Here is a 114,415-nt window from a genome sequence, read left to right on the forward strand (position 1 = left end):
AAGCGGGACAGCCGCTGGCTGGTCGCCCAGGTCACGCCGGTCTGAGCCCGGGTTTCGCGGCAGTGCGACGACGAAGACCGTGCCCTTACCCAATTCGCTGTACGCGGTGACGCTGCCGCCGTGCGCGTTCACCAACGCCTGCACGATCGAAAGGCCGAGTCCCGTACCGCCGCTCGCGCGGGTGCGGGAGGTGTCGGTGCGATAGAACCGTTCGAAGACGCGCTCGGCCTCGTCGGCGGGCAGGCCGGGCCCGGTGTCGGCGACCTCGAGCAGCACCTGCTCGGCGTGCGGGGTGAGGCGGACGGTGACCGACGCGTCCGGCGGGGTGTGCGTGAGGGCGTTGGTGAGTAGGTTCACCAACACCTGACGCAGCCGGGCCTCGTCGCCGAGCACCTCCAAAGTGCCTTCGCCGGAACTTATTTCGAGTTCGATCCGGCGCTTGGGCGAGCCGTTGGCCGAGGCCGCGGCGACGGCGCGGGCATTGTGCACCTCGTCGCTGGCCAGCGAGAGCAGATCCACCGGGCCCAATTCCAGCGGGCGCTGCGCATCCATCCGGGCCAGCATTAGTAGATCCTCCACGAGCAGGCCCATCCTGCGTGCCTCGCGCTCGATGCGGTCCATGAACGTCGCCGGATCCTTCGCCGCCCCTTGCCGATACAGCTCGGCGAAGCCGCGGATCGTGGTCAGCGGGGTGCGCAGCTCATGGCTGGCGTCGGCGACGAAGCGGCGCATCTTCGCCTCGGATCGGCGGGCCGCCGTCTCCGACGCCTCGGTGGCGGCGAACGCCTGCTGAATCTGGGCGAGCATGCTGTTGAGCGATTGGGACAGCAGATCGACCTCGGTATTGTTGCCGCGCACCGGAACTCGGCGATGCAGATCGCCCGCGGCGATCGCGGCCGCGGTCTGCTCCACCTGACGCAGCGGACGCAGACTGCGGCGGATCACGAAGTAGGCGATCACCGCGAGCAGCAGCAGCACCAGCGCGCCGACCATCAGCTCGAGCTGGATCAGGTTGGCGACCGTCTCCTTGTTCTTGGTGAGCGGCAGCGCGACGGTCACCGTGCCGTCCGGCGTCGTGGCATCCATCGCCCGCCATTTGATCGACGATCCGTCGACCGAGCCGACCGTTATCGGATGTCCGACCGGATGATCCGGAAGATTGGGCCGCGCAGGGACACTGAACGCTTCCACATTGCCGATTCGACCGTCGGCCGAGACATAACGGACGTAGAACTGGCTCGACGAGCGGTGCTGCTGCTCGCCGGGGGGCGGGGGCGTCAGCAACATCCGGTGCCGGGCACCCCACTCCCGCAGTCCCTCCCGCAGATCCTGATCGGTGCGATATTGCAGTGAGCGGTACAGCTCCGAGGTGACCACCCCGCCCGAGATCAACAGTCCGAGCCCCGCGGTGAACACCAGGGCGATCACCAGGGTGATGCGCAGCGGAATCGCGGACAGCGCCTCGGATATCGACCGCCGGGCCGCCGCGACCCGCACCGCGATCATTTCCCGGCCGACCGGCGATTCGGCGCCCGCATCACGTAACCGACGCCGCGCAGCGTGTGAATCAGCCGCTCCTCGCCGGTATCGACCTTTTTGCGCAGATAGGAGACGTAGGTTTCGACAACACCGACCTCGCCGCCGAAGTCGTAGCGCCACACGTGATCCAGGATGCGCGGTTTGCTCAGCACCGTGCCCGCGTTCACCATGAAGTACCGCAGCAGGGTGAATTCGGTGGGCGACAACGGAACCGGCTCGCCCGCCTTCCACACCTCGTGGGTGTCGTCGTCCAGTTCGATGTCCTCGAACCGGATCCGTGAGGTCTCCTTGGCCGGCGCGGTATGTCCCGCGCGCCTTAGGACCACGCGTAACCGCGCGACCACCTCCTCGAGGCTGAACGGCTTGGTGATGTAGTCGTCCGCGCCGAGGGTCAGGCCCGCGACCTTGTCCTGCACCTCGTCCCGTGCGGTCAGGAAGAGTACGGGCGCCTCGATGCCGTCCGCGCGCAGCCTGCGCAGCAGTCCGAAACCGTCCATACCGGGCATCATCACGTCGACGATCAGTGCCTGCGGGCGGAAGCTGCGCGCCTTGTCCAGCGCCTGCGCGCCGTCGGCCGCCGTTTCCACCTCGAAGCCCTGATAGCGCAGGCTCACCGCGAGGAGTTCGACGATCATCGGTTCATCGTCGACGACCAGTACCCGAGCCTCGGGGCCCTGATCCGATGGCGCACCATTCATGCGTTCAATCGTGCGCTATGGGACTGGGAGCCCGCTGGACCTTCCCTGGGTGATTCCTGTGAAGGACCTTTACGCGGGGTAGACGTCGTCGTCGGTGAGCAGGGCGCTGCCCGCGACCTGGTCCTGGGCCAGGGCGTCCAGGAAGGCGCGGGCCCAGCGGTCGACATCGTGGGCGAGGACCTGGCGGCGCAGTGCCCGCATGCGGCGGCGCTTGGTGTCGCGATCGTCCTCGATGGCCGAGGAGATGGCGTCCTTGACGCTTTCCAGATCGTGCGGGTTGCACAGGTATGCCTGGCGCAATTCGGCTGCGGCACCGGTGAATTCGCTCAACACCAGGGCGCCGTTCAGGCCGCTGTGGCAGGCGACGTACTCCTTGGCCACCAGGTTCATGCCGTCGCGCAGCGGCGTCACCAGCATGACGTCGGCGGCGACGAAGAAGGCGATGAGCTCGTCGCGGGGGATGGGCCGGTGCAGATAGTGCACGACCGGATAGCCGACCCGGGAGAACTCACCGTTGATCCGGCCGACCTGCCGTTCGATATCGCCGCGCATCTGGATATAGCTCTCGACGCGTTCCCGGCTCGGTGTCGCCAGCTGCACCATCACCGTCTCCGACGGATCGACCCGCCGCTCGATCAGCAGTTCCTCCAGCGCGGCCAACCGGATATCGATGCCCTTGGTGTAGTCGAGGCGGTCGACACCGAGCAGGATGGTCTTCGGATTACCAAGCTCCGCACGGATTTTCGCGGCGCGCTCGCGCACCGAACGCCGCCGGGAATGCTCGTCCAGTTCGGCCGATGCGATCGAGATGGGGAACGCGCCCACCCGCACCGTGCGGAAACCGACCTGCACGACGCCCAGTTTGGACCGCACCCCGATGGTGCCGCGCGATGTCGGCTGCCCGGCCAGCCTGCGGGCCAGGTAGAGGAAGTTCTGTGCGCCGCCGGGCAGATGGAAGCCGATGAGATCGGCGCCGAGCAGGCCCTCGACGATCTCGGTGCGCCACGGCATCTGCATGAACAGCTCGACCGGCGGGAACGGGATGTGCAGGAAGAAGCCGATGGTCAGATCGGGCCGCAGCATCCGCAGCATCTTCGGCACCAGCTGCAGCTGATAGTCCTGCACCCAGACGGTGGCGCCCTCGGCCGCCACCTTCGCGGTGGCCTCGGCGAAGCGCCGGTTCACCGTGACGTAGGCGGTCCACCAGGAACGTTCGTAGATCGGACGGACGATCACATCGTGGTAGAGCGGCCACAGCGTGCCGTTGGAGAAACCCTCGTAGTAGTCGGCGACCTCGTCGGCGGACAGCGGGACCGGATGCAGCTCCAAGCCGTCCTCGATGATCGGATCCACATCGACGTCCGGGACGCCCGCCCAGCCGACCCAGGCGCCCTTGTTGCTGCGCAGCACCGGCTCCAGCGCGGTGACCAGGCCGCCGGGGCTGCGCTTCCAACGGGTGGTGCCGTCGGGCAGGCGCTCCAGGTCGACGGGTAGGCGATTCGCCACGACGACGAAACCCGAACCGGCGCCGCTACTTTCGACGGTTCGGGATAGTTCGCCCTGATCGGTCTGCGGTTCGGACAGGGTCTGCTCGGAATCTTTCGACGGCTGCTCGGTCATCTGGTCCACTCACGCATCCTTTGCGCGTCGGTTGGTTCCGGCTGTATTCGATTGGCGGCATTCCCGGACGCTTCGCGTGCACACCGCCCGCGGGCCCACCCCTCATGCCGCGTATTCGATTGGTGCCGACGGCGCCGTTGCCTTCGACCGGGGAGGCGGCGGGGCTATTCGACCCGCGAGTTGGGTCCGATGCCGAGCATCGACAGCAGCATCCGGCATTCGTCGGCGTCTTCGGCGTAGGCCGCGACGACGCGCTGCGCCTGGCGTGCGGTTTCGTCGGCCAGCGGTTCCAGATCGTCGTCCGCGATGTCGTTCGCGCTGCTCTTCGCGGCCATCTCGTGTCCTCCCGGTTAATACGCTCGTGCGTGCGAATAGTCAATGGTATCTGGCGTGCGACTGGGTGTGCCGCACCCACTTCCCGGTTACCCATCGGCGCAAGGGCGCGATGCGTCTCCTCGGCCGCCCCTATACCGTGGTGCCAGATTCAACTCCACGAAAGGGTCGAAAGTATGCCGCTGGCCACGGTGAACGGAATCGCACTCAACTACCAGGTCAAAGGTGACCGGGCGAAGGGCACCGATGTCAAGGGCGGCGGCCCGCTTGTGGTCATGATCATGGGGACCGGCAGCCCCGGCCGGGTCTGGGATCTGCACCAGGTGCCCGCCCTGGTCGCCGCTGGTTACCGGGTTTGCACCTTCGACAACCGCGGCATCGCACCGTCCTATGAGGCGCCCGACGGCATGACCGTCGACGATTTGGCGGCCGACACCGCGGCGCTCATCGAAATGCTCGGCGAGGGTCCGGCGCTGGTGGTCGGCCAATCGATGGGTTCGCGGGTGGCGCAGGAGCTGGCGCTGGCCCGGCCCGATCTGGTGCGCAAGGCCGTGTTCATGGCCGGGCACGGCAGGCTCGACCAGTTCCAGCAGGTGCTCTCGCTCGGCGAACACGACCTCGACGCCAGCGGCATCAAGTTGCCGCCCAAGTACGAGGCCGCCGTCACCGCGGTGATGAACCTCTCGCCCGCGACCATGGCCGATTCGAATGCCGCCCGCGACTGGCTCGACCTGTTCGAATTCACCGGCGGACCGGTCACCCCCGGCATCCGCGCCCAGCGCAGGATGGATCACGACTTCAACCGGTTGCAGGCCTACCGCGGCATCAAGGTGCCATGTCTGGCAATAGGTTTCGCCGACGACCGGATGATCCCCCCTTATCTGTCCAGGGAGGTTGCCGAGGTCATTCCCGGCGCGCGTTACCTGGAGGTTCCCGATGCTGGGCACTTCGGCTACCTGGAGCGTCCGGACGCGGTAAACAAGATCTTGCTGGACTTTTTCGCCGAATGACACCACCGCACGTCCGAGGTAACCGCCCATCGGTAACACCGGTCTTGCTAGTGTCGAAACACCGCTCGGGGGTTCAGTCGATCCGCAACAGCGCCGGTCTGAATCCAGAGCATCCCGTACACAGCGCCAGTATCCAGTGAGGTGAAATTGAGCACCAACCCGTTCGATGACGAAGACGGCCGTTTCTTTGTCCTGGTGAACGACGAGGAGCAGCATTCGCTGTGGCCGGCCTTCGCGGAGGTTCCGGCCGGATGGCGAGTCGTATTCGGTGAGGACAGCCGCGCGGCATGTGTCGAATACGTCGAGAAGAACTGGACCGATATGCGGCCGAAGAGCCTGCGTGACGCGATGGCCGCCGACGACGCGGCCCGGCAGGGCGCCCAGTCCTGACCCGCGGTAGCCGATACTGCGCAGGGACCACCGATCGCGTGACACCGAAACCCGGTGTCACGCGATCAGCATGCCCGGTTATGATGGCAACCGCTTTCCCGCCTCCTTAGCTCAGTGGTAGAGCACCGCTCTTGTAAAGCGAAGGTCGTCAGTTCAATCCTGACAGGGGGCTCAGACAGCACGAGCGCGCCGAAGTTGGCGCGCTCGTTGCGTTTTCGGGTGGTCAGTCCGGGACGTTGCGGCCGTGGCCGAGGTCGCGCAGGGCCTGCTTGATCTTGGCCTGTGCCTCGTCCAACGATTCCGGGCTCGGGCTCTGATCCGCGCCCGAGATATCGAAATCGCCCATGCTGTATGCCGGGAAGACGTGCAGGTGCAGGTGTGGCACCTCGAGTCCGGCGATCAGCAGTCCGGCCCGCGGGGCATCCCACGCCTTGCGCACCGCCTGGCCGATGGTCTGGGCGACGCCGGTCAACCGCGCGAAGGTATTGGCGTCGACGTCCTGCCACTGATCGATTTCCTTGCGCGGCACCACGAGCGTGTGCCCCTGCGTCACCGGTGCGATGGTCAGGAAGGCGACGAATTCGTCGTCCTCCCAGACGAATCGACCTGGAAGCTGACCGGCGATGATCGCGCTGAAGACAGAAGCCATGCCCGCAGGCTACCCGCCGCCCGCCGCGGTCTCAGCCCGCGACGAAGTGCGACAACAGCCCTTGCACCTCATAGATGTCCACCTGACGGTTGAACCGCTTCTGCACCGGTTCCGGCGAACCCGAAATCCAGATGGCCAGTTCCGCGTCCAGGTCGAAGGTGCCTGCGGTCTCCACCGAGAAGTGGGTGATGGCCCGGTACGGAATGCTGTGATAGCTCATGCGCCGTCCGGTCATGCCCTGTTTGTCGATGAGGATCAGCCGCCGATCGGTGAACAGGATGGCGTCGCGGACCAGCAGGTACGCGGCCCGCACCTGCTCGCCCTCGCCGAGCAGCCGGGTGTACTCCTGCTGTGCCTTGGCGGAATCGATCCGCCCGGCATTGCCCATCAGTCCGTCGATCAGACCCATCGTCCGCGCACCCTCCACCGGTCGAGCCAGCATGAAATGTGGGGGCTCGGCCCCCACATCCGTTGTCCAACAACCCATCATCCTCTTCCGGCGCGAACGACCGGCGAAACATGGCGACCGTCCCGTCATCCCCGAGGGGTACACCGCGTGTACGCCGCGCACCCAGCACCTAAGCTGTTGGCCGTGCGCGTACTCGTCATCGGTTCCGGAGCCCGTGAACATGCCCTTGTCCTGGCGCTGCGCCGGGATCCGGCGGTGGCCGCGCTCTTCGCCGCACCGGGCAACGCCGGAATCGCGCAGCACGCGCAGACCAAGCCGGTCGACCCGTGCTCGGCGGAGGCGGTGGTCGCGCTGGCCACCGAACTCGAAGCGGATCTGGTGGTGATCGGGCCCGAGGTGCCGCTGGTGCTCGGCGTCGCCGACGCGGTGCGGGCGGCCGGGATCGCATGCTTCGGCCCGTCGGCCGCGGCCGCCCGGATCGAGGGTTCGAAGGCGTTCGCCAAGGATGTGATGGCGGCGGCGGGCGTGCGCACCGCGCACAGCGAGGTCGTGGACAATCCGGCCGAACTCGATGCGGCGCTCGACCGTTTCGGACCCACCTGGGTGGTGAAGGACGACGGGCTCGCCGCCGGTAAGGGTGTCGTGGTCACCGCGGACCGGCATGCGGCCCGCGACCACGCCGCCGAACTGCTGGAGCAGGGGCATCCGGTGCTGCTGGAATCGTTCCTGGACGGGCCGGAGGTCTCGCTGTTCTGCCTCGTCGACGGGGAGACCGTGGTCGCGCTGCTGCCCGCGCAGGACCACAAGCGGGTCGGCGACGGCGATACCGGACCCAATACGGGCGGTATGGGCGCGTACACCCCACTGCCGTGGCTGCCCGCTGAAACGGTTACCGCGATCGTCGAGGATGTGGTGAAACCCGTTGCCGCCGAAATGGTTCGGCGGGGTTGTCCGTTCTCCGGACTGCTCTACGCCGGTCTCGCGATCGGCCAGGCCGGGCCCGCGGTCGTCGAATTCAATTGCCGCTTCGGCGATCCCGAGACGCAGGCGGTGCTCGCGCTGCTCGACAGCCCGCTCGGTGAACTGCTGTACGCAACGGCCACCGGAACTTTGGCCGAAGTCGCCGCACCGGAGTGGAAGGACGGATCGGCGATCACCGTTGTGCTTGCCGCGGAGAACTATCCGGGGCGGCCGCGAATCGGCGATGTGATCACCGGGGCGGGCGACGGCGCCTTCGACGGCGCGACGGCGGTACTGTACGCCGGAACCACGCTGCGCGAGGACGGTGCGCTGCTCTCCGCGGGCGGTCGGGTGCTGAACGTCGTCGGAATCGGCGGTGATCTGGCCGAGGCACGGGCCAACGCCTACGAGCGGATCGGCGCGATCAAGCTGCCCGGCAGCCACTACCGCACCGATATCGGCCTGGCCGCCGTCGAGGACCGCATCAGCGTCTGAAATCATTGCGTAACAACTGATTTCGTAATTACATGGGTAACTCATCGGGAACGGGCTAACTTACCGATATCCGTACCGCCAGCCGCCAACGTAAATCTCGCGGCACACGAGTCCGGCCTGAATATCCGGAGAGGCGGAACAGCTCAGCCGAACGACAATCCGTGCAGCGCCAGCCACTGCGCCGGGTCGACGTGCTGGCCGTTGACGATCACCTCGAAATGCAGGTGCGGGCCGGTGGAATCGCCGCGGTTACCCATGCGCGCGATCTGCATACCCGCCGGAACCCGTTCACCGACCGAGACGAAGAAGTCGTACATATGTCCGTAGACGGTGATGGTGCCGTCGTCGTGCCGGATCCGCACCCACAGCCCGAAACCCTCGGCGGGGCCCGCATCGATGACGGTGCCGTTCGCGACCGCGTAGATCGGGGTGCCGATGGCGTTGGCGATATCGATGCCGTTGTGGAAAGTGCCCCAGCGCGAACCGAATCCGGAAGTGAAGGTGCCGCGGGTGGGCAGCACGTAGCCGGTGATGCCGGGCAGTGTCGCGCCGGCGGCGGGCGCCGCGCCACCGGACATCCACGGCTGATATTCGCCCGCCGCCGCGGCCGCCGCCTCGGCCTTGGCTCGCTCGAGGGTGGCCCGCGCGGCCGCCGCGACGACCTCCTGTTCGCGCAGCCGTTCACCGTTGGCGATGGCGTTCAGATACCGGCGCACGGAGGGCTGGTCGGCCTGCACCTGTAGTGGGTAGGCGACCGGAATTCGTTGTGCCTCACCGATTTCCGCGGGCCGGTCGATGACGAATCCGGTGAAGACGGAGTCGCCCGCCGCGAAGACGGCCGCGACCACCAGGGTGGCGATCAGCACGCGGTGTTCGCGCAGCAGTGCCAGGATCCGGTCGCGGTCCGGCCGTTTCCGCACCAGTGCCCGAATCTCCTCGGGCGTGAGCCTTTTTCGCGCCGATGCGCGAATCTCCTGATAACTGGGTAGTTTGCGGGCGTGTTCGGTGAGCTGTCTTCGGAGGTAGGAGCCGATGTAGGACTCCGGACGTTGTTGTTGTCGCCAATTCGCTTGTAGGACAGTGGTTCCCACGAACCTGGCGGTACGTTCGGCGCTCGGCTCGTCGGCTGAGTCGGTGTCGTCGAGCGGGGACTTCGTGCCATTGCCGTTAGAGGCGGTGTTACCGGTGCTGTTGGCAGTCCCGTCGCTCGGGTGCGAACCGGCGTTCGATGCGCTGTCGTTCTGCTGGGTCTCAGCGGTTCCGTTTTCCATATTCCGCGACCCATGACCGTTTCCATCGGCGGAATCGGCCGATCGCGGCTCGGGTGCGGACGCGTCGACAACGTCGGCGCCGGCGGACCCGGCGCCGAGACGCTGGGCGACCGCTCGGCGAGCCTTGTCAAGCATTGTGCCGACCATAACCCCGACCGCACGGGAGCGCGTGCTCTACCGTCTGTCGGGTGTCAAGAGAATCTCGCCGGTCGACCATTCCACCTTTCTACGTGATGGATGTCTGGAAAGCCGCAGCGGAACGCGCCCGCACACACGGCGATGTGCTGGTGCTCGCGGCGGGCCAGCCGTCGACGCCGGCCCCCGCGCCGGTGCTGCGTGCGACGAAACAGGCCATCGAGTCCGAATTGCTCGGCTACACAGAGACTTTCGGCATTCTGCCGCTGCGCGAGACCATCGCCCGCCACCACACCGAGACCTACGGCTACCCCGTCGACCCCGACGATGTCGTGGTGACAACGGGATCCTCCGGCGCGTTCTCGCTGATTTTCCTGGCCGCCTTCGACCCGGGCGACACCGTGGTGGTGGCTCGACCCGGCTATCCCGCCTACCGCAACACCTTGGCGGCGCTCGGCTGCCGCGTCGTCGAATTGGATTGCGGCGCGCAGACCCGATTCCAGCCGACGGTCGCCATGCTCGAACAGCTGCCCGAGCCGCCCGCCGGACTTGTGGTGGCCAGCCCGGCGAACCCGACCGGCACCATGATCACCCCCGCCGAACTGGCCGCGCTGGCCCGCTGGTGCGACGAACACGGCACGCTGCTGATCTCGGACGAGATCTATCACGGCATCACCTACGACGGTGCCGACGCCGATAATCGGACCTCCTCGGCGTGGGAGACCTCCCGCGAATCGGTGGTCATCGGTTCGGTCTCCAAATACTTTTCGATGACGGGCTGGCGGCTCGGCTGGATGCTCGCGCCCGCCGATCTGCGTCCGGCGCTGCAACGCCTGGCCTCGAATCTGACCGTCTGCCCGCCGGCCATCTCCCAGTACGCCGCCATGCACGCCTTCACACCGGAGGCGAAGGCGGAGTTGGACGGTCATGTGCGCCGCTATGCGGTGAATCGCGGGCTACTGCTGGACGGCCTGCCGGAACTCGGCATCACCGATCTCGCCCCGGCCGATGGCGCGTTCTACGCGTACGCCGATATCGGCCATCTGACCAGTGATTCCCGCAAGTGGTGCGCCGATGTACTCGACCACACCGGTGTCGCGCTCGCGCCCGGCCTCGACTTCGACACCGTCAACGGCCATCGCACGGTGCGCTTCTCGTTTGCCGGAGCCACCGCGGACATCGAGGCGGCGCTGATTCGGCTCCGGAAGTATCTCGGCGCCTGACTCCTACTGTCCGGCAACAAGTTTCCACAGTTCGGCACCGGAAAGGCGCGGATGCGGTAAAACAACGGTGGCTGCTTTTCCTCTCTGAATTCCCCTGGATGAACTGATGACGACTGGCACGATGGCACGGTGATCACCGCGACGACCCCGAAAGGCGAACGGCGTCGCCAGGCTCTGGTAGCTGCTGCCGCCGAGTTGCTACTCGAAGGCGGATTCGAGGCGGTGCGGCACCGGTCGGTCGCCACCCGCGCCGACCTGCCGCTGGCGTCCACGACGTACTACTTCGAATCGCTCGACGATCTGATCGCGCGCGCGGTCGAGTTCAGCGGCAATGCGGAGCTGGACGCGATGCGCCGCCGGGTCGGCGAGGTGAGTCATCGCCGCCGGGGCGCCGAGGCGACCGTCGATCTGGTGTTGGACCTGCTGGTCGGCACCGACGGGCACGACGAGGCGGGTCGCGGTCAGCTGATCGCGCGCTACGAGCGCTCGGTGGCCTCGGCCCGGCACCCCGAACTGCGCGAGGTCCAGCTACGACTACGGGCCCAGCTCGAAGAACTGCTCGGCGATGTGCTGCGGCGCTCGGACCGGGCGGTGCGCTCCGAACAGCTGCGCAGGCTGGTCGCGGTGGTGGACGGCGCGGTGGTCGCCGCGCTCAGCGAGATGGATCCGGATCCGCGGCGGACGGCCCGCGGTGCGCTGCTCGAGGTGATCGATATCGTCGCACCCCCGGTGCGGACGTCGGGGCCGGAGTCGGCGGCGCGGGTGAATATGGACGGTTCGGTCGCGGCGCATCAAATACAGACGCCCCAGCAAGCGGACCGGTTCCGGGCACTAGACTGACCGGACGTGACTATCGTCCCCAACGTCCTCGCCACTCGGTACGCCTCTCCGGAGCTGGTGCATCTGTGGTCGCCGGAGCACAAGATCGTACTCGAGCGCAAGCTGTGGCTGGAGGTGTTGCGGGCCCAGTCCGAACTCGGCGTCGAGGTGCCTGCCGGGGTACTCGCCGATTACGAGCGGGTGCTCGAGCAGGTCGATCTCGCATCGATCGCCGAACGTGAGCGGGTGACCAGGCACGACGTCAAGGCGCGGATCGAGGAGTTCAACGCGCTGGCCGGGCACGAGCACGTGCACAAGGGTATGACCAGCCGCGATCTCACCGAGAACGTCGAGCAGCTGCAGATCCGGCTCTCGCTGGAACACGTGCACGCGCACGGTGTCGCGATCGCCGCACGGCTGGCTGAGCGGGCCGCCGAATATCAGGCGCTGGTGATGGCGGGGCGTTCGCACAATGTCGCGGCGCAGGCCACCACGCTCGGCAAGCGGTTCGCCTCGGCCGCCGACGAACTGCTCATCGCGCTCACCCGGCTGCGCGAGCTGATCGACCGCTACCCGCTGCGCGGCATCAAGGGCCCGATGGGCACCGCGCAGGACATGCTCGACCTGCTCGGCGGCGATCCGGCCAAACTGACGAAGCTGGAACAGCAGGTGGCCCGCCACCTCGGCTTCGCGAACGTGCTCACCAGCGTCGGGCAGGTGTATCCGCGCTCGCTGGACCACGATGTGCTCTCCGCGCTGGTGCAGGTCGGCGCCGGACCGTCCTCGTTCGCGCACACCATCCGGCTGATGGCCGGACACGAGCTGGTCACCGAGGGTTTCCAGCCCGGCCAGGTCGGCAGCTCGGCCATGCCGCACAAGATGAACACCCGCTCCTGCGAGCGCGTCAACGGGCTGCAGGTCGTGCTGCGCGGTTACGCCTCGATGGCCGCGGAACTCGCTGGGGCGCAATGGAATGAGGGTGACGTCTTCTGTTCGGTGGTGCGCCGGGTCGCGCTGCCGGACGCCTTCTTCGCCATCGACGGCATGATGGAAACCTTCCTCACCGTACTCGCCGAATTCGGCGCCTACCCGGCGGTCGTCGCCCGGGAACTCGACCGCTACCTGCCGTTCCTGGCCACCACCCGGATTCTGATGGCGGCGGTGCGGGCCGGCGTCGGCCGGGAGACCGCGCACGAGGTCATCAAGGAGCACGCGGTCGCGGTCGCATTGGCGATGCGTGAACAGGGCAGGGAGCCGGACCTTTTGGATCGTCTCGCCGCCGATTCCCGCCTGCCCCTTGACCGTTCGGCCCTGGATGCGGCGCTCGCCGACAAGTCCGCGTTCATCGGCGCCGCGCAGGCGCAGGTCTCCGATGTGATCGGCCAGGTGCAGAAGCTGGTGGACCGGTACCCGGACGCCGCCCGCTACACTCCGTCGCCAATTCTGTAGTGGCCGTACCAGTTTCGCTGCGAATTCGCTCGCGGGTGTCATAGCCGGTCGGTATTGTCCCCGCGTGGCCATTCACGCGTTCGTCGACGAGTCGGTTCGCCGGGACCGGTACATACTGTGTGCTGCGCTGATCCAGGGCGGCAGTCTTAGTCGTGCCCGTGCGGTCGCGCGAGAGCTATGTCTGCCCGGCCAGCGCCGCTGGCATTTCAAACACGAGTCAGACCAGCGGAAGCGACAAATTCTCGCTGCTCTCGTACAACTCAGCGGTATCGAGGTTATGTTCTATGAGGCGCGTGGCGTCGAGATCAGTGCTCGGCATGACTGTCTTTATGCCCTGGTGACCGACTTGGCCGAGATGCACGCAACACGGCTCGTAATCGAATCGCGTGAGAGTCAGGACTGGCGGGATCGGCAAACGATCGCGGTAGCTCTGCGGAAGATGTCGGGTGAACTGCCGTATGTGCACGCCTTGCCGCACACTGAGCCTGGGCTGTGGTGGCCGGATGCGATGGCGTGGGCGTTCGGAGTTGGTGGGCAGTGGAAATCGTTGGTTGAGGGCCTCATTGGAGGCGTTCACGATGCACAGGGCCGCAGATAACGCGAAACCCGGCTGCTGGCCGTCCGACCAGGAACCGGGTCCACTTCTCCCAGCTAGTGCCAGGAGCTATCAATGATCATAGCCGAGATCGTCTAGTCCGCACAGAATTTATTCGGTGCCGCAAACATGGGGATACAGCTGCAAGTAGCGCGAAACCCGACTGCTCACCGTCCGGAGAGGAGCCGGGTCCACTTCTCCCAGCTAGTGCCGGGAGCTAACAACGAACATAGCTGAGATCGTCTAGTCCGCACAGGACTTATTGGACGCCGCAAACATGGGGATACAGCTGCAAATAGCGCGAAACCCGGATGCTGGTCGTCCGGCCAGGACCCGGGTCCACTTCTCCCAGCTAGTGCCAGGAGCTACCCAACAAGCGTAGCCGCTGCGCTCTCGTGTCGACAGGAAATATTTGATGGCGGCGGTCTGGATAGCGCGAAACCCGACTGCTGGACGTCCATCCAGGAGCCGGGTTCACTTCTCCCGGCTAGTGCCAGGAGCGCGAGACGAGTATGCCAACCGGAAGTGGGGGAGGGACAGGGGTTTTCGGGGCGGGTTAGGGTGCCGGGATGGATCCGTACACGATTTTCGGCGAGATCATTGCTGGGCGGGCGCCCGCGAGCAAGGTTTACGAGGACGATGATGTGTTGGCGTTCATGGATATTCGGCCGTTGACGCCGGGGCATCTGCTGGTGGTGCCGAAGGTGGCGGCGCGGAGTCTGGCCGAATTGGATCCGGCGATCGGGGGGAAGCTGTTCCAGGTGGGGCAGCGGTTGGCCGCGGCTTTGCGGGCCAGCGAGGTGGGGTGTGATGGGGTGAATTTCTTCCTGGCCGACGGGGTGACGGCCGGGCAAGAGGTGTTCCATGTGCATCTGCACGTGATCCCGCGGACGGCGGGTGACGGGTTCGGGCTGCGGGCGCGGCCGACTCATCCGCGGCGCGCCGATCTGGACTATCTCGCGACTTCGATCCGGGGCGCGCTGAACCGCTGACCTTGCGGCCCCGATACGAACCATGCGGTTTGCTGTGTCGATGCTCAGATCTTGAATCTCTTCCGCGCCACCCGTGGTGTGAGTACCGTTGAATGCCATTGGCATGCGGTGATGGAGGTGGGGTCGTGCGGCATATCGGAGTTGCGATGACTGTGCTGGCCATGGCGTTCGCCGTGCTCGGCCCGGCGATCTCCGACCCGCCACCGGCCGCGGCGGCCGGGGTGCGCATCACCGAGCTCAGCCCGACCCGCTCGGCCGTCTTCGTCGACTCACCGGCCATGGGCCGGACGATTCAGGTTCAGGTGCTGCATCCGGCGGGCGGCGGGCCGCGTCCGGCGTACTACCTGCTGGACGGCCTGGATCCCGGCGCGAACCAGAGCACCTGGACCAACGCCACCGACGCCGAGCAGTTCTTCGCGGGCGATCGGGTGAATGTGGTGTTGCCGGTCGGTGGCCAGGCCAGCTATTACACCGACTGGCAGCAGGACGACCCGCGCTTCGGCCGATACAGGTGGGAAACCTTCCTCACCGAGGAGCTGCCGCCGATCATCGACGCGTACTTCGATGGCAACGGCGTCAACGCGATCGGCGGTTTGTCGATGGGCGGCAACGCGGCTTTCATTCTGGCGGTTCGCAAACCGTGGCTGTATCGCGCCGTCGCGGGCTACAGTGCTTGTCCCGACACGGGTTTGGCGACCGGCGCGGTGATGTTCTCCATCGCGAATCGCGGTGGTGACCCGAACAATATGTGGGGCCCGCCCGGCAGTCCGGCCTGGGCCGAACACGATCCGGCGCAGCTGGCGGATCGCTTGCGCGGCAAGACGATCTATCTGTCCACCGGGTCCGGCATCCCCGGCCCGCACGAGGCGGAGATCAAACCCCAACTGCCGGAGAACATCTTCTTCGGCGGGCCGATCGAATCCGGTGTCAACGCCTGCGTCGCCGCCTTCGAGCGGCGGCTGCACACCATGAATATCGCCGCGCGAATCGACTACAGCCCCACCGGAACCCACTCCTGGTCCTACTGGCAGGACACACTGCACGCGTCGTGGCCGACCATCTCCACCGCGATAGGCGCTTAAGCGAGCCCGGCGTCGCGGACGACGATCGCGATCTGGACTCGGTTCTGGGCATCGAGTTTGGTGAGCAGCCTGCTGGTGTACGACTTCACCGTCGCGACGCTGAGGTGCAACTCCCCGGCTATCTCGGCGTTGGACAGGCCGCGGCCGATGGCTCGGGCGATATCCAGTTCGCGTTCGGTCAGGGCGGCGACGGCGCGGCGGGCGATCTCGCCGTTCCGGTCGTTCGGTATGGCCTTGACCGCCGAAATCAATTGCGCCGTAACGCTCGGCGACAGCATCGGTCGCCCGGCGGCCACCTGTTTGATCGCCTCGATGATCTCGCCGGGCGGTGTGTCCTTCAAGAGGAATCCGCTCGCGCCGATACGCAGCGCGCGCAACACCAGTTCGTCGGCGTCGAAGGTGGTCAGCACGATCACCCGCGGCGGTGACGGCGACCGAAGCAGCTCCGCGGTGGCGTCCAGTCCGTCGCGCACCGGCATCCGGATATCCATCAGCACGATATCCGGTGCATGCGTATGGACCACATCCACCGCTTGGACGCCGTCGGCCGCCTCGCCGACGAGCTCGATTTCGCGGTCGCCGCCGAGAATCAGGGTGAGCGCGGAGCGGGCCAGGTGATCGTCGTCCACCACCACGACGCGGATCGGATTCGGATTCATTTGTCGCCCTTGGCAATCGGTGCCGACCATGGAAGTACGGCGCGTAGGCGGAAGCCGCCGTTGTGGTCGGGGCCGTAGTCGATGGTGCCGCCGACGAGTTCGGCGCGTTCGGCGAGGCCGAGTAGTCCGTAGCCGGAAGACGTTGTGTCCGACGGGTATTCGGGTGCCGAGTTGGCGATGTCGACGGTCAGGTCGCGGTCGGGCCCGCCCTCGATGCGCACGCGGACCGTGGCGCCGGGTGCGTGCTTGCGCGCGTTGGTCAGCCCCTCCTGAGCGATGCGATAGGCCGTGCGCCCACTGGTTTCCGGTACGCCGCCGCCGGTGTTGTCGACAACCGAGACCGTCATGCCGCCCGCCCGCGCCTCGGCGACGAGCCGGGGCAGATCGGCCAGCGTCGGCTGCGGCGGTTCCGGTGCGTCGGCGGCATCCTCCGCGCGCAGTACGCCCAGCACCTGACGCAGTTCTTCCAGCGCCAGATGAGCGTTCGTGGCAATGGTTTTCGCGGTGTCGGTGATCTGCTCCCGGCTCAGATCGGTCCGGAAACCGAGCGCACCCGCGTGCATGGCGAGTATCGAAATCCGGTGTGCCAGCACATCGTGCATTTCCCTGGCGATGCGGTGCCGTTCGAGTATGCGGGCCTCCGCGGCCCTCGCGTGCTGCTCCCGTTCGGCGGTCTCGGCCCGAATTCGCAAAGACCACACCAGATCTCGTCGCGCCCCCACCGCGAACCCGACGGCGACGACCGCGACGGTGGCGGTGACGACGACCGACGGTCCATACCATTCGGGGGTGCTGCCCGGCCGTCTCGGGTAGATCAGGTAATCGGTCAACATGCCGGTGAGCACGCCGCCGATCGCCACCGCGATCGTCTCCGGATAGCGCCGCCGGGTGGCCAGCGAGCACAGTGCCAGCATGGCCGCGCCGCCCGCGGATATGGCGGCGGTGGATAGGACCGTGACGATCGCGGCGATAGCGAAGGGATAGCGGCGCCGGTACCCGGTGAGCGCCAGACAACCGATACCGACCAGCGGATCACCCACCCGGAACCAGGCGCGCAGCGCGCCGTCGACATCCGGCGCGAGGTCGCCTTTCAGGCCCCACCACCCGATGACGCCGATCGTTGCGGCCAGAAACAGCCGCCACGCCTGCGACCACCAGCGCAGCGGCGGCGGTGTCGGCAGCAGCGACGGTGCGGTGGTCACCCGCGTGACTCTAAGCCGCCCTGCCAGGTGACCGCATCGCCCGCCGGGGCGAATCGCCATCGACCAAAGTAGGTACGACGTCTCGACCGTTGACCGCTGACCTGCGGGCATCGATCGGGCAACCATATGACGCGACCGGTATCGGACGAATTCGGGAGCGGAAATGAACAAGAATGTGTGGCTCGGTGTCCAGATCGTGAGCGCGGTCCTGATGGTGGTCTGCGCCCAAGCCGCGATCCGCCAGCTGTTCCATCACGGTTCCTCCCAGATATGGGGTCTGCTCGACTGGGTGCCCGGCGGTTGGACCGGGCAGGTCGTCGCACTGGTGCTGATCAGCGCGGTCGGTGCGGTGCTGTCGGGCTTGGCGCACAGCCGTACGAAAACCGTTGGCGAATAACGTATGTCATGCCGCCCAGCCGTCGCGGGGACCACGGCGGCCGGGGAACAGGATGAAGGCCAACGCGAACAGGCCGATGGCGGCGAGTGCGCCGTAGAGGATCACACCGCCTGGTACACCGAGGATTTCGGCGTTTTCGGTGCGCTCGACGATCTGGTGATACGGCTCGTCGGAATCCGCGGCGGCGAAGGTGAAGTCGGTGCTGATCGCCGCGGGGTTGTCGATGGTGACGCGCAGTCCGGTCAGGTAGTCGTGGCCGCCGCCGCTGAGCCGCGCCAGGTCGGCATCGGCGAAATCGGTTACCCTGTCCGCGAATTCGATGTCCGACGATTGTTTGTTCGCGTCGGGATCGGTGCGCCGCATCCGGTGCTCGCCGAGGACGTAGAGCACCACGGTCTGGCTCGACTTGGCGGCGGCGGACATGCGCATGGGATAAACGAGCCGGTCGGTGTCGAACTCGAAGCGCACCGGATCGAGTGCGCCGCTGAGCGGTTGGTCGCTGGTGAGCCGCATGGCCACGAACGACCAACCGTCCCGCAGATACGGCGCCATCGCGTCGACGACCTCCGGCTTGGTCTGATAGCCGTTGTCGGTCAGCCACTTTCGGATACCGTCGAGGTCGCCGCCGGTGAGCGTGGTCGCCTCCAGCGGCCCGAGCTGGACGCGGCCGAGTACGGTGGGCCCCGCGGTGACGGGCGCCGCGGCCGATGACGCTCCGGAGCCGATCTTGGATAGCCAGCGGTAGTGCGTCACCACCTGTGGTGCGGTGCGGGCCTCCAGCTCTTTGAAGGTCTGCGGCGCACCGGCGGTCACGGTGGCCGGCGTTGGCGTCGGCACGATCAGCGCGGCGGTGTCGATGCCGGAACGCAGGGCCAGTTGCATGACGATCGTTTCCCGGCGACCGTCCCAACCCAGGAGCGCGACTTCACGATTCACCGTCGCGGTGCTGCCGAGATCACCGGCCTTCGGGATCACTCCGCCGCACGCGCAGGCCGAAGCCGGTGCGACCGCACCGATGCCGACGCAGCCGAACAGAACCGCGGCGGCGGTGCCGAGCCGCGCGATGATGGCGAACCTCATGCGCGGCAGATTACTTGCGAACCATCGGCAATGCCTTGTCGAGGTCCGATCCGTCCGAATCTCGCTGCGGCCCAGCGCGTTACCGGACCGCAACTCGCTCCGGCTGCCACCGCGGGTAGTCGCTGTAGCCATCAGCGGTGCGTCCGTACAGCAGATCCTCGCGGATCTCCGCCAACGGCAGGTCGTTCGTGATGCGTTCCACCAGATCGGGATTGGCGATGAACGCGCGGCCGAAGGAGATCAGGTCGGCGTGGTGTTCGCGCAGCGCGCGTTCCGCGTCCGCCGCCGTGGTGGCCGAACGGTTCTCCCCGACATTCGCGATGAACGTGCCGTGCCAGCGGGGGCGCAGATCGGCCAGCGCGGGATAGTCGTCGTTATCGATGAGGTGCAGGTAGGCGAGGTCACGGCCATCCAGTTCGGTGACGAGCGCGCGATACAGCGGCCCCGGATTGTCCTCGCGCATATTGAATTGCGGGTTTCCCGGCGAGAGCCGGATCGCGGTGCGTCGCGAGCCGATCGCCGCGGCGACGGCGTCGACGACGGCCAGCGGCAGCCGCATCCGGTTCTCGATCGATCCCCCGTATTCGTCGGTGCGCAGGTTGGTGTTGTCGGCCAGGAACTGGTGCAGCAGATAGCTGTTGGCGCCGTGTATTTCCACACCGTCGAAGCCGGCGCGCATCGCATTATCCGCAGCATCGGCGAAATGCGTTGGCAACTGGGCGATTTCGGTGCGGTCGAGTTCGCGCGGGACGATCGGTTCGCCCTTGGTGCCGTCGATGAGGTGCGGGTGATCGGGATCCAGCACCGCGGAGGGGCCCGCGGGCCAGGAGCCGTCGATCCGGCCGCGCGGGTGGTTCTTCCGGCCACCGTGCATGAGCTGGGCGAAGATCCGTCCGCCCGCGGCGTGCACGGCGTCGGTCACCTGCCGCCAGGCCCGCACGTGCGCCTTGGTCTGTAGTCCGGGCACCCACGCCTCGCTCTGCCCGGTGCTGTGTGGCCAGATGCCCTCGGTGATGATCAGGCCCGCGGCCGCGCGCTGTGCGTAGTAGTCGGCGACGTCGGCCGTCGGCGATCCGTCCGGCAGCGAGCGCAGCCGGGTCATCGGCGACATGACGATCCGATTCGGTAGGGCGAGAACATGATTGCGGTACGGGGTCAAAAGCAGCATATTCGGTACGCTAGAACCTGACATCAATGTCAGGTCAAGGAGCGGTTATGCGCATCGGTGAATTGGCGCAGCGCACCGGGGTCAGCGTGCGTTCGCTGCGCTACTACGAGTCGAAGGGCATGCTCGCCGCCGAGCGCACCTCCGGCGGGCAGCGCGAATATCCGGAGTCGGCGGTGGATCGGGTGCTGCGCATCCAACAGATGTTCGCGGCGGGCATCGGCAGCGACACCATCACCGAATTGTTGCCGTGCATCCACGACAGGGACGGCACGCCCAACGCGGCGGCCACCCCGTTCCTGGTCGACAAGCTCACCGAGGAACGCAGCCGCATCGATCAGGCGCTGCGCGATATGCACCGGACGCGCGCGGTGCTCGACGGCATCATCGAGGCGGCGAGCGGCGGATCGGCGGGGCCGGGCGCGACGAGGGGTCCGCACCCGGGCGAACAGTAGTGTGGAACCCATGTCTGTCGAGAGTGTTGCGGCGCCGATCGCCAAGCGGGTGCCGACCGAGCGGGTGCATCACGGCGACGTCTTCGTCGACGAGTACGAGTGGCTGCGGGACAAGGAAGACCCGGAGGTCATCGCCTACCTCGAGGCGGAGAACGCGTACACCGAGGCGCGCACGGCCCATCTCGACGGGCTGCGGGGAAAGATCTTCGCCGAGATCAAGTCGCGGGTGCAGGAGACCGATCTCTCGGTGCCGCACCGGATGGGTGACTACTGGTATTACTCGCGCACCTTCGAGGGCAAGCAGTACGGCAGCTCGTGCCGCTGCCCCGTCGCCGCCGACGCCGAGGGCATCGACGCGTGGACACCGCCCGAGCTGAAGCCGGGTGTCGAGATTCCGGGTGAGCAGGTGCTGCTCGACCTGAACGAGCTCGCCGAGGGCCGCGACTTCATCTCGCTCGGCGCGTTCGAGGTGAGCCATGACGGCAACCTGCTCGCCTACTCGGTGGACACCGTCGGCAATGAGCGCTACGTGCTGCGTTTCAAGGATCTGCGCACCGGCGCGCCGCTGCCCGACGAGATCGCCGAGACCGCCGCGGGCGCGGCCTGGTCGCTGGACGGCGAGTTCGTCTTCTATCAGACCGTCGACGAGGCATGGCGGCCCGATACCGTGTGGCGGCACCGCCTCGGCACCCCCGCCGATCAGGATGTCAAGGTCTTCCACGAGCCCGACGACCGCTTCTGGGTCGGCATCGACGGCACCCGCTCGGAGCAGTACCTGTTCATCGTGAGCAGCTCCAAGATCACCACGGAGTACCGGGTGCTGGCCGCCGACGATCCGGAGGGTGAATTCCGGGTGGTGCTGCCGCGCCGCGAGGGCGTCGAGTACTCGGTGGAGCACGCGGTGATCGGCGGCGAGGACCGCTTCCTGATCATGCACAACGACGTGGTCGACGGGGTGAAGGCGGAGAACTTCGTGCTCGCCGAGGCCCCGGTCGCCGACCCGTCGGATATGACCATCCTGATCGGCCACGATCCGCAGGTGCGGTTGGAGAGCGTCGGCGCCTTCGCCGACTATCTGGTACTCGGTTACCGCCGGGAAGCCCTTCCGCGCCTTGCCATTTGGCCGCTGACGGCGGACGGTTACGGGGAACGCCGGGAGCTGGAATTCGACCTGGAGCTGGCCTCGGTCGGCACCGCGGGCAATCCGGAGTGGGCGCAGCCGACGCTGCGCATCGCGCTCGGCTCGTTCATCACCCCGCGCCAGATCTTCGACTACGTGCCCGCGACCGGAGAGTTGTTGCTGCGCAAGGAGGATGTGGTACTCGGCGGCTACGATCCGAACGAGTATGTGCAGCGCCGGGATTGGGCCGTCGCCGACGACGGGACCCGGATCCCGATCTCGCTGGTCTGGCGCAAGGAATTCGCACCGGATTCGCCGAAACCGTTGCTGCTCTACGGATACGGCTCATACGAAACGGCGATAGATCCGTATTTCTCCATCGCGCGGCTGTCCATGCTGGATCGCGGCATGGTGTTCGCCATCGCGCATGTGCGCGGCGGCGGCGAGATGGGCCGGTACTGGTACGAGAACGGCAAAACGCTCACCAAGAAGAACACCTTCACCGATTTCGTCTCCTGCGCAAGGCATCTCATCGACACCGGGGTGACGGCCGCGGATCGTCTGGTGGCCGAGGGTGGCAGCGCGGGCGGCATGCTGATGGGCGCCGTCGCCAATCTCGCGCCGGAACTGTTCGCCGGAATCATCACCAGCGTGCCGTTCGTCGACCCGCTCACCTCGATCCTCGATCCGGATCTTCCGCTCACCGTCATCGAATGGGACGAGTGGGGAGATCCCTTGCACGACAAGGATGTTTACCAGTACATGAAGTCCTATTCGCCCTACGAGAACGTCGAGGCGAAGGACTATCCGGCCATCCTCGCGATCACAGGGCTCAATGACACCAGGGTGCTGTACGTGGAACCGGCCAAATGGGTGGCCAAGCTGCGCGTCACCAAAACCGGTGACGCCCCGCTGCTGTTGAAGACCGAGATGAGCTCGGGTCACGGCGGCGTCAGCGGGCGCTACGAGCGGTGGAAAGAGGTCGCCTTCGAGGAGGCGTGGATCCTGGACACCGTCGGCCTGGCCGACGCCTGACCGGTCCCCGGGGCGAATGCGGAAATACCGCGGAGTTTCCGGCCGCTGAACATCGGGGGATGCCGGGAGCCGAACGCCGACAGGGTGTTCGGCTCCCGGTCATCCGGCCTGCACGCCGTGGACATCTGCGGCTGGCACCGTTATTTCATGAATGCTGAGCTGATCGTTTCCGTATCCGGAATCCGGGACGCGACCCGCGATGCCGCGATCGAATTCGCCGCGGAGATGGATCGGCGCGACGTCAGGCTCTCGCTGCTGGTCGCGCCCCGGCTCAAGGGCCGCTACCGGCTGGTGGACGATCCGGCGACGCAGGCCTGGCTGCGCGGGCGGCGGGCCCGCGGTGACGCGATCGTGCTGCACGGCTACGACCAGGCGGCCACCAAGCGGCGCAGGGCCGAATTCGCCGCGCTGCCCCGGCACGAGGCGCGGCTGCGTTTGATGGCCGCAGACGGGGTGATGGAGCAGGTCGAATTGCGCACCAGGCTGTTCGCGGCGCCGCGCTGGGACGCCTCGACCGGTGCGATCGAGGCGCTGCCCGAGGTGGGTTTCCGTTTGGCGCTCGGCCTGACGACCATTCTCGATCTGGAGCGCAATGTGGCGCAGAAGGCCAGGGTGTACGGGATCGGCGAGGGGTTCCGCGCCGAGCCGTGGTGGTGCCGGGCGTTGGTGATGGGCGCGGCCCGCACCGCACGACGCGGCGGCATGCTGCGCCTTGCGGTTTCGGCCGCCCAGCTGAGCCGCTCCGGGCCGAGGCAGGCGATGCTCGACGCGGTCGATCTGGCGCAGTATCACGGCGCGGTCAGCCAGGTGTATCGCTGGGAGCCGTTCAGCATCGCCCGTGCGGCGTGAGAGTGGGTCGCGGACAAGGAGTTTCATAGACGGCACGGCCGCAGGGCGCGGTCGGGGAGTTGCGTGATCGGTGGCCAGATCGGTGCCGGGCCGGTCGCGCCCCGGCTTCGCCGGCGGCACCGCCGGTTCGCGTCGCCGTTCGGAGGAGGGCGTAAATCCGAACGGCGGCGCGGCATTTCACGGCACCGCGGGCTTCGCATCGTGGGTGAACCCGCCCGATTCCTCCTGCGTCATGGACGAACTCGGCGGGTGCCGGTCCAATTGGCCGAGCGCCCTTCGCATATCGGCCAGAAGGAGATCCGCCATATCGTGGCTGAAGCCGTGCCGCACCAGCACCCGCATGATCGTCTGCTCCTGTCGGTCCGCGGGCAGCGGATAGGCGGCGACCAGCCAACCCCTGGTGCGCAACCGATCCGAGAGGTCGTACAGGTTGTAGGTCTGCCCGTCGGTCAAGCTCCAGGACACCGCGGCGATGCCCTCGCGCGGGTCGCCGCCGTGGATGATCTCGAACGGGCCAAGCGCCGCAATACCTTTCGCCAGATGCTGGGCGACGCCGTACAACCCGGATTGCACCTGGGTGTAACCGTCGCGGCCGAGGCGGATGAACTGGTAGTAGGAGGTCACCACCTGGCCGCCGGGCCTGGAGAAGTTCAGGTTGAAGGTGGCCATATTGCCGCCGAGATAGTCGACGTTGAAGATCAGCTCGTCGGGCAGATCGCTCGCCTCCCGCCAGATCGCCCAGCCGGAGCCGAGCGGCGCGAGCCCGGTCTTGTGCCCGGACGCGTTGATCGATTTCACCCGGGGCAACCGGAAATCCCACACCAATTCGGGCGCGGTGAACGGCGCCAGGAAGCCGCCGCTCGCCGCGTCGACGTGGATCGGAATGTCGAGTCCGGTGCGTTCCTGCAGTTCGTCGAGGGCCTTGCTGATCGCCGCGACATCCTCGAACAGTCCGGTGAAGGTCTGGCCGAAGGTCGGCACCACCATGATCGTGTTCTCGTCGCAGTGCGCGGCGATATCGTCCGGTCGCAGGGTCAGCCGGTCGCCACGCAGCGGCACCTGCCGGATTTCCACGTCGAAGTAACGCGCGAATTTCTCCCAGCAGACCTGGACCGGACCGCAGACGAAATTCGGAATTCCCTTGCCGCCCTTTGCCCGCCAACGGAATTTGGCGGCAAGCCCGCCCAGCATCGCCGCCTCGCTCGACCCGGTGGTCGAGGTGCCGAGCGTCGTCCCCGGATCCGGTGCGTGCCACAGCTCGGCCACCATCCGCACGCAGCGCTGCTCCAATTCGGCCGTCTGCGGGTACTCGTCCTTGTCGACGATGTTCTTGTCCAGCGATTCGGCCATCAACCTGCGGGCGTGATCGTCCACCCAGGTGGTGCAGAAGGTGGCCAGATTCATTCGGGAAACCCCGTCGAGTAGCAGCTCGTCGTGCACGATCTGGTAGGCGGCCGGGCCGAACATCTCGGCCTTCGGGAACGCGTTCTTCGGCGCGCCGGATTCGAGCGGATACATGGCGAAAAGGTCTTCGGATGACTCGGGCATTTCGCAAACCTCCTCGACGAACCGGATGTCGCTCAAGCCTAGGTGCCTGCCGTTTATCGAGCGGCGCGCCACACGATGATGTCCGCGCTACGCGGGGATGACGATTTCGATGATCGTTCGGTGACGGTGGGGCCGCATCGGTCGAATAGGTTGGTCCGCGGTGTCGGCGCTCGGCGGGCTCGACGTGGAATGTCCTGGGGTCCAGGGATTCTCGCGCGGTCACGACCAGCATCGGCGACCCTTCTCGAAGCTGGGAAGTGCGTATAAATCTGCGTAGAGTCGCCGCCGAGTGCGACCGGATTGCGAATGGGAAAAACGAATGAGAATGCGTAGTGTTGCCGCGGTCGCCGCACTGGTCGTCGGCGCGGTGACAATCGGCTCCGGGTTGGTGTACGCGGAACCCGCCGCGCCGTCCGATGGGATCAGGTACTCAGTCAAGGCGGTGGATAAGACGGTTGTCGCGAGCCTGCGCGGCGGCACCTTCGCCCTCACCGAACAGGATGGCGCGACGCCGGACGCACCGAAGACCCAGATCGCGAACATCAAGGACGACAAGGGTGCGACGGTGCTGTCCTTCCCGCTGGACTACCGCGTCGAGGGCACGCCGATCCCGGTGCAGGCCGTCGCGAAGCAGGACGGCACCGTGCTGGAGATCACGCCCGAACGGCCCGCGAACGCGCCGGCTGTCACCGCACCCCTGGTGGTGACGCCGATCGCCTCGCCCGCCGAGGATCAACTGGCGATGAACGAGTTCTCCTCGAAGCTCGGCGTCGCCACGCAGGTCGGCGGATTGGTCGGCAGCATAATCGGTTTCGCCATCGGCTGCGTCACGACCATACCGCTGGGCTGCATCCTCGGCGGTGTCGCCGGTGTTCCGGTCGGCGGGGCCATCGGCACCATCGTGGCGGGCGGTCCGGCGCTGGTCGCCGCGGGTATGGATCTGCTGCAGACCATGCAGGCCGCCCCCGGCGCCAGCAAGTGGGCCAACGACGGCAAGCCCGCACCGCAGAACTGATTCGCCGAGCCCCTGGATCCGACTCCAGGGGCTTTCTGCTGTCATTGTTGAAAATCTCTGACGGACAGGACGATTCGGCTCAGGCGCGGTGCAGATCGCCGGCGATCGAGAAGGCGGCCCCGCCCGGATCGGTGCCGTATACGCCGGAGATCTGGCGGTGGCCGTCGCTGACGATGGTCCAATACCGCAGCGTCACAGCGGAATCCGCAATCGTGCAGGTCTGCACCGGCGGGTCGAGTTTCGCGGTGTCGCCGCGGGTGACCATGGTCCATTCGCAACCGTCGTCGGTGCGGGCGGTGATGCGGTCGTCGTAGTTCGCGACGACCGTGATGGTCCCGGTCTGCGGTGCCGCCGCGCCGCCGCTCATCCGAATGTTGGCTCCGCTCTTCGGATCCGGTGCGCCGTAAGCCCAGGTCCCGGTGAACGCGGCGGTGGCGGCCGGATCGTCCTCGCCGGTCCGGGTGCGTGCGCCGCGGGCGAGGTCGAATTCGTAGTCGCGGTCGCCGTGATGGCTGATGGCCTTGATGGATTCGGTTTCGTGGTCGCCGTCGACGCGCACGGTCCACTCGGTCATCGTGTACGCGTAGCCGGCGAGCGGATTGTGGCAGGTCTGGTTCGCGCCGTCGAGGACGAGCGCGTCGCCCGCGCTCTTGAATCGCCAGGTGCAACCGACATCGGTGCGGCCGACGACCCGGTCCGGACCTGTTGCGGTGAATACGATGTCGCCGATCTGCGGACCCTGTATGCCATCGCCGATATTCATCACGGCGATATTCGTCATCGTGGCTTGGTCGGGCAGGTCGTAATTCCACCGGCCCTGGTATCGCTCGGCGGCGCCGGAGTCGGCGTGGGCCGAGCCGCAGATCGCGGTCGCGACCGCGCAGGTGAGCAGTAGGGGTGTCAGGTGACGCAACATGGCCATTACCTCGGTATCCTTTATGTAAGGTAACCAATATTGCTAGGTTACCTAGTTATTAGGATGGCGAGAGGTAGCTGGGATGTCAACGGAGAAGGGCAGATTGGTAGATGCCGTGCTCGCCGGGATCGGGCGAACAGTCGAACGCGGCCTGCGGATGAACCAGGCGGCCGCCACCCGGCTCGGCATAAACGCCACCGATATGCAGGTATTGCAGTTGCTGCAGGATCGCCCGCGAACCGCCGGTGAGCTCGCTCGGTCCACCCGCCTGACCACCGCGTCGATGACCGGCCTGATCGATCGGCTCGAAAGCGCCGGGTTTGTCCGGCGGGTCCGCGACACGGCGGATCGCCGCCGGGTGCTGGTGCACCTCGACAACGAGCGCGCGCTCGCCGATATCGCGCCGATCTACGGGCCGTTGCTCGGTGGGTGGCGGCGCTCGATCGCCGGGTACACCGCGGCCGAATTGCGGCTCATCGTCGATTTCCTGACCACGGTCGAGCGGGGATTCGACGCCGAACTCGATGGGCCGGGGCAGTGATCGTCTCGGCCGCGTTCGGTGCTGAGCGTTTGCTCGGCGGTTAATATTCGGGGTGGACCAGCGGCGGCGGGCGAGTGCTCGCCCCGGCGCGGGCCGCCGGACTTCCTCCGGCGGCGCCCATCAGGCGGTCCGGCGTAGGGCAGGTGCTCGAACGACGGAAGGCGAAGCCGATGGCCGAGACGGCGACCGCGGCGCGGGCGACGACGAAGTATCTGTCGTGGATCACGCTGGCGATGATGACGACGAGTTCGGTGGCCAGCCTGCGCGCCTCGCCCACCATGGCGGTATACGGACTGGCCTGCGTATTCCTGTATCTCCTTCCCGCACTGCTGTTTTTGCTGCCGACCTCGCTGGTCGCCGCCGAGCTGGCATCCGGATGGGATGGCGGGGTGTACAAGTGGGTCGGCGAAGGACTGTCGAAACCACTTGGGTTCCTTGCCGTCTGGTGTCAGTTCGCGATGACGATCTTCTACTACCCAAGTCTGCTCGCCTATGTGGCAAGCACTTTCGCGTACATCATCAATCCCGCGTTGGCCGCGAACGGGGTGTACGTGGCGATCGTGATCATCACCGTGTACTGGGCGGGGGTCTACGTTTCGGCGCAGGGGACCAAGACGGTGGCCGGGCTGTCGAGTATGGGGCTGGTGATCGGCACGCTGCTGCCCGGCACGGTGCTGGTGCTGCTCGGGCTGGTCTTCCTGGCGCAGGGCAACGTCTCGGCCGCGCCGATGGATGCGGGGCATCTGCTTCCGGCCTGGACCGGTTTGGCGAGCCTGGTGCTGATCGTCAACAACTTCCTCAGCTACGCGGGCATGGAGATGAACGCGGTGCACGTTTCCGCGCTGCGAGATCCCGGCCGGGAATATCCGAAGGCGATGTTCCTGGCGGTCGGGCTGGTGCTGGTGATCTTCATCGTGCCCGCCGTCGCGATCAGTTGGGTGGTGCCCGCGGCAAACCTGAGCCTCACCGCCGGTGTGATGCAGGCGTTCGACGGTTTCTTCAACCATTTCGGGATCGGCTTCCTCACCCCGGTGGTCGGGGTGCTGCTGGTGGCCGCGGCGCTGGGCGGCATGCTGACCTGGCTGGCGGGCCCGTCGAAGGGCCTGATCATGATCGGCCGCGCCGAGGGCTACCTGCCGCCGATCCTGACCCGGCTGAATCGGCAAGGCGTGCAACAGAACATGCTGATCGCGCAGGGCGTATTCACCACGGTGATCGCACTGCTCTACGCGTTCATCCCGGACGTGTCGAGCGCGTACTGGATCCTCTCCGTCATCACCACGCAGGTCTACTTGATCATGTATGTGCTGATGTTCGCCGCGGCGGTCCGGTTGCGCCGGGACCAGGAGGATCATCCGCGCGGTTACCGAGCGCCCGCGCTGATGGGGTTGTGCGCGTTGGGAATCGCGGCATCGATCGCCGCGTTCGGGATCGGATTCGTGCCGCCGTCGCAGTTCGGTTCCGGCAGTACCGCCCAATATGTGCTGATCGTCGGCGGCGGGATGGGTTTCGTCGGATTGCTGATTCCGTTCCTGTTCTTCAGTCTTCGCAGACCGGAGTGGAAATCCGCACTGCCGCAAGGGGAGCCGGAATGACCATGCGGGATGTTCCGTTCGGCAAGCGCAGGCTCATCTACCTTATTTCCGCCGTACTGCTCGGTCTGATGGCTATTTTCGGAGTCGTGATGTTCACCGAGACGGCCCGCGATACGGATGCGGCGGCCAAGGCGCAGCGGCTGCACGACCGCTTGGCCGACGCCGGGCTGCCCGCCCCCGAACCGCGGGTGATCGGCGACAGCCTCGGCCGGGACGGCGGCCTGGTCTGCCAGGATCCGTCCTCGCCGCTGATCAAGGCCCGCTATCAGAGCGCGATCAGCAATGGCGCCGACGGACCGGGCAGCCGCCCGGTGATCGGCGACCGCGACGTGGCCGTCGCGGTCGAATTGACCATCGCCACCTACTGTCCCGATCGTCTCGGTTCCTATCTGAACCAGGTGCGGGATATGAAGTTCGACGATACAACGAAGTGAGGTCATGACATGACGTCCGATGATGCCCGCACCGCTGAGCTGCGCAGCCGCGTCGCCGCGCTCATGGTGCAGGCGAAAACAGATCTGGCGCAATTGGTTTCGTTCAAATCGGTACACGATCCGCGACAGTTCCCGCCGGCCGAGTGCGAGCGGGCCGCGCAGTGGGTGGCCGACGCGTTCGCGGCGGCCGGGCTGACGAAGGTCGGCCTGCACGAAACCGCCGACGGCAGTAAGGCGGTGATCGCCAGCCGTCCCGCGCCGCCCGGCGCGCCGACCGTACTGCTCTACTGCCACTATGACGTTCAGCCGCCGCTCGACGAATCCGCTTGGCGCACACCGGTCTGGACGCTGACCGAACAGAACGGCCGCTGGTACGGGCGCGGTGCGGCCGACTGCAAGGGCAATATCGTCATGCACCTCACCGCGCTGCGCGCGCTCGGCCCCGACCTGCCCATCGGGGTCACCCTGGTCGCGGAGGGTTCCGAGGAGCAGGGCACCGGCGGCCTGGAGCGGTTCGTGCAGGCCGATCCGGAGCCGCTGCGCGCCGATGCGATCGTGATCGGCGACTGCGGTAACTTCGCCGCCGGACTGCCGACCCTCACACAGACTCTGCGCGGCAGTGTGAATGTCGTGGTCGGCGTGGAAACCCTTGCCGGACCGATGCATTCGGGCATGTACGGCGGTGCGGCGCCCGACGCGCTCGCCGCGCTGATCCAGCTGCTCGCCTCGCTGCGCGACGAACACGGCAACACCACCGTCACCGGACTGCCGAACGATCAGAAGTGGTCCGGCGTGCAGTACCCGGCGGACCAATTCCGTGCGGATGCGGGCATTCTCGGCGACGTCGACATCATCGGCGACGGGACGGTCTCCGACATGCTTTGGGCCCGCCCGGCTTTGACGGTGCTCGGGATCGATGCGCCGAAGGTCGTCGGCTCCACCGCGGCGGTCCAGGCCTCGGCCCGGGCCCGGCTGAACCTGCGGATCCCGCCGGGCATCGATCCGGAGCAGGCGCACAAACTGCTCGTCGCACATCTCGAGGCGCATACTCCGTGGCACGCCAAGCTCACCATCGAGACCGAGGGGCTCGGCGGGGCGTTCTCGTCCGGTAAGGGCGGCCCGGCGCGCACGGCCATGGAGGCGGCGCTGGCGGCCGCGTACGGGAAGCCGCCGACCACTCAGGGACAGGGCGGTTCGATCCCGCTCTGCAATGTCTTCGCCGAAACCTATCCGGACGCGGAGATCATGCTGATGGGCGTCGAGGAACCCAAATGCCTGATCCACGCGCCGAACGAAAGTGTCGACCCGAGCGAGATCGAACGTATGGCGTTGGCCGAGGCGCTGTTCCTGTCCAGCTACGTCAAGGCCTAGGCCCACCCGTCACCCGACCGCCGCCCCTCAACGAATCGCTCCGCGATACCGTTATGTCTCTATGTGGTCCTCCGGCTCGATCACCCTGAATTCGCTTTCGGCGGGCCCCATTTCGGCCAACCGCCCGAAGTAGATGCCCTGCGCCGACGGTTCGATGATGCCGAAGTGGATGGGCAGGGCGGTGGCCGGCCGGACCGCGCGGAAGTAGTCGACGGCCTCGCTGATCCGCATCCACGGGGCCGCGGCGGGCAGCGCGAGCACCCCGACCGGCACGGGTGGCACCCACAGCGAGTCGCCGGGGTGCACGAATTCCGCCGGGCTGTCCGCGGTGCCCAGTTGGAAGACCGTGTTATCGATCACCGGGAGGTCGGGGTGGATCACCGCGTGCCTGCCGCCGCCACCGGTGATCTGGAGTTCGCCGAGCCGGATCACGTTGCCGGCGTGCACCGCCCGCCACGGCTCGCCGCGCAGCTGCGCGGTCTGTGGGTCGCTGAACAGTTGCGCGTCCGGGTTGGCGGCGATGAGCGCCTCGATCCGGTTCGGGTCGATGTGGTCCGGATGCTGGTGGGTGACGGCGATGGCATCGAGTCCGGTGATGCCCTCGAAGCCGTGCGAGAAGGTGCCCGGATCGAAGAGCACCTTCTTACCTTGCAGCTCGACGAGGACGCAGGAGTGACCGAAATGGGCTATGCGCATGCGGACATGGTATGCAGCCCACCCCGGCAGCGGCCCGGACAACCAGGACAACTAGGCTGCTGCGGTAATCCCCACCAGCTAAGGAGCAACGCGTGGCACGAGTCGTGGTCGAGGTGATGCCGAAGGCCGAAATCCTGGATCCGCAGGGACAGGCCATTGTCGGTGCGCTCCCGCGCATGGGATTCGCCGGGGTCGCGGATGTGCGGCAGGGCAAGCGTTTCGAGCTCGAGGTGGACGACAGCGTCGGGGACCAGGAGCTCGAGCAGATCGCCGAGGCGCTGCTGTGCAACACCGTGATCGAGGACTGGAAGGTGGTGCGCCTGCCGTGACAGCCCGCATCGGTGTCATCACTTTTCCCGGCACGCTCGACGATGTCGACGCGGCGCGGGCGGTGCGGCTCGCGGGCGCCGAAGCGGTGAGCCTGTGGCACGCCGACGCCGACCTGAAGCAGGTCGATGCGGTGATCGTGCCCGGCGGATTCTCCTACGGCGACTATCTGCGGGCCGGCGCCATCGCCCGGTTCGCCCCGGTGATGGGTGAGGTGGTCCGCGCCGCGGGGCAGGGCATGCCGATCCTGGGTATCTGCAACGGTTTTCAGGTGCTGTGCGAGGCCGGACTGCTGCCCGGCGCGCTGACCCGCAACGAGGGCCTGCATTTCATCTGCCGCGACGAGTGGCTGCGGGTCGAGTCCACCGCGACCGCGTGGACCTCGCGCTACGAATCCGGCGCGCAGATCCTGATCCCGATCAAGAACGCCGAGGGCCGCTACCAGGCCTCGCCGCAGGTGCTCGACGAGCTGGAGGGTGAGGGCCGCGTGGTGTTCCGCTACGCGGGCGAGAACCCGAACGGCTCGCAGCGCGATATCGCGGGCATCGCCTCGGCCGACGGGCGCATCGTCGGCCTGATGCCGCATCCGGAGCACGCCACCGAGCCGCTCACCGGCCCGAGCGACGACGGCCTCGGCATGTTCTTCTCGGTGGTCGACACCCTCATCTCGGCCTGAAAACCCCTGGGGCGCCCCGGATTTCGCCGGGGCGTCAGGTGATCTGCGCGATGATGTCGAATTCGAATCCGTTGGCCAGCGCGATATATCCCGGCTGCACCGCCTGATTCCCCAGGAAACTCCTACTGCCGCTGGGTGTTTCGAGTCGCACACCCCTGTCGAGCGCCCGGTGCATCTCGGGCACCTCCAGCGATCCGACGGTTTCCGCGATCGCCTTCAGCGTGTGCACCGCCTCGTAGCTCATATTGCTGAAGCTGGTCAGCGCGGGCGCGAACGATCCGTGCAGTCTGCGGTAGCGATCCAATCGGTCCCGCCCGTCGGCGGTCTTCTCGTCGATGAAGAAGCTGGATGCCACGTAGAAGTTGTGGTTGGCCGCGACACCGCCTGCCAGCAGCACATTCTCATCCGCCGCCGGACTGATCCTGATCTGTTTATCGGCCCGGCCGGTGGCCGCGAACTGCCGGTTGAACCGCGCGACATCCGCACCGACCATGAGGATCACCACCCCGTCGGCCAGATCCAGCGCCGGATGCCCGAGGAAGTCGCCGAAGTCCGGCGCGCCGAGCGGGACGAACCGTTCCAGCACGATTGCCGACCGGTCGCCGAGGCTGCGGCGGATGGCTCGGGCGGAGACATGCGGCCAGATGTAGTCGTTGCCGATGATCGCCCAGCTCCGGATGCCGAGTTCGCGTTCCAACCAGTGGATCGCGGGCAACGTCTGCACCTCGGGATGTTCGCCGAGCATCAGGACACCGGGCAGTTCGTCGGTGAGTCCCTCGTGGCCGGTGGCGTACAGGTATGGCACGCGGCTCGCATTGGCCTGGGATACCGCGAGCCGCACCGCGGAGGTGTGCCAGCCGGTGATCGCGTGCACCATTCCGGTGGCCAGTAGCGCCGCCACCTCGTCGGCCACTTCCTGGGGTCTGCGGCCGCCATCGATATTGGTGGTACGAATTTCCCGGCCCAGAATTCCGTCGCCGCGGTTGATTTCGTCGACCGCCAGTGAAATCGCCGCGTCACACGATGCCGCCACGATTCCCCCCGGTCCTTGTAACGGAACTATGTTGAGGATCTCGATCGTGCCGTCGGGGCTCTCGCCGAACGCGGACATTCGGTACTCTTCTCTACGTTCGAGCGAATTTCAGGGTAGGCGGGAAATAATGACGACCATTGTAAGCGGATATTCGACGCTGCATGGTGCGCTGCGAGCCGCCGAACGCGGTTGGCTGCGTCACTTGGATGCGGCGCTGTGCGCTAGGCAACTCACGGCGGATCAGTGGTCGATGCTATCCAATTTGTCCGCCGAGTCCGGTATCACCATGAGCGAGCTGGCCGCTCGGTCGCAGCTGGCGCCGTCCTCGGCCACCCGCCACGCCGATTTCCTGGCCGAACGCGGGCTCATCTTCCGTATCGCCGCAGAGGACGACCGCCGCCGGATCCTGATCGGGCTGAGCAAACTCGGCGTCGATCTGGTCGCCGCGGTGCGCGCCGAGGAGGCGCGGGCCGAGCACGAGCTGCGTTCGCGAATCGGTGCGCGCCGCTACACCGAGCTGATGCGTTTGCTCGATCTGGTTTCCGCCGTCGATTGACGGGTCATCGGACGAATTCCCTTTGGTCCGTTTTTCTCCGGCGACGGCCGAGTGGAAAGTGACTGCGTCGGTTACCTTTCCGATTGAAATAGATCGGCGCTATCGCCGCGATCGAAAAGTCACAAAACGGTTGCGTTGTGCCCGGAGATAGCGATTGTCGATCATGCGGGTCATCGCCCGGATCGGACAAATGTCGCACGGGGTGAAACGCTGCCCTCGGGTGCGGAACTCGTTGTGTCGCCCGAATATTCGGCAATAGCCATGATCTATTGCGAGGCGGGAGGGGTGTGCTCGCCGTCGGGGTCGTGATCGGCGGTCGAAGGCGGCTCGAGCAAGCGACCGGCCAAAACAAACTGTTCGGTCCTGTCCGGTTTTGACCGGGTTTGGTGCCTAGGATTCGGATATGCCCGTATCCACCACCGCAGCCACCGCAGTCGGACTGTGCGACTTCGTCGATTCCGCGCCGTCCCCGTTCCACGTCTGCCGCACGGTGGCGCGGGAGTTGGAGGGCCACGGATTCACCCGGCTGCCGGAGTCGTCGCCGTGGCCGCTGGCCGATGTGGCGCGACAGTACCCGTGGGGTGCGGCCAATCGGCAGCATCAGTCGGACGGCGCGGGACGGCATTACGTCATCCGCGGCGGCTCGCTGATCGCCTGGGCCGCTCCGGATTCGCTGGGCGCCGCCCCGTTCCGGATCGTCGGCGCGCACAGCGACAGCCCGAACCTGCGCGTCAAACAGCATCCGGATCTGTCCACCGCGGGCTGGCAGCTGGTCGGGTTGGAGCCGTACGGCGGCGCATGGCTCAACTCCTGGCTCGACCGCGATCTCGGCCTGTCCGGCCGGCTCAGCGTGCGCGACGGAAATGCGGTGAGCGAGCGGCTGGTTCGCATCGATGAGCCGATCCTGCGGGTGCCGCAGCTGGCCATCCACCTGTCCGACGACCGGCGTGGGGTCGCGCTCGATCCGCAGCGGCATCTGAACGCCGTCTGGGGCATCGGCGCCGAACCGCGCTCATTCCTCGACTTCGTCGCCGAACACGCCAATGTCGATCCGGAGTCGGTGCTCGGCTGGGAGCTGATGGCACACGACCTTTCGCCGAGCCGCCTCGTCGGGCGCGACCGCGATCTGGTCAGCGCACCCCGGCTGGACAACCAGGCCACCTGTTACGCGGGTATGCGCGCCTTCCTCGCCGCGATCGCCGAACCGGGCGCGGCGATCCCGGTGCTGGCGATCTTCGATCACGAGGAGGTCGGCAGCCAGTCGGACCGGGGCGCGCAGTCCGAATTCCTGCCGTCGGTGCTGGAGCGGATCGTGCTGGCCCGCGGCGGCGGCCGCGCGGAATATCTGGCGGCGATCGCCGGATCCGTTTGCGCCTCGGGCGATATGGCGCATGCGACGCACCCCAACTACCCGGACCGGCACGAGCCGGCGCACCGCATCGAGGTGAACGGCGGCCCGGTGCTGAAGGTCAACCAGAACCTGCGCTACGCGACGGACGCCGCGGGTGCGGGCGCCTTCGCGCTGGCCTGTGCGCAGGCCGATGTGCCGTTGCAGCGTTACGTGCACCGCGCGGATCTGCCATGCGGCTCGACCATCGGACCGATGACCGCCGCCCGCACCGGCATGACCACCGTGGATGTCGGCGCCGCCCAGCTGGCCATGCATTCGGCCAGGGAGCTGATGGGCGCCGCCGACATCACCTCCTACGCCGCGGCGCTGGCCGCCTTCCTGACGCCCGCGGTGACCGGGCGGTACGTGGTGGCCGCGAATACGAACACCGCCAGGGTCGCGATCACGTAGCTGCTGCCGATCACCTGCTGCCACCAGGCCCAACCCAATTCGCGGTCGTTGCTGTGCGGCAGCAGCCACTGCGGGCCGATCAGGAACAGCAGGCCGAATCCGGCGACGGCAGCGACGAATCCGCGAGTGCGCCTGCCCTTCGCGATGGCATCTGCGGCGACGACCAGCGCGGGCGCCACCCACACCCAGTGATGCGACCAGGACACCGGCGAAACCAGCAGCACCGCAGCGGCATTCACCAGCAGCGCGGCCACCGTGGCACCGGCCTCGATGAGCCGGTGCATCCACACCGCGGCCAGCGCGACGGCCACCGCCGAAACCGCGATCCAGATCACCGTGGCCAGTGAGTTGGAAATCCCGAGCCGGAAGACCAACCCCTTGATCGACTGGTTGCCCGCGAAGAACGGCGGGCCGATGCGCCCGGTATCGGCGAGCGTGTGGAACCAGTACTCCACCGAATCGCTCGGGAACAGCGCGAATCCGACGCCGACCGCGACGGCGGCCGAGATCACGAGCGTGACGGCCGCCTTCCAATCCCGGCGCAGTAGGAAGTACAGCAGGTATCCGGCCGGGATCAGCTTGACCGAAACGGCGATGCCGATCAGCATGCCGCGCGGCCAAAATGGTTTGCGGACAAGGCAATCCAGCGTGATCGCGGCCATCAGCACCAGGTTGATCTGGCCGAAGCCGAAGGTCTGGCGCAGCGGTTCGAACACCTGGGTCACCGCGATGATCGCGATGACCAGGGTCAGCATCGTCATCCGGGACAGGCCGGGACGGATGCGGGCGAGCACCAGCCAGAGCGTGATGCCGAGGCTGAACAGCGAGGTGGCCAGCACCAGCACCTCGGCGAGCGCGAGCGGCATCAGCGAAAGCGGTGCGAAGAACAGCGCGGCCAGCGGCGGATAGGTGAACGGCAACCCGATTCCGGCGACCGGGGGCATCGGACCGTATAGCTCGCCGTCGTTCAACCAGACGCGGGCACCGTTGCGATAGACCTGCAGGTCGATATAGCCGGACCACCAGTGCACGAGCAGTGAGACCGCCGCTGACACCGCGAACAGGGCGATGGCGGCGATCAGCCAGCGCGCGGAAGAGGGTGGCCCGGAGGCGGATTCGGCCTCGTCCACCGGTTCGGAATTCGCGATATCCGGCCGCGACTCGTCCATAGCGACAGACTGCTCGCCCGGATGCGCGACCCCCGATCCATCGTTCACCGCCACAGGGTATCGGGTGCGCGCGAACCGGTGGTTCCGCATACCCGCGTGCCCAACACGCCACTTCGTCGAGGGTGGTAGACGTCGGACCGGACGCCTGCTAAGGCCCTCACCTGCGGGGGCGGTAAACGCTGCCTCTAGACTGAGCGCCAGGCATCTCGCCGCGACTTCGTCGGCTGCCACCCAGGGGCTTGCCCCACCCTTGCCGACCCCATGCCCGGCCGAAAGGACCCTGGTACTCCGTGACTCCGCAGGTCGACACCGTCAGCGCAGCCGCAGCAACCCCCGATGTACCGCAGCCCTACAAGGAATTGGGGCTCAAGGACGACGAGTACGCCCGCATCAGGGAGATCCTCGGGCGCAGGCCTACGGACGCCGAGCTGGCCATGTACTCGGTGATGTGGAGCGAACACTGCTCCTACAAGTCCTCGAAGGTGCATCTGCGCTACTTCGGCGAAACCACCACCGATGAGATGCGCGCATCCATGCTGGCCGGCATCGGCGAGAACGCGGGCGTCGTCGATATCGGCGACGGGTGGGCGGTCACCTTCAAGGTGGAGAGCCACAATCACCCGTCCTATGTCGAGCCGTATCAGGGCGCGGCCACCGGCGTCGGCGGCATCGTGCGCGACATCATGGCGATGGGCGCCCGGCCGATCGCGGTGATGGATCAGCTGCGGTTCGGTGCGGCGGATGCGCCCGACACCCGGCGCGTCGTCGACGGCGTCGTGCGCGGTGTCGGCGGCTACGGCAATTCGCTCGGCCTGCCGAATGTCGGCGGCGAGACCGTATTCGACGCCTCGTACCAGGGCAATCCGCTGGTGAACGCGCTGTGTGCCGGTGTGATGCGGGTCGAGGATCTGCACCTGGCCTTCGCGTCCGGTAAGGGCAACAAGATCATTCTGTTCGGCGCGCGCACCGGCCTCGACGGCATCGGCGGCGTCTCGGTGCTGGCCTCGGACACCTTCTCCGGTGACGAGTCGGGCACCGGTCGCAAGAAGCTGCCGAGCGTGCAGGTCGGCGACCCGTTCGCGGAGAAGGTGCTCATCGAGTGCTGTCTCGAGCTGTACGCGGCCCGGCTGGTGGTCGGCATCCAGGACCTCGGCGGTGCCGGATTGTCTTGCGCCACTTCCGAACTCGCGGCCGCGGGCGATGGCGGCATGCATATCGACCTGACCAAGGTGCCGCTGCGGGCCAAGAATATGACCCCGGCCGAAATTCTCTCCAGCGAATCGCAGGAGCGCATGTGCGCCGTGGTCACCCCGGACAATGTCGACGCGTTCATGGCGGTGTGCCGCAAATGGGATGTGCTGGCCACGGTGATCGGCGAGGTCACTGACGGCGACCGGCTCGTCGTCACCTGGCACGGTGAGACCGTCGTCGACGTGCCGCCGCGCACCGTCGCGCACGAGGGCCCGGTCTATCAGCGCCCGGTGCGGCGCCCCGATGAGCAGGACGCGCTGATCGCCGACACACCCGACAAGCTGAGCCGTCCGAAGACCGGCGAGGAGCTGCGGGAAACGTTGCTGCGGATGGTGTCCAGCCCGCAGCTGTGCAGCCGCAGGTGGATCATCGAACAGTACGACCGCTACGTGCGCGGCAACACCGTGCTCGCCGAGCACGCCGACGCGGGTGTCGTCCGGATCGATGAGTCGTCCGGCCGCGGTATCGCGCTGGCCACCGATGCGTCCGGCCGCTACACCAAACTCGACCCCTACACCGGTGCACAGCTCGCGCTGGCCGAGGCGTTCCGCAATGTCGCGACCACCGGCGCGACGCCGAAGGCCGTCACCAACTGCCTCAACTTCGGTTCCCCCGAGGATCCCGGCGTGATGTGGCAGTTCCAGCAGGCCGTACGCGGTCTCGCGGATGGCTGTGTGGCCCTTGGTATTCCGGTTACCGGCGGCAACGTCAGCTTCTACAACCAGACCGGACAGGACGCCATCCTGCCGACACCGGTGGTCGGCGTGCTCGGCGTCATCGACGACGTGCACCGCCGCATCCCCACCGGCCTCGGCCTCGAACCGGGCGAGACGCTGATCCTGCTCGGCGAGACCCGGGACGAATTCGGCGGTTCCATCTGGTCGCAGGTGGCGCACGACCACCTCGGCGGCCTGCCGCCGAAGGTCGATTTCGCCCGTGAACAGCTGCTCGCCGAGGTGCTCACCGCCGGTTCGCGCGACGGCATGATCAGTGCGGCGCACGACCTTTCGGAGGGCGGCCTCGCGCAGGCCGTCGTCGAGGCCGCGCTGGCGGGCGAAACCGGTTGCCGCATCCTGCTTCCCGAGGGCGCCGACCCGTTCGTGACGCTGTTCTCCGAATCGGCGGGCCGGGTGCTCGTCGCGGTGCCGCGCTCGGAGGAGACCAGGTTCACCCGCATGTGCGATGCGCGCGAATTGCCTTGGGTGCGTATCGGTGTCGTCGATCAGGGCTCGGATTCCGTTGAGGTGCAAGGGCAGTTCTCGGTCACCATGGCGGAGCTGCGCGAGGCCTTCGAAGGCACATTGCCCAAGCTCTTCGGGAAGTTCGCCGGCTGAGGCGGGGCGGGGCTTCGGCCTCGCCCGCCGCGCAAGTGTGATCTCCGACCGGGCTACCGCGTGGCGGACCGGGCAACGCGCCCGATGCCGGTACCGGACAGCCATACTGTTGCGGTGTCCGAGACCGCCGCGACCCTGACGAGGCTGCGCAATCGCAGCGTCGTGGTCATCCGGCGCATCGAGCGGATCATCGACCTCAACTACGTCGGGTTGGTCGTCGCGACCGTATTCTTCGCGCTCTCGGTGACGCCGTCGCTGGTGCCGCGCGATTGGCTGTTCCAGGGGTTGATCAGCGGTATCAACGCCGCGCTCGGATACGGGCTCGGCTGCGTGCTGGAATGGTTGTTCCGGCTGTGGGTCCGGCCGCGGATCAAGTGGGCCGGGCCGTCCGTCCGGATCCGCGACGCGATCAAATCGGCGATCCTGTTCCTTTCCGCGCTCACCGCAGCCGCGATGCTGGTGCAGTCGGCGCGCTGGCAGCGGGAGATCACCGCGCTGATGGGGATGACCGGCACCACGACACCGGCGTATCTGCGCACCGGACTGCTGAGCGTGGCGGTCGGCATGGCCGTCATCGCGGTGTACCGGACGTTGCGCGAGATCATCCTTTTCCTGGCCCGCTGGCTGATGCGCTGGGTGCGCATACCGCGCGAGCTCGCGACGTTCGCCGGCTTTCTGCTGCTGGTGATCCTGATCGTCACCATCTACAACGGTGTCGCGGTGCGCGCCTTCTTCGCGGTGGCCAATTCGGCGTTCAGCGTGCGCAACGACCACACCTCACAGAACGCGGTGCAGCCGCAGCAACCGCAGCGTTCCGGCAGCCCGGAATCGCTGGCGAAATGGGAGACGCTCGGTTTCGAGGGGCGCTGGTTCGTCTCGCACGGGCCGACCGCCAGCCGGATCACCGCCATCACCGGACGCGCCGCCAAGGAGCCGATCCGCGCCTACGTCGGCCTCGAGTCGGCGAAAAACGGTGTGACGCGGGAACAACTGGCGGTCGACGAACTCGAGCGGATGCACGCGTTCGACCGGAAGGTGCTGGTGGTCATCACCACCACCGGCACCGGATGGGTGAATTCCCTTGCCGCAGGGGCGATCGAGTACATGTACGGCGGCGACACCGCCCTGGTGGCCACCCAGTACTCGTACCTGCCGAGCGTGCTCTCGTTCCTGGCGGACCGCGGAAAGGCCACCGACGCAGGGAAGAAGCTGTTCGACGCGGTGTACGAGCATTGGTCGGCGCGGCCGCCCGATGCGCGGCCGAAGCTGTTCGTATACGGCGAGAGCCTGGGTTCGCAGGGCTCCGAGGCGGCCTTCGACGGTCTGGCCGACCTGCGCGCCAAGGTGGACGGTGCGCTGTGGGTCGGGCCGCCGAATTCGAACCGGCTGTGGCGTCAGTTCGTCACGCGGCGCGACCCGGGATCGCGCGAGGTAGAGCCGGTGTACGCGGACGGGCTGGTGGTCCGATTCGCCTCGGACAGCGCCGATTTGGCTCGGCCGTCGACCGAATGGCGAGAGCCGCGCATCGCCTACCTACAGCACGCGTCCGACCCGATCGTCTGGTGGTCGACGGATTTGATTTTCTCCCAACCGGATTGGCTGTCCGAACCGCGCGGCTCCGATGTCACCTCGCAGATGCGCTGGTGGCCGTTCGTCACCTTCTGGCAGGTGGCGGCCGATCTCACCAATGCGCAGGGCGTCACAGACGGGCACGGGCACCGATACGGCAGCCTGGTCCTCGACGGCTGGGTCGCCGTCGCCGAACCGCCGGGCTGGACCGCCGACCTCGCCGACCGGGTGCGCGCCGAACTGGAGGCCGCCGAGGACAACGAGCGGAAGACCAAGTGAAAGTCGTTGCGGCCGTTGGTCTTCCGCTGATCTGGAGTAATGCGGTACTGCCCCGGCTCGGGCTCGGGATACGCGGGCGCACGGTGGCCAATGCCGGATTCGCCACCGGATATTCGCTGGTCTTCGATGGGCGACCGAACTGGTTGTCGGCCAAGGGGTTCCGATACGGATTCGGCGCTGCTTCGGCAGTTGCCGCCGGTTACGCTGTCGCGCTTGCCGTTCCGTCGATGCGGAAACGGCTGCGCGGTTTCGGTGACCGGGCGCCGGAGGTCTCGGTCGCCGAATGGGTCGGCGTGCACATTCCGGTCGGGACGGTATACAGCGAGGAGATCGTTTTCCGGGCGACGCTGGATCCATTGCTGGACAACAGCTTTGGCGAGCCAGTTGGGTCGGTCCTCGGGTCTGTGGTTTTCGGCCTCTGGCATATTCACCCGGCTCGTGCCGCCGGGGACAGCGTTCCGGTAGCGGTTGCGGTGACCACGGTCGGCGGCCTGGTGCTCGGCTGGCTGCGCCGCCGGACCGGCAGCGCGCTGGCTCCGGCGCTGCTGCATCTGGCGATCAACGTGGGCGGGGCCGTCGCGCCGCAGGTTGCCCGGGTCTGAAGATCTGGGTGCGCGCTCTTCGGTTCGCGCAACGGCAATTGGCGTCCCGCGCTGGCTATCGCCTGCGCAAAGAAGCTGAAGTACGCGGGTGGCATCCGTCATTGGGCTCTCTACCGGTCTGAAGTGCGCAAATAGCTAGGTCTACAACCAGTTGTTGCAAACAGCGTTCCCGTATGCGTACAGTGTTCGCAACACGAAAACATTGTACGCGGCAGACGTGAAGAGCTAGGAGCAAGACAATGTCGAAGCGCAGCACCGCCAGCTGGAACACCAAGGGCGAGTGGAAAGTTCAGGGCGAGTGGGGTACCGCCGACTCGGCGGGCCGCCGGTTCCGGGTCGCCGACTGGCAGCGCCGGTTGGACACCCTGCGGGACAAGTACCACGTGCCAGGCGCACAGCTGGCCGTGCTGGTCGATGGTGAGGTCTTCGAGCTCGCGAGCGGCGTGTTGCACCGCGGCACGGGTGCCGAAGTGACCACCGATTCGGTATTCCTCTGCGGCTCGGTCGCCAAGACCTACACCGCGACGATGATCATGATGCTGGTCGATCAGGGCAAGTTGGATCTGGACGCGAAGGTTGTCGACGTGCTGCCGGAGTTCGGCACGCCCGATCCGGCCGACACCGCGGTGATCACCATCCGTCAATTGCTCAGCCACACCGGCGGTCTCACGAACGACTTCAATCACGACACCGGGCGCGGTGACGACTGCATCGCGAAATACGTTGCGGCGCTGCGTGAGGTCGCGCTGGACTGCCGCCCCGGCACCGCGATCTCCTACGCCAGTACCGGATTCGTGGTGCTCGGCCGGATCATCGAGGTGCTCACCGGTCTGACCTGGGACCAGGCCGTCCACGAAATGATCGCCGTCCCTTTGGGTCTCGACCACCTGGTGACGTTGCCGGAGCAGGCGCTGAAGTTCCGGGTCGCGATGAGCCACCTCGGCGAGCCGGGGCAGTACCCGGAACCGGCGCCGGAATGGGATCTGATGCCGCGTTCGGTCGCGCCGGGTGCTCGGGTGATCAGCAGCGCGGGCGATATGGTGCGCTTCGCCCGCATGCACGTGGACGGCGGCCGGGCCGCCGATGGGACATCCGTACTGTCCGCGGAAACCGTTGCGGCAATGCAGCGCCAGGAGGTGGACGTACCGGACAAGTGGACCGTCAGCGCCGATGGCTGGGGTCTCGGCTGGACCCTCTACAACTGGGACGGCATCAAGGGCATCGGCCATGACGGCGCGGCGATCGGCCAGTACGCCTACCTACGCGTGATCCCAGCGGCCGGTGTCGCGGTCGCGCTGCTCACCAATGGCGGTGGCGCACGAGAGCTTTACGCGGACCTGTTCCGAGAGCTGTTGGCCGACTTGGCCGGTGTGCGCATGCCGGAGCCGTTCGCACCCGCGAACCCGCCGATCCGCGTCGATATCGACCGTTTCGTCGGCGTCTACCAGCGCGCGGGCGTTGTCGTCACCGTGAGCAAGCGCGAAGACGGCTCCGCGCACCTGCTTTACGAATTCGTCGACGGGATGGCCGACCTGTCACCCGCGCTGAGTATGGATCTGGAGCCGGTGAGCGAAAACGTATTCGCCGCGTCGGGCGCAGGGCCCTCGTTCAGCGAAGGGTATATGCCGGTCGTGTTCGCCACTCTCACCGATGGCACCGAATGCGTCTACATCGGCATGCGTGCGACACCGAAAAAGCAGTGACACAACATAGTTGGTCGATACGAGGGCCGGGCAATCGCCCGGCCCTCGGTCGTGCCCGTGGCTCAACGGATCTTCAGGACCGGCTCAGCGAGCCGGGCTCGAGGGCGAATGAGGCATCTCGAATCGTGCGCTCGGCCACGCTGCCTCGACCCAGCGAATCGGTCAGGCCGACAGGAGAACTCAGCGTTCCTTGCCGTCCGTGCCCGCGAATCGTTCCAGCAGCGCGGACTTGATCTCCGGCCGCGAACCGAAGACCAGTGTGAAAGTGGCTTCACGAGAGGTGCGTTCGGCCAGGCTGCCGCGAATCAGCGCGGCACTGCCGGTGGCCGTCACCAATGTGTTGGCCGCGCGGACCGCGAGCTCGGAGGCGGCGGCTCGTGCGGCGTATATATCGGCCTGGCCGGTGAGCGCGGCGTCCAAATCCTTTCGGATGGCGGCGGATTCGTCGGTGAGTGCGGCGGTGTCGACGCCGAGTGCGGGGAGTGCGGTCAGTGCCCTGCGGACCAAACCGAGCGCGAGCGAGCCGTTGCGCCAGGCGGCGACGATATACGAGGCATGGAACGACCGCAGCGAAAATCTGCTGTCCACAGCGGAATCCGGAACCGTGAGACCGTCGAAGGCGGCGGTGACGGTCCGGCTCGCGTCGACCGCGGTGAGCGGGAGCGGCTCGACGCGCAACCGCGGCCCGGCCTCGGCGGGCACGATGAGGCTGATCAACGATTCGGGATCCTCGGCATCCCGTGCGACGACGCCGATCACGTCGACCATGCCCCAGCCGGTGATGAACGGCGCCGTGCCCTCCAGCGTATAGCCGGTGCCGCGCCGCCGGGCGAGCAGTGACGGCCGCTCCGCGGCGCCCGCGTAGCTGACACCCGAGCGAACCCGCCCGGACCGGATGTCCTCGGTAAGTCGTTCGCGCAGTTCCACATTCGGTGAGTTCGCGATGCGCCGTGCGACACCGAGATGCTGGGCCCAGACGAACGAGGTGGCCAGGCAGCCCGCGATCAGCACCTCACCGACATCGGTGAACGCGTCGAGACCGACGTCCTCGCGCATGGAGATGCCGTAGAGGCCGGCCTCGGCCAGCCGATCGAAGTTTTCCCGCGGGATCTCGCCGGTGCGGTCGACCTCGGCGGCATGCGGCGCCAAAACCTCATCGGCCAGTTGTCGTGCACGCTCGGTCCAGGAAGTCATAGCTGCCATCATCGCCGGGCCTGGTAGATCGGTGCGCGCCGGGGGAGAGCCGGCGTGGCCGTTACCAAGCGGTTGCCGAAATCCGGGCTACGCGCAAGCGGAACCATACTCTCCGTTATGAACCGGTCGTCGGCTGTTCAGATCACGGCCAACCGGGCGGGTGACCATGGGGTTTGCCGGATAACCGGCAGCAGGACAGTTATCACCCATCGGGCAATTGGGGGCCCGACCATGCAAGATCAGAACGGCGCGCCGAAGTACACCATGCGCATCAGCCGGTTGACCATCGACAAACTCGGAATCCGGCTCTACGACCGGGTTTCCGCGGTACTGGCCGAACTCATCGCCAACTCCTACGACGCCGACGCCACCCGCGTCGATGTCGCGCTGCCGTGGGGCGTGACGCTCGCGGGCACCGTGCACGACGCGGACCGAGGTCCCTACGAGATCGTGGTGCAGGACAACGGGCACGGTATGACCGCCGCCGAGGTCAATGCGCACTATCTGATGGTCGGATCCGATCGCCGGGTGCGCACCGGCACCGATCTGTCCCGCAAATTGGACCGTCCGGTCATGGGCCGCAAGGGAATCGGCAAGCTGGCCGCATTCGGCATCTGCCGCACCATCGAGGTGATCACCGCGGGCGGCGTCGACGCGGAACGCACACCCGACGGTTGGCCGATCGCCAACATCATCATGAGCCTGGACGACATGCTGTCCGATACCGAGCGCGACTACCACCCGCGCCCGGGCGCCAAGGACGGGACCTTCAGCGCCGAACGCGGAACCACCGTCATACTGCGCGATTTCTTCCGCAAGCGGGTGAACACCGGACCCGAGTTGAGCAGGCAGCTGGCCGCGCGGTTCGGTTTGGAACGCACCGATTGGCAGGTGTGCGTACGCAACAGCCTCTCGGTCGGGCGGCCGCAGATGTTCCTGCTCAGCGATCTGCCCATCGACCTGATGGAGGAAACCCGGATCGATGTGTCGAAAATGCCTGTGCGCGTTGGCAATCAATACCTGCCGGTATCCGGCTGGGCGGCCTACTCCAAACATCCGTACAAGGACGAGGCGATGGCCGGGGTGCGGATATACGCCCGCGGCAAACTGGTCGCGCAGACCAGGGATTTCGGTATCGCGTCCGGTTTCACCGGTGAATTCAAGTTGCGTTCCTACCTCGTCGGCGCCATCCACGTGAACTGGCTCGACGACGAAGAGGATCTGGTCCGCTCCGATCGCCAGGACATCATGTGGAATTCCGAACGGGGCGAAGCGCTTTCGGCCTGGGGCCGGAATCTGGTCCGGGAACTCGGCAAGCGGGGCGAGAATTCGGTGAAGCGGCGGGTGTGGGAGGAATTCCTGGACAAGTCCTCGATTCAGACCCTGCTGCAGGCGTTGGCACCCAACGACCGGAACTTCCGCAAATCGGTGATGGATGCCGCCCGAATCCTGGTGAACAACAAGGACAGAGCGGCGCTGGAGGATCCCGCGCATATCGACAGCATTGTCCGCCTCGCGCTTTCGCTCGGGCCGCAGCGCAGCCTGCTGGAAACACTGAAGGAGGTGGCCGAGGACAACGACAACCAGTTGGATGTCGTTGTCGCGCTGTTCGAAACGGCCAGGGTGGCCGAGGTGTACTCGCTCGGCCAGATCGCCTCGGAGCGGGTCGCGGTGGTGAATCGCTTGCAGGACTTGATCGATGATCGCCGCTCGCTGGAAAGACCGTTCCAGGAATTGATCGAGCGGGCGCCGTGGCTGCTCGCGCCGGAGTGGACGCCGCTGGGGATGAACGAATCGCTGAAGCGGGTGCGGGCCAGCTTCGAGCGTTGGTACGCACAGAAATTCGGCACGAGGCTGGTCACCACCGCGATCGGCAGCGAGAAGCGCGAACCCGATTTCGTACTGCTGCACGATGCCGGCGAGTTGTGGATCGTGGAGATCAAGCGGATGGACTATCACCTCACCGACGAGGAGTACAACCGCGCGATCAACTATCTGTACTCGCTGGACCGCTTCCTCAACGACAATCCGCGCATCGGTGAGCAATTCCCGCGCCGCAGACTGACTTTCATCGTCGACCACATCGACAAGCTGGGCCCGGCCTCGCTGTCCTCGCTGGCCAGTGACAACCGGATCGATCGGCGCACCTGGCGGGAACTGCTCGACGCCACGCTGCGCGCGCATCGCGACTTCCTGGACCGGGTGTACGCCATGCGGTTGGGTGAACCTGATGAAGCGGGCGGCCGAGCCGTCGGCCAATAGGCCGCCCCGACCGGGCGGTGCGGTGCGAGTCGCGGCGCACCGCACCGCCCGCCAACCGCTGGCATTCGGCTGTCGGCGCCACGCAGTACCCTCGGCGGCGTGGCACGACGATCGATGGTGGATCCGGCGGAAATGCGGGCGGCGGTCGCGGTGGTGAGCGCATGGCTGTGCGACGAATCTGCCGCGCCGCCCGCGCGCACCGAACTCGCCGCCGCCGTCCGGACCACCGTCCGCGCCCTCGCCGCATCGGCCCCCGGCCACTCCGTCGAGGTGCGGGTGCCGCCGTTCGTCGCGGTGCAGTGCATCGAGGGCCCGCGCCACACCCGAGGCACGCCACCGAACGTCGTCGAGACCGACCCGCGCACCTGGCTACTGCTGGCGACCGGCCTGCTCGGCTTCGACGCGGCGGTGGAGTCGGGAGCGGTCACCGCCTCCGGCACCCGGGCGGCCGAGGTGGCGCACTGGCTGCCGGTCGCTCGCGTGTCCTAGTACGCAGCGGTGACGCGGTTGCTGCGCTCCAGGCCCTTTCGGTCGTAGTACCTGGTGACGACGAGGCCGAGGACGAGCGCGATCGCCAAGCCGATGAGCGACATCCACACCCCGCGCTGCAGGCCCGCGGAGAAATCGGCGTTGAAGTAGAGGATCGATCGCACCCCGAGGAACACCTGATGCATCGGCTCGAAGCCGGCCAGCCAGCCGAAGTACTTGGGGGTGGCCTCGATCGGAACCGTTCCGCCGGAGGAGGGCAGGCCGAGGATGATGAATACGATCAGGTTCACCAGCAGGCCCGCCGAACCGATCGCGGCCAGCGTCGACAGACAGGTGAACCCCACCGCGATCATCGCGATCGCGCTGAATAGGAATAGCGCGAGTGGGTTATCGATCGGCATGTCCAGCAGATACGCGATCAGCATGAAGATGCCGGACACCACGTTCGCGGTGAGTGCGAAGACGCCCCACTTGATCAGCAGGGTGCGCAGCCGGGAAATCGGCGTCGGCGGGTAGTGCACGTACCACGGCCCGTATTCCGTTGGCACGAAACCGAGTTGCGCATCGATCATGGTGTGGATGACCATCGCGCCGACCACCGAGGCCAGTAGCAGCAGCAGCGCGTAGAAGAAGGCGCTGAGTCCCTGACCGGTGCCGTCGGGCAGCGGATGGAATTGCTGCACAACGACTTTCACCGGATCACTGAGTGCGACCCTGGTCGCGCCGGACAACTGCGGTGCGGGCGGACCACCCGGCGGCGGGGTCAGCTGTTGGACGACCTGATCGGTGAGCTGCTTGCCGACCTGCTCGTTCACCTGGGTCAACGCCTGATTGGCGATGCGCAACATGATCTGGGTGCCGAATGCGCCGGTGCGCGGATTGGTCTGCACGGTGATGATCGGCTGTTGGATATCACCGGGCACCACGCTGCCGACGCCGAGAATGCCGAGCCGCTTGCTGAAATCGCTCGGGATGACGATCGCGCCGTACACCTTGCCGGCCTGCAGTTGTTGCGTCGCCTCGTTCGGGCCGAGCACGCGCAACTGCACCTTGTCCTTCGGCACGCCCTCCTGCAGCTTCTCGCTGATCTGGCTGCCGAAGTTCACCTCCTGCCGATGGTCGCCGGATCCGATCACATCGCCGACATCCTGATTGACCAGCGCGACCGGGAAGTCGTGCAGGTTCTTCTCGGGGTCGATGACGTAGTCCAGGTACATCACCCCGAGCAGCGAGGTCAGCACCATCAGCACCGCCAGCGGGAGCAGCACTATCTTGATCCAGCGCCTGCGATCCAACCGGACCGGCGGCGCAGCGGTGTCGGGAGTGGGCTCGGAACCGTCCGAAGTCGTCACGGTCGCACGGTAACAGCTGTTACGGGCGGAATCGCGACAGTCGGCACCGGCGATTGCTGCTCGGATGCGGTGGTGGTCGTCACGCTGGGTGGTGGCGCTGCTCTCTCCACAGCGGGCACCCGTAGAATGACTTTTGCCCCCAGCCCGCCCGAACAGGGAGCAAACGGTGACCAACGCCGAACTACCGGTCCACGCCGCATCCGCCGCATCGAACGCGGCCATCCCCGACGAGAACGAGCCGCGCGAGGAGTGCGGTGTCTTCGGCGTCTGGGCTCCTGGCGAGGACGTCGCCAAGCTCACCTATTACGGCCTCTACGCGCTGCAGCATCGCGGTCAGGAGGCGGCGGGCATCGCCGTCGCCGACGGATCGCAGGTGCTGGTGTTCAAGGATCTCGGGCTGGTCAGCCAGGTCTTCGACGAGCAGACCCTGGCCGCGATGCCCGGCCACATCGCGATCGGTCACTGCCGCTACTCCACCACCGGCGGCGTCACCTGGGAGAATGCCCAGCCGATCTTCCGCACCACCGCCGTCGGCTCGGGACTTGCACTCGGGCACAACGGCAATTTGGTGAACACCGCCGAATTGGCCACTCGGGCAAGGGAACTCGGGCTCATCGGCGGGGTTGGCAGCAGGCCGGGCACGGTCGCGGGCACCTCCGACTCCGATGTGATCACCGCGCTGCTCGCGCACGCCGCCGCCGATTCCAGCATCGAGCAGGCCGCCATGTCGCTGCTGCCGACGCTGCGCGGCGCCTTCTGTCTCACCTTCATGGACGAGCACACGCTGTACGCGGCGCGCGACCCGCACGGTGTGCGCCCGCTGTGCCTCGGCCGCCTGGACCGTGGCTGGGTTGTTGCCAGCGAGACCGCCGCGCTGGATATCGTCGGCGCCGCCTTCGTCCGGGAGATCGAGCCGGGCGAACTGCTGGCGATCGATACCGATGGCGTGCGTTCGATGCGCTTCGCCAGTCCGGAGCCGAAGGGCTGCGTCTTCGAATACGTGTACCTGGCCCGCCCCGACTCCACCATCTCCGGCCGCTCGGTGCACGCCACCCGGGTGGAGATCGGCCGCCGCCTCGCCAAGGAGCATCCGGTGGAGGCGGACCTGGTCATCCCGGTGCCGGAGTCCGGAACACCCGCCGCCGTCGGCTACGCGCAGGGCTCCGGCGTGCCCTACGGTCAGGGCCTGATGAAGAACGCCTATGTAGGGCGCACCTTCATTCAGCCGAGCCAGACCATTCGCCAGCTCGGCATCCGGCTCAAGCTCAATCCGCTGCGCGAGGTGATCCGCGGCAAACGGCTCATCGTGGTGGACGATTCCATCGTGCGCGGCAACACCCAGCGTGCGCTCATCCGGATGCTGCGCGAGGCGGGCGCGCTGGAGATCCACGTGCGGATCGCCTCGCCGCCGGTCAAGTGGCCCTGCTTCTACGGCATCGATTTCGCCTCCCGCGCCGAGCTGATCGCCAACGGTGCGGGCGCCGAGGGCAGCTTCGATGAAATGGTGGATGGTGTGCGCCGCTCGATCGGCGCCGACACCCTCGGCTATATCTCACTGGAAGGGATGATCGCCGCCACCGAACAGCCGCGCACCCGGCTGTGCTGCGCCTGCTTCGACGGCGAATACCCGATCGCGCTGCCCACCGAGGCCGCCATCGGCAAGAACGTGCTGGAAGGCATGCTCAGCGGTCAGTCCGAGGCGATGCTGCTGAGCGAGAACGCGAATGCGAGCGCGCTGAGCCGACCGTAGGCTCCGAACGTCTCGACCACGCCACCCGCGGTGGGTTGCACCGTTGCGCCACTGCGGGTTTCGTCTATAGCAGATGAATGCTCTTGTGGAGCACGCCAATTCATGGGCTGACTAGTCGGCGTGTCGCTGAGTGTTTCGTCCGAGTTGCCCGATTTTGCGTTGCCTCGCCCCGGATTTGGACGGCCGAGGCATCATCGTCGCGTCAATTTTGGCTCATCGCGTGCCATGGCCTCCTCGTGACATCACCAAACCGTAAGTGGCCCGGACCTGGACATATGCCCGATTGAGCGCCCTCGGTGATGCGCTTCCGGTAATGGCCGCTTACCGGGACGTGATTTTTTCTCTGAAAACGCAACGTCTCGGAAATGGATCGTGGGTACCGTGCCCGTCAGATCGGAAGTTCATCGCGCCCATCGCCGTGCCTGTGATCCAGGGAGCGTGCGGGGAGGCGCGCTCGAGATAGTAGGGGCCTCATGTTGGTTTCTGGGAAGCCTGGGGAGCGATACCGAACGGGTATCGCCGCCGTCGGGTTAGCGGCGTTGGTCGCATCCGCGGTCGCGGGCTGTGGGTCCGGACGGACCGGGGGCGGTGAAGGTGCCGGCCTGGTGATCGGCACGACGGACAAGATTTTCTCGCTGGATCCGGCCGCGGCCTATGACCAGGGTTCATACATTGTCGAGACCCAGGTCTATCAGTACCTGCTGAACTTCGCACCGGGCGAGACGACGCCGAAGCCGGACGCCGCGGAGAAGTGCGAATTCACCTCGCCGACGGTGTACACGTGCACCCTGAAGAAGGGGCTCAAGTTCGCCAACGGCAACCCCTTGACCGCGACCAGCGTCAAGTTCTCCTTCGACCGGATGTTGAAGATCAACGATCCGAACGGTCCTGCCTCGCTGCTCGGCAATCTGGACAAGACCGATGTCGTCAACGACACCACCGTCGCCTTCACCCTCAAGGAGGCCAACGACCAGACCTTCCCGGCGATCCTGCCGACCCAGGCCGGCGAGATCATCGACGAAAAGGTCTTCCCGCCGGACAAGTTGGCCGCCGACGAGGATGTGGCGAAGGCCAAGGGCTACTCCGGCCCGTACACCATCGCCAGCTACGACAAGAACAAGCTGGTCGAGTACAAGGCGAATCCGGATTACCAGGGCATCCTGGGTAAGCCGAAGACCGACACCGTCTCGGCCAAGTACTACGCCAGCACCGACAATCTCAAGCTCGACATCCAGAACGGCAATATCGACGTCGCCTACCGCAGCCTGACGCCGACCGATATGGAATCGCTCGCGAAGAGCGACAAAGTGACCATTCACGAAGGTCCCGGTGGCGAGCTGCGCTACATGGTGTTCAACCTGAACACCCAGCCGGGCGGTACCCCGGAACAGAAGCTGGCCATCCGCAAGGCGGTCACCTCGACGGTCGACAGGGACGCGCTGTCCACCGGCGTGTACAAGGGCAGCTACCAGCCCGCGTATTCGTCTGTGCCGCAGGGCTATACGGGTGCGACCGAGCCGTTCAAGGAGATCTACGGCGCCAAGCCGAACAAGGCGCAGGCGGCGAAGTTCCTGGCCGACGCCGGTGTCGCGACGCCGGTCGAGATCAACCTGCAGTACAACCCGGACCACTACGGCAGCACCAGCGCCGAGGAGTACGCGGCGATCAAATCGCAGCTGGAGGCGTCCGGGCTGTTCAAGATCAACCTGCAGGCCACCGAATGGGTGACCTACCAGAAGGAGCGGGCGCGCGACGGCTACCCGGTCTACCAAATGGGTTGGTTCCCGGACTTCCCGGATCCGGACGACTACCTGACCCCGTTCTTCGGCCCGAACAACTTCCTGCAGAACCACTTCGAGAACCCGGCCATCACCGCGCAGCTGAACGCGGAGAAGGCGGAGACCAACCAGGACAAGCGGATCGCCATCCTCAAGCAGGTGCAGTACGACCTGGCCAAGGACTACCTGCCGATCGTTCCGCTGCTGTCGGGTAAGCAGATCGCGGTGGCGACCAAGGCCGTGCAGGGCGTGAAGTCGACGCTGGATCCGTCCACCAAGTTCCGCTACACGGTTCTGAGCAAGTGAGCTCATCGACGACAACCGAGCAGGAGCCGGCCGCCCCGGCTCCTGCTCGGTCAAAGGTGTTGCGCGGCAGCGGTTCCCGATACGGGGCCCTGGTGCGCTATTTGGGTGTGCGGATGTTGCTGATGCCGGTCACCGCGTGGATCCTGGTGACCGTCGTCTTCTTCCTGATGCGCGTGGTCGGCGATCCGATCAGCGCCGCGATGGGCGGGCGGCTCCCACCGGATCAGATCGAGGCGCGTAAGGCGGCGGCCGGTTTCAACCGGCCGATCCTTTCGCAGTATTGGGACTACATCTCCGGACTGCTGCGCGGGGATTTCGGCCGCTCCCAAGACAATCGGGCGATCAGCGAGGTCGTCACCACCTACGGCGCGGCGACCTTGGAATTGGTGTTCTGGGCACTCGTCGTAGCATTCGCCGTCGGTGTTCCGCTCGGCAGATACGCCGCGACGCACCGAGATTCGACCACCGACGCGGGGCTGCGGCTGTTCGCGGTGCTCGCGTACGCGGCCCCGGTGTTCTTCGTCGGCCTGCTGCTGAAGCTGGTGTTCGCGGTGAAGCTGGGCTGGCTGCCGGTCGCGGGCCGGGCCAGCACCAATGTGGAGCTGGCGCTGCAGCATGTCTCGCCGAAGACCAACGTCATGGTCATCGACGCGATCCTCTACGGCGACACCGGATATCTGCTCGACGTGTTGAAACACGCCGTGCTGCCCGCGATCGCGCTCGGCCTGCTCACGGCGGGTATCTTCCTGCGGCTGGTGCGGATCAACCTGATCCAGACGCTGCGCAGCGATTATGTGGAAGCCGCACGGGCGCGCGGACTTTCGACGAGGGTGGTCACCGGACGGCATGCCGTGCGCAATGCGCTGATCCCGATCATCACCGTGATGGGCATGTACATCGCGATGATGCTCGGCGGCGCGGTGCTCACCGAGACCACCTTCGAATGGAAGGGCCTCGGCTATCAGCTCACCCAATACCTGCAGGCCCGCGATTTCGTTGCGGTGCAGGGGATTGTCGCGTTCATCGCGCTGGTGGTCGCGGTGATGAGTTTCGTGGTGGACGCCATCGTCGCCATGGTCGATCCGAGGGTGAGGTTCTGATGACCGCTCCGGAAATAGTCAGCGAGCCCGCGGTACTGCCCAGCGTCCCACCGGTGGTGCGGCGCAGGCGGATACCGGGACTGCGGCTGTTCGCGATGACCGTCGGGGTGCAGCGGGCCACGCTGGTGCTCGGCGTCGGCCTGGTCGCGCTGTTCGTGATCGTCGCGCTGCTCGCACCGTGGATCGCGCCGTACGGCCTGTCCCAAAGCTCTTCCGACGGCGTGAATTTCGTGAGTCAGCAGGCTCCGTCGGCGGCGCACTGGTTCGGCACCTCGGTGCGCAGCGAGGATGTGTTCTCCAGGGTCATCTGGGGTGCGCGCACCGCGCTGCTGGTGATCGTCATCTCGCTGATCCTTTCGCTGTTCGTCGGCGTGCCACTGGGTTTGATCTCCGGGTACGTCGGCCGCTGGGTGGACCGGATCCTGGTGACGTTCATGGACGCCATCTACGCCTTCCCGACGCTGCTGCTGGCCATCGTCGTCTCCATCGTGGTGGCCGGCGGTAATTCGAGCAGCTTCGGCGGCGTGCTCTCGGCGGCCGTCGCGATCACGGCGATCTATGTGCCGCAATACTTCCGGGTGGTGCGCAATGCGACCGTCGCGGTGAAGCAGGAACCCTTCGTCGACGCGGCCCGGGTGACCGGAGCGTCGACGATGCGAATCATGTTCCGGCACGTCCTCGCCAACGTCACCCAGTCGCTGCCGGTGATCGTCACCCTCAACGCGGGTGACGCCATCCTCACCCTGGCCGCGCTCGGCTTCCTCGGCTTCGGTATCGAGCCCACCCAGGCGGCCGAATGGGGTTACGACCTCAACAAGGCGCTTTCCGATGTGTCCAACGGGATTTGGTGGACCGGTATCTTCCCCGGTCTGGCCATCGTCCTGGTGGTGCTCGGGATGACGCTGGTCGGCGAGAGCCTCAACGAGGTACTCAACCCGCTGCTGCGCACCCGGCGGGCACTGGGCCCGGCGACCGTCGCGGACGACACCGCGGCGCTGCTGGTTCCGGTCGATGTCCCGGGATTCGATGAATCATCCATCGCGGCAACGGAATCCGCCGAGACCGATGCGGAAAACGCAAGCGCCACCGAGAAATCCGGAACAGGGGAGGGAGCGGCCCGATGACCAGTACGGACCCGCAACAGCGTCGTCCCGCGCTGTCCATCGAATCGCTTTCGGTCACCTTCGCCACCGACGCCGGTCCGGTGCACGCGGTCAGCGACGTCTCCTACGAGGTGTATCCGGGCGAGGTGCTCGCCATCGTCGGCGAATCCGGCTCGGGTAAATCGGTGAGCTCCCGCACCGCCATCGGCCTGCTGCCGGAGACGGCGCGGGTGCGTGGCCTGGTGACGCTCGGCGCCGACAAGATCACCTCGATGGGCGAGAAGCAGCTCACCGCGCTGCGCGGCGGCGAGATCTCCATGGTGTTCCAGGAGCCGGGGCGCGCGCTGGATCCGCTGTTCACCATCGGGTTCCAGCTCTGCGAGGCGCTGCGGGCGCACAGCGATATGTCCCGAAAAGCCGCCAAGGCCAGGGCCGTCGAGCTGCTGCGCATGGTCGGGCTGCCCGATCCGGAGCATCGGGTCGACTACTACCCGCATCAGCTGTCCGGCGGGCAGAAACAGCGCGTGATGATCGCCATCGCCATCTCGTGCGAGCCCAAGGTGATCATCGCCGACGAGCCGACCACCGCACTCGATGTCACCGTGCAGGCGGAGATCCTGGAGCTGCTGCGCGATCTGCGCGACCGGATCGGCAGCGCCATCGTGCTGATCACGCACAACATGGGCGTGGTCGCCGACCTGGCCGACCGGGTCGTGGTGATGCGCGACGGCAAGGTGGTCGAGCAGGCATCGGTGGACGAACTGTTCGCCAGCCCGAAGGAGGAGTACACCCGCAAGCTGCTCGCTGCCGTGCCGCATCTGGGCACCGAGCAGTTGGCGCACGGGTCCTTCGTGGCGGACACCACCGCCGAGCCGGTGCTGGAGGTCCGCGACCTGGTTGTCGAATTTCCCGGCCCGTTCGGCCGTGCCCCGTTCCGCGCGGTCGACGATGTGAACCTGATCATCCGGCCGGGCGAAACCGTCGGTCTGGTCGGCGAATCCGGTTCCGGCAAGTCGACCATCGGCCGCTGCGTCGCGGCGCTGCAGCGTCCGAGCTCCGGGGTGGTGAAGATCCGCGGCCAGGACATCGCGCAGCTGTCACAGCGGCAGCTGCGGCCGATCCGGCGGCGCTTCGGCTTCGTCTTCCAGGATCCGGCCAGCTCGCTGAACCCGCGGCTCACCGTCGGCGACTGCGTCGCCGAACCGCTGATCGTGCACAAGGCGGGCACCCCGGCGGAGATCCGCGAACGGGTCAAGCATCTGCTCGACGACGTGCAGCTGCCCGCGGGCACCGAGCGGCGCTACCCGCATGAGCTGTCCGGCGGTCAGCGTCAACGCGCCAGCCTGGCCAGGGCATTGGTGCTCGACCCGGACCTGCTGGTCGCCGACGAGCCGACCAGCGCGCTGGACGTCTCGGTGCAGGCGGCGGTGCTCGAACTGTTCGGCAAGCTGCAGCGCGAATGCGGCTGGGCCTGCCTGTTCATCAGCCACGACCTGGCGGTGGTCGATCAACTGGCCGACCGGATCGTGGTGCTGCGCAACGGCGCGGTCGTCGAACAGGGTGATCGCGATCGCATTCTGCGCAACCCGCAGGAGGAGTACACCCAGCGACTGGTCGCCGCCGTACCGGTGCCCGATCCGGTCGAGCAGCGCAGGCGGCGAGCCGCGACCACATCGCTGTTCGCCACCGTGGTCGACTGACGGGCGGTTCCCCGGCGGGACGGCGTCAAGCCGGGGAACCATGTCAGGTGCCGGGCCGTTATCCGGCTCCGGTAGCGTGATCAGGCATCTATCCGCCGATTCGGTTTGGAGCTTTCCCCGAAAATGACTGAACAGACCCCCAGTGGCGCCTCGTATGCCGCGGCCGGCGTGGACATCGAGGCGGGTGATCGCGCTGTCGAATTGTTCGCACCATTGGCGAAGAAGGCGAGCCGACCCGAGGTCCAGGGTGGACTCGGCGGTTTCGCCGGACTGTTCGCACTGAAGGGTGGCTACCGCGAACCGGTGCTGGCCGCCTCGTCCGACGGGGTGGGCACCAAGATCGCCGTCGCACAGGCCATGGACAAGCACGACACGGTCGGCCTCGACCTGGTCGCGATGGTCGTCGACGATCTGGTGGTGTGCGGCGCCGAACCGCTTTTCCTACAGGACTACATCGCCATCGGCAAAGTGGTGCCGGAGAAGGTCGCGCAGCTGGTTTCGGGTATCGCCGAGGGCTGTGTGAAGGCGGGCTGCGCGCTGCTCGGCGGCGAGACCGCCGAACATCCCGGCCTGATGGGCCCCGACGATTACGACCTGTCCGCGACGGGTGTCGGTGTGGTCGAAGCGGATTCGGTGCTCGGACCCGATCGGGTGCGCCCCGGTGACGTCGTCATCGCGATGGGTTCCTCCGGTCTGCACTCCAACGGATATAGCCTGGCCCGCAAGGTGCTGCTGGAGATCGACCGCATGTCGCTCACCGGGCATGTCGAGGAATTCGGCCGCACCCTCGGCGAGGAACTGCTCGAGCCGACCCGCATCTACGCCAAGGACTGCCTCGCGCTGATCGCCGAGACCGATGTGCGCACCTTCGCGCACGTCACCGGCGGCGGCCTGGCGGGCAACCTCGGCCGGGTGATCCCGGCTGGCCTGTTCGCCGAACTCGACCGCGGCACCTGGAATCCCGCGCCGGTGTTCAGGATGATCGCCCAGCGCGGCCGGGTGGAGCGGGTCGAAATGGAGAAGACCTTCAACATGGGCGTCGGCATGGTGGCCGTCGTCGCGCCGGAGGATGTCGACCGCGCCCTCGCGGTGCTCACCGCCCGGCATATCGAATGCTGGACGCTCGGCACCGTCAAGAAGGCGAAGGATGCCGATTCGGTGCGCGCCGTCCTGGTCGGCGATCACCCTCGGTTCTAGTCCGTGCGATGGGGTCGCGCCCGAAAGTCGCGGCCCCACGCCACATTTCGGCATGACCGAGCGCTTCGGCGCAATTCGCAAGGCCTCGAACACGACTCGGCCGAAGTATCGGATTTCCGGGTCGGATATGACCAGCTGTGCCCGTGGGCGATCGGGTCCGCCGCCGCGCCGACGAACCGTGGTCCGGGACTAGGAAGGGATCCCGGATCGCGGCGTTGTCGGCACATACCAACGTCCCGCATCGCGACGATGCGGGACGTTGCTTTTGCAAGCCACTAAGGCGAAGTCCGCAAACCTCGTTATCAAACGCGGTGAAGGGGGAGGCCGGTCGGGCCTCCCCCTTCAGCGTAGATCCGAGTCAGCGGCGCCAGTCGTCGTAGTCGTCGTCCTGGTCCCAGCGGGACAAGGACTCGTCCGCGTCGTGCTCATCGGACAGCACGCCACCGCTGTGGGTGGGGTTTCCCGAGAGCTCGCGCTGAAGGCTCGCGAAGTCGGTCGATGGCGAGCTGTACTTGAGCTCGCGTGCGACCTTGGTCTGCTTTGCCTTAGCCCGGCCACGGCCCATGGCTGACCCCCTCGCGTCACTGCGGGGCGGCCTGGGGTTTGTTGGCGGCCCCGTTCGAATTAATACTCTTCCTGACAGACACTTTAGCGTGCTTCTGACGGTAGCGCTTCCAGGAGTGGGTGAAGAACTCTCGAACTGGTGCCGTTTGCCCGGTTGTCGCCCCCGGCCGTGCGAACTAGAGCGCGCCCGGGATCGCGCGGATCACACCGACCCGCGCCCCGCCGCCGAGCACCGCCGGTGCCGCGAGTTCGGTATGCGCATCGGTCCATTCGACTCCCATGCGCTGCAAAATGGCCAGCGTCAACGGCATTCGGGCGCGGTCGTGCCCGTCCTCGATCTTGTACGCGAAGGCGGTGCCGTCGGGCAGCGCACCCGCGTGCACACCGTCGGCGCCGATCTTGCACACCAGCCCCGGTGTGGCGGTCATCGCCAAGAGGTCCGGTCCGTTCGTGCCGCAAATCACTCGCGGATTCGTGCGTATCGCATCGGCGACTCGCCGCTCGGGCGAGCCGGGTTCGGCGGTGGCCATCGTCGCGAAGACCCGGGCCAGGTTGATCAGCGAAACCGGGATGATCGGCAGCCCGCAGCCGTCGATGCCGAGATCGGTTTCCGGCTCGCCGGTGAGGTCGGTGACGGTGGCGATCACGGCCTGCTGCAACGGATGTGCCTCGCTCAGATAGCCCTCGGTGGGCCAGCCGTTGATCGCACAGGTGGCCAGCATCGCGGCATGCTTACCGGAGCAGTTCATATAGATCCGGCGCTGCTCGCCCGCGGTCACCGCATTCGCCCTGGCGCGCTCCTCCGACGGCCAGTCCGGCGGGCACGCCAGCGCCTTCTCGTCGAAGCCGAACCGGTCGAGCAGGCGGCGCACCAACTCGACGTGATCCGGCTCCCCGTAATGCGATGCGGCCGCGATGGCCAACTCCGCGTCGTCGAGCGGCTCGAAACCGTGCCGCAGCAGGGTGATTGCCTGCATCGGTTTATTCGTTGAGCGCGGGAAGATCGGCGAATGCACCTCGCCGAGTTCCAGCCGGGGCTCGCCGTCGGCGCCGAGGATCACGACCGACCCACGGTGCACACACTCACGGAATCCGGAGCGAACGACCTCGACCAGTTCCACACTCACTTAGCTGACTCCCGTCTTATCTGTATCGGATTCGCGGTGCTCCCGGTGCCCTTCGCGGCCGCGCACCGCGGCTCGTCGGGAATTGGCGTGGCGGCGGGCGTGGCGCGCGACCTGCATGCGCACATCGTCGGACACCGTCGGCTCGGCGGCCAGCAGAATCGCGAGCAGATCCGGGTCGGCGCCGGTGAACAGGTCGCGTACCGTGACGCCGTGGTCCGGGGTGTGCACGATGTGCACCGCATCGCCCGCGCCGACGGTGCCCTCCGTCAGCACGCGCAGGTACGCGCCGGTATCGGCCCGCAGCGTGAACCGCTTCACCCAGCGCTCCTCACCCGACCACTTCTGGAAGGTGGCGCACGGGACGCGCGGTGCGCTCACCTCCAGCAGGGTGTCGCCGATCTGCCAGCGGGCGCCGATCACCGCATCGCTCACCGCGAGCCCGGTGATGCGCAGATTCTCGCCGAACCAGCCCGCGGGCAGTTCGCGGCCGAGTTCATCGCCCCAGCGCCGCGCGTCCTCGTCGGCATACGCGTAGACGGCCTGGTGCACGCCGCCGTGGTTCGTGGTATCGCAGACGTGATCGCCGTCCAGCCCGAGCGCGCGCACCGGCACCCGGCCCGGCACCGGTCGTTTATCGATCGCGCTGCGCCCGACACGGCTGCCGGGCACCTCGATCTCGGCGTGCACCACGCATACGGCCGTAACCCTTGCAGAGTCAGCACTTTTCATCGACGTCGCTCCTCTCCGCGCCGCACCGATCGGGTGGCGCGCCTCCGGGGTCCGGCGCGCATCGATGATCTCGGCGGGCGGCCTTTACGGCGCACGGGAGCGTCGCAACGCCGGTTACCGGCATGGATATACCGGTGCCCGACCGTCGGCCGCCAGAGCCGGTTCGGTGGGAGTGGACGTTTCGCACGGCCGATCGTCGGGTGTTGCCCGCGGCGAACCCGGTCGCGTCGCGCATCAACGCCCGCGTAGCCGGTCCACCGCGGCGCGTCCGGCCTGCGGCGCGTCGTCGGCGGGTATGGAATCCGGATCGATCGCGGCGGCCGCCGGGCCCGCGGTGAGCGCGGTATCGGCGGGGACGGTGCGCTTGATCAGGGCGAGCGCGATCGGGCCGAGTTCGAAATGGTCGATGACGGTGCCCAGCCTGCCGACCGCGCGGCCGCCGGCCAGCACATCGTCGCCGGTGGCCGGGCGCTCGTCGGCCGAGCCGTCGAGGTGCAGCAGCAGCAGGTGGCGCGGCGGTTTGCCCAGGTTGTGCACGCGTGCGACGGTCTCCTGCCCGCGATAGCAACCCTTGTCCAGGTGGACGGCGCCGTATTCGGCCGGGCCGCCGATCCAGCGGGCCTCGTGCGGGATGGTGCGCTCGTCGGTGTCGAGGCCGACGCGCGGGCGCACCGCGGCGACCCGCAACGCCTCGAACGCCCACATGCCCGCGGGCTCCGCGCCCGCGGCGGTGAGCTTCGCCCACCAGGAGCCCAATTCGGCGCGCGGGATCACCAGGTCGAAGGAATCGCTTGTCGGCCAAGGCATCCGGCGCAGGAAGCCGCCGCCCGGCACCGGTACCACCGCGTAGGTGGGCGGCAGCTCGTCGATGCCGAGGGTGGCGGTCAGCTCGGTGACGCGCGGGCCGAGCAGGCTCAGCACCGCGTATTCGGCGGCTTCGGGTTTGGCGTCGGCCCAGAAGACCATCTTGGTCAGGAAGTCCAGTAGTGCGGGTCCGCGGTCGGCCTCGGTATCGATCCACACGGTGCCGTCGAGTTCGGTGAGCACGAAGTGGTGCAGGATCCGGCCCTGCAGGTCGAGGTCGAGGTTCTCGGCGGACTGCCGGTCGCCGAGGTTCGCGACGTGCTGGCTGGAGATGGTGTGCAGCCAGGTCAGGCGTTCGGCGCCGGTGATGCTCAATACGAATCGGTGCGACCGGTCGACGATCGCGACCCGCTGCGCGGCGGCCCGCTGTTCACCGAACGGATCCCCGTAATGCCACGCGACGGCGGCATCCGGCGAGCCGGCCGCTCCCGCGACGGCTCCAGGAACACTGAGCAGAGGACTGGGCGCAACGACCACGGACACGTCCACCACTCTATGCGAGTGCCCGGCGCGGGAGCTCGGCCCGTTCGGCACGACCGGCCGACCTGCGGTAAGCCGGTCTCGTCCAGGTTGTTCGGCGCGCGTATGTGCCGTGGGATCGCGGTGGCGAATTGTGCAGTTCGACAAGCCGGAACGGCTCCCGGCCGCCGATCCCGTTCGCCCTGTTCTTTACCTCCTCGAGCTGGGCTCCCGTGCCCTACGGTAGGACCATGGTGGATCGAGTTCTTGTAACACTCGACGGCGCGGTCCTGGACCCGGACGCACCGTTGTTGTTTGCCGACGACATGGCGGTGTTGCGTGGCGACGGTGTTTTCGAAACGGTGCTGGTGCGCGGCGGTAACGCCTGCGCCATCGAATTTCATCTAGGCAGGCTGCGCCGCTCGGCGCAGGCGCTCGATCTACCCGAGCCCGAACTCGGCCGTTGGCGGGAGGCGGTGGAGCGGGCGGCCAAGGAGTGGGGCGCCGATCGCGAGGGTGTGCTGCGGATGGTGTTGACCCGCGGCCGCGACAGCGAGCAGTCCGCGGTGCCCGCCGATGTCACGGGGGGCGACCTGGCGCCCGCGGTCCCGACGCCGACCGCCTTCGTTCTGGTGCTGCCGGTGCCCGCGCGGATCAGCGTCGCGCGCACCGACGGCGTCTCGGTGGTGACCCTTTCCCGCGGTATCTCCGTCGATCTGGCGCAGGCCGCGCCGTGGCAGCTGCTCGGCGCGAAGACGCTGTCCTATGCCACCAATATGGCGGCGTTGCGCTTCGCCCATCGGATGGGCGCCGATGACGTGATCTTCACCAGTACCGAGAACAGGGTGCTGGAGGGTCCGCGCTCCACCGTGGTGATCGCGCGGGATAAGACGCTGATCACCCCGCCCGCGAAAAACGGTGTGCTGCCGGGTGTTACGCAGCGCGCGCTGTTCGTCGAGGCCGAGAAGGCCGGGTGGCAGTGCCGCTACGATTCGCTGTTCACCGCCGATCTGCTTACCTGCGACAGCATTTGGATGCTCTCGTCCATCGCGCTGGCCGCACGGGTGAATTCACTGGACGGGCTGCGCATGTCGGCGCCGGACAATGCGGGGGAGATCATCGAACTCGTCGATCGCGGCGTCGCGCGCGCCGGGGCCGTCGGTGACTGGTGAGCCGGACGGAGGTCTGGGTGATCTCCGTCCTATCCGATCTGCCAGAGCCCAACGAATGTACTGGTAGACGACGAAAGTCCCGGTGTGTCGTGGCCTAGGCCTCACTTGGTTCGACCCTGCCGCGACGTAGTATTACTACGTCATGTCGTAGATCGGCAGGAGGACGAAGTTGTCTGCGGTTGACGTATCACGCTGGCAGTTCGGTATTACGACCGTCTATCACTTCTTATTCGTGCCGCTCACCATCGGACTCGCCCCGATCGTCGCCGGCATGCAAACCGCCTGGGTCATCACCGGGAAAGAGCGCTGGTACCGGCTGACCAAGTTCTTCGGGAAACTTTTCCTGATCAACTTCGCACTCGGCGTCGCCACCGGCATCGTCCAGGAATTCCAGTTCGGCATGAACTGGAGCGAATACTCCCGATTCGTCGGCGACGTCTTCGGCGCACCGCTCGCCCTGGAAGGTCTCGTCGCCTTCTTCATGGAGTCGACCTTCCTCGGACTGTGGATCTTCGGCTGGACCCGACTACCGAAATTGCTGCACCTGGGCGCGATTTGGATGGTGGCCATCGGCGTCAACGCATCCGCCTACTTCATCATCGCGGCCAACTCGTTCATGCAGCATCCGGTCGGCGCGACATATAACGCCGAACGCGGGCGCGCCGAACTGAAGAGCATCAGCGAGCTGCTCACCAATAACACTGCGCTGGCGGCCTTTCCGCACGTCGTCGCCGGATCTCTGCTCACTGCGGCCACTTTCGTCGCGGGCATCGCGGGCTGGTGGATGGTCCGCAACGCGCGCAGCGGCACGGAAGACAAACTGGCCGAGGCGCGTTCGATGTGGCGGCCCGCCGCCCGCGTCTCGCTGCTGCTCATGGTCGCCTCGCTGATAGCGCTGGTATACACCGGCGATGTGCAGGGCAAGCTGATGTTCAAACAGCAGCCGATGAAGATGGCCTCCGCGGAATCGCTGTGCCACACCGCGACCGATCCGGACTTCTCCATCCTCACCGTCGGCACGCACAACAACTGCGACAGCGTCACCCATGTGCTGGAGGTGCCGTACGTGCTGCCCTGGCTGGCCAAGGGCGAATTCACCGGCGTCAAGCTGGACGGCGTCATCGACCTGCAGAAGGCGTACAACGAGAAGTACGGCGTCGGCGACTACCGCCCGAATCTCTTTGTCACATACTGGTCTTTCCGCGCCATGATCGGGCTCTCGGCCGGTTCGGCACTGCTGGTGCTGCTCGGCTGGTGGCTCACCCGGCGGGGCCGGGTACCGAATCAGCGGTGGTTCGGCTGGCTGAGCCTGCTCATCATCCCGACGCCGTTCCTGGCCAACAGCGCGGGCTGGGTGTTCACCGAAATGGGCCGCCAGCCATGGGTTGTCGCGCCCAACCCGACCGGCGACCCGAATCTGCGAATGACGGTGCAGCAGGCGGTATCCGGGCATACCGCGGGCACGGTGCTGGTCTCGCTGATCACCTTCACCCTGCTGTACGGCGTGCTCGCGGTGGTCTGGTTCTACCTCATGCGCCGCTACACCGTCGCCGGACCCGAGCCCAAACCCGTTACCGGATCCGATGATTCGGGTGACGGTGGATCGGCGCCTGCGGAAGAGCCCGCCGTCGAACAGCTTTCCTTCGCCTACTAGGAGCGCGAAATGAGCCTGCAAGAATTCTGGTTTCTGCTGATCGGCGTGATGTTCACCGGCTACTTCGTGCTGGAGGGCTTCGACTTCGGCGTCGGGATGCTCATGCCGATCCTCGGCCGCGGCGAGGATGTGCGAAGGCGGGTGGCGCTCAACACGATCGGGCCGGTGTGGGACGGCAACGAGGTCTGGCTGATCACCGGGGGCGCCGCGATGTTCGCCGCCTTCCCGGAGTGGTACGCCAGTCTGTTCTCCGGCTTCTACCTCGCGCTGCTGCTACTGCTCGTCGGCCTGATTCTGCGGGTCGTCGCCATCGAATACCGCGGCAAGATCGACGATCCGCGCTGGCGTGCCCGTTGCGATTTCGGCATCGGACTCGGTTCCTGGCTGCCCGCGCTGGCCTGGGGCTGGGTATTCGCCAATGTGGTGCGCGGCGTTCCGTTGAACGAGCACAAGCAATTCGCCGGATCGGTGTGGGATCTGTTCGACCCGTACGCGATTCTCGGCGGGCTCGCGACCGCGCTGCTGTTCGCATTGCACGGCGCCACCTTCCTGGTGTTGAAGACCGGTGGCGACTACCGGGCCGACGCCCAGCGCACGGTGCGACTGCTGCTGGCGCCGACAGCGGTGGTCGTCGGTGCGTTCGGGTTGTGGACGCAGCTGTCCTACGGTGCCGACTGGACCTGGATTCCGTTGGCGCTGGCGGTGATCGGGCTCGTCGGCGCGGGTGCGGCCGCCTTCACCGATCGGGACGGCTGGGGCTTCTTCGGCACGACGGTCACCGTCGCGGCGGCCACGGCGCTGCTGTTCGGCTCGCTGTTCCCGAATGTGTTGCCGTCCACCATCGATGCGGCGTACAGCCTGACCATCCACAACGCCTCGTCGACGCCGTACACGCTGAAGGTGATGAGCTGGGCCGCGGTGTTGGTCACCCCGGTGGTGCTGCTCTATCAGGGCTGGACCTACTGGGTGTTCCGGAAACGGATCACCGTCGCACACATTCCGGCGTCGATCGGCCTGTCGGTGGGATCGGTCAAGGACTGAAAATGGCTCGCCCGCCTGTTGATCCGCGCCTGTGGCGGTATGCGCGTTCGGCCCGCCGCTACCTGGCGTCGAGTGTCGCGCTGTCCCTGGTCATCACGGGCGCGATCGTGGTCACCGCGATCGCGCTCGCCAGGGTGCTCGCCGGAGTGATCACCGACCCGGGTAGGCGTTCGATCGATTCGTGGACAACGGAATTGGTGATACTCGCCCTCGCCGTCGCGGTCCGCGCGCTGGCCACCTGGTGGCAGTCGCGGCTGGCGCACCGGGCGGGCGCGAGCGTCGTCACCGAGTTGGAGACGGCGGTGCTGGTCGCCGGGGCGAAGCTGCCGCCGCGCGAATTGGAAACGCGTCGAACGGAATTGGCGGTCGTAGTCGGCAGTGGACTATCCGGATTGCGCGGCTATCTGGTCGGGTACATCCCCGCGCTCCTGCTCGCCGTGCTGGTGCCGCCGATCGTCATGGCGGTGATCGCGATCCACGATCCGATCTCGGGTCTGATCACGGTGGTTACGCTGCCGCTGATTCCGGTCTTCATGATCCTCATCGGTCTGCTCACCAAGGGCCGCGCCGAGGCGACGCTCGCGGCCACCACCCGGCTCTCGGATCAGATGCTCGATCTGTTCGCCGGTATGCCGACCCTGCGCGCCCTCGGCCGGGAGGCCGGATCCACTGCGGCGCAGCAGGATTCGCGAACCATGGCGGATCGCGTCCGGCAACTCGGCGACGCGCTGCGGCAGCGCACCATGCGGGCGCTGCGGATCGCGTTCCTGTCCTCGATGGTGCTGGAAATGCTCGCGACCCTGTGTGTCGCGCTGGTCGCCGTCTCGATCGGCATGCGGCTGGTCTTCGGCGAGATGAGCCTGTATGCGGGTCTAGTCGCGCTGATCCTCGCCCCGGAGGTCTACTGGCCGCTGCGCACCGTCGGCGAACGCTTCCACGCGGCCCAGGACGGAATGGCCGCCGCGGACAAGGCTTTCGCGGTCCTGGAGCCCGAGGCCGACGGTGAGCCCGACGAAAACCCTCCGGCGGTGAGCGCGACGGCCGACGAGTCCGGCGTTGGCCGGGGTGCCGGATCGGCCGGGTCTCGACTACCCGGTGCGGTTGTGGCACCGGCTGATTCGGCTGCCCGTCGTGGCCCGGAATCGCGCACCGGGAGCGGCATGGTCTCGCGGATCGGTGATCCAGGCGGCGTCGGTGCGGTTATCGAGATCCGCGGGCTGACGGTCGGTTCGCGCGACGGATTCGCGCCGGACGGGTTGGACGCGGTGCTGCGCCCGGGACAGATCACGGTGCTCACCGGCCCCAATGGCAGCGGTAAATCCACTGTGCTGCAAGCGATCCTGGGGTTGATCGAGCCGGATCGGGGTTCGGTGCGCATCGACGGGGTCGATGTGCGCGAGCTGGACTCCGGCACGTGGTGGTCCCGGGTGGCCTGGCTACCGCAGCGCCCGGTCCTCGTTCCCGGCACGCTGCGGGAGAACATCGAACTGCTCGGTGCGCGGGCGGCGCACACCACCGCCCACGGTGCGGCCCGAATCGCGGACGACCTCGAAGCGGCCTGTGTGGCAACAGGATTCGATACCGTACTGGACGAACTGCCGCACCGCTGGGATACCGAACTCGGTCCGGGCGGCGTCGGCCTGTCCCTCGGCCAACGCCAGCGCCTCGCCCTCACCCGCGTCCTCGCCGCGGACCGTCCCGTCCTGCTGCTGGACGAGCCCACCGCACACCTCGACTCCGACAGTGAGGCAACGGTATTGACCGCCATCGAACAGCGCGCTCGCAGCGGCGCAACCGTCGTCGTCATCGGGCACCGGCCGTCGGTGCTGGCCATCGCCGACCATATCGTCCCGGTCCGCGCCACCGCACTCGAACATCCCGAAGCGGTATCCGTATGAGCAAGCTCGTCGGCACGGCGTCATCGACTCATGGCGGATCCCAGCTGCGGCGAGGAGAAGCCATGAGTCGCAGCGCATCCCGTATCGATTCGCCACCCATCCCTTCGCGGGCCGGGCAGCCGGTACGAGTTACCGGAGCGGCCGGATCGGCTGACCGCCCAGGCGTCGATGCGAAATCCGGTGTGCTGCGGGATATCCGGCACATCTGGCGGCTGCTCGCGCTATCGCCATGGCGGATCGCCGTCGCGGTCGGATGGGGCGTGCTCGCATTGGGTAGTGGGCTCGGTCTGTCGGCGCTCGCGGCGTGGTTGATCGCGCGGGCCTGGCAGATGCCGCCGGTGCTCGATCTCAGCGTCGCCGTGGTTTCGGTGCGGGCGCTGGGCATTTCGCGCGGACTGTGCCGGTATGCCGAGCGGTTGGCGACCCATGACGTCGCGCTGCGCTCGATGACGACCGCGCGCACCACGGTCTATCGCACCCTCGCGGGATCCGATATCTGGCTGCGGCGGGGTACCTCCGGCGACCAGCGGCTGCGGCGCGGCGATCTGCTGGTGCGGATCGGCGGCGATATCGACGATCTCGGCGCGGCGGTGGTGCGGGTGTTCGTACCCGTCGCGGTGGCGATCGTGCTGTCCGCCTTCGCGATCGGGCTGCTGGCCACCATCGCGGTCGGTGGGGCGGCGATCCTCGCGGTATCGCTCGCCGTGGCAGGCATTGTCGCGCCGTGGCTGTCCGCCAGGGCGGCAAGGGAATCCGAGCGGGCGGTGCGGGCCGATCGGGCCGAGTTCACCGCGCAGGCGCTGACCGTGCTCGACCACGCGGCCGAACTGCGGGTTGCGGGGCGCCTGGATGCCGCTGTCGCGGCCGCGACAGCCGCCGGGCGGCATGCGGTGGCGGCCGAGGACGACGCGGCCGTACGCAGCGCCTGGGCGGCCGCGGCGACCCCGCTGTCGGTCGGGGTGAGCGCGCTCGGCGCGCTGCTGGTCGGCATCGCGAGCTACGGCCCGAACGGCGGTGCGCCCGGCGCGATGACCCCGATGGCGCTCGCCGTGCTGGTGCTGCTGCCGCTGTCGGCCTTCGAAGCGGTCGGCGCGCTGCCCGCCGCGGCGCAGGCGCTCACCGCGGCCAGGGCCGCGCTGCACCGGCTCACCGCACTCGACACCGGCGCGGCAAACCCGTTGCCGCACAACCTCCCCGACCGCCCGGACGGCCGCCGCATCGCCGTCGTCGGCCCGAGCGGCGCGGGCAAAACGACGCTGCTCATGTCCTGGGCCGGGCTCTTCGACACCCCGCGCCCCGGCGTGACCTTCTTCGCCGAAGACGCCCACCTGTTCGGCACCTCGGTGCTGGAGAACCTGCGGGTGGCACGCGGCGACCTCACCGAGCCGGAGGCCGAAAAGGCGTTGCGCGCAGTGGGTCTCGGTGACTGGCTGGACGGCCTCCCAGATGGCGTGCACACCGCGTTGAGCGGTGGTGCCGCCGCCGTATCCGGTGGGCAACGCCGCCGGATTCTGTTGGCCCGCGCCCTCGTATCCCCGGCGCGCGTCCTGCTGCTCGACGAACCCACCGAGCATATGGAGGCGGACGCGGGCGCCGACCTCCTGCGCGCCCTGCTCGATCCTGATGACGGCCTCGTCGAATCCGATCGAACCGTGATCGTCGTCACACATCAACTTCCGCCCGGCGCCGGCGCCGACGTGATCATTCACCTGAGTGAATCAGGCCAGCTCACAACCGCTTTCCCGACCGGATCTGCCGCCGGTTCCGCCCGTGGAGAAATTCCGTTGCCGACGCGCTGAACCCTCGCTAAGTTCGTAGTTACACGAGGAAGGAGGTGGTTCTGAGAATGCTTATTCATAGGACACGTGAGGTGGCTGTCCGCTAGCGCCACCGCTGCCGGTGGAATTCACCCGCGCGAGCGCGAAGCGAATTCCAGGCAGCCACCCGGCCCCCGAGCCCCCGGTCCGTCCGACCGGGACCCGTGCAGGTGAAAGCCCGCACCGGTATGGTTCGGGGGCTGTTCCCTTTTCCGGGCTTCTGCCGCTGTCATCCGCCCGTTCCCAGCGGCGGCAAGTATCGGTGGCAAGAAATTGCCGTCTGGGGCAACGGGTTTCCGGTTATTACGCTCGATGGATGCAGAGTGATTCCGGGCGGAGCGGGACCGCGGAAGTGGTCGCGGTACTGCGGGCGGCAGCGGCACGTGATTCGGTCTTGCGCAATCCCGATCGTTTCGCGGAGCGGTTGATCAGCCCCTGGTATCGGTGGGGATTGCGAATCTCGTTGGCGCGGGCCGGATTACTGTGGGCTGCCGAGCAGCAGGCGCCCGGATTGTATGCCTACGTCACCGCGCGGACGAAGTACTTCGATCAGGTGATCGTCGGGGAAATCCGTTCCGGCGCAGAACAAGTCGTGATCCTCGGTGCCGGTGCGGACAGCAGGGCGCAGCGATTGCCGGAGTTGCGTTCGGTCGCGGTGTACGAACTGGATCATCCGGCCACGGCGGAATGGAAGCAACGCAGGCTGCGGGCCGCCTTCGGGGCGGTGCCCGCGCAAGTGCGTTATGTGCCGGTGGATTTCGGCAACCAGTCGCTGGACGACGTGTTGGACGCGGCCGAGGTGGCACGCGATCGGCGGACGATCTTCCTCTGGGAAGGCGTCGCGCCCTACCTCACCCACCCCGAGGTCGACGTGACCCTGACGGCAATCGCACGTTTCCGCGCCGGATCCAGTGTGGTCTTCGATTATTGGGATCAGGGTGCGATCGACGAGCCGAGCCGATATCCGGGCGCCGCCGAATACCTGCGCCGATTGGCCGCCCGTGGTGAACCGATCCGCTCCGGCCTGGACCCGAACGCCCTGGCCGATCACCTGACCGCGCACGGCCTGAAGTTGGTGGACAACGCGGGCCCACGCGAATTGGCCGAGTACCTAACCGGTTCCGGCCGATCGAGCTTGAGCTTCTGCTGGATGGCACACGCCCGCGTCCGATAACGCGATATCAGCCGATATACCGCTGCAACCTGGCCGACAGCCGCGGCTCGAGCGGACCGTCCGCGACCACCCGCTCCTCGACATAGGCGAGGTCACCGCCCTCGACGATGCCGTACAGCCGCTTGGCCCCGCCGACGACGATGCCGGATTGACTGCGGATCACCACATCGGTGGCCAGCTCCCAAGATGACTGGGTGAGCGCCTGCCCGTAGAACAGCTCGACGATGCCGGTGCTGTGCGTGAGCAGCAGCTCGATCACCTCGTCGTCGCCGTCGATGCCGACCCGCCAGAATCCGCTCTCGCGCAGATCGGGTCCGCCGTAGCCGCCGTCGGATTCGATGATCCAGGACCGGGACTCCCAGGCCAGGTAGTCGCCGCCGTCGTGGGAAACCACGATCTGCTGGCCGAAGCGGTAGTCGCCGCGGTCGGGATCATTGCCCTCGCCCTCGCCGCGCCACACGCCGACCATCGGCAGCAGCGCCAGCATGGAGGAGCTGAGGTCGGGGCCGAGCCGCAGATTGGCCGTATCGTCGGGCAGCGGCAGGTCCGGCAGCACCGGAATGTTCCGGCCGCCGGTACTTTTCGCCCGCTCGGCTGCTTCGGACACAGCCTGATCACCGCTGCGCCGGGCGGACGGATCGGCGGGAGCGGTTCCGTTCATCTGTTCGCTCGCTCGCTCGGCCGGATTGGAACCCTCGCTCGCGAGCTCACTCATGATTCGGTGAACAGTCGGTAGAAGACGTACAGACCGAACCACCCGATCAGGATGGCCACGGCCACCAGCAGGATTTCGAAGAAGACGACCACATTTGGAGTCTAACGACCCCGGCGTCCCCGCACACAAACGGCCCCTTCGCTTCCCGGATCGTGGGCAAACGAAGGGGCCGTTGATGGCAAACAGATGGTTACTTGGCCACCGCGACGTCGACGCTGTGGATGCCCGCGCCGTCCGGACGGACCTCAGCGGACCCGTTACCAGAGGAAGACAGCGCGCGCACGGTCCAAGCGCCGGGCGCGGCGAAGAACCGGAAATCGCCGGTGCCCGAGGCGACAACCTCGGCGGTGAAGTCTCCGTTGCCGTCCAGCAAACGCACGAACGCGCCGCCGACCGGCTGGCCGTCGGAGCTCAGGACGCGGCCGGTGATGACCGTCTCCTTCTCCACGTCGACGCCCGCCGGAATGGCCTGACCCTGGGTAGGTGCTGCACACATGTTGATTACGCTCCCAACTCGATCGGTGCACCGACGAGGGAGCCGTATTCGGTCCAGCTCCCGTCGTAGTTCTTGACGTTCTGGTGGCCGAGCAGTTCCTGCAGCACGAACCAGGTGTGCGAGGAACGCTCGCCGATCCGGCAGTAGGCGATGGTCTCCTTGGCGCCGTCCAGACCGGCTTCCTGGTAGATCTCGGTCAGTTCCGCATCCGACTTGAAGGTGCCGTCCTCGTTCGCGGCCTTGCTCCACGGCACGTTGATCGCGGTGGGGACGTGGCCGGGCCGCTGGCTCTGCTCCTGCGGCAGGTGCGCGGGGGCCAGGATCTTGCCGGAGAACTCGTCGGGCGAACGCACGTCGACCAGGTTCTTCTTGCCGATGGCGTCGATGACCTCGTCGCGGAAGGCGCGGATCGACAGATCCGGCGCGGCCGCCTTGTACTGGGTGGCCGGGCGGTTCACCGCATCCTTGGACAGCGGACGACCGTCCAGCTCCCACTTCTTGCGGCCGCCGTCGAGCAGCTTGACGTTGTTGTGGCCGTACAGCTTGAAGTACCAGTAGGCGTATGCCGCGAACCAGTTGTTGTTGCCGCCGTAGAGGATGACCGTGTCGTCGTTGGCGATACCGCGCGCGGAGAGCAGATCGGAGAACTGCTCCTGGTTCACGAAGTCGCGCCGAACCTGATCCTGCAGGTCCTTCTTCCAGTCGAGTTTGACGGCACCTTCGATGTGCCCGTTGTCGTAGGCGGAGGTGTCCTCGTCGACCTCGACGAATACCACGCCGGGTGTGTTGAGGTTCTCTTCGGCCCAGTCAACGGAGACCAGGACATCGGAGCGAGCCATGTTGTTCCTTTCATGGTGCGCGGCGATCGGACATGGGTCCGCCCGAACGCCCCTATGACTTGCAGGGGTCAGTGTGAGCTGGTCGGTGTGGCACCGGCCGGGGCCGCCTGGGTCCGGCGGAAGCGGGCGACCAGTGGGTAGATCTGGCAGCCGAGGCAGATCCCGAACGCGGCGTTGAGGAACGCCGCGAACAGGGCGAAGCCGGCGAAGATGGCGCCGACGACGGTGGAGCCCGCCAGGAATCCCAGCAGGCTGACGGCGCTGAAGATCAGGCCGAGCAATTGGGCGAACCGCAGCGGGGCAACGGGTTCGGTTTCCTTGGTCGGCTCCAGGCGCGGCGCGATGAACGCGGCGAAGAGCCGGCCGTATGGATGACGTCGCGGACCGTAGAGCGCGCCGATCGCGAAGACGACCGCCTGCACGGCGATGAGCACCGCGGCGAGCGGCCGGGAGAACGCGGCGGCGATCAACACCAGCACGAGGACACCGGTGGTGACCCAGGCGGCGAAGCGTGGGCCGCGAACATCGACCTGACCGGGAATTACGTTGGCTACGGAGGAATTACGAGAATTTACGGACATTGTGCCTACTCCTGCGCTGAATACGACTGATGGCGGGATAATTGCCAGTTCGCCTGGGATTCAGAGATCACTTACGCGACGAACGCAGGTCGACTCGGCGGGTATCCGAGGGAGTCGACCGCTCAGCGGCACAGGCAGCAACAACCGCCAAGGCGACACAGATCAACTGTGCGGCGCTTGGTGAGCATCAGCTCGTGGTTGGCTTGCACGAGAGGCAGTTTACCTGTTTCTGCGGGGGAATTGGACCCGGGGTTGGTCACATTCCTGATCAACGAATGTAAAGCCGGGTTACGCGGCGGTCATACGGTCAGCGGGACCAGCGCCGAACGCAGATCACCCGCCTTGGGCACGCCGGAGATTCGGAATCGCTCCCGCCCTTCGGCGTCGAAGATGAAGGTGGTCGGCAGTGAGAGCACATTGAGCGCGCGGGCCAGTGTCGGTTCGGTATCGATGTCGATCTCGATATCCCTTGGCGCCAAAGGTGTTTCGGCCAATTCCGCGGTGACATCAGCGATCACCCTGCGCACCTGGGCGCATGGGCCGCACCAGTCGGCGGAGAAATGCAGTACGGCGGGCCCGGATCCGGTTATGCCCGCGGCGGCGAGCAATTCGGCGCGGGTAGATTCATCGGACGATACGTCGGCGGTGCGTACCCGCCCTTCGCGGCGGCGCCACAGCACGCCGACCGCGATGGCGGCCAGCAATATCACCGCGAGAATTGTGATTTCGATCATGGTCGCTGCAATCGGTCGAGGTCGATCGTCATGTTCTGGCCGCTGCCCTCCACCACGATCCAGCCACCCCGTGGGAAGGCTTTGGCGGGCCGGACACCGAACGGCAATTCCTTGGTGTCGATGGTACGGGTGAATTGCTCGAGCACCGCGGGCTGATCGGCGTCGGGGATCACCGCGGTCGGCATGGCGTCGACGCCGGAGCCGCGGTAGAGGCCGGTCGCGATGAACCGCATCTGGTTGTGCTCGCTGTCCAGCATGAGATTCGCCTTCACGCTGACCTTTTGACCGCCGTAGCGCGCGCCCGGCAGCACCGGCAGCGTGCCGGTGAGCACCAGCGACTGCGTATCCGATGTGTTCTTGCTCGCATTGGATCCGTCCGCGCCGCCCGAGCGGAGGCTTTTGTCGGATTTGTCGTCCGGATCCAAATGCACTTCCAGATCGGGGATATTGAAGAACCGGCCGAGTGCCTCGGGCCGCAGCACCATTCGGCCCTCCACCCGATCCACCAGGACATTGCGCAAATTGCCGTCGACGAGGCTGGCGGCGGGCAGGTGCACTCCGGTCAGCGTGGCCTCGACGCTGATTTCGCCCGGAATGTCCGGCCGCTTGCTGAACGCCTTGATATCGACGCCGTTCAGCTTGCCGTCCAACGCCTTCAACACAAATGGGAAGCCGTGGATCGTCACCTCGGGGTCGGCGGTCAAATCGGCGCCGTGGCGCAGCGCACGGGACACCGTGTACTCGGAGAAGGCGGCGGCGCCGAAATCGATCACCACCGCAAGTCCCGCCAGACAAAGCAGCCCGATGATCAGCTTGCGCATAACACAGCACCCTAGTCGGCGCGCGCGACCGAACGCGGCGGGCCGAACCGACCCGTTCGATCGACGCGGTACACACCACAGTGACCGGAAGGCGTGGTCATGGCCCTGGACACGCTAATCTTGCAGTCGATTACCTGTGATTAGCGACGTGGCTCAGCGGAGTGCGCTGTGCTCCGCGTGGCTACGAGATGGGAGGAGGGCCTCCGTGGAGCTGCTCCTGCTGACCTCCGACCCCAACCCCGAGTCGGTGCTGCCATCGCTCGCGCTGCTCGCACACAATGTGCGGCCCGCGCCGACCGAGGTGTCATCGTTGCTCGAGACGGGCAGTGCGGATATCGCGTTGGTCGACGCGCGTACCGATCTCGCCGCCGCCCGCGGCCTGTGCCGACTGCTCGGCAGCACCGGTTCGTCGGTGCCGGTGGTCGCGGTGCTCACCGAGGGCGGGCTCGTCGCGGTCAACGCCGATTGGGGACTCGACGACATCCTCCTGCCGAGCACCGGACCCGCCGAACTCGACGCCCGGCTGCGGCTGCTGGTCGGCCGCAACGGCGGTGCGGCCAGTCCGGAGAACACCGGCAAGATCACCCTGGGTGAATTGGTCATCGACGAGGGCACCTACACCGCCCGGCTGCGCGGCCGCCCACTCGACCTGACGTACAAGGAGTTCGAACTCCTCAAATACCTCGCCCAGCACGCGGGCCGCGTCTTCACCCGCGCCCAGTTGCTGCAGGAGGTGTGGGGTTACGACTTCTTCGGCGGCACCCGCACGGTCGACGTGCACGTGCGACGGCTGCGCGCCAAACTCGGCAGCGAGTACGAATCGCTGATCGGCACGGTGCGCAATGTCGGGTACAAGGCGGTGCGCCCGGCCCGCACGAGCGCCAAGGGCGAGCCGGTGGCCTTCCCAGATGAGGAGTCGGAGGGTTCCGACGAACCGCTCGCACCGGTGAACGGCTCGGCCAAGTAGTCGTGTGGAATGTCCGGTGAGCGAGCTCTGTTGTGCCCGTTGACCTTCGGAATGCGCACGGCGAACGGGAGATGCGGCGATGAGTGACTGGTCCGATCGGCTCGACGACGAATCCGCCACCGCGGTGCGGGAATTGCTCGATGCCGCGACGAAAGTCGATGGTGTCGCACCGGTTTCGGAACAGGCCGTGCTCTCGCTGACCCGCGACGGCGCCCGGCATCTGATCGCCGAGCGAGACGGCCGGATCGCCGGATACGCGAATCTGGTTGCCGCGCACGGTGAGCATCCGGCGATGGCCGAGGTGGCGGTGGATCCGGCCATGCGCGGCAATGGAATCGGCGCGGAGTTGGTGTCGGCCGCGCTGGCCGAAGGCGGTGCGGGCGCCCGAGTGTGGGCACACGGTGATCTTCCCGCCGCGCGGGCCGTCGCGGCCCGGCTCGGGCTGGGTAGAGCGCGGGAGTTGTGGCAGATGCGACGACCTCTGGCTACATCTGAGCTATCGGAGCTGGTTGTGCCGGAGGGCATCGTGCTGCGGACCTATGCGGGCCCGGCCGACGACGCCGAAATCCTGCGGGTGAACAACGCCGCATTCGCCTGGCATCCGGAACAGGGCGGTTGGTCCGAAAGGGATCTCGCGGACCGTCGCGCGGAGTCCTGGTTCGACGCGGCGGGCCTGTTTCTCGCCGCGGCCGCGGATGCTCCGGAGCGCCTGCTCGGATTCCATTGGACCAAGGTGCATTTCGAGGAAAACCCGCCGGTCGGCGAGGTTTATGTGGTCGGCATCGACCCGGCGGCGCAGGGGCGCGGACTTGGTCGGCTGCTCACCCTCGCCGGGCTGCATCACCTGCGCGATCGCGGTCTCGCCGAGGTGCTGCTCTACACCGAGGCGGACAACACCGCCGCCGTGCACACCTATACCCGGCTCGGCTTCGCGCCCGCCCATATCGATGTCGCCTACGCGGCGGCCCAACCGTCGCGCGACTGAATGGAAAGCGGCGGGTAAAGAAGCTCCCAGTAAAATTGGGGCAAATGTCACACATACCAGACTCAATCGCGCCGGGCTGTTCACCTCCCGTTCACTCAGCTCGAGCCAACTGTCAACCGGCCGAACCTACGTTACTTGTGGGCTGCATACTGCGGCCTGGTGCGCAAGTTCCCCGCGAACAGCACCACATCACCCGCCCGGGGCTGACCGTCACGAGCGACCTGCAAGCAGTCGCTGGCGGCGAGGGACCGGGCGTGCATGACGCCATTCCGGAGGAATAGTGAACTTCAAGCGCAGCAGCGCCCTGGTCGGCGTGCTCGCCGTCGGCGCCATGACCGTCGCCGGTTGTGGTAGCGACAACAACACCGGCGGCAGCTCCGACACCTCGGCCAGCAAGGTCAACGTCGACTGTGGCGGCACCAAGGCGCTGAAGGCCAGCGGTTCGTCCGCGCAGAAGAACGCGATGGACCGCTTCGTCGCCGCCTACGAATCCAACTGCAGCGGATACACCCTGAACTACACCTCCAGCGGTTCCGGTGCCGGCGTGAGCGAATTCCTCGGCGGTCAAACCAATTTCGGTGGCTCCGACTCGCCGCTCGACCCGAACAAGCAGGAGCCGCAGAAGGCCGCGGACCGCTGCGGCTCGCCCGCATGGGATCTGCCCACCGTCTTCGGCCCGATCGCCATCACCTACAACCTCGACGGCGTGAGCGATCTGGTGCTCGACGGCCCGACCGCCGCGAAGATCTTCAACGGCACCATCAAGACCTGGGACGCGCCGGAGATCAAGGCGCTCAACCCGAACGCGAAGCTCGGCTCGGACAAGATCTCGGTGATCTACCGCTCCGACGACTCGGGCACCACCGACAACTTCCAGCTCTACCTGAACGGCGCATCGGACGGCGCGTGGGGCAAGGGCGCGGGCAAGGTTTTCAACGGCGGCACCGGTGAGGGCGCGAAGGGTAACGAGGGCACCTCGGCCGCCATCAAGAGCACCAAGGGTTCCATCACCTACAACGAGTGGTCCTTCGCCAAGTCGCAGAACCTGTCCATGGCCGCCATCGTCACCTCGGCGAGCAAGGACCCGGTCAAGCTGACCGTCGAGTCCGCGGGTAAGGCGATCAGCGGTGTGAAGATCAAGGGCGAGGGCAACGACCTGGTGCTCGACACCAGCTCGTTCTACAAGCCGACCACCGCGGGCGCGTACCCGATCATGCTCGCCACCTACGAAATCGTCTGCTCGAAGTACAAGGACGCCGATGTCGCCAAGGCGGTCAAGGCGTTCCTGACCTCCGCCACCACCAACGGCCAGCAGGGCCTCGACGGTGCCGGATACATCCCGATCCCCGATCAGTTCAAGACCAAGCTGACCGCGGCGATCAACGCCATCTCCTGATTGATTAGTAATGACCGCGCACCCTGAGGTGACCCCTGCGGGCTCGTCGGATTCGATGGGCCCGCGGGCGGTTGGAGAATCTGCCCCCATGTCGAGTGAACCGAGCACCGAGCCGGCCCCAACCAAGGGCCGCGCACCAGCAGCGCACCGCGCGTGGGCGGAATTCACCTTCCGTGCGCTCGCGACGACGGCGGGTGCGACCATCGTCGCCGCCATCGCGCTGATCGCACTGTTCCTGCTGATCCGCGCGATCCCGTCGATCAGGGCGAACGAGGCGAACTTCTTCACCAGCACCCAGTTCGTCACCAACAATGCCGATCACCTGCGGTTCGGCATTCGCGACCTGTTCATGGTGACGGTGCTGAGTTCGATTTTCGCGCTGGTGATCGCGGTGCCGATCGGTGTCGGCATCGCGCTGTTCCTCACCCACTACTCGCCGAAGGCGCTGGCCCGCCCGTTCGCGATGCTGGTCGATCTGCTCGCCGCGGTGCCGTCGATCGTTTTCGGCCTGTGGGGTGTGCTGGTGCTCGCGCCGAAACTCGGGCCGGTGCAACAGTTCCTCAACGACAAACTCGGCTGGTTCTTCCTCTTCTCCGACGGCAATGTCTCGATCGAGGGCGGCAACAACATCTTCACCGCGGGCATCATCCTCGCGGTGATGATCCTGCCGATCATCACCTCGGTATCGCGTGAGGTCTTCCATTTGACGCCGCTCACCCATATCGAGGCGGCGCACGCGCTCGGCGCGACCAAGTGGGAGATGGTGCGGATGACCGTGCTGCCCTACGGCCGCAGCGGTGTCATCGCCGGTTCCATGCTCGGACTCGGCCGCGCCCTCGGCGAGACCATCGCGGTGTTGATCGTGCTGCACACCTCGCCGAAGGCCGGGCACTGGTCGCTGTTCGACGGCGGATACACCTTCGCGTCCAAGATCGCCGCCGCTGCAGCGGAATTCAGCTCACCGCTGCCGACCGGCGCGTATATCGCGGCCGGTTTCGTCCTCTTCGCGCTGACCTTCGTGGTGAACGCGCTGGCCCGGCTGGTGGCCGGAGGAAGGGTGAACGGCTGATGACCGCGACACTCGACAAACCGATCAAGGCGCCGACGTTTCGTCACGTGAGCACCGCCCGCCGGATCAAGAATCAGCTCGCCACCGCGACGGTCTGGCTGTGCTTCGGCATCGCGCTGGTCCCACTGATCTGGGTGCTGTTCGTGGTGCTGGCCAAGGGTTTTCACGCGGTGGCCTCGGCCACCTGGTGGCAGAAATCGCAGAAGGGCATCCTGCCCGACCAGTACGGTGGCGGCGTCTACCACGCGATCTACGGCACCATCGTGCAGTCGGCGATCGCCGCCGTGATCGCGGTGCCGCTCGGCATCATGGCCGCGATCTTCCTGGTCGAATACGGTCGCGGGCCGCTGGCGCGGGTCACCACCTTCATGGTCGACATCCTGGCCGGTGTGCCGTCGATCGTCGCGGCGCTGTTCATCTTCGCGCTGTGGATCGCGACCTTCGGTGCGCCGCAGAGCGCGCTGGCGGTTTCGCTGGCATTAGTGCTGTTGATGTTGCCGGTCGTGGTGCGCAGCACCGAGGAAATGTTGAAGTTGGTGCCCGACGAACTGCGCGAGGCCTCGTACGCGCTCGGCATCCCGAAGTGGAAGACGATCGTGCGCATCGTCGTCCCGACCGCGCTGCCCGGCATGGTGAGCGGCATGCTGCTCGCGCTGGCTCGCGTGATGGGTGAAACCGCGCCGGTGCTGGTCCTCGTCGGCTACAGCAAGTCGATCAACACCAATATCTTCAACGGAAATATGGCCTCGCTGCCGTTGTTGATGTACCAGGAGTTGCAAAACCCGCTGGAGCCCGGTCGCGAGCGGGTCTGGGGTGCGGCGCTGACGCTGATCCTGCTCATCGCCCTGCTGTACGTGGCAGCGGCGGCCGTCAACAAGCTGCTCACGCGGAATCGATAGAACCGAACGGATATTCAGATGGCCAAGCGGATCGACGTCAAAGACCTGAACATCTACTACGGCAAATTCCATGCCGTCGCCGATGTGTCCCTGACAGTGCTGCCGCGCAGCGTGACCGCCTTCATCGGTCCGTCGGGTTGCGGTAAGTCCACCGTGCTGCGTTCGCTCAACCGGATGCACGAGGTGACCCCGAACGCCCGCGTCGAGGGCGCGGTGCTGTTGGACGGCGAGGACATCTACGGCTCGCAGGTCGACCCGGTGGGCGTGCGCCGCACCATCGGCATGGTGTTCCAGCGCCCGAACCCGTTCCCCACCATGTCGATTCGCGACAATGTGGTGGCCGGGCTGAAGCTGCAGGGTGTGCGCAACAAGAAGGAGCTCGACGAGGTCGCCGAGCGCTCGCTGCGCGGCGCCAACCTGTGGAACGAGGTCAAGGACCGGCTGGACAAGCCGGGCGGTGGCCTGTCCGGTGGTCAGCAGCAGCGTCTGTGCATCGCGCGGGCCATCGCGGTCTCGCCCGATGTGCTGCTGATGGATGAGCCGTGTTCGGCGCTCGACCCGATCTCCACGCTCGCGATCGAGGATCTGATCACCGAGCTGAAGAAGGAATTCACCATCGTCATCGTCACGCACAATATGCAGCAGGCGGCGCGGGTGAGCGATCAGACCGGCTTCTTCAACCTCGAGGCGCAGGGTAAGCCCGGCAAGCTGATCGAGATCGACGACACCGAGAAGATCTTCTCCAACCCGGGCAAGAAGGCGACGGAGGATTACATCTCCGGCCGCTTCGGATAAGCCCAGCCACCCTACGCGAAAAGGGCCCGCCAGGTAGGCGGGCCCTTTTTCGTTGTGCGGCAACCTGATTCGGGTGCGTGCCTCAATTACATTGTCCGGCAAAGATTTTCACCGGACGGGTATTACGACTCGGCGTCCGGATCCGGGGGTAGAACGCCGGTGACCAGGAAGATGACGCGGCGGCCGATCTCGACGGCGTGGTCGGCGAAGCGCTCGTAGTAGCGGCCGAGCAGGGTGACATCGACGGCGGCGGCGACGCCGTACTTCCAATCGCGGTCCATCAGCAGCGTGAAGAGGTGACGGTGCAGATCGTCCATCGCCTCGTCGTCCTCGTTGAGCTGCGCGGCCCGCTCCGGATCCCGGGTCTCCAGAACCTCTTTCGCGCCCGCGCCCATATTGACGGCGATGCGGCCCATCTCGGCGAAGTATCCGTTGACCGCCTCCGGCAGCGCATGATTCGGGTGACGGCGGCGTGCCACCTTGGCCACGTGCAGGGCCAGCGCACCCATCCGATTCACATCGGCGACGATCTGGATCGCGCTCACCACCTGGCGCAGATCACCCGCGACGGGCGCCTGCAATGCAAGCAGAGCAAACGCTTTCTCCTCGGCCTCCTGGATCATTTCGGCGATCCGGTCGTATTCGGTGATCACCTGCTCCGCCAGAGCTAGGTCGGCCTGGAGCAGCGACTGGGTGGCCCGATCCATTGCCGAACCCGCCAGACCGGCCATCTCACCCAACAGGTGGGCGAGATCCGCCATTTGCTCGTTGTAGATGACACGCATGAAATCAGACATTAGTTCCCGGCGCTGTCCAAGTCACGAACACTCGGTTAATGCCGGGTGCCGATCGTTAGCGCCGGTGTTGCCGCAGTTGACGGCCGGAAATCAGGTGCAGGCCTCGTCGGCGGCGTTGACGTGCTCCAGATCCGGCGGCAGAGTGACCGGCGTCGCAGTCCTGCTCTCCGGCGGCAGCTCGGGCAGCGGTGCGGCGACCGGTGTCGGCGCCCGCACGGTGCCGCCGAAATCCGATCCGATGAGCAGTTCGACAATGCTGCCCAGCTCACTCGTCTGCTCCAGCGTCGCACCGGGCACCGCGCTGGCCAGCGTCGCCGCCTCGGCCTCGTGGCCCGGGCTGTACCTGATCCTGGTGGTCGGTGAGATGCCGTCCGGCGAGGTGGTGGTGCTGTAGATCTGGAAGGTCTGATTGGCCAGCTTGGTCGCGGTGCGCTGGGCGGCGCCCGCCACGCCCGAGCCGTTGGTCACCTGAACCGTGACGGTTCGCGGATCGACCGCGGTGAGCTTCGGCGGCGCGGGCGGCTGGGTGGTGGAGGTCTGCGGCTGCTGCGACTTCTTCTCACCGGGCAGCGGCTGGTCGTCGATGATGGCGCGGAAGATCGCCTTGATATCGGCCTCGCGCGGAATCTCGTTGCCGTAGGAGGTGGTTCCGGCGGTCGGCACGGTCAGGAAGGTCACCGAACCGGCGTCCATCTTCTGCAGCGAACGCCCGAGCATCAGCAGATCCGGGGTCTTCACATTGTCGACGAAGGTGTGCGCGGTGAACGCGCTGATGAACCCGTTGAACTTGCCGGGGTCGAATAGCACTCTGCTGGATAGGGATTCGCGTAGCAGCGAGGACAGGAAGCGCTGCTGCCGGTGGATGCGGTCGTAATCGCTGCGCTCCTCGCCGTAGACGTGGCGGGCCCGCACATAGTTCAAAGCCGTTGCGCCGTCGATCCTTTGCTTACCGGGATGGTCCAGCACGGTACCGAGCACACCGTCGACGACCGGTTTCGGCGCGCACACCTCGACGCCGCCGACCTGATTCACCATCGCCTCGAATCCGGCGAAATCGATGCCGATGAAATGGCCGATATTCAGGCCCGACATCTTGCGGATGACGTTCACCAGGCATTTCGGTCCGCCGAGGGCGTATACGGCGTTGAGTTTGTCGCCGATGGCGGACGGATAGGTGTCGTCGGTGTAGGTGCCCTTGTCGTTGTTCCAGCCCTGGCACGCCGGGCGGGTGACGTCGAGATCGCGCGGAAAGGAGACCGCGACCACCCGGGCCCGGCTGGCTGGAATGTTGACCAGCATGACGGTGTCGGAGCGGGCGCCGTCCGCATCCGCCGTTGTGCCCGCACCGACGTCACCGTTGGCGCCCGCGCGGGAGTCGGTGCCGACGATCAGGAAGTTCTCGTCACCGAGCTGACCATCGGAATCGATGACATCGGTCTTGTCGTCATCGATGGCCGAGACATGCGTGAACTGCTTGTCGGTATAGCGCTGGTAGGCCCAGCCGCCGCCGGTGAGCACCAGCGCGATGACCGCGAACAGCGCGCCGGTGACCTGCCCGGCCAGGCGTAGCCTGCGGCGTTTGCGCTGTTTGTTCAGCGCGAGGCGGGTCAGCCCGACGGTTTTCGGCCGGGCCGTATTATCGTCGGATTCCGTTGCGGCCGTGTCATTTTCGATGACCGCAGGTAGTTTGTCGGTGATCTGGGACGCGGGCGCGGATTCCGGCTGGCTGGACAGGATATCCTGCAGCACAGGCGAACCCGCGGTGATCGGTTCGGAATGCGCGGCGGGATAGGATAGTTCTATTGCCGGGTCGGCGTATTGATTTGCGGCCGAGTCGGATTCGCTACCGTTATCGACGGAGTAATCGACCCCTGCGCCGAATCCCGTTGCAGGGGATCCGGTTCCGATCTTCGCGCCGTTCGGCCGGGCGGCATGCGTCGCGCGACCCGAACGCTCACTGTCCACCCGCTCGACCAACTCGTGCACCGTCAGCGGCGCCGGTCCGGATGCGGGAGCCTCGTCCGCGTGGCGGGCACGCCGAGACGCGCGCGCACCGTCTCGTTCGGTGTACTCCGCCGCGGGATATCGCTCCCACGGGGCGCGACCTGAAGGCCGTGGCGAATGCCCGTGCCGATCGTCACCCACCAACGAACCCTCGCTTTTCGTTTTCCGCCGCGACCGCTATGCCGACCGGCATGACCGATCCCGCCATGATAACGATTCCGGCACGGCGACCGGTGCACCTGCGGAAATGCGGCGCGAGTCGTTCGGTCAGCCGCCGCTGTGCATGACGTCGGCGGCGGACGGGACGGTGTCGTCCTCTGGGTCGTCGAGCCAGCCCTCCGGGAGAACGACCTTCGTCTGTGGGGAACCTTGTCGGCCGCGTGGTCCTTGGGCGTCGGCTGGGAAGGGGACGTCCGGGTCGAGTTGTCCGACGAGGTCTTCGATTTGGGTCAGGCTGGAGACCGTCGCGAACTGGCGGCGCAGGTGTGAGCCGACGGGGAAGCCCATCAGGTACCAGGCCATGTGCTTGCGGATGTCCCGCATGGCCTTGTCCTCGCCGTCGTGTTCGACCAGCAGGCTGGCGTGGCGGTACAGCACCTCGCCGACGCGGCCGAGTGCCGGGCCGTCCGGAATGGGCTCGCCGCGCAGCGCGGCGGACAACTCCGCGAACAGCCACGGACGGCCGAGGCAGCCGCGTCCGACCACCACGCCGTCGCAGCCGGTCTCGGCCACCATCGCCAATGCGTCGGCGGCGCTGAAGATATCGCCGTTGCCGAGGACCGGGATGGTGGTGACGGCCTCCTTGAGCCGGGCGATCGCACTCCAATCCGCCTGTCCGGAGTAGAGCTGGGCGGCGGTGCGGGCGTGCAGGGCCACCGCCGCGGCGCCTTCGGCTTCGGCGATGCGGCCGGTGTCGAGATAGGTGTGGTGATCGTCGTCGATGCCGATGCGGAATTTGAAGGTGACCGGCACATCGCCTGCGGCAGCGACCATTTCACGAACGATATTGGCGAAAAGCCGCCGCTTGTACGGCAATGCCGAGCCGCCGCCGAGCCGGGTGACCTTGCGCACCGGGCAGCCGAGGTTCATATCGATGTGGTCGGCCCAACCCTCGCCGACGATGATCCGCACCGCCTCGCCGAGGGTGGCCGGATCCACGCCGTAGAGCTGCATCGAGCGCGGGTGCTCGTCGGCGTCGAAGGACATCATGTGCAGCGTCTTCTCATTGCGCTCGACCACCGCGCGGGCGGTGATCATCTCGCATACGTAGATCGAGGTCGGGCTGCCGAATTCGCGGCACAGCTTGCGAAAGGCCAGATTGGTGATGCCCGCCATCGGGGCGAGCACGACCGGCGGATCGACCGGATACGGTCCGATCCGCAGCCCGGTCTTCGCCTCGGTCGCCGCAGTCATGCCCACCATTTTCGCATTCGCCGGAAAGTGGCCGGAATCACGCCGTGCTTGACAGCCGTAGACGCCGACCGGTCTGCTCATTTCGCGCCGAGCGGGTCCGAAAGGCCCGGTCATCGGAAGTATGATCTGCGTCATGGGACGCAGCTCGGACGGCCGGGAGCGGATGCTCACCACAGCCTCCGAATTGTTCCGCGAGCGGGGGATTGCCGGGACGGCGCTGATGGACATCATCGATCGCAGCGGCGCCGCGCGCGGATCGATCTATCACTACTTCCCCGGCGGCAAAGCGCAATTGGCGAGGGAGGCCACCGAGCGGGCCGGCCGCGAATTCGGCGCGATGATCACCGGATTGGTCGCGGCCGACGGCCCGGTGGTCGCCATGGGGATCTGTGTGGACTACTTCCGGCAGCGCCTGGTGGATTCCGGCTACGAGGCGGGCTGCCCGATCACCGCGGCCGCGCTGGAGCCGGGCGAGGCGGTCGAGGCGCGCCGGGCCGCAGGGGAGTCCTATGCGGCTTGGGAGGCCGCGCTTGCGAATGCCCTTTGGCAGCACGGTGTTCCGCAGTCGCGGGCCGCGGCCGTCGCGACGTTGGCCATCAGCGCCATTGAGGGCGCGCTGATTCTGGCACGCGCACAACGGGATTCGGGTCCGCTCGATCGGGTGCGGTGCGAGCTGGAACGGTTCGGCGAGGCGCTGCTGCGGCAGCCGACCTGATCGAGCGCTACTGCTCGCGCAGGCGGCGGTGATAGATCTCCCGGACCGTCGGATCTGGCTGGGTGAAAGCCGTTGTCGCACCGGTGAATGCGGCGACCGCCAGCTGCGCCCGATACGGCAGCAGCTGCGCCGACTTGATGATCGCCGCCAATCGCCGCGGCACGGTGACGAGCGCCTTCTCCCGAATTACGGTGCGCACGATGGCATTTGCCACGTCCTCGGGATCCACCGTGGTGAGCGGTTCGATCCAGCCGGGCATCTTCGCGCCCGCCGAGAGTTCGGTGCGCACGATTCCGGGCAGTACCACCGAGACATGTACGCCGTGCTCCTTCAACTCGAGGTGCAATGCAGAGGAGAAGCCGACCACCGCGTGTTTGGTGGCGCAGTAGGTGGCCAGGCCCGGAAAGCCCTGTGCTCCGGCGAGAGATGCGATGTTGATGAGGTGGCCGCTTTTGCGCGCCAGGAAACGCCTTGTGGCCAAACGGGATCCGATGATCACGCCGCGCAGGTTGATATCGATGATCCGCTCCGTCATCGCCTCGTCCTCCTCGGCGAACAACCCGGTGGGCATGATGCCCGCGTTGTTGACGAGCACGTCGAGCGGGCCGAACTCCCGTTCCACCTCGTCGAGGAAGGCGGCGAACGCGGCCTTGTCGGTGACGTTCACGGGGAGGCCGAGCATGCGCGCGTCCGGTTCGGCGCCCAATTCGGCGGCGGTTTTGGCGACCAGTTCGACATCGATATCGCCGATCGCGACCGCGGCGCCCGAGCGCAGGAACGCCTCCGCCGTCGCCCGGCCGATGCCGCGCGCGCCGCCGGTGATCGCGACCACCTTGCCCGCGAGCAGTTTCGCGCCATCCGCTGTTGTCATCTCGGCCCCTTTCTCGCAGTTCCGCATCGGCTCTGCGGCGCGGACGCCGCACATGTCCGACGGGTACGCCTGCGGACCTACCCCGGGGAGATGCGATCGAATCCGCGGCGTCAGCATCAGACTGCCGGAATTACGCGCTCCGCAACGCGGTTTCGGCGGCCATAGGGGTAAGCCGTACCACGGAGCTAAGCTGGCTCAGACAGTGAACGTAACGCGTTCAGTAGCCTTGTCCCGAGACGCCCCACCGTGACCAGCGAGAATGGCGTCGTACCTGCGAATCACCCCGGAGTAGGTCGGACAGTTATAGGCCAGGCAGTCACGCATCGGAGAGAACGACATGGAAGAACGGACCGACAGCGGCGACGCACCCGAAACCACGGCCGCATCGGATAGCGCCGCCGCGGTGGACCGGGCCGACGATGGCACGGATACCGCGAAGACCGAGACCGCACCGGAGACGAAGGATCCGAAACCGGCGGGCAGATCGGGAACCGTGCAGATCCGCGTTTCCACGGTGATTCAAACCGCGTTGATCGCGGTGCTCGGTATCGCGGTCGTCGTACTCGCCGGATTTCTGTGGTCCGCCAAATCGGATCTCGCGGATCGAAGAACTCGGGACGCGAATGATCACAAGGCCGAACAAGTTGCCACCGATTATGCGGTCGGCGCGGCCACCGTCAACTATCAGGATGTCAACTCCTGGATAGCGAAACTGAAGGCCAATACCACCGATCAGTTGGCGGGTAAGTTCGATCAGACCGCCCCGCAGTTACAACAGATTCTGGTGCCGTTGAAGTTCACCTCCACCGCGACGCCGATCACCGCGACGGTGGCATCCGAACAGGGCGGCATATACAAGGTGAACGTGTTCGTGAACGTCAATGCCACGAATGCGCAGAATCCGCAGGGCACACAGAGCACCGCCACCTACAACGTCACCCTGGACAAGAACTCGGGATGGAAGATCACCGATGTCGGCGGTGTCGATGGCGCGCTGCCGCTGAAATAGCGCGGAGCGGTTGCCCGATATTCGAAAACCCGTCGGCCGCCGGACATTCCGGCGGCCGACGCTACAGCTGTATGTACGGGTACTGCCGGTCAGCGCGCGCCGACGTCGGCGAGCTCGCGCTTCTTCGCCTCGCGGGCGAGCATGCGATCGCGCTGCTCCTCGAACTTGATGACGTCCTTGCCGAGCTTGTCCAGGAACAGGCCGAGTCGCTCGCGCACGGCCTCGCCGCGCGGCGTGAAATCGTTGCGCTCGAAGATGTTCCACTTCTTCAGCACCGGCTGCACCACCTCTTCGAGATGCTGGCGCAGGTCGTAGATGCCGTGTTTGGCCATGAGCACGCCATTGCGGCGGAAGTTGGGCATTCCGGCGCCGGGCATCCGGAAGTTCTCCAGGATCAGGGTGATCGCCTCGATGGCCTGATCCGGGGACAGATCGATGGCCGCGCCGCACATATTGCGATAGAAGATCATGTGCAGGTTCTCGTCGGCGGCGACGCGCTGGAGCATGCGGTCGGCGATCGGGTCGTCACAGACCTTGCCGGTGTTGCGGTGGCTGACCCGGGTGGCCAACTCCTGGAAGGTGACATAGGCGACCGAGTGCAGGAAGCCCGCGTCGGCCTCGGTCGGCGAGGCGAACCCGTTGGTCATGTGGACCATCCGCGCTTCCTCCAGCGCGACGGGATCGACGCCACGGGTGACCACCAGATAATCGCGCATGACGATGCCGTGGCGATTCTCCTCGGCCGTCCAGCGCCCGACCCAGGTACCCCACGCGCCGTCCTGAGAGAAGTTCTCGGCGATCTCGCGGTGATACGAGGGCAGGTTGTCCTCGGTGAGTAGGTTCGTGATCATGGCCGCTTTCGCGACCTCGTTCAGCCGGGACTGTTCCGGGTCCCAGTCCACGCCCCCGAGTGCCGCGAAATTGCGGCCTTCGTCCCACGGGACATAGTCGTGCGGATGCCATTCCTTTGCCAGGGAGAGGTGCCGGTTGACGTTCTGTTCGGCAACCGGCTCCAACTCCGTGAGCAGCTCGAGTTGAGTCAGATCCCTTGCCATGTATAAGCCCTTCAGTGAGTGCGTCCGGTCGTGCTGGTCATCCCCCCAACGTAGACCGTTGCCGATGCGGCCATACCTTACGGCACCGTAGGTGTGATGCGAAACGCATCGATAGCCCTCGCGTTTCACGGTGGTGCACGTCATACGCCGTCGTTGGCGTAGGGCGACCCTTGCGAGTCTAGGCGGGTTCGCACGAAGTGTGATCGTTCGTTCCCCTGCCGCGGCCCGCAGCGCAAGGTGTATCGCCGCGGGCCACGGCCTGTTAGCTCCCGCCCCCGGAAAATCTCACTTCTTGCCGAACAGGCCGCCGAGCACGTTGCCGAGCGCGCCGCCCGCGTTCTTGGCCAGCGCCTCGCCGAGCGCCCCGCCGAGTCCACCGCTCTTGGAACTGCCGCCCAGCAGATTGCCGAGGATGTCGCCGATCGCGCCGCCCGATGCCTGCCCGCCACCCTGTCCGCCGCCGCTCATCTGCTTGGCCAGGAAGGCGAGCACGATGGGGGCGAGCATCGGCATCACCTTCGCGATGAGGTCGTTGCCGCCAGCGCCCTCGGTATTGCCGAGCGCGCTTATCACGGTGTTCTTCTCCTCGCCGAAGACGTTGTCGACGATCTGGGCGCCCGCCTTGGTATCGACCTGGTTGATATCGACCCCGCCGTCGACGAGGTCGCCATGTCCTTCCAGGGAGTCGACCAGCGAGGCCGCACCCTCCGGCTTGTTCGCGTTGGCCTGCAGACCGCCGAGCAGGGCGGGCAGGGCGGCTTTCACCGCGTTGGTCGCGGTGGCCTGGTCGACACCGAGTTTTTCGGCGATCTGACCGATCGGAACCTGGGAGAGCAAATCATCGAAAGAAGTCATCAGCTCCACCTTCGTCGAGGGTGTCCCCGTATCCCGGGGTCGGGCTCAGGGTAGGGGAAAGCCCGGGTGGAGTGTGGTGTTTCGTCCGCGGCAGGTCGCGTTTCGCCGATATGTCGTGCTACCCGGCCCGGCCGTGCTACCTGCGGAAATGAACCGGGCACCCGGTGTGTGACCGGGTGCCCGATGCGGTGCCCCCAGTAGGGCTCGAACCTACGACCTGCGGATTAAAAGTCCGTAGCTCTACCAACTGAGCTATAGGGGCGCGGTAGGCAAGTGTAGTGGCGCGGGTGCCGAAACCCCTAACCGGGGGTTGGCCAGCGGGCGGCGATGGGGTGCGATATCAATGTCCGGGGTTCGCCGGTAGCCGAGACATGCTGTCTCCGTTGGCAAGGCGGGTGTGGGGTGTGATCGCGCATGCGGTAAATAATTGGCACCCAGCTTTGTTCGCTGGGACACACCCTGGCTAGTATCGAAACATGTTGGCTACCAATGCCTTTGGGCGTAACGGTGGGATCATCCGGTGTTCTTGCGCGGAATGTCGGCCGATCCGGCGCGGATTGGGCGATCGCTGGTCGGTTGACCGATCGACTCCGCTTTGTGTGTGAACCCGGCTGGGGCGCTGGCTAATTCGACTTTCGAGCGGACACTGGAATTGGTTGCGAAATGTTTGCTGTAACAGATATCCGGATCGACTTGAAGCCTTACTCTCCGGTTTGCCGCGTGTCGGAAGGGATTTCCGGGTACGGTGACGCCTTGGTGAATTCCGGAAGAATCGTCGACCCACCCGGCGGATCCGGAATTCGGCTTATCGTTGATGTGCCCGAACGTGTCGCGACCGGTCCGGCTTGTCGTGGCTTACCCGATTCGATGCCGCAGGAGGCAGATCCGAGACAAAGAAATACCCGGGTGCGCACCCCCTGCGGCGCACCCGGGCAGGAAAACTATACCAGCTGGTGTGTTTCAGGATTTTCGCAAGTTTTCGTACCGAAAGTTTGAAACTGGGCGAAAACCCGGTTTGAAGTATTGATAAAACTCATAACTTCGCGCCAAGGGTCTTGTTCCTTTGGGGGTGGGTCATTGGCGGCGAGTAGGCTTCGGAGGCGTTTCGAGCATGGCACGGCAGCAAGAGCGGGCCCGCCGGACACGTGCGGCGATTATCAGGTCCGCCGCCGTTGAGTTCGGGAAGAGCGGCTATGCCGCTGCATCGCTCAACCGCATATTGGAGGGTTCACGCGCCACCAAAGGCGCTATGTACTTTCATTTCGATTCCAAGGAAGATCTGGCACGCGCGGTCCTCGAGACAGCCGTCGACCGCTATCGGTCCTCGGCCGAACGTTGGCTGGCCAGAACAGATCTGAGCGCACTCGACACCCTGCACGGCATGATCGACGAGATCGCACTGCGACTCGAACACGACATCATCGTGCAGGCCGAATTCCGGCTGATCATCGAGCCGGACTTCTACCGCGACGTGCAATCCGGCGGCGGACGGATACTCGGGCGCGCCACCAGGGTTCTCGCGGTGCGCGCGATCGACCAGGGGCAGCTGCGCGGCGACGCGGACCCCGACCGATTCACCCGCACCGTAGCCGCCGCCCTCGCCGGGCAGCGGTACCTGGTCGACCTCGCCGGCAGTCCGGTCGACCTGCGCGCCCGCTTCGAGGAAGCACTCGAAGTGGTCGTCGAATCCATGGCCACCCCCGAGTGGCTGGAGAAGTTCCGCACCGACGGCTGGCGCACCTCCGCCCGCATCGAAGAGCTCGGATTAGCGCTCTGACCAGCCGGTTTGGGAAACCCGCCGCGTCTGTCATAAGCTATCCGGGCTCCCAACGGAAACGTTGAAAGCCGGTCCGGAGGAATCCGGGGCGAGCCCCCTTCGTCTAGCGGCCTAGGACGCCGCCCTTTCAAGGCGGTAGCGCGGGTTCGAATCCCGTAGGGGGTACGGTCTTCGGACCGTTGGTAGCAGAGCAAGGCCCTGTGGCGCAGTTGGTTAGCGCGCCGCCCTGTCACGGCGGAGGTCGCGGGTTCGAGTCCCGTCAGGGTCGCAAGTGTAAAGCGTCGGAGTGAATCCGGCGCCACGCGAACGGCATTCGGTTCGGGTGCCCGCGGCCAGGTAGCTCAGTTGGTACGAGCGTCCGCCTGAAAAGCGGAAGGTCGCCGGTTCGATCCCGGCCCTGGCCACTCGATCGAAGGCGTGTCCTGCTCGGCGGGCACGCCTTCGCTGTGTTTCGATCTCGTCATTCTTTGTGGGGGCCAAGCCCCCACGCCCCCGGCCGGGGGCGTGCCCCCGGACCCCCGTTCCTGGTGGTCACCTTTTTGTGCGACGTCACCTGTCAAGGGGTTTCGGGTTGTGGGGGGCGTTGGGGTCAGTCGATTTCAGGTGTGTTGTGGTTGGTGGGCATGCCTTTGTTGTGTTTGATCGTCGTCGTTTTTGTGGGTGAGCCCTCGCACCGCACCGTAGCCGGGGCTAGCGCCCGGACCCCCGATGCGGTGGTCATTTTGGGTGGGGACGTCAGGTTATTGATCAACGTGTTGGTTGTGTGGCGTTCGGCCTTATCTTCGATTCGATGAGCTATGGCCGCAGGAAGTGCGGGATGTGGATCGTCGGTTCGGTTTTCGTGGGGTGCGACCACACACCGCGCCTGGCGGCGCATCGCTTCTCGTGGGTCCTTCGTGGCTGGTCTGTGGGTTGCGTTGTGGCGGTTTGGCTGTCGGGCTATTGCGGTGGTGTGGGGGTGTAAGTGGCGTGTACTGGCTGGTTTTCCCGCGTGGCGTTCGGATTCGCTGCGCTTGCAAATGGATGTGCGGGGGGCTGGAAGGGGGTGGGGTTGTTACTTGGCTGGATTCGTCAGGTGGTGTGATGAAATGGGGTCCCAAGTGAAGGTGCCTGCTTGTGGATCCTGGTGGACGGCAAGGAAATGCAGGGTGTGCACGGTGAGTGTGGTGGAGACGCTTCGGTATTCGAGTGCGCGTTCCAATGGGGTTGAATCGCAATCGGTGACGCCGTAAGCGAGAGATACGTGTGGGAATGCCGGGGGTGGGGGTAGCGGGCGGGTGGGGCCGAATATGTGGGTGGCGGCTTCGCGGGTGTGATCGACGAGTGCCTGCCACGCGGGGAAGGGTGTCGGCGAGTCCGGTAAAGGATTGGGATGGTCGGGGGTGGCGGCCATGACGACGCTGCTGGTGTGAATTACCGGGCCGGACATGGGGATCTCGAAGGGTGGCGTCGCGGAAGCGATGGCTGTCAAGGCATCCGAATATCGGGCGAGCGATGATGGCGTGACTTCATTGCGCCACCATGGGATTCGGGTCACGGTGGCGTGCAGCCAACGGGGCGTTACGGGGGCGCAGTCGGGAAAAACCCCTATTGCATCGATAGTGGGTTGTACAGATGTGGCGAACTGTGGATCGGGCAGTACATAAACATGCAGCGAGTCGCGCAGCCATGGCCATTTCAGAACGCTTGGATCAAAGATGTTCCGCACGCGGCGATCCTATGCAAGCGGATGGTGAGTTGTTGGTCACAATCGTCGCCGAGCCGGCTCGACCGCTGCACGAAAGATGTTGTCGGCGTTCGATGTTGGTTGGGTAGTTGCCATCGTGTCCAGTTCGATCTCGCGGCGACGTTGCCGAAGCTTTGCGGTGTGCCCGAAGTCGGCCCTGTCGCGCACCGAAGTGGGTCGAACGGTGCGTCACATTTTCGACGCATTCGTGGGTCGGCGAATCCGAAACGGCCGCAAGCGGTTCGGTCGATGATCGGCGCGCTCGCGGTCGAGGGGCGGTGTGGGCTTCAGCTATTGGCGCGGACAGCGTCGAGGTACTCGGCGATGGCGTCCCGGTTGCGGGCGAGGCAGTCGATGCGCCGGGACATGCGGTTGAGCTGATCCTCCAGCAGCGCGAGCATTTCCGGTGTCGCCTCCTCGAAGACGAGGCAACTCGGCTGGTCGAGGCAAGGCAGGATCTGCTTGATGATGCGGGTGGGCAGGCCGGCGTCGAGCAGGCCGCGGATCTGCTGAACGCGATCCACCAAGCGTTCGTCGTAGCTGCGATAGCCGTTCTGGCACCGCTGCGCGAAGATCAGGCCCTGCTCCTCGTAGTAGCGCAGCAGCCGGCGGGAAGTTCCGGTCCGCTCGGACAGCTCTCCGATGCGCATGTGTTCCACCTCATAGAGATCCGCATTGACCCTCACATCAATGTGAGGGTTCGAGTATACGGGTCATGAAGATTGGAATCACCACCTTCGTCACCGACGAGGGCATCAGCGGTCCGAAACTCGGTATGGCACTGGAGGAGCGGGGATTCGAATCCCTGTTCCTGCCGGAACATTCGCATATTCCGGCGAGTCGGCGCTCGCCCGCACCCGGCGGCGGGGAACTGGCGCGGGAGTACTACCGCGCCCTGGATCCGTTCGTCACGCTCGGTGCCGTCGCGGCCGTCACCGAGCGGTTGGTGCTGGGAACCGGGGTCACTCTGCTGATTCAGCGCGATGTCATCCACACCGCCAAGGAGATCGCGACGCTCGATCGAATCTCGAACGGGCGCTTCGTATTCGGCGTCGGCGCTGGCTGGAATCGGGAGGAGATGGCCGATCACGGCACCGATCCGCGCACCCGTGGCGCACTGCTCGACGAACAGCTGCGGGCCATCCGGCAGATCTGGACCGAGGATCTCGCCGAATTCCACGGCCGCTTCATCGATTTCGATCCGATGTACGCCTGGCCGAAACCCGTTCGGCAGCCACCCATCTTCATCGGCGGCGGAGTATCGGCGGCGAAACGGGCGATCCGGCACGGTGTCGGCTGGTTGCCCGCCGCAGTCTCCGATCCCGCCGAAATCGCCGCCCAGCTAGCCCAACTCGACGGACACGACCTGCCCGTCACGGTCGCGTTCGCCCCGGCCGAACCCTCCTTGCTCGACGGCTACGCCGCGGCCGGAGTGCAGCGCGTCGTCCTGAGCATGCCGACCCTCCCGGAATCGGAAACCCTGCACACCCTCGACGTGATGCGAAAAGCGGTCGACCACTACCTGTTCTGAGATCTCGTTAGGCGTCGAGCCGAACCGACAAGGGCCGGTTCGGCGCGGGACGGGCGCAAACCCGTTGCCGCCCAAGGGGACAGGGGCGGGAAGCGGACATATCGTGAGGGTATGAGCGGGGCAGACGGGATGATCGAGGACGAGCCGCTGGCGGATGGGATGGAGATTTCGCTGCGGTATCGGCTCGATCTGCGGGTGACCGATGCGCGGCGGCTGTTGGCGGCGGCGCGGCGGGCGTATCTGGAACTGAATCCGGATGCCACCGCGGCCGAGGCGCAGGGGGAGGTGCGGTGCGCGGCGGAGGCGATCGGGGAGATTCTGGCGCATGCGGGACTGTTCGGGGACGGTGAGGTGCATCGGCGGCTCGAGTCGCGCGTCGACGACGGGGTGGAGGTGGGCGGCTGGGCCGCGCGGATCTGCGTCGACGAGCCGTTTCCACTGAGCCCATCGCCGCTCGGGAACTGCCTGCGCGGGGATGAGATCTTCGAGGTGCCCGCGCGTGGTGGGGACGACGGGCTGGATGGGCGACCCAATTTGGTGTGACCTGTGATCTTGCCCGCGTGAATCCGGGGCCGGGTTTCAAGATCGGTGGGATGCTGGGTGTATGGCCGATCAGTGGTACTACTGCTTGAAGCATCACCGGGCGGAAAACGGGAAGCGCTGCTGGTTCGCCGATCGGATGGGTCCGTACCCTGATCAGGCGACCGCGGAACGGGCATTGGACATCGTCCGGGCCCGCAACGAGCGGGCGGATTCGGCCGACCGGCGCTGGCGCGACGGGGACTGAACCCTCCTCAGACGGATCCGCTACGGTTCAAGGAAATCAGCGAACTAAGTGCTGGGGTTCCGTCACGGCTCCCGGCGGGAACAGGTAAGCAGGAGGGCGACCCTTGAGGGTTACCGTTGTTGTGCCGACCTACAACGAGCGGGAAAATCTGCCGGTGGCGGTGGAGCGGCTGACCGCGCTACCGGTGCCCGATCTGCATGTGCTCGTCGTGGACGACAATTCGCCGGACGGCACCGGTGAGGTGGCCGACAAGCTGGCGGTGGAGCTGCCGAACGTCGTCGATGTGCTGCATCGCACAGAGAAGGACGGTCTCGGCCGGGCCTACATCGCGGGCATCACCAAGGCGCTGGACGAGGGCGCCGATGTGGTGATCCAGATGGACGCGGATCTCTCGCATCCGGCCGAGGTGATTCCGGCCATGCTCGAAAAGTTGTCGACCACCGATGCGGGCGTCGTTCTAGGGTCGCGCTATGTGCCGGGCGGATCCACCGCCGCGGAGTGGAAGTGGTACCGCAAGGCGCTTTCGGCCTGGGCCAATTTCTACGTGAACCTGATCCTGCGGCTCGGCGTGAAGGACGCGACCGCCGGATTCAAGGCGTGGAAGGCGGATACGCTGCGCGCCATCGATGTGGCATCGATCCGCAGCAACGGCTATTCGTTCCAGGTCGAGATGAACTACCGGACGATCAAGCAGGGTATTTCGATCGCCGAGGTGCCGATCCGGTTCGAGGAGCGCACCAAGGGCGCATCCAAGATGAGCCTGCGGGTGCAGCTGGAGTCGGCGCTCATGCCGTGGAAGCTGCTCTTCGGCCGCGCGGTCTAAGCGGACGGCCAGTCGAGCAGGGTTCGGGTGAACAGCCCACGTACCGCCTCGACATTGTCGGTCATGTCGTCGGGATCCCACCCGCTGACGTCGATCGGATCGAGGAAGGCGACGTCGACGGTGCCGCGCCGGGCGATCATCGAATTGCGCCAGGAGATTTCGCCCGCGTTGCGGATCACCACCGGGATGATCGGCACGCCGGCCTGAATGGCCATGTGGAAGCCGCCCTTCTTGAAGGGGCCCGGGCTCGGCGTGTAGGAGCGGGTGCCCTCCGGGGCCAGCGCGATGGACAGCCCACCGCGCAGCGTGTCGACGACCGGGCGCAATTGGGCCTTCGCCTCCGCGGTGTTGGCGCGATCGATGAAGGTGACGCCGACGAACCGCAGCAGCGGCCCGAAGATCGGATTGTGCGTGAGTTCCTTCTTGCCGATTCCGGTGACGCCGCCGATCAGCACATTCGGCACCACGATCACGTCGAACTGGCTCTGATGGTTGAACAGGAAGATCGCGGGTCGCGGCGCCAGCGCCTTTTCCTTGCCGGATACCGTGATTCGGACGCCGATGGTGCGCAGCGCGAACCGGCTGCCGTGAACCATCAACGCGTCGGCCATTTTTCGGCGGTCGCGGGTGTAGGACTTGCTCAGCACGCCGACGAACGCGCCGACCAGTAGCGCGACCAAGCCGGCGATGGTGCGCAGCACATCACCGGTGGTCGGTTCGCGGCGCGGCCGGAAGCCGAGCGTCGGCCAATTCTGTTCGGTCGCGAAGGTGGTGAGCCGTGGCTCGGGATCGACCGCGACCGGATGGCCCACCTGCGCGAGCAGCGGCACGTCCGCCCCGCAGGCGCTGTAGGCGTAGCTCTGCCCGAGATCGATGCCGCGCGCCGCCGCGAATTCCCGCGCGGCATCGGCTTTTCCGTTGCCCCACAGTGGTTTTCCCGCGACGAAGCCGGTGAGTATGTCGTCCTCGGTGGCCATCTCGGTGCACAGCACGTGCTCGATGCCGAGTGCCGTCGCGGCCGGCGTCACCTGGAAGCGGGTCAGCGAACTGGTCAGCACCACGGTGTGGCCCGCAGCGGCATGCGTCCGGATCAGTTGCCACGCCTCGGGATACAGGTAGCCGTAGACGGTGCGGCGGAACAGATGTTCGCCCAATTCGTCCAGGTCCGCGCTCGATCGCCCGGCCAGTGCCCGGCTGAGCTGTTGCAGGAAACGGCTGTACGGTCCGTCGGAGCCGAAGGTCCTGATCCCGGCGAGCAGGACGGTCTGCGGGTCCGCGTGCCGGAACAGCCGCCGGTACCAGGGGATTCGAATCGCGCCCGCGACCGCGCCGCCGAAGTCGAAGATCGCCGCGACTCCGGGTCCCTGTGGCCCGGAGCGGATGGCGGCCACCGCCTCGGCCAGCTTCACCGTAGCTCCAGATCGGTGCGGTTGGACGGGTCGAGCAGGGCGGCCCGGGAGATGCGCGCGCCGATGGTGCGCAGCCGGGCGGCGAATTCGGTTCTGCGCTCGGTCAATTCGGCGCGCCGCTTGGCCGAGTCGTGTGCCACCGCGGCGAGCAGGCCGTGATTGTCCGCGAGTTTGAGTGCGCTGCCGAATAATTCGGTGGAGACCGATTCCGGGCTGTGCAGCCGCTGCTGCAGCAGCATCTGTTTACCGACCGCGACGCATTCGTCGATGAACTGCTTGCGATCGAATTCGAGCGCCGGATCGCGGGCGGCCAGCCGCTCGGCAACCACCAACTGCGCGTCGAAGAACGAACGCAGCACCCGGTGCGCCATCATGAAGCCGGAGGCGGTGAGCTTGTCCAGGATCTCCGAGCCGCGGGTGTCGGCCCGGGTGTGGTTGTACCAATCCGGGTCTACCAGCAGCATTTCCGCGGTCAGCTGGTCGGCGAATTCCTTGCGCTCCGGGAAGAAGAATTCGAACTTCAGCAGGTCGCGCAGCCGGAACGCCTCCTTCCAGCCGATGCTCAGCTGATCGCTCGCACCGCTTTCCACCGCCGCCAGAATGGCCAGCTCCAGAATCGCCCGGTTGACGAACCAGTGCACCGCGCTGTTGCGGTAGAAGGCGGCCTCCAGATGCGCACCCGGCTCGATCGAGTACACCGGCTCCAACCCGCCGCGGTAGACGGTGACCACCCGGGCCAGCGAAAGCTGTTCCAGCACAACGGCGAGGCTCTGTTCGTCGCGCAGCGCGGCGAGTTCGCCGCGCGGCAGTTCGCGCTTCTCGATATAGCCGAGCACCGGGTTGAGCACCGAGCGCACCTCGCCCAGCGTTAGTGCGCGCTCGTGCACGCCGAGCAGTGCGAGGGTGGCCAGGGCGTTCACCGTGATCGGGGTGACCGCGTTGATACCGACCGCGATCTCGAAGGCCAAGCGCTGCACGGCCTTTCGCTCCAGCTCGGTGACACCGGGGTCGGTGTCGGGGCCCGGCGCCGCGGCGGCGGGTAGTGGCGAGCGCGTCTCGGTGCGATGCAGCGGAATGGTGATCGGGTGCGGGGTGAGCGGATCGCCGTACGCGGCAAGGCGGTCCCGTGCCGAGAGCGGTTCGCCGAACCGGACGTATACGTGCCCGGCCGAATGTTGCTGGCTGCGAACATATCTCGCCAGCCAGGCCAGGCCCTCCGGTTTCTTCTTGCCGCCGGACTGCTCGGTGGCGATGGCGCCGAGCTCGTTGAGCCGCTCGTAGGTGATCGACACCGGCACCAGCATCACATCGTCCACCCGGTTCGAACGTACTGCCGCGGCAAGATAATTCAGCAGCCCGTAACGCGGCGGCCGCAGCTTTCCGGTGCGGGTGCGCCCGCCCTCGAAGTACCACTCCAGGTTGAATCGTTTGGCCAGCAGGTAGGCGAAGTATTCCTCGACCACCGCCTTGTAGACCTCGTCGTCGCCGAAACTGCGCCGGATGAAGACGGTGCCGGTGCGCCGGGCGATCGGGCCCATCGGCCAGAAGCTCAGGTTGGCGCCGCCGATCACATGGTTCGGTGGAAAGTCGTTGCGCGCCAGCACATCACCGAGGACGAACGCGTCGACGTAAGACCGGTGCGATGGCAGGAATACCAGCGGATACCGCCGGTTCATGGCGCGCAGCCGCTCCAGCCCCGATGCCTCGCCGTCGACCTTCCAGGTCGAGGCGTGTACCGGGCGCATGGCCTGAGTGAACAGGTCGGACACCAATCTGCTTTGCGCGGCGACGAGTTCGTTTAGCGCCTTCTCGGCCCGGTGATACACCTCGTGCGGTTTACTGCCGGACTGGTCGGCGATCAGCTCCAGCCTGCGCAGGAATTCGGGTGAGTCGAGTATCTCCTCGGCGACCAGCCGCGGCACCTTGTACCGGTCGCCGATCACATTGCGTTCGGCGCGTTCCAGGGCGACGACGGCGGCGCGGATCACCGCTCTGGCAAGCGGTTCGGCCGAACCCTTGGCCAGTAGCGCCGCCGCCTCCGGATTATTGGCGCGCAGCGCGCTGAGCAGCGCGGGCTGCCCGGTGAGCACGATATGCCGGTCCGGCGCCTTGCCGATCAACCTGCGCTGGGCGAAGCGGTGCGGTTTGCGCGGATTGCTGAGCAGCGCGAGATCGGCGAAGGTGACCCGGCGCACGCCGTCGCGCTCCGGCGGCAGCCACAGCACCCGCACCGGAACCACGAGCGGGTCGTCGTGCCGGGTGACGAGCCGCTCGGCGACCGCGGTCGCGTCCAGGTCGAGCTGGGTGATCGGCGCGTCGGTGCCGAATTCCTTGGCGATACCGCCATCGAGTAGCCAGGCGCCGACCAGTTCGCGCTCCACATCGGTCGCGGCGTCGATGAGGGCCACCACCGAATCCGGCTGTGCCGATTGCCGAATCGGCGCCGGTGCACCGTCGCTGTGCTCGATCATGGCCGTGGTCCCTCCGAAAATGGCGATCTCCCTATTCAAGCCGCCCACGGCTTTTCGCGCAGGAACTCCGGACAGCGAGTTGGCCGGGCGCGCTGTCGCGTGGTGCCCGGCGGTGGGCATCGCCCATTAAGCTGCGCGCATGGATTGGGCGTTGCGCGCATGTGGCTGGCACGGTCATTACACCTATGCGCCGGACGAGCAGGACCTACGGGAGCGGCTGCGGGTGGATACCGTGGCCGGGGAGGCGTGGCGCTGTCTGCGCTGCGGCACATTCGTGCCGGGGGAGCCGGTTGGCCGCGGCCCCGCCGATCATGCGCCGGAGGTGCCGCGCGGCCGATTGCTGCGCGACCGCTGGATCATGCGCGCGCTCGCCATCGAGCGGGTGCTGCGCGCGGTGGTGCTGATCGGCCTCGCGGCGGGGGTGTTCAAGTTCCGCAGTTCGCGCGAGTCGGTGCGCGCGGCGTTCGACGAGGATCTGCCGCTGCTCAAACCGTTCGCGGACCAGATCGGCTGGGATATCGACCGGTCCAAGATCGTGCACACCATCTCGTCGGCGTTCTCGCTGTCGAGCACCACGCTGCTGTGGCTCGGCGTCGGCGTGCTGGTCTACGCCGGGTTGCAGGTGATCGAGGCGGTCGGTCTGTGGCTGGTGCAGCGATGGGGTGAATACTTCGCGGTCATCGCGACCAGCATCTTCCTGCCGCTCGAGATCTACGAGCTGACCGAGAAGATCACCGTCCTGCGCATCGGCGCGCTGCTGATCAATATCGCCGCGGTCATCTGGCTGATCTATAGCAAGCGGTTGTTCGGCTTGCGCGGTGGCGGTAAGGCCTACCACGAGGAACATCACGCCGAGAGTTTGCTCAGTGTCGAGCGCTCGGCCTTGTCCGTACCGAATCAGCCTGCTGACGCCTGAGTTCCGCTGTGGTTGCCGACATCGACAACGGCTAGTCAGGTAATGCTAACCTTACTTATCGAGTGAGGTCAGCATTACCTATGGAGGATCGTTGTCGACGACGGACGAACGCTTGCGGGTGGAGTATGTGACCGATCCGGCGGCAGCGATGTCCCGGCTGGCGGCCGCCGAACGATTCGGCGAATACGTCGTATACGAGCGCCCCGGCGAGTGGGTATTCGCCGCGGATCCGATCGGCGCCGTCGAGCTCGACGTGGACGAGCTGCGGGTCAGCTGGAATGGGCGCACCACCGCGAGCTCGTGGGACGGTAGCCCGGCCGCGGTGCTCGACCGGGTGCTCGGCACGCTCCCACTCGGCGACCGGTCGGCCTACGGCTGGCTCGGATTCGAGTTCTGCGCATGGGCTTTGGATGCGACGCGGCATCTGCACCCGCGAACAACGCTGGCGCACTTGATGATTCCCCGCATCGAGGTGCGGGTGGGCGAATCCGGCGTCCGGTTCTCCGGTGCGACGCTCGCCGAGGCCGACGAGATTCGCGAAATGATCGCCGCGGCGCAGGAATCCGAATTGCCGCCGGCGCATCCGGTGGACGTGCGGCCGGATCCGACCGACTACCGGGGGCGGGTGGCCGAGGCGGTCGCCGAGATCGGCGCCGGGCGGTATCAGAAGGTGATCCTGTCCAGGAAGGTCGAACTGCCCTTCGCCGTCGATGTGCCCGCCACCTACCGGCTCGGGCGCGCACACAACACGCCTGCCCGGTCGTTCCTGTTGCGGCTCGGCGGTTTGGAGGCCGCGGGTTTCAGTCCGGAGCTGGTCGTCTCGGTGGACGACGAGCGGGTGGTCACCACCGAACCACTGGCGGGCACCAGGGCATTCGGTCGCGGCGCCGCCGCCGATTCGGCCGCGCGGGCCGAACTCGTCGCGGATCCGAAAGAGATCGTCGAGCACGCGATTTCGGTGCAGACCGCCTTCGCCGAGATCGCCGGGATCGCCGATCCCGGCACGCCCGCGGTCTCGGATTTCATGGCGGTGCGCGAGCGCGGCAGCGTGCAGCATCTGGCCTCTACCGTGCGGGGCCGACTGGCCGCCGACCGGTCCAGCTGGGACGCGCTCGCGGCGCTGTTTCCCTCGGTGACCGCGTCCGGAATTCCCAAGCGGGCGGGCGTCGATTCGGTGTTCCGGCTCGACGGCGCGCCGCGCGGGTTGTATTCCGGTGCGGTGGTGACGATTTCGCCGACCGGTGCGTTGGAGGCGACGCTGGTGTTGCGCGCTGTGTATCAGACCACAGCGGGCGCCTGGCTGCGCGCGGGTGCGGGCATCGTCGGCCAGTCGCGGCCCGAGCGGGAATTCGAGGAGACCTGCGAAAAGCTCGGCAGCGTCGCACCGTACGTCGTCAAGGCGCAATTGGACGGATGATCACCAGGCCTCCCCGCCGGTTTGCGGGGAGGTATCTTCCTGGGGTACCACGTTCTGGCACAACCAATTTCGTCGTGGCCTGTGCACTGGGGTCCCGATCTCCCGGCCCCGCGTAGCTCGGCCGGGATGGGCGACGGTGGTGCTCCCGCAGACGCACCACCGTCTGCTCATCGGCGTTTACTCAGCCACCAGCGCCTTCTTATCGATCTTGCCGACCGCGGTGACCGGAAGGGTTTCGGTGCGGCGCAGCACATCCGGCAGCTTGTAGGTGGCCAAGCCCCTGGCGGTCAGAAAGGCCTTTATCTCCGCCAGCGTCGGCATCGCGGCGTCGACGACCAGTACGGCACAGACCTTTTCGCCGAGGGCGGGGTCCGGCAGACCTACGGCCGCGGCGTGCCGGACCGCCGGGTGGGCCAGCAGGTGCTCCTCCAACTCGTCGCAGGAGATGTTCTCGCCGCCGCGATTGATCACGTCCTTGATCCGGCCGGAGACCACCAGATGACCGCTGGGCAGGCGGCGGACCAGATCGCCGCTGCGGTAGTAGCCGTCCGGGGTGAAGGCGCGGGCGTTGTGTTCGGGCGCACGGTAGTAGCCGCGAATCGTGTAGGGGCCCTTGGTGAGTAGCTCGCCCTCCACGCCAGGGGGCACATCGTTGCCGTCGGCGTCGACCACCCGGACCTCGTCGGCGGGGGACAGCGGCCTGCCCTGCGTGGTGGCGACCAGTTCCGGATCGTCGTCGAGGCGGGTGTAATTCAGCAGGCCCTCCGCCATGCCGAACACCTGCTGCAGCGCGGCGCCGAGCGCGGGGGTCACCTCGCGCGCGTTCACCTCGGCCAGGCGCGCGCCGCCCACCTGCAACAGCCGCAGCGAGCTCAGGTCGGCCGTTTCCCATTCGGTTGCCGCGCACCACAATTGGGCCAGCGGTGGCACCACCGCGGTGACCGTCACCCGATGCCGCTGGATGGCCGCGAATGCGCTCTCGGGGCTCGGATCGATGCCGAAGACCACCGCGGCGCCCGCCGCGACGGCGCCGACGATGCCGGGGCAGGCCAGCGGAAAGTTGTGTGCCGCAGGCAGTGTCACCAGGTAGACGTCGTCGGGGGTGAGCTCGCAGACCTCGGCGCTCGCGGTCGCGTTGTAGACGTAGTCGTCGTGTGTGCGGGCGATCAGCTTGGGCAGGCCCGTCGTGCCGCCGGAGACCAGCAGCAGCGCGATATCGGACGGGTCCGGCTCGGGTAGCGAATCACCCTCGCGCGGCACCGAATTCAGGTCGGTGTCGGCGCCGGGGTCGCCGAGTACCAGGACATGGCGCAGCGATGGCACGGATTCGCGCACGATCGCGGCCAACTCGCGATAGTCGAAATCGCCGACGCGGTCCGGGATCACGTAGCCGACCGCGCCGGAAAGTTCGGCCAGATGCGCGATTTCGGCACGCCGGTGCGCGGGTAGCGCGAGTACCGGGATGATGCCCGCGCGCAGCATGCCGAACAGGACGGTCAGGAATTCGGGCACGTTCGGCAGCTGCACCACCACTCGGTCGCCGGGGGCGATGCCGAGGGCGAGCAGACCGTTGGCCATTCGATCCGCGGCGGCGTCCACATCGGCGTAGCTGTGTGCGCCGCGCTCGTCGAGCAGGGCGGGCCGGTCCGGATGCCGCCCGGCCGCCGCGCGCAGCAGCTCGCCGAGGGTGCGGCCGGACCAGTGGCCCGCCGCCCGGTACGCGGCGGCCGCCGACTCCGGAAATGGGACGTAGCCGTCTCGATGGGTGCCGGTCGCTGCGGTTGTCGTCACGGTCTGCCTCGCAAATACTCGGATCCTGGCTTCTAAGGTTAGGCAACCCTATCTCAATGCGTTAGGCTGCTGCCGAACAGTGCTCGGTGAACAGTGCTCGGTCGAGAGGGAGGTGCCCATGCGTTGACAGTCCGGTCGAATCGGCGTCGACGACCGGATCGGACGGGATTGCGGGATCCACACCGTATTTCGGGGCCCCGCGCGCTCGCACGAAACCATCCCGTCCAGTCACATTAAACTCCCCGGCATGACGCGCTGGGACACCACGAACATCCCCGATCAGACCGGCCGTATCTTCATCGTGACCGGCGCGAACAGCGGGTTGGGCGCGGTGATGGCGCGGGAGCTGGCGGCGGCGGGCGCCGAGGTGATACTGGCCTGCCGCGACCTGGCACGGGCCGAAAAGGTTGCGGCCGAACTCGGTTCGCGCGCCGTCGTGCGCCGGCTGGATCTGGCGGACCTGTCCTCGGTGCGCGAATTCGCCGCGTCCGTCGACCGGGTGGATGTGCTGATCAACAATGCCGGGGTGATGGCGGTACCGCTGTACCGCACCGCGGACGGTTTCGAAATGCAGATCGGCACAAACTATCTCGGGCATTTCGCGCTGACCGGCCTACTGCTGCCGAAGATTTCGGATCGCGTCGTCACCGTCGCCAGCGGTGCGCATACGATCGGCCGGATCGATCTGGACGACCTGAACTGGGAGCGGCGTAGCTATCAGCGCTGGCTCGCGTATGGTCAGGCCAAGCTGGCCAACCTGATGTTCCACTATGAACTGCACCGCAGGCTCACCGCCGCGGGAGCCGAACTCACCGCGGTGGCGGCGCATCCCGGTTATGCCGCGACGGAGCTGATGTCGCATACCGAATCGCTGCTCGGCCCGATCATGACGCTCGGCAATCGGCTGCTCGCGCAGAGTGCCGAAATGGGCGCTCTCCCCGAACTTTTCGCGGCCACCGCACCCGAGGCCGAACCGGGTGGCTACTATGGGCCGACCGGATTCGCCGGTATGCGCGGCTATCCCGGCCGGTCCGGTTCGACCGGCGCGGCACGGGACGTCACCGTCGCCAAGGGATTGTGGGAGCTGTCCGAACGACTCACCGGTGTCTCGTTCGATTTCGGCGGATGAGTCAGCCCAGGATGTGCACGTCGTAGAAGAACTGGTAGCGGTCCGGATTATCGGGCAGGATGTGCAGCATCGTCTGCCGCCAGGATGCGAATCCGCCTGCGGCACAGGCGACTATGGCCAGACCCCAGCCGGTCGCGTAGTCGTCCGGGGTAACCGTCGTCGTCATCGCCCGCCGCACGATATAGGCGCCGCCGAGCGCCGCGAGCAGCATGAACATGCGCTGCACCAGGCACAGTGGGCACGGATAGTCCCACGCGATGAACTGGACGCCGAGCCCGCCGCAGACCACGCCGGTCCAGCCGATGACGAAAATCCAGGCCAGCCAGTATTGGACGCGGCCGAGCGGCCGTGCTGTCGCCTGCTCGCTCACCAGTTCAACCCCAGCCCGAGGACCTGCTCGGACACGCCGCCTGGAAGTGACGACGGTCATATCCGAAGGCATGTCACAGTGCGCGCCGTCGCGTCGTCGTCTCAGTGAAGCCAACCGGAACCGAACAAGGAACGAGGGACATCATGGACGCCCGCTTCGATCTTTTCGCCAACCAGGTCACCAGCAAGTTCGTCAAGCGCATCATCACCGCGGGCAAGGTGGTCGAGGAATCCGGATTGCCTTCGGCCACTTACGAACTGGTGAAGATCCGGGCCAGCCAGATCAACGGCTGCGGCTACTGCACGGATATGCACACCAAGGATGCGCTGCACGCGGGCGAGGACCCGGTGCGGCTCAACCTGGTCGCCGCATGGCACGAGGCCACCGTATTCACCGAGCCGGAGCGCGCCGCGCTGGCCCTCACCGAGGCGGCGACCCGAATCGCCGACGGCGGCAGCATCAGCGACGAGGTCTGGGCCGATGCGCGCAAACATTTCGACGACGACCAGCTCGGCGCGCTGATCGCGGCCATCGCGATGATCAACGCCTGGAATCGGCTGAACACCATCGTCCGCAACCCGGCCGGGTCCTACGTGCCCGGCCAGTGGGGCTGATCTCGGTGGGATCCGGGCGATGTGTCGTGTGGCACTGTTGCGCCGCGCCCGACGCATCGCCTGGTACAGTCGCCGACGTGCAGCGCGCGTATTTCTGGTTTAGCAAGCCGGCCCTGGGTGGGTCGGTCTGCGGCAACCACATGCGCTGACACCTTCCACCCCGAGCCGGACGATGGACCGGCTCGACGGGTTTGCACAACGTCCGTGGGTCGGCCGTGACGAAAAGGAATCCACCCACGATGACAACCGCAGCCGAGATAGCCGCACCCGATCCCATATCCAGTGGCGACACCGCCGATCTGGATGATCGACGCACGATTTCGCTCAGCCCGCTGCGTTCCCCCGCCGACGTGCGCCGCGCACACCCCATCACCGACGAACTCGCCGATGTGGTGCGTACCGGGCGCAGGGCGACCGTCGATGTGCTCGACGGCGCCGACGACCGCCTGATGGTGATCGTCGGCCCGTGTTCGGTGCACGATCCGGTCGCGGCGATCGATTACGCGAAGTTGTTGGCCGCCAAGGCCGTCGAACTCGGCGACCGGCTGCACGTGGTGATGCGGGTGTACTTCGAGAAGCCGCGCACCACCCTCGGCTGGAAGGGGCTGATCAACGATCCGCACCTGGACGGCAGTTTCGACGTGAACACCGGACTCGGGCTCGGCCGCAAACTGCTGGTCGACATCACCGCGCTCGGGCTGCCGGTGGCATGCGAATTCCTCGATCCGATCACCCCGCAGTACATCGCGGACCTGGTGTCGTACGGCGCGATCGGCGCCCGCACTGCGGCCAGCCAGGTGCATCGGCAGTTGAGCAGCGCGCTGTCCATGCCGGTGGGCATCAAGAACGGTACCGACGGCGATGTGCAGGTCGCGGTCGACGGTGTGCGCGCCGCCGCGGCCAGCCATGTCTTCCCCAGCACCGATCTCGACGGCCGGGCCGCGCTGGTCCGCACCGCGGGCAACCCGGACTGCCACGTCATCCTGCGCGGCGGCAGCACCGGAACCAACTACGACTCGGCCTCGGTGGCCGAGGCGTGCATCCGGCTGGAGAAGTCCGCGCTGCCGCAGCGCGTCGTCGTCGACGCCAGCCACGGCAACAGCAATAAGGACCACAACCGGCAGGTCGACGTGGTCACCGATATCGCGGGCCGGTTGGCGGCCGGTGAACAGGGCGTAGTCGGGGTGATGCTGGAGAGCTTCCTCGTCGAGGGGCGTCAGGATCTGACCCTCGGCCGGGCCGACGAGCTGACCTACGGCCAGTCCATCACCGACGCCTGCCTCGACTGGGCGCGCACCGCGCAGCAGCTGGACCGGCTCGCCGAAGCCGTCGCGCAGCGCCGAGAGCGCTGACCAGTCATGCGATTCGGATCAGCCGACAAGACAACTGATTTCGTGCGGACATGGGTAACTCGCCGGGCACGGGCCAACTGGACTCGCTCGTTACCGGCGGCCGCCAACGCTAATTCCGTGGCGCCTGAGTCTGGCTTAGAAGTCGCGGAGAGGCGGACAAGCACTCCGCGGGCCAGCCGTCGGCCGGGCCGGGTGGATCGGTGTGCAGGCGCGCGGCCAACCAGTGGTCGCGCCGGACACCGCGCTGCATGCTGCCGAGCCTGCACAGTCCCTCGTACCGGAATCCGGTGCGGCGGGCCACGCGCGCCGAGGCGTAATTGCCGACGAAGGCGCGCCAGCTGATCCGCTGCAGCGCCATGCCGTCGGGTTGAAATGCGAAGTCGCACACCAGGTTCACCGCCCTGGACATCAGACCGCGGGACCGCTGCGCCGAGCTCTGCCAAAAGCCGATCTCGGCGGCGGTCTCATCGCGCCCGCCGAGCCCGATGGTGCCGATCAGTTCGCCGTCGGGCCGTAATCGCAGCGCCCACACCGGACTGCGGCCCGCCCAGCCGGGGCCGACGACGTCGTAGATGAAGGTTTCCGCGTCGGATCGGTGGTACGGCACCGGAATGGTCACCCATTCGCCGATCTGTGGATCCTGGCAGCACTCGACGATCGTTTCGATATCGGCCGCGGTGGGTGGCGTCAGCCAGACCGTTCCATCGGAAAGGATGCGTTCCTCCATCGAGTCATGGTGCCACGGTCCGCGCCGGATCATCCGGTTTGCCCGTCCGCGAATCGACGCGATTCGGACGGGCCGTACAATCTGCTCGATGGTTGCCGCTCTTCTCGCCGACTTGTTCGAATCCCATAGGGGGCATCTGCTCTCGGTCGCCTACCGGCTTACCGGGAGCGTCAGCGCAGCCGAGGACGCCGTGCAGGAGAGTTGGTTGCGCCTCGGCGGGGTGCACCAATCCGAGATCGAGGACCTGCGCGCCTGGCTCACCACCGTGGTGAGCCGAATCTGCCTGGACCACTTGCGCGGTGCCGCGGTGCGCCGGGAAAACTATGCCGGCCAATGGTTGCCGGAACCGATCGTCACCGGGGCCACCCCGTCCAGCATGCCTGACCCGCTGGAATCCATTGTGCGCAAACAGGAGTGCCGCCTGGCCGCGATGGTTGTGCTCGATACGCTCACCCCGCCGGAGCGGGTCGCGTTCGTGCTGCACGACGGGCTCGGCGTGCCGCTGGACGAAATCGCGGACATTCTCGACGTTTCCGTCGACGCGGCCGAGCAGTTGGCGATGCGCGCGCGAAATGCGATGGCGCACATCCCGCCACCGGTCACCGACGCCGAGCACACGGCCGCGGTGCGGCGGCTGCTCGATGCGCTCCGCACCGGTGATCTCGACGCGATAACCGCTGCGCTGCACCCGGATTCGCGGGTCATCGAGGATGACGGCGGCGCGTCGCCGACCGCGATCAATGTGGTCGGCGGCCGGGAACGGATCGCGCAATTCTTCCTCGAACTGGTGCGGCGGTTCGGGGCGGGCTCGGCACAGGATGCACCGGGTGGTTACGAATTCGCCCATGTCAATGGACAACTCGGCCTGGTGGTCAAGGGCGATCCCGGCGAATTCGGGCTCGGCGGCTGGCCGGCCCGGGTGCTGGGCTTTGTCGTTCGCGACGGACTGGTCTGGGGCGCATACGATCACGCGAATCCGGCCAAGCTCACCGGGATCCGGCTCGGCTGAACCCTGGGCGGTGACCGAGATCACTCGGCTCGCCGACGGGCCGGTCGACACCGATACGGCCTCGACTACCCTGCGAAATATGTCCTCGCAACCCGCGACCGTCGCGCGCCTGCGCCCCTTCGCCTCCACGATCTTCGCCGAGATGACCGAGCTGGCCGTCCGCCACGACGCGGTCAACCTCGGCCAAGGTTTCCCGGACACCGACGGCCCGGCGGGCATGTTGGAGGTGGCCAGGAAGGCCATCGCCGACGGTATGAACCAGTACCCGCCCGGCCGGGGTATGCCGGTGCTGCGCCAGGCCATCGCGGCCGACCGCAAGCGCCGCTACGGCATCGACTACGACCCGAATTCCGAAGTGCTGGTCACGGTCGGCGCAACGGAGGCGATCGCCGCGGCGATCCTCGGCCTGGTCGAGCCCGGCGGTGAGGTGGTGCTCATCGAGCCGTACTACGACTCGTACGCGGCGGCGGTCGCGCTGGCAGGCGCGACGCGGCGCACCGCCCGGCTGGTGCCGGACGGCGACGGATTCGTGCTCGATCTGGACAGCCTGCGGGCGGCCGTCACCCCGGCCACCAAGATGCTGGTGGTGAACTCGCCGCACAATCCGACCGGTACCGTACTCGGCCGCGACGATCTCACCGCCATCGCCGAAATCGCCTGTGCGCACGACCTTCTCGTGCTCACCGACGAGGTGTACGAACATCTGACCTACGACGGCGTCGAGCACATCAGCCTCTCGACGTTGCCCGGTATGTACCAGCGCACCGTCGTGGTCTCCAGCGCGGCGAAGACCTTCAATGTGACGGGCTGGAAGACCGGTTGGGCACTCGGCCCGGCGAACCTGATCGATGGTGTGCTCGCGGCGAAGCAGTTCCTCACCTTCGTCGCGGGCGGGCCGTTCCAGCCCGCCGTCGCGTACGCGCTGGACAACGAGCAGGACTGGATCGCCGGACTGCGTAATGAATTGTCGGACAAGCGGCTTCGGCTGTCCGCCGCGCTCGCCGATACCGGCTTCGGCGTGAAGTCAACGGCCGGAACCTATTTCGTTACCGCCGACATCACCCCGATGGGTGCGGCGGACGGTATGGCGTTCTGCCGCGAACTGCCCAAGCGGCTCGGTGTCGCCGCGGTGCCGGTGAGCGTATTCGTCGATCATCCGGAGGAGTGGAATCACCTGGTGCGCTTCGCATTCTGCAAGCGCGACGAAACGTTGGACGAAGCCGTGCGGCGCCTGCGCGCCGCACACGGCAAGTAGCCCTATGTCTTTCGCAACGCCTGCGGCGCGCGCCAGTGGTACTTGCGCGCCAGCAGGCGCAGCACGATGGCGGCGAGCGCGGCGAGTCCGCCGGTCCAGGCCCGGTATTCGCCGTAATAGAGCAGCGTCGCCGTGGTCGCCGCGCCGATCAGCGCGGGCACCGCGTACAGCTCCTGGTCCGGGCGCAGCACGCTCGGCGTCTGCCCGGCCAGCACATCGCGGATGACGCCGCCACCGATCGCGGTGACCATGCCGAGCAGCGCGGCGGTCGGCGCGCCGGTGCCGTACGCGTAGGCGACGACCGTTCCGGTGACGCAGAAAAGGCCGAGCCCGATGGCGTCGAAGATCTCCAGCGGCCCGCGGATCAGCCGGGCGGGCGGATGCCGGAGGAAGACGATGAGCGCGGCGAGCAGCGAGACGCACAGGTAGGTCAGGTCGGTGAAGGCGGCGGGCGGGGTGCGCCCGATCAGCAGATCGCGGATGATCCCGCCGCCGAGCGCGGTCGCGCAGGCCAGCACCGCCATGCCGAAGATGTCGAAATCCCTGCGGACGGCGAGCAGCGCACCCGAGGTCGCGAAGGAGAGCACCCCGAGCAGTTCGCCGATCCGCTGCGCGGCGTTGACGGCCGAGTCGAGCTGGGTCGCCATGATGTCGATGCCGGCCACTGGCCCGCGCTCCCTTCGTGAATCCGAGTTTTCACGAGGAAGTCAACGCTCGCTGGGCGGTAACTATGCCAGCGAAGGGCGGGCCTTGTCTGTGGCGAGCAGCACCGCGATGGTGCCGAGCACGGTGCCCATCAGATAGCGCTGCATCCGCAGCCACAGCGGACGACCGGCCAGGAAGGCCGAAATTCCGCCCGCGCCCAGCACGATCATGCCGTTGACGGTCAGCGCCACCGCGATCTGCACCGAGCCGAGGCAAAGGCTCTGCAACCACACCCTGCCGTGTTCCGGCGCGACGAACTGCGGGATCAGCGCCATGTACATGATGGCGATCTTGGGGTTCAGCAGGTTGGTGACCAGGCCCATGGTGAACAGCCGCCGGGTCGGGTCGGCGGGCAGCGGCGACGGCGCGAAAACCGAGACGCCGCCGGGGCGCAACGCCTTCCACGCCAGCCACAGCAAATAGGCCGCACCGGCCAGTTTCAATCCCAGGTACAGGCCCGGGACCAGGGCGAATACGGCGGTGATGCCCGCGGTGGCCGCGGTGAGGTAGACCCCGAATCCGGCGGCGACCCCGCTCAGCGAGATGAGCCCGGCGCGCCTGCCCTGCGATACCGTCCGCGACACCAGATACATCATGTTCGGCCCGGGCGTGAGCACCATGCCCAGCGCCGCGGCCCCTACTCCCAGAATTGCGGCGGTCCCGATCATGTCTCGATCGTCGCGTGCCGCGGCCGCCGCGTCTCGGTCCAGTCTTCGCCTGCTGGACACGCCAAGATCGGCGTGTCGCAAACCGTGTGTTACGGCGTGTCGGAATAAACGGATCCGGATTTTCGCTGCACGGTGCCTGTTCGCACCCGCGGAGATTCGTGGTGTCGGTGGGGTCCGGAAGAATGGGCGGGAGTCGAAGCCAAGGAGGGACTGTGACCGACGGTCCACTGATCGTGCAGAGTGACAAGACGCTGCTGCTGGAGGTCGACCACGAGTTGGCCGACGCGGCGCGGCAGGCGATCGCGCCGTTCGCCGAGCTGGAGCGCGCACCCGAACATGTGCACACCTACCGGGTGACGCCGCTCGCGCTGTGGAACGCGCGCGCCGCCGGGCACGATGCCGAGCAGGTTGTCGACGCGCTGGTCAACTTCTCCCGGTACGCGGTGCCGCAGCCGCTGCTGGTCGATGTGGTCGACACGATGGCCCGCTACGGCCGGTTGCAGTTGGTCAAACATCCCGCGCACGGGCTCACGCTGGTCAGCCTGGATCGCGCGGTGCTCGAAGAGGTGTTGCGGCACAAGAAGATCGCGCCGATGCTCGGCGCCCGCATCGACGACGATACGGTGGTCGTGCACCCGTCCGAGCGTGGCCGGATCAAGCAGATGCTGCTCAAGATCGGTTGGCCCGCAGAGGATTTGGCGGGTTACGTGGATGGCGAGGCGCATCCCATCGAGCTCGATTACGAGGGTGGTCACTGGCAGCTGCGCGACTATCAGCAGTTGGCCGCGGATTCGTTCTGGGCGGGTGGGTCCGGCGTTGTGGTGCTGCCGTGCGGCGCGGGTAAGACGATGGTCGGCGCGGCCGCCATGGCCAAGGCCAAATCGACCACGCTGATCCTGGTCACCAATACGGTCGCGGGCAGGCAGTGGCGGCGCGAGCTGCTGGCCCGCACCTCGCTCACCGAGGACGAGATCGGCGAATACTCCGGTGAGCGCAAGGAGATTCGGCCGGTGACGATCGCGACGTATCAGGTGATCACCCGCCGGACCAAGGGCGAGTACAAACATCTCGAGCTGTTCGACAGCCGCGATTGGGGCCTGGTCATCTACGACGAGGTGCATCTGCTGCCCGCGCCGGTCTTCCGGATGACCGCGGACCTGCAGTCCCGCCGCCGGCTCGGCCTCACCGCGACGCTGGTCCGCGAGGACGGTCGCGAGGGCGACGTGTTCTCGCTCATCGGGCCCAAGCGCTATGACGCGCCGTGGAAGGATATCGAGGCGCAGGGCTGGATCGCCCCGGCCGACTGTATCGAGGTGCGGGTCACGCTGACCGATGCCGAACGCATGGCGTACGCGACGGCCGAACCGGAGGAGCGGTACAAGCTGTGCTCCACCGCGCATACGAAAATCGCCGTGGTGGAATCGATCCTGGCCCAGCATCGGGAGGCGCCGACCCTGGTGATCGGGGCCTACCTGGATCAACTCGACGAGCTCGGCGTCGCGCTGAACGCGCCGGTGATCCAGGGTTCGACGAAAACCAGGGAGCGCGAGGAACTCTTCGACGCGTTCCGGCGCGGTGAGATCCCGGTGCTCGTGGTGAGCAAGGTGGCGAACTTCTCCATCGATTTGCCGGAAGCCTCGGTGGCCGTGCAGGTTTCGGGCACCTTCGGCTCGCGGCAGGAGGAGGCGCAGCGCCTCGGCAGGCTGCTACGGCCGAAACACGATGGCGGACAGGCGCATTTCTACTCGGTGGTGTCCCGCGACACGCTCGACGCCGAGTACGCCGCACACCGCCAGCGTTTTCTGGCCGAGCAGGGGTATGCCTATCGCATAACCGATGCCGACGACTTGCTGGGTCCGCCCATCGGATAAGCGGAGACCAATCCTCCACAACGTGTGCTAGGAATACATCGTGCGACGCTTCGAATTCCCAGTTGACCGAAGGCACGCGCACGCGGTCAACGAGGTTTTCGCCGCACTGCGCAGATTGCGGATAATGGCCGTCGCGGCGGCGCTGGCCTGCGTCGCGATCACGGCCGCCCTGGTGTGGGTCGACCATCCGTGGGCCTACATGGTGGCCATCGCATTCGGGCTCGGCACGCTGATCGCGGCCTGGGTCGCGCTGTGGACCCCGCACCGCTCGAAT

At 66.7% G+C, this 114,415-nt stretch carries 107 protein-coding genes and 5 tRNA genes (3 of these 112 running past the window's edge); 67 read left to right on the forward strand and 45 right to left on the reverse strand.

Features of this window, described 5'->3' with window-relative positions; translation table 11 throughout:
* On the forward strand, window positions 1-45 hold the 3' end of the coding sequence (locus LGY53_RS17510; protein WP_225727736.1) for a h domain protein. The gene continues 444 nt to the left of window position 1, outside the view; the window shows 45 of its 489 coding nt (coding positions 445-489); the start codon falls outside the window, past its left edge; its stop codon occupies window positions 43-45.
* On the opposite strand, the gene LGY53_RS17515 is transcribed toward LGY53_RS17510, so the two are convergent.
* The 4 genes from LGY53_RS17515 to LGY53_RS17530 all read right to left on the reverse strand — a co-directional run.
* Window positions 1-1,506, reverse strand: the 5' portion of a protein-coding gene (locus LGY53_RS17515; protein WP_225727737.1) for a cell wall metabolism sensor histidine kinase WalK. The gene continues 48 nt to the left of window position 1, outside the view; 1,506 of the gene's 1,554 nt are visible here — the first part of the coding sequence; it begins with the start codon at window positions 1,504-1,506; its stop codon lies off the left edge, out of view. The genes LGY53_RS17510 and LGY53_RS17515 overlap by 93 nt on opposite strands.
* Window positions 1,503-2,237, reverse strand: coding sequence for a response regulator transcription factor (locus LGY53_RS17520; protein ID WP_167471744.1), 735 nt, complete (start codon window positions 2,235-2,237; stop codon window positions 1,503-1,505). The genes LGY53_RS17515 and LGY53_RS17520 overlap by 4 nt, the downstream gene beginning before the upstream one ends.
* A gap of 69 nt (window positions 2,238-2,306) precedes the next feature.
* The gene (locus LGY53_RS17525) at window positions 2,307-3,857 is read right to left on the reverse strand and encodes a trehalose-6-phosphate synthase (protein WP_225727975.1); all 1,551 of its coding nucleotides are present in this window, start codon (window positions 3,855-3,857) and stop codon (window positions 2,307-2,309) included.
* A 164-nt stretch (window positions 3,858-4,021) separates the two neighbouring features.
* On the reverse strand, window positions 4,022-4,192 hold the full coding sequence (locus LGY53_RS17530) for a hypothetical protein (protein ID WP_167471745.1): 171 nt from the start codon (window positions 4,190-4,192) through the stop codon (window positions 4,022-4,024).
* Window positions 4,193-4,366: 174 nt separating this feature from the next.
* On the opposite strand from LGY53_RS17530, the gene LGY53_RS17535 reads away from it, so the two are divergent.
* The 3 genes from LGY53_RS17535 (at window position 4,367) to LGY53_RS17545 (ending at window position 5,762) form a co-directional block, all read left to right on the forward strand.
* A complete protein-coding gene (locus LGY53_RS17535) occupies window positions 4,367-5,200 on the forward strand; it encodes an alpha/beta fold hydrolase (RefSeq protein ID WP_225727738.1) in 834 nt (277 codons plus the stop codon).
* Between the two features lie 147 nt (window positions 5,201-5,347).
* On the forward strand, window positions 5,348-5,590 hold the full coding sequence (locus LGY53_RS17540) for an MbtH family protein (protein WP_011207082.1): 243 nt from the start codon (window positions 5,348-5,350) through the stop codon (window positions 5,588-5,590).
* A gap of 100 nt (window positions 5,591-5,690) precedes the next feature.
* Window positions 5,691-5,762: transfer RNA gene (locus tag LGY53_RS17545), tRNA-Thr, on the forward strand.
* Between the two features lie 51 nt (window positions 5,763-5,813).
* On the opposite strand, the gene LGY53_RS17550 is transcribed toward LGY53_RS17545, so the two are convergent.
* Complete coding sequence (locus tag LGY53_RS17550; RefSeq protein WP_225727739.1) at window positions 5,814-6,239, reverse strand: HIT family protein; 426 nt, start codon at window positions 6,237-6,239, stop codon at window positions 5,814-5,816.
* 31 nt (window positions 6,240-6,270) lie between these two features.
* Window positions 6,271-6,648 carry a PH domain-containing protein gene (locus tag LGY53_RS17555; RefSeq protein ID WP_225727740.1) on the reverse strand — a complete coding sequence of 126 codons (378 nt, stop codon included), beginning with the start codon at window positions 6,646-6,648 and terminating at the stop codon, window positions 6,271-6,273.
* Window positions 6,649-6,831: 183 nt separating this feature from the next.
* Between LGY53_RS17555 and purD the strand changes: the two genes are divergently transcribed.
* On the forward strand, window positions 6,832-8,103 hold the full coding sequence (gene purD / locus LGY53_RS17560; RefSeq protein WP_225727741.1) for a phosphoribosylamine--glycine ligase: 1,272 nt from the start codon (window positions 6,832-6,834) through the stop codon (window positions 8,101-8,103).
* A gap of 143 nt (window positions 8,104-8,246) precedes the next feature.
* On the opposite strand, the gene LGY53_RS17565 is transcribed toward purD, so the two are convergent.
* Window positions 8,247-9,194: a M23 family metallopeptidase gene (locus LGY53_RS17565; protein WP_225727742.1), complete on the reverse strand. Its 948-nt coding sequence runs from the start codon at window positions 9,192-9,194 to the stop codon at window positions 8,247-8,249.
* Window positions 9,195-9,607: 413 nt separating this feature from the next.
* Here LGY53_RS17565 and LGY53_RS17570 point away from each other — a divergent pair, with 413 nt between their 5' ends.
* The 6 genes from LGY53_RS17570 (at window position 9,608) to LGY53_RS17595 (ending at window position 15,669) form a co-directional block, all read left to right on the forward strand.
* Window positions 9,608-10,732 (forward strand): pyridoxal phosphate-dependent aminotransferase, encoded by a 1,125-nt coding sequence (locus LGY53_RS17570; RefSeq protein ID WP_255664324.1) that lies wholly within the window; start codon window positions 9,608-9,610, stop codon window positions 10,730-10,732.
* 129 nt (window positions 10,733-10,861) lie between these two features.
* Window positions 10,862-11,572, forward strand: a complete 711-nt coding sequence (locus LGY53_RS17575; RefSeq protein ID WP_225727744.1) for a TetR/AcrR family transcriptional regulator — start codon at window positions 10,862-10,864, stop codon at window positions 11,570-11,572.
* Between the two features lie 6 nt (window positions 11,573-11,578).
* On the forward strand, window positions 11,579-13,000 hold the full coding sequence (gene purB, locus LGY53_RS17580; RefSeq protein WP_225727745.1) for an adenylosuccinate lyase: 1,422 nt from the start codon (window positions 11,579-11,581) through the stop codon (window positions 12,998-13,000).
* A 64-nt stretch (window positions 13,001-13,064) separates the two neighbouring features.
* Window positions 13,065-13,598: a hypothetical protein gene (locus LGY53_RS17585; RefSeq protein ID WP_225727746.1), complete on the forward strand. Its 534-nt coding sequence runs from the start codon at window positions 13,065-13,067 to the stop codon at window positions 13,596-13,598.
* 566 nt (window positions 13,599-14,164) lie between these two features.
* Window positions 14,165-14,587: an HIT family protein gene (locus LGY53_RS17590; protein ID WP_225727747.1), complete on the forward strand. Its 423-nt coding sequence runs from the start codon at window positions 14,165-14,167 to the stop codon at window positions 14,585-14,587.
* Window positions 14,588-14,733: 146 nt separating this feature from the next.
* Window positions 14,734-15,669: an alpha/beta hydrolase family protein gene (locus LGY53_RS17595; protein ID WP_225727748.1), complete on the forward strand. Its 936-nt coding sequence runs from the start codon at window positions 14,734-14,736 to the stop codon at window positions 15,667-15,669.
* Here the strand turns inward: LGY53_RS17595 and LGY53_RS17600 are convergent.
* Together LGY53_RS17600 and LGY53_RS17605 are read right to left on the reverse strand one after the other, a co-directional pair.
* The gene (locus LGY53_RS17600; RefSeq protein ID WP_225727749.1) at window positions 15,666-16,328 is read right to left on the reverse strand and encodes a response regulator transcription factor; all 663 of its coding nucleotides are present in this window, start codon (window positions 16,326-16,328) and stop codon (window positions 15,666-15,668) included. The genes LGY53_RS17595 and LGY53_RS17600 overlap by 4 nt on opposite strands.
* Window positions 16,325-17,530: a histidine kinase gene (locus LGY53_RS17605; RefSeq protein ID WP_225727750.1), complete on the reverse strand. Its 1,206-nt coding sequence runs from the start codon at window positions 17,528-17,530 to the stop codon at window positions 16,325-16,327. Before LGY53_RS17605 ends, LGY53_RS17600 begins: the two co-directional genes overlap by 4 nt.
* 163 nt (window positions 17,531-17,693) lie before the next feature.
* Between LGY53_RS17605 and LGY53_RS17610 the strand changes: the two genes are divergently transcribed.
* Complete coding sequence (locus tag LGY53_RS17610; RefSeq protein WP_225727751.1) at window positions 17,694-17,927, forward strand: hypothetical protein; 234 nt, start codon at window positions 17,694-17,696, stop codon at window positions 17,925-17,927.
* A gap of 6 nt (window positions 17,928-17,933) precedes the next feature.
* Here LGY53_RS17610 and LGY53_RS17615 read toward each other — a convergent pair whose 3' ends face one another.
* A complete protein-coding gene (locus tag LGY53_RS17615) occupies window positions 17,934-19,007 on the reverse strand; it encodes a DUF2330 domain-containing protein (RefSeq protein WP_225727752.1) in 1,074 nt (357 codons plus the stop codon).
* A 79-nt stretch (window positions 19,008-19,086) separates the two neighbouring features.
* On the reverse strand, window positions 19,087-20,175 hold the full coding sequence (locus LGY53_RS17620; protein ID WP_225727753.1) for an alkene reductase: 1,089 nt from the start codon (window positions 20,173-20,175) through the stop codon (window positions 19,087-19,089).
* Between the two features lie 47 nt (window positions 20,176-20,222).
* On the opposite strand from LGY53_RS17620, the gene LGY53_RS17625 reads away from it, so the two are divergent.
* The 3 genes from LGY53_RS17625 to LGY53_RS17635 all read left to right on the forward strand — a co-directional run bounded on the left by LGY53_RS17625 (window position 20,223) and on the right by LGY53_RS17635 (window position 23,631).
* Entirely contained in the window at window positions 20,223-20,627 is a 405-nt protein-coding gene (locus LGY53_RS17625; protein WP_225727754.1) for a MerR family transcriptional regulator, read from the forward strand.
* A gap of 10 nt (window positions 20,628-20,637) precedes the next feature.
* The gene (locus LGY53_RS17630; RefSeq protein WP_225727755.1) at window positions 20,638-22,782 is read left to right on the forward strand and encodes a S9 family peptidase; all 2,145 of its coding nucleotides are present in this window, start codon (window positions 20,638-20,640) and stop codon (window positions 22,780-22,782) included.
* Window positions 22,783-22,929: 147 nt separating this feature from the next.
* Complete coding sequence (locus tag LGY53_RS17635) at window positions 22,930-23,631, forward strand: DUF2334 domain-containing protein (RefSeq protein ID WP_225727756.1); 702 nt, start codon at window positions 22,930-22,932, stop codon at window positions 23,629-23,631.
* A 177-nt stretch (window positions 23,632-23,808) separates the two neighbouring features.
* Here LGY53_RS17635 and LGY53_RS17640 read toward each other — a convergent pair whose 3' ends face one another.
* Window positions 23,809-25,179: a glutamate decarboxylase gene (locus LGY53_RS17640; RefSeq protein WP_225727757.1), complete on the reverse strand. Its 1,371-nt coding sequence runs from the start codon at window positions 25,177-25,179 to the stop codon at window positions 23,809-23,811.
* A 325-nt stretch (window positions 25,180-25,504) separates the two neighbouring features.
* Between LGY53_RS17640 and LGY53_RS17645 the strand changes: the two genes are divergently transcribed.
* The gene (locus tag LGY53_RS17645; RefSeq protein WP_225727758.1) at window positions 25,505-26,194 is read left to right on the forward strand and encodes a hypothetical protein; all 690 of its coding nucleotides are present in this window, start codon (window positions 25,505-25,507) and stop codon (window positions 26,192-26,194) included.
* Window positions 26,195-26,273: 79 nt separating this feature from the next.
* Here the strand turns inward: LGY53_RS17645 and LGY53_RS17650 are convergent, their stop codons facing one another.
* On the reverse strand, window positions 26,274-27,116 hold the full coding sequence (locus LGY53_RS17650; RefSeq protein WP_225727759.1) for a hypothetical protein: 843 nt from the start codon (window positions 27,114-27,116) through the stop codon (window positions 26,274-26,276).
* Window positions 27,117-27,192: 76 nt separating this feature from the next.
* On the opposite strand from LGY53_RS17650, the gene LGY53_RS17655 reads away from it, so the two are divergent.
* The 4 genes from LGY53_RS17655 (at window position 27,193) to LGY53_RS17670 (ending at window position 31,051) form a co-directional block, all read left to right on the forward strand.
* On the forward strand, window positions 27,193-27,651 hold the full coding sequence (locus tag LGY53_RS17655; protein ID WP_225727760.1) for a MarR family winged helix-turn-helix transcriptional regulator: 459 nt from the start codon (window positions 27,193-27,195) through the stop codon (window positions 27,649-27,651).
* 170 nt (window positions 27,652-27,821) lie between these two features.
* Entirely contained in the window at window positions 27,822-29,246 is a 1,425-nt protein-coding gene (locus LGY53_RS17660) for an APC family permease (protein WP_225727761.1), read from the forward strand.
* On the forward strand, window positions 29,243-29,680 hold the full coding sequence (locus tag LGY53_RS17665) for a hypothetical protein (protein WP_225727762.1): 438 nt from the start codon (window positions 29,243-29,245) through the stop codon (window positions 29,678-29,680). Before LGY53_RS17660 ends, LGY53_RS17665 begins: the two co-directional genes overlap by 4 nt.
* A gap of 9 nt (window positions 29,681-29,689) precedes the next feature.
* Window positions 29,690-31,051: a dipeptidase gene (locus tag LGY53_RS17670; RefSeq protein WP_225727763.1), complete on the forward strand. Its 1,362-nt coding sequence runs from the start codon at window positions 29,690-29,692 to the stop codon at window positions 31,049-31,051.
* Between the two features lie 51 nt (window positions 31,052-31,102).
* Here the strand turns inward: LGY53_RS17670 and LGY53_RS17675 are convergent, their stop codons facing one another.
* Entirely contained in the window at window positions 31,103-31,747 is a 645-nt protein-coding gene (locus tag LGY53_RS17675) for an MBL fold metallo-hydrolase (RefSeq protein ID WP_225727764.1), read from the reverse strand.
* Window positions 31,748-31,839: 92 nt separating this feature from the next.
* Between LGY53_RS17675 and purS the strand changes: the two genes are divergently transcribed.
* A complete protein-coding gene (gene purS / locus LGY53_RS17680) occupies window positions 31,840-32,076 on the forward strand; it encodes a phosphoribosylformylglycinamidine synthase subunit PurS (protein ID WP_225727765.1) in 237 nt (78 codons plus the stop codon).
* A complete protein-coding gene (gene purQ / locus LGY53_RS17685) occupies window positions 32,073-32,750 on the forward strand; it encodes a phosphoribosylformylglycinamidine synthase subunit PurQ (protein WP_225727766.1) in 678 nt (225 codons plus the stop codon). Before purS ends, purQ begins: the two co-directional genes overlap by 4 nt.
* A gap of 34 nt (window positions 32,751-32,784) precedes the next feature.
* On the opposite strand, the gene LGY53_RS17690 is transcribed toward purQ, so the two are convergent.
* The gene (locus tag LGY53_RS17690; protein WP_225727767.1) at window positions 32,785-33,861 is read right to left on the reverse strand and encodes a substrate-binding domain-containing protein; all 1,077 of its coding nucleotides are present in this window, start codon (window positions 33,859-33,861) and stop codon (window positions 32,785-32,787) included.
* Window positions 33,862-33,910: 49 nt separating this feature from the next.
* Between LGY53_RS17690 and LGY53_RS17695 the strand changes: the two genes are divergently transcribed.
* A complete protein-coding gene (locus LGY53_RS17695; protein ID WP_167471770.1) occupies window positions 33,911-34,339 on the forward strand; it encodes a MarR family winged helix-turn-helix transcriptional regulator in 429 nt (142 codons plus the stop codon).
* A gap of 403 nt (window positions 34,340-34,742) precedes the next feature.
* Entirely contained in the window at window positions 34,743-36,140 is a 1,398-nt protein-coding gene (locus LGY53_RS17700) for a M18 family aminopeptidase (RefSeq protein WP_225727768.1), read from the forward strand.
* Here the strand turns inward: LGY53_RS17700 and LGY53_RS17705 are convergent.
* Window positions 36,044-37,357, reverse strand: a complete 1,314-nt coding sequence (locus tag LGY53_RS17705; RefSeq protein ID WP_225727769.1) for a glycosyltransferase 87 family protein — start codon at window positions 37,355-37,357, stop codon at window positions 36,044-36,046. The two genes, LGY53_RS17700 and LGY53_RS17705, sit on opposite strands and share 97 nt — an antisense overlap.
* Window positions 37,358-37,599: 242 nt before the next feature.
* Between LGY53_RS17705 and purL the strand changes: the two genes are divergently transcribed.
* From purL to LGY53_RS17725, 4 genes are all read left to right on the forward strand, one after another.
* On the forward strand, window positions 37,600-39,894 hold the full coding sequence (purL, locus tag LGY53_RS17710; RefSeq protein WP_225727770.1) for a phosphoribosylformylglycinamidine synthase subunit PurL: 2,295 nt from the start codon (window positions 37,600-37,602) through the stop codon (window positions 39,892-39,894).
* 84 nt (window positions 39,895-39,978) lie between these two features.
* Window positions 39,979-41,742 (forward strand): alpha/beta-hydrolase family protein, encoded by a 1,764-nt coding sequence (locus LGY53_RS17715; RefSeq protein WP_225727771.1) that lies wholly within the window; start codon window positions 39,979-39,981, stop codon window positions 41,740-41,742.
* Complete coding sequence (locus tag LGY53_RS17720) at window positions 41,739-42,344, forward strand: CPBP family intramembrane glutamic endopeptidase (protein WP_225727772.1); 606 nt, start codon at window positions 41,739-41,741, stop codon at window positions 42,342-42,344. Before LGY53_RS17715 ends, LGY53_RS17720 begins: the two co-directional genes overlap by 4 nt.
* A 239-nt stretch (window positions 42,345-42,583) precedes the next feature.
* The gene (locus LGY53_RS17725) at window positions 42,584-44,047 is read left to right on the forward strand and encodes a serine hydrolase (RefSeq protein ID WP_225727773.1); all 1,464 of its coding nucleotides are present in this window, start codon (window positions 42,584-42,586) and stop codon (window positions 44,045-44,047) included.
* A gap of 180 nt (window positions 44,048-44,227) precedes the next feature.
* On the opposite strand, the gene LGY53_RS17730 is transcribed toward LGY53_RS17725, so the two are convergent.
* Window positions 44,228-45,241, reverse strand: coding sequence for an acyl-CoA dehydrogenase family protein (locus LGY53_RS17730; RefSeq protein WP_225727774.1), 1,014 nt, complete (start codon window positions 45,239-45,241; stop codon window positions 44,228-44,230).
* A 231-nt stretch (window positions 45,242-45,472) separates the two neighbouring features.
* On the opposite strand from LGY53_RS17730, the gene LGY53_RS17735 reads away from it, so the two are divergent.
* Window positions 45,473-47,503 (forward strand): ATP-binding protein, encoded by a 2,031-nt coding sequence (locus tag LGY53_RS17735; protein WP_225727775.1) that lies wholly within the window; start codon window positions 45,473-45,475, stop codon window positions 47,501-47,503.
* A 99-nt stretch (window positions 47,504-47,602) separates the two neighbouring features.
* Window positions 47,603-47,992, forward strand: a complete 390-nt coding sequence (locus LGY53_RS17740; protein ID WP_374111194.1) for a sterol carrier family protein — start codon at window positions 47,603-47,605, stop codon at window positions 47,990-47,992.
* Here the strand turns inward: LGY53_RS17740 and LGY53_RS17745 are convergent.
* Window positions 47,989-49,236, reverse strand: a complete 1,248-nt coding sequence (locus tag LGY53_RS17745; RefSeq protein ID WP_225727977.1) for a YhgE/Pip domain-containing protein — start codon at window positions 49,234-49,236, stop codon at window positions 47,989-47,991. The two genes, LGY53_RS17740 and LGY53_RS17745, sit on opposite strands and share 4 nt — an antisense overlap.
* Before the next feature lie 274 nt (window positions 49,237-49,510).
* Between LGY53_RS17745 and purF the strand changes: the two genes are divergently transcribed.
* From purF to purM, 6 genes are all read left to right on the forward strand, one after another.
* On the forward strand, window positions 49,511-51,094 hold the full coding sequence (purF, locus tag LGY53_RS17750; protein ID WP_225727776.1) for an amidophosphoribosyltransferase: 1,584 nt from the start codon (window positions 49,511-49,513) through the stop codon (window positions 51,092-51,094).
* A 473-nt stretch (window positions 51,095-51,567) separates the two neighbouring features.
* Window positions 51,568-53,178 carry an ABC transporter substrate-binding protein gene (locus LGY53_RS17755; RefSeq protein WP_225727777.1) on the forward strand — a complete coding sequence of 537 codons (1,611 nt, stop codon included), beginning with the start codon at window positions 51,568-51,570 and terminating at the stop codon, window positions 53,176-53,178.
* Window positions 53,179-53,267: 89 nt separating this feature from the next.
* A complete protein-coding gene (locus LGY53_RS17760) occupies window positions 53,268-54,278 on the forward strand; it encodes an ABC transporter permease (protein WP_255664337.1) in 1,011 nt (336 codons plus the stop codon).
* A complete protein-coding gene (locus tag LGY53_RS17765; RefSeq protein WP_374111195.1) occupies window positions 54,278-55,402 on the forward strand; it encodes an ABC transporter permease in 1,125 nt (374 codons plus the stop codon). Before LGY53_RS17760 ends, LGY53_RS17765 begins: the two co-directional genes overlap by 1 nt.
* Window positions 55,399-57,081, forward strand: coding sequence for an ABC transporter ATP-binding protein (locus LGY53_RS17770; protein WP_225727778.1), 1,683 nt, complete (start codon window positions 55,399-55,401; stop codon window positions 57,079-57,081). Before LGY53_RS17765 ends, LGY53_RS17770 begins: the two co-directional genes overlap by 4 nt.
* 123 nt (window positions 57,082-57,204) lie before the next feature.
* Window positions 57,205-58,278: a phosphoribosylformylglycinamidine cyclo-ligase gene (gene purM / locus LGY53_RS17775; protein WP_225727779.1), complete on the forward strand. Its 1,074-nt coding sequence runs from the start codon at window positions 57,205-57,207 to the stop codon at window positions 58,276-58,278.
* Between the two features lie 358 nt (window positions 58,279-58,636).
* On the opposite strand, the gene LGY53_RS17780 is transcribed toward purM, so the two are convergent.
* The 4 genes from LGY53_RS17780 to LGY53_RS17795 form a co-directional block, all read right to left on the reverse strand.
* On the reverse strand, window positions 58,637-58,843 hold the full coding sequence (locus LGY53_RS17780; RefSeq protein ID WP_167471785.1) for a DUF3073 domain-containing protein: 207 nt from the start codon (window positions 58,841-58,843) through the stop codon (window positions 58,637-58,639).
* A gap of 175 nt (window positions 58,844-59,018) precedes the next feature.
* Window positions 59,019-59,969, reverse strand: coding sequence for an asparaginase (locus tag LGY53_RS17785; RefSeq protein WP_225727780.1), 951 nt, complete (start codon window positions 59,967-59,969; stop codon window positions 59,019-59,021).
* Window positions 59,970-60,698, reverse strand: coding sequence for an MOSC domain-containing protein (locus tag LGY53_RS17790; protein WP_225727781.1), 729 nt, complete (start codon window positions 60,696-60,698; stop codon window positions 59,970-59,972).
* Window positions 60,699-60,932: 234 nt separating this feature from the next.
* Window positions 60,933-62,051 carry a folate-binding protein YgfZ gene (locus tag LGY53_RS17795; RefSeq protein WP_374111196.1) on the reverse strand — a complete coding sequence of 373 codons (1,119 nt, stop codon included), beginning with the start codon at window positions 62,049-62,051 and terminating at the stop codon, window positions 60,933-60,935.
* Between the two features lie 221 nt (window positions 62,052-62,272).
* On the opposite strand from LGY53_RS17795, the gene LGY53_RS17800 reads away from it, so the two are divergent.
* From LGY53_RS17800 to LGY53_RS17825, 6 genes are all read left to right on the forward strand, one after another.
* Window positions 62,273-63,193: an aminodeoxychorismate lyase gene (locus LGY53_RS17800; protein ID WP_225727783.1), complete on the forward strand. Its 921-nt coding sequence runs from the start codon at window positions 62,273-62,275 to the stop codon at window positions 63,191-63,193.
* 169 nt (window positions 63,194-63,362) lie between these two features.
* Entirely contained in the window at window positions 63,363-64,847 is a 1,485-nt protein-coding gene (locus LGY53_RS17805) for a cytochrome ubiquinol oxidase subunit I (protein WP_225727784.1), read from the forward strand.
* Between the two features lie 9 nt (window positions 64,848-64,856).
* The gene (gene cydB / locus LGY53_RS17810; protein ID WP_225727785.1) at window positions 64,857-65,888 is read left to right on the forward strand and encodes a cytochrome d ubiquinol oxidase subunit II; all 1,032 of its coding nucleotides are present in this window, start codon (window positions 64,857-64,859) and stop codon (window positions 65,886-65,888) included.
* Window positions 65,889-65,890: 2 nt separating this feature from the next.
* The gene (cydD, locus tag LGY53_RS17815; protein WP_225727786.1) at window positions 65,891-67,786 is read left to right on the forward strand and encodes a thiol reductant ABC exporter subunit CydD; all 1,896 of its coding nucleotides are present in this window, start codon (window positions 65,891-65,893) and stop codon (window positions 67,784-67,786) included.
* Between the two features lie 62 nt (window positions 67,787-67,848).
* On the forward strand, window positions 67,849-69,585 hold the full coding sequence (locus LGY53_RS17820; RefSeq protein WP_255664323.1) for an ATP-binding cassette domain-containing protein: 1,737 nt from the start codon (window positions 67,849-67,851) through the stop codon (window positions 69,583-69,585).
* A gap of 334 nt (window positions 69,586-69,919) precedes the next feature.
* On the forward strand, window positions 69,920-70,777 hold the full coding sequence (locus LGY53_RS17825; protein WP_225727787.1) for an SAM-dependent methyltransferase: 858 nt from the start codon (window positions 69,920-69,922) through the stop codon (window positions 70,775-70,777).
* A gap of 7 nt (window positions 70,778-70,784) precedes the next feature.
* On the opposite strand, the gene LGY53_RS17830 is transcribed toward LGY53_RS17825, so the two are convergent.
* From LGY53_RS17830 to LGY53_RS17855, 7 genes are all read right to left on the reverse strand, one after another.
* Window positions 70,785-71,492, reverse strand: coding sequence for an FABP family protein (locus tag LGY53_RS17830; RefSeq protein WP_225727788.1), 708 nt, complete (start codon window positions 71,490-71,492; stop codon window positions 70,785-70,787).
* A gap of 190 nt (window positions 71,493-71,682) precedes the next feature.
* Window positions 71,683-71,988 (reverse strand): DUF1416 domain-containing protein, encoded by a 306-nt coding sequence (locus LGY53_RS17835; protein WP_225727789.1) that lies wholly within the window; start codon window positions 71,986-71,988, stop codon window positions 71,683-71,685.
* Window positions 71,989-71,993: 5 nt separating this feature from the next.
* Window positions 71,994-72,827, reverse strand: coding sequence for a sulfurtransferase (locus LGY53_RS17840; RefSeq protein WP_225727790.1), 834 nt, complete (start codon window positions 72,825-72,827; stop codon window positions 71,994-71,996).
* Window positions 72,828-72,895: 68 nt separating this feature from the next.
* Window positions 72,896-73,408, reverse strand: a complete 513-nt coding sequence (locus LGY53_RS17845) for a DUF4395 domain-containing protein (RefSeq protein WP_225727791.1) — start codon at window positions 73,406-73,408, stop codon at window positions 72,896-72,898.
* A gap of 122 nt (window positions 73,409-73,530) precedes the next feature.
* Complete coding sequence (locus LGY53_RS44435) at window positions 73,531-73,668, reverse strand: putative leader peptide (RefSeq protein WP_374111197.1); 138 nt, start codon at window positions 73,666-73,668, stop codon at window positions 73,531-73,533.
* Window positions 73,669-73,707: 39 nt separating this feature from the next.
* Entirely contained in the window at window positions 73,708-74,142 is a 435-nt protein-coding gene (locus LGY53_RS17850) for a thioredoxin family protein (RefSeq protein ID WP_225727792.1), read from the reverse strand.
* Window positions 74,139-74,963 carry an LmeA family phospholipid-binding protein gene (locus tag LGY53_RS17855; protein ID WP_225727793.1) on the reverse strand — a complete coding sequence of 275 codons (825 nt, stop codon included), beginning with the start codon at window positions 74,961-74,963 and terminating at the stop codon, window positions 74,139-74,141. The genes LGY53_RS17850 and LGY53_RS17855 overlap by 4 nt, the downstream gene beginning before the upstream one ends.
* 205 nt (window positions 74,964-75,168) lie before the next feature.
* Here LGY53_RS17855 and LGY53_RS17860 point away from each other — a divergent pair, with 205 nt between their 5' ends.
* The 6 genes from LGY53_RS17860 to pstB all read left to right on the forward strand — a co-directional run bounded on the left by LGY53_RS17860 (window position 75,169) and on the right by pstB (window position 81,074).
* Window positions 75,169-75,930: a response regulator transcription factor gene (locus tag LGY53_RS17860; RefSeq protein ID WP_225727794.1), complete on the forward strand. Its 762-nt coding sequence runs from the start codon at window positions 75,169-75,171 to the stop codon at window positions 75,928-75,930.
* 79 nt (window positions 75,931-76,009) lie between these two features.
* Window positions 76,010-76,915 carry a mycothiol synthase gene (mshD, locus tag LGY53_RS17865; RefSeq protein ID WP_225727795.1) on the forward strand — a complete coding sequence of 302 codons (906 nt, stop codon included), beginning with the start codon at window positions 76,010-76,012 and terminating at the stop codon, window positions 76,913-76,915.
* 280 nt (window positions 76,916-77,195) lie between these two features.
* Window positions 77,196-78,311 carry a phosphate ABC transporter substrate-binding protein PstS gene (pstS, locus tag LGY53_RS17870; protein WP_225727796.1) on the forward strand — a complete coding sequence of 372 codons (1,116 nt, stop codon included), beginning with the start codon at window positions 77,196-77,198 and terminating at the stop codon, window positions 78,309-78,311.
* An 88-nt stretch (window positions 78,312-78,399) separates the two neighbouring features.
* A complete protein-coding gene (gene pstC / locus LGY53_RS17875; protein ID WP_225727797.1) occupies window positions 78,400-79,380 on the forward strand; it encodes a phosphate ABC transporter permease subunit PstC in 981 nt (326 codons plus the stop codon).
* The gene (pstA, locus tag LGY53_RS17880; RefSeq protein WP_225727798.1) at window positions 79,380-80,279 is read left to right on the forward strand and encodes a phosphate ABC transporter permease PstA; all 900 of its coding nucleotides are present in this window, start codon (window positions 79,380-79,382) and stop codon (window positions 80,277-80,279) included. Before pstC ends, pstA begins: the two co-directional genes overlap by 1 nt.
* An 18-nt stretch (window positions 80,280-80,297) precedes the next feature.
* Window positions 80,298-81,074: a phosphate ABC transporter ATP-binding protein PstB gene (pstB, locus tag LGY53_RS17885; RefSeq protein WP_225727799.1), complete on the forward strand. Its 777-nt coding sequence runs from the start codon at window positions 80,298-80,300 to the stop codon at window positions 81,072-81,074.
* Between the two features lie 122 nt (window positions 81,075-81,196).
* On the opposite strand, the gene phoU is transcribed toward pstB, so the two are convergent.
* The 3 genes from phoU to dusB all read right to left on the reverse strand — a co-directional run bounded on the left by phoU (window position 81,197) and on the right by dusB (window position 85,288).
* On the reverse strand, window positions 81,197-81,859 hold the full coding sequence (gene phoU / locus LGY53_RS17890; protein ID WP_225727800.1) for a phosphate signaling complex protein PhoU: 663 nt from the start codon (window positions 81,857-81,859) through the stop codon (window positions 81,197-81,199).
* A gap of 102 nt (window positions 81,860-81,961) precedes the next feature.
* Entirely contained in the window at window positions 81,962-84,016 is a 2,055-nt protein-coding gene (locus LGY53_RS17895; protein ID WP_225727801.1) for an LCP family protein, read from the reverse strand.
* 126 nt (window positions 84,017-84,142) lie between these two features.
* The gene (gene dusB / locus LGY53_RS17900) at window positions 84,143-85,288 is read right to left on the reverse strand and encodes a tRNA dihydrouridine synthase DusB (protein WP_225727802.1); all 1,146 of its coding nucleotides are present in this window, start codon (window positions 85,286-85,288) and stop codon (window positions 84,143-84,145) included.
* A 133-nt stretch (window positions 85,289-85,421) separates the two neighbouring features.
* Here dusB and LGY53_RS17905 point away from each other — a divergent pair, with 133 nt between their 5' ends.
* Window positions 85,422-86,003, forward strand: a complete 582-nt coding sequence (locus tag LGY53_RS17905; protein WP_225727803.1) for a TetR/AcrR family transcriptional regulator — start codon at window positions 85,422-85,424, stop codon at window positions 86,001-86,003.
* Window positions 86,004-86,010: 7 nt separating this feature from the next.
* Here the strand turns inward: LGY53_RS17905 and LGY53_RS17910 are convergent, their stop codons facing one another.
* A complete protein-coding gene (locus LGY53_RS17910) occupies window positions 86,011-86,874 on the reverse strand; it encodes an SDR family oxidoreductase (RefSeq protein WP_225727804.1) in 864 nt (287 codons plus the stop codon).
* Between the two features lie 337 nt (window positions 86,875-87,211).
* Between LGY53_RS17910 and LGY53_RS17915 the strand changes: the two genes are divergently transcribed.
* Window positions 87,212-87,883 (forward strand): hypothetical protein, encoded by a 672-nt coding sequence (locus LGY53_RS17915; RefSeq protein WP_225727805.1) that lies wholly within the window; start codon window positions 87,212-87,214, stop codon window positions 87,881-87,883.
* An 89-nt stretch (window positions 87,884-87,972) separates the two neighbouring features.
* On the opposite strand, the gene LGY53_RS17920 is transcribed toward LGY53_RS17915, so the two are convergent.
* The 3 genes from LGY53_RS17920 to LGY53_RS17930 all read right to left on the reverse strand — a co-directional run bounded on the left by LGY53_RS17920 (window position 87,973) and on the right by LGY53_RS17930 (window position 90,055).
* Entirely contained in the window at window positions 87,973-88,938 is a 966-nt protein-coding gene (locus tag LGY53_RS17920; protein WP_167471812.1) for an acyl-ACP desaturase, read from the reverse strand.
* A 285-nt stretch (window positions 88,939-89,223) separates the two neighbouring features.
* Window positions 89,224-89,793, reverse strand: coding sequence for a DUF937 domain-containing protein (locus tag LGY53_RS17925; RefSeq protein WP_225727806.1), 570 nt, complete (start codon window positions 89,791-89,793; stop codon window positions 89,224-89,226).
* Between the two features lie 189 nt (window positions 89,794-89,982).
* Window positions 89,983-90,055, reverse strand: a tRNA-Lys gene (locus LGY53_RS17930).
* Between the two features lie 849 nt (window positions 90,056-90,904).
* Here LGY53_RS17930 and LGY53_RS17935 point away from each other — a divergent pair.
* The 4 genes from LGY53_RS17935 (at window position 90,905) to LGY53_RS17950 (ending at window position 91,974) form a co-directional block, all read left to right on the forward strand.
* Entirely contained in the window at window positions 90,905-91,570 is a 666-nt protein-coding gene (locus tag LGY53_RS17935) for a TetR/AcrR family transcriptional regulator (RefSeq protein ID WP_167471814.1), read from the forward strand.
* 92 nt (window positions 91,571-91,662) lie between these two features.
* Window positions 91,663-91,735: transfer RNA gene (locus LGY53_RS17940), tRNA-Glu, on the forward strand.
* A 29-nt stretch (window positions 91,736-91,764) separates the two neighbouring features.
* Window positions 91,765-91,838 (forward strand) — tRNA-Asp (locus LGY53_RS17945).
* A gap of 62 nt (window positions 91,839-91,900) precedes the next feature.
* A tRNA-Phe gene (locus LGY53_RS17950) sits at window positions 91,901-91,974 on the forward strand.
* A gap of 650 nt (window positions 91,975-92,624) precedes the next feature.
* On the opposite strand, the gene LGY53_RS17955 is transcribed toward LGY53_RS17950, so the two are convergent.
* The gene (locus tag LGY53_RS17955) at window positions 92,625-93,278 is read right to left on the reverse strand and encodes a hypothetical protein (RefSeq protein WP_225727807.1); all 654 of its coding nucleotides are present in this window, start codon (window positions 93,276-93,278) and stop codon (window positions 92,625-92,627) included.
* Between the two features lie 305 nt (window positions 93,279-93,583).
* On the reverse strand, window positions 93,584-93,946 hold the full coding sequence (locus LGY53_RS17960; protein WP_225727808.1) for a MerR family transcriptional regulator: 363 nt from the start codon (window positions 93,944-93,946) through the stop codon (window positions 93,584-93,586).
* 65 nt (window positions 93,947-94,011) lie between these two features.
* On the opposite strand from LGY53_RS17960, the gene LGY53_RS17965 reads away from it, so the two are divergent.
* The 4 genes from LGY53_RS17965 to LGY53_RS17980 all read left to right on the forward strand — a co-directional run bounded on the left by LGY53_RS17965 (window position 94,012) and on the right by LGY53_RS17980 (window position 96,437).
* Window positions 94,012-94,827, forward strand: coding sequence for an LLM class F420-dependent oxidoreductase (locus tag LGY53_RS17965; RefSeq protein WP_225727809.1), 816 nt, complete (start codon window positions 94,012-94,014; stop codon window positions 94,825-94,827).
* A 111-nt stretch (window positions 94,828-94,938) separates the two neighbouring features.
* Window positions 94,939-95,370 carry a hypothetical protein gene (locus tag LGY53_RS17970; protein ID WP_225727810.1) on the forward strand — a complete coding sequence of 144 codons (432 nt, stop codon included), beginning with the start codon at window positions 94,939-94,941 and terminating at the stop codon, window positions 95,368-95,370.
* 61 nt (window positions 95,371-95,431) lie between these two features.
* Window positions 95,432-95,614, forward strand: coding sequence for a hypothetical protein (locus LGY53_RS17975; RefSeq protein ID WP_225727811.1), 183 nt, complete (start codon window positions 95,432-95,434; stop codon window positions 95,612-95,614).
* Window positions 95,615-95,717: 103 nt separating this feature from the next.
* Window positions 95,718-96,437, forward strand: a complete 720-nt coding sequence (locus tag LGY53_RS17980) for a polyprenol monophosphomannose synthase (RefSeq protein WP_255665259.1) — start codon at window positions 95,718-95,720, stop codon at window positions 96,435-96,437.
* Here LGY53_RS17980 and LGY53_RS17985 read toward each other — a convergent pair.
* A complete protein-coding gene (locus LGY53_RS17985; protein WP_225727812.1) occupies window positions 96,434-97,846 on the reverse strand; it encodes an HAD-IB family hydrolase in 1,413 nt (470 codons plus the stop codon). The genes LGY53_RS17980 and LGY53_RS17985 overlap by 4 nt on opposite strands.
* The gene (locus tag LGY53_RS17990) at window positions 97,843-100,317 is read right to left on the reverse strand and encodes a glycerol-3-phosphate 1-O-acyltransferase (RefSeq protein ID WP_225727813.1); all 2,475 of its coding nucleotides are present in this window, start codon (window positions 100,315-100,317) and stop codon (window positions 97,843-97,845) included. The genes LGY53_RS17985 and LGY53_RS17990 overlap by 4 nt, the downstream gene beginning before the upstream one ends.
* A 139-nt stretch (window positions 100,318-100,456) precedes the next feature.
* Here LGY53_RS17990 and LGY53_RS17995 point away from each other — a divergent pair, with 139 nt between their 5' ends.
* Window positions 100,457-101,233 (forward strand): DUF2127 domain-containing protein, encoded by a 777-nt coding sequence (locus tag LGY53_RS17995; RefSeq protein ID WP_225727814.1) that lies wholly within the window; start codon window positions 100,457-100,459, stop codon window positions 101,231-101,233.
* A 91-nt stretch (window positions 101,234-101,324) separates the two neighbouring features.
* Window positions 101,325-102,650 carry a salicylate synthase gene (locus LGY53_RS18000; RefSeq protein WP_255665258.1) on the forward strand — a complete coding sequence of 442 codons (1,326 nt, stop codon included), beginning with the start codon at window positions 101,325-101,327 and terminating at the stop codon, window positions 102,648-102,650.
* Between the two features lie 177 nt (window positions 102,651-102,827).
* On the opposite strand, the gene LGY53_RS18005 is transcribed toward LGY53_RS18000, so the two are convergent.
* Window positions 102,828-104,441 carry a (2,3-dihydroxybenzoyl)adenylate synthase gene (locus LGY53_RS18005; protein ID WP_225727815.1) on the reverse strand — a complete coding sequence of 538 codons (1,614 nt, stop codon included), beginning with the start codon at window positions 104,439-104,441 and terminating at the stop codon, window positions 102,828-102,830.
* 247 nt (window positions 104,442-104,688) lie between these two features.
* Between LGY53_RS18005 and LGY53_RS18010 the strand changes: the two genes are divergently transcribed.
* A complete protein-coding gene (locus LGY53_RS18010; RefSeq protein WP_225727816.1) occupies window positions 104,689-105,570 on the forward strand; it encodes an oxidoreductase in 882 nt (293 codons plus the stop codon).
* Window position 105,571: 1 nt separating this feature from the next.
* Here LGY53_RS18010 and LGY53_RS18015 read toward each other — a convergent pair whose 3' ends face one another.
* A complete protein-coding gene (locus LGY53_RS18015; protein ID WP_225727817.1) occupies window positions 105,572-105,940 on the reverse strand; it encodes a disulfide bond formation protein B in 369 nt (122 codons plus the stop codon).
* Window positions 105,941-106,083: 143 nt separating this feature from the next.
* On the opposite strand from LGY53_RS18015, the gene LGY53_RS18020 reads away from it, so the two are divergent.
* Together LGY53_RS18020 and LGY53_RS18025 are read left to right on the forward strand one after the other, a co-directional pair.
* On the forward strand, window positions 106,084-106,554 hold the full coding sequence (locus tag LGY53_RS18020; protein ID WP_225727818.1) for a carboxymuconolactone decarboxylase family protein: 471 nt from the start codon (window positions 106,084-106,086) through the stop codon (window positions 106,552-106,554).
* A gap of 239 nt (window positions 106,555-106,793) precedes the next feature.
* The gene (locus LGY53_RS18025) at window positions 106,794-107,906 is read left to right on the forward strand and encodes a 3-deoxy-7-phosphoheptulonate synthase (RefSeq protein ID WP_225727819.1); all 1,113 of its coding nucleotides are present in this window, start codon (window positions 106,794-106,796) and stop codon (window positions 107,904-107,906) included.
* 109 nt (window positions 107,907-108,015) lie between these two features.
* Here the strand turns inward: LGY53_RS18025 and LGY53_RS18030 are convergent, their stop codons facing one another.
* Window positions 108,016-108,633, reverse strand: coding sequence for a GNAT family N-acetyltransferase (locus LGY53_RS18030; protein ID WP_225727820.1), 618 nt, complete (start codon window positions 108,631-108,633; stop codon window positions 108,016-108,018).
* A gap of 88 nt (window positions 108,634-108,721) precedes the next feature.
* Here LGY53_RS18030 and sigJ point away from each other — a divergent pair, with 88 nt between their 5' ends.
* Together sigJ and LGY53_RS18040 are read left to right on the forward strand one after the other, a co-directional pair.
* Entirely contained in the window at window positions 108,722-109,642 is a 921-nt protein-coding gene (gene sigJ / locus LGY53_RS18035; protein ID WP_225727821.1) for an RNA polymerase sigma factor SigJ, read from the forward strand.
* 79 nt (window positions 109,643-109,721) lie between these two features.
* The gene (locus LGY53_RS18040) at window positions 109,722-110,897 is read left to right on the forward strand and encodes a pyridoxal phosphate-dependent aminotransferase (protein ID WP_225727982.1); all 1,176 of its coding nucleotides are present in this window, start codon (window positions 109,722-109,724) and stop codon (window positions 110,895-110,897) included.
* A gap of 2 nt (window positions 110,898-110,899) precedes the next feature.
* On the opposite strand, the gene LGY53_RS18045 is transcribed toward LGY53_RS18040, so the two are convergent.
* A complete protein-coding gene (locus LGY53_RS18045) occupies window positions 110,900-111,544 on the reverse strand; it encodes a trimeric intracellular cation channel family protein (protein WP_225727983.1) in 645 nt (214 codons plus the stop codon).
* Between the two features lie 81 nt (window positions 111,545-111,625).
* Window positions 111,626-112,270 (reverse strand): LysE family translocator, encoded by a 645-nt coding sequence (locus tag LGY53_RS18050; protein WP_225727822.1) that lies wholly within the window; start codon window positions 112,268-112,270, stop codon window positions 111,626-111,628.
* Window positions 112,271-112,482: 212 nt separating this feature from the next.
* On the opposite strand from LGY53_RS18050, the gene LGY53_RS18055 reads away from it, so the two are divergent.
* Both LGY53_RS18055 and LGY53_RS18060 read left to right on the forward strand, forming a co-directional pair.
* The gene (locus LGY53_RS18055) at window positions 112,483-114,141 is read left to right on the forward strand and encodes a DNA repair helicase XPB (protein ID WP_225727823.1); all 1,659 of its coding nucleotides are present in this window, start codon (window positions 112,483-112,485) and stop codon (window positions 114,139-114,141) included.
* A 40-nt stretch (window positions 114,142-114,181) separates the two neighbouring features.
* Window positions 114,182-114,415 carry the 5' end (the start) of a DUF3239 domain-containing protein gene (locus LGY53_RS18060; RefSeq protein ID WP_225727824.1) on the forward strand. 432 nt of this gene lie beyond the right edge of the window, so the window shows 234 of its 666 coding nt (coding positions 1-234); the start codon lies at window positions 114,182-114,184; its stop codon lies off the right edge, out of view.

It is taken from the genome of Nocardia sp. JCM 34519.1, assembly GCF_020361265.1.
Taxonomy (GTDB): Bacteria; Actinomycetota; Actinomycetes; order Mycobacteriales; family Mycobacteriaceae; genus Nocardia; species Nocardia arthritidis_A.

Coding starts and splice junctions, on each gene's coding strand:
- LGY53_RS17520 (WP_167471744.1), bottom strand. CDS start 2,237: ATGAATGGTGCGCCATCGGATCAGGGCCCCGAGGCTCGGGTACTGGTC.
- LGY53_RS17525 (WP_225727975.1), bottom strand. CDS start 3,857: ATGACCGAGCAGCCGTCGAAAGATTCCGAGCAGACCCTGTCCGAACCG.
- LGY53_RS17530 (WP_167471745.1), bottom strand. CDS start 4,192: ATGGCCGCGAAGAGCAGCGCGAACGACATCGCGGACGACGATCTGGAA.
- LGY53_RS17535 (WP_225727738.1), top strand. CDS start 4,367: ATGCCGCTGGCCACGGTGAACGGAATCGCACTCAACTACCAGGTCAAA.
- LGY53_RS17550 (WP_225727739.1), bottom strand. CDS start 6,239: ATGGCTTCTGTCTTCAGCGCGATCATCGCCGGTCAGCTTCCAGGTCGA.
- LGY53_RS17555 (WP_225727740.1), bottom strand. CDS start 6,648: ATGGGTCTGATCGACGGACTGATGGGCAATGCCGGGCGGATCGATTCC.
- LGY53_RS17570 (WP_255664324.1), top strand. CDS start 9,608: ATGGATGTCTGGAAAGCCGCAGCGGAACGCGCCCGCACACACGGCGAT.
- LGY53_RS17590 (WP_225727747.1), top strand. CDS start 14,165: ATGGATCCGTACACGATTTTCGGCGAGATCATTGCTGGGCGGGCGCCC.
- LGY53_RS17595 (WP_225727748.1), top strand. CDS start 14,734: ATGACTGTGCTGGCCATGGCGTTCGCCGTGCTCGGCCCGGCGATCTCC.
- LGY53_RS17600 (WP_225727749.1), bottom strand. CDS start 16,328: ATGAATCCGAATCCGATCCGCGTCGTGGTGGTGGACGACGATCACCTG.
- LGY53_RS17610 (WP_225727751.1), top strand. CDS start 17,694: ATGAACAAGAATGTGTGGCTCGGTGTCCAGATCGTGAGCGCGGTCCTG.
- LGY53_RS17615 (WP_225727752.1), bottom strand. CDS start 19,007: ATGAGGTTCGCCATCATCGCGCGGCTCGGCACCGCCGCCGCGGTTCTG.
- LGY53_RS17620 (WP_225727753.1), bottom strand. CDS start 20,175: ATGCTGCTTTTGACCCCGTACCGCAATCATGTTCTCGCCCTACCGAAT.
- LGY53_RS17625 (WP_225727754.1), top strand. CDS start 20,223: ATGCGCATCGGTGAATTGGCGCAGCGCACCGGGGTCAGCGTGCGTTCG.
- LGY53_RS17630 (WP_225727755.1), top strand. CDS start 20,638: ATGTCTGTCGAGAGTGTTGCGGCGCCGATCGCCAAGCGGGTGCCGACC.
- LGY53_RS17635 (WP_225727756.1), top strand. CDS start 22,930: ATGAATGCTGAGCTGATCGTTTCCGTATCCGGAATCCGGGACGCGACC.
- LGY53_RS17640 (WP_225727757.1), bottom strand. CDS start 25,179: ATGCCCGAGTCATCCGAAGACCTTTTCGCCATGTATCCGCTCGAATCC.
- LGY53_RS17645 (WP_225727758.1), top strand. CDS start 25,505: ATGCGTAGTGTTGCCGCGGTCGCCGCACTGGTCGTCGGCGCGGTGACA.
- LGY53_RS17650 (WP_225727759.1), bottom strand. CDS start 27,116: ATGGCCATGTTGCGTCACCTGACACCCCTACTGCTCACCTGCGCGGTC.
- LGY53_RS17655 (WP_225727760.1), top strand. CDS start 27,193: ATGTCAACGGAGAAGGGCAGATTGGTAGATGCCGTGCTCGCCGGGATC.
- LGY53_RS17660 (WP_225727761.1), top strand. CDS start 27,822: ATGGCCGAGACGGCGACCGCGGCGCGGGCGACGACGAAGTATCTGTCG.
- LGY53_RS17665 (WP_225727762.1), top strand. CDS start 29,243: ATGACCATGCGGGATGTTCCGTTCGGCAAGCGCAGGCTCATCTACCTT.
- LGY53_RS17670 (WP_225727763.1), top strand. CDS start 29,690: ATGACGTCCGATGATGCCCGCACCGCTGAGCTGCGCAGCCGCGTCGCC.
- LGY53_RS17675 (WP_225727764.1), bottom strand. CDS start 31,747: ATGCGCATAGCCCATTTCGGTCACTCCTGCGTCCTCGTCGAGCTGCAA.
- LGY53_RS17690 (WP_225727767.1), bottom strand. CDS start 33,861: ATGTCCGCGTTCGGCGAGAGCCCCGACGGCACGATCGAGATCCTCAAC.
- LGY53_RS17695 (WP_167471770.1), top strand. CDS start 33,911: ATGACGACCATTGTAAGCGGATATTCGACGCTGCATGGTGCGCTGCGA.
- LGY53_RS17700 (WP_225727768.1), top strand. CDS start 34,743: ATGCCCGTATCCACCACCGCAGCCACCGCAGTCGGACTGTGCGACTTC.
- LGY53_RS17715 (WP_225727771.1), top strand. CDS start 39,979: ATGCCGGTACCGGACAGCCATACTGTTGCGGTGTCCGAGACCGCCGCG.
- LGY53_RS17725 (WP_225727773.1), top strand. CDS start 42,584: ATGTCGAAGCGCAGCACCGCCAGCTGGAACACCAAGGGCGAGTGGAAA.
- LGY53_RS17730 (WP_225727774.1), bottom strand. CDS start 45,241: ATGACTTCCTGGACCGAGCGTGCACGACAACTGGCCGATGAGGTTTTG.
- LGY53_RS17735 (WP_225727775.1), top strand. CDS start 45,473: ATGCAAGATCAGAACGGCGCGCCGAAGTACACCATGCGCATCAGCCGG.
- LGY53_RS17745 (WP_225727977.1), bottom strand. CDS start 49,236: ATGGTGCTGACCTCGCTGCTCGGGGTGATGTACCTGGACTACGTCATC.
- LGY53_RS17755 (WP_225727777.1), top strand. CDS start 51,568: ATGTTGGTTTCTGGGAAGCCTGGGGAGCGATACCGAACGGGTATCGCC.
- LGY53_RS17765 (WP_374111195.1), top strand. CDS start 54,278: ATGACCGCTCCGGAAATAGTCAGCGAGCCCGCGGTACTGCCCAGCGTC.
- LGY53_RS17770 (WP_225727778.1), top strand. CDS start 55,399: ATGACCAGTACGGACCCGCAACAGCGTCGTCCCGCGCTGTCCATCGAA.
- purM (WP_225727779.1), top strand. CDS start 57,205: ATGACTGAACAGACCCCCAGTGGCGCCTCGTATGCCGCGGCCGGCGTG.
- LGY53_RS17780 (WP_167471785.1), bottom strand. CDS start 58,843: ATGGGCCGTGGCCGGGCTAAGGCAAAGCAGACCAAGGTCGCACGCGAG.
- LGY53_RS17790 (WP_225727781.1), bottom strand. CDS start 60,698: ATGAAAAGTGCTGACTCTGCAAGGGTTACGGCCGTATGCGTGGTGCAC.
- LGY53_RS17800 (WP_225727783.1), top strand. CDS start 62,273: ATGGTGGATCGAGTTCTTGTAACACTCGACGGCGCGGTCCTGGACCCG.
- cydB (WP_225727785.1), top strand. CDS start 64,857: ATGAGCCTGCAAGAATTCTGGTTTCTGCTGATCGGCGTGATGTTCACC.
- cydD (WP_225727786.1), top strand. CDS start 65,891: ATGGCTCGCCCGCCTGTTGATCCGCGCCTGTGGCGGTATGCGCGTTCG.
- LGY53_RS17820 (WP_255664323.1), top strand. CDS start 67,849: ATGAGTCGCAGCGCATCCCGTATCGATTCGCCACCCATCCCTTCGCGG.
- LGY53_RS17825 (WP_225727787.1), top strand. CDS start 69,920: ATGCAGAGTGATTCCGGGCGGAGCGGGACCGCGGAAGTGGTCGCGGTA.
- LGY53_RS17830 (WP_225727788.1), bottom strand. CDS start 71,492: ATGAGTGAGCTCGCGAGCGAGGGTTCCAATCCGGCCGAGCGAGCGAGC.
- LGY53_RS17835 (WP_225727789.1), bottom strand. CDS start 71,988: ATGTGTGCAGCACCTACCCAGGGTCAGGCCATTCCGGCGGGCGTCGAC.
- LGY53_RS17840 (WP_225727790.1), bottom strand. CDS start 72,827: ATGGCTCGCTCCGATGTCCTGGTCTCCGTTGACTGGGCCGAAGAGAAC.
- LGY53_RS17845 (WP_225727791.1), bottom strand. CDS start 73,408: ATGTCCGTAAATTCTCGTAATTCCTCCGTAGCCAACGTAATTCCCGGT.
- LGY53_RS17850 (WP_225727792.1), bottom strand. CDS start 74,142: ATGATCGAAATCACAATTCTCGCGGTGATATTGCTGGCCGCCATCGCG.
- LGY53_RS17855 (WP_225727793.1), bottom strand. CDS start 74,963: ATGCGCAAGCTGATCATCGGGCTGCTTTGTCTGGCGGGACTTGCGGTG.
- mshD (WP_225727795.1), top strand. CDS start 76,010: ATGAGTGACTGGTCCGATCGGCTCGACGACGAATCCGCCACCGCGGTG.
- pstC (WP_225727797.1), top strand. CDS start 78,400: ATGTCGAGTGAACCGAGCACCGAGCCGGCCCCAACCAAGGGCCGCGCA.
- pstA (WP_225727798.1), top strand. CDS start 79,380: ATGACCGCGACACTCGACAAACCGATCAAGGCGCCGACGTTTCGTCAC.
- pstB (WP_225727799.1), top strand. CDS start 80,298: ATGGCCAAGCGGATCGACGTCAAAGACCTGAACATCTACTACGGCAAA.
- phoU (WP_225727800.1), bottom strand. CDS start 81,859: ATGCGTGTCATCTACAACGAGCAAATGGCGGATCTCGCCCACCTGTTG.
- dusB (WP_225727802.1), bottom strand. CDS start 85,288: ATGACTGCGGCGACCGAGGCGAAGACCGGGCTGCGGATCGGACCGTAT.
- LGY53_RS17905 (WP_225727803.1), top strand. CDS start 85,422: ATGGGACGCAGCTCGGACGGCCGGGAGCGGATGCTCACCACAGCCTCC.
- LGY53_RS17910 (WP_225727804.1), bottom strand. CDS start 86,874: ATGACAACAGCGGATGGCGCGAAACTGCTCGCGGGCAAGGTGGTCGCG.
- LGY53_RS17915 (WP_225727805.1), top strand. CDS start 87,212: ATGGAAGAACGGACCGACAGCGGCGACGCACCCGAAACCACGGCCGCA.
- LGY53_RS17920 (WP_167471812.1), bottom strand. CDS start 88,938: ATGGCAAGGGATCTGACTCAACTCGAGCTGCTCACGGAGTTGGAGCCG.
- LGY53_RS17925 (WP_225727806.1), bottom strand. CDS start 89,793: ATGACTTCTTTCGATGATTTGCTCTCCCAGGTTCCGATCGGTCAGATC.
- LGY53_RS17935 (WP_167471814.1), top strand. CDS start 90,905: ATGGCACGGCAGCAAGAGCGGGCCCGCCGGACACGTGCGGCGATTATC.
- LGY53_RS17960 (WP_225727808.1), bottom strand. CDS start 93,946: ATGCGCATCGGAGAGCTGTCCGAGCGGACCGGAACTTCCCGCCGGCTG.
- LGY53_RS17965 (WP_225727809.1), top strand. CDS start 94,012: ATGAAGATTGGAATCACCACCTTCGTCACCGACGAGGGCATCAGCGGT.
- LGY53_RS17970 (WP_225727810.1), top strand. CDS start 94,939: ATGAGCGGGGCAGACGGGATGATCGAGGACGAGCCGCTGGCGGATGGG.
- LGY53_RS17975 (WP_225727811.1), top strand. CDS start 95,432: ATGGCCGATCAGTGGTACTACTGCTTGAAGCATCACCGGGCGGAAAAC.
- LGY53_RS17990 (WP_225727813.1), bottom strand. CDS start 100,317: ATGATCGAGCACAGCGACGGTGCACCGGCGCCGATTCGGCAATCGGCA.
- LGY53_RS17995 (WP_225727814.1), top strand. CDS start 100,457: ATGGATTGGGCGTTGCGCGCATGTGGCTGGCACGGTCATTACACCTAT.
- LGY53_RS18010 (WP_225727816.1), top strand. CDS start 104,689: ATGACGCGCTGGGACACCACGAACATCCCCGATCAGACCGGCCGTATC.
- LGY53_RS18020 (WP_225727818.1), top strand. CDS start 106,084: ATGGACGCCCGCTTCGATCTTTTCGCCAACCAGGTCACCAGCAAGTTC.
- LGY53_RS18025 (WP_225727819.1), top strand. CDS start 106,794: ATGACAACCGCAGCCGAGATAGCCGCACCCGATCCCATATCCAGTGGC.
- LGY53_RS18030 (WP_225727820.1), bottom strand. CDS start 108,633: ATGGAGGAACGCATCCTTTCCGATGGAACGGTCTGGCTGACGCCACCC.
- sigJ (WP_225727821.1), top strand. CDS start 108,722: ATGGTTGCCGCTCTTCTCGCCGACTTGTTCGAATCCCATAGGGGGCAT.
- LGY53_RS18040 (WP_225727982.1), top strand. CDS start 109,722: ATGTCCTCGCAACCCGCGACCGTCGCGCGCCTGCGCCCCTTCGCCTCC.
- LGY53_RS18045 (WP_225727983.1), bottom strand. CDS start 111,544: ATGGCGACCCAGCTCGACTCGGCCGTCAACGCCGCGCAGCGGATCGGC.
- LGY53_RS18050 (WP_225727822.1), bottom strand. CDS start 112,270: ATGATCGGGACCGCCGCAATTCTGGGAGTAGGGGCCGCGGCGCTGGGC.